Annotated in this window: 70 protein-coding genes (1 of these 70 cut by a window edge); 41 read left to right on the top strand and 29 right to left on the bottom strand. The window is 61.4% G+C overall.

Going from position 1 to position 109,598, the window contains the following annotated elements:
• Nucleotides 1-272: 272 nt before the first annotated feature.
• Nucleotides 273-1,406, top strand: a complete 1,134-nt coding sequence (locus M2447_RS05470) for a Fic family protein (RefSeq protein WP_277508224.1) — start codon at nucleotides 273-275, stop codon at nucleotides 1,404-1,406.
• A gap of 407 nt (nucleotides 1,407-1,813) precedes the next feature.
• On the opposite strand, the gene M2447_RS05465 is transcribed toward M2447_RS05470, so the two are convergent.
• From M2447_RS05465 to M2447_RS05455, 3 genes are read right to left on the bottom strand one after another with little or no spacing between them, the layout of a single operon-like run.
• Nucleotides 1,814-3,217 carry a sulfatase gene (locus M2447_RS05465; protein ID WP_277557732.1) on the bottom strand — a complete coding sequence of 468 codons (1,404 nt, stop codon included), beginning with the start codon at nucleotides 3,215-3,217 and terminating at the stop codon, nucleotides 1,814-1,816.
• A 40-nt stretch (nucleotides 3,218-3,257) separates the two neighbouring features.
• On the bottom strand, nucleotides 3,258-3,827 hold the full coding sequence (locus tag M2447_RS05460) for a hypothetical protein (protein ID WP_277557731.1): 570 nt from the start codon (nucleotides 3,825-3,827) through the stop codon (nucleotides 3,258-3,260).
• Between the two features lie 21 nt (nucleotides 3,828-3,848).
• On the bottom strand, nucleotides 3,849-5,603 hold the full coding sequence (locus M2447_RS05455; RefSeq protein ID WP_277508220.1) for a DUF4091 domain-containing protein: 1,755 nt from the start codon (nucleotides 5,601-5,603) through the stop codon (nucleotides 3,849-3,851).
• A 168-nt stretch (nucleotides 5,604-5,771) separates the two neighbouring features.
• Between M2447_RS05455 and M2447_RS05450 the strand changes: the two genes are divergently transcribed.
• The 10 genes from M2447_RS05450 to M2447_RS05405 all read left to right on the top strand — a co-directional run bounded on the left by M2447_RS05450 (nucleotide 5,772) and on the right by M2447_RS05405 (nucleotide 15,539).
• The gene (locus M2447_RS05450) at nucleotides 5,772-7,025 is read left to right on the top strand and encodes an AI-2E family transporter (protein ID WP_277508219.1); all 1,254 of its coding nucleotides are present in this window, start codon (nucleotides 5,772-5,774) and stop codon (nucleotides 7,023-7,025) included.
• Between the two features lie 108 nt (nucleotides 7,026-7,133).
• Nucleotides 7,134-7,433: a zinc-ribbon domain-containing protein gene (locus tag M2447_RS05445; protein ID WP_277508218.1), complete on the top strand. Its 300-nt coding sequence runs from the start codon at nucleotides 7,134-7,136 to the stop codon at nucleotides 7,431-7,433.
• A 37-nt stretch (nucleotides 7,434-7,470) separates the two neighbouring features.
• Complete coding sequence (locus M2447_RS05440; RefSeq protein WP_277508217.1) at nucleotides 7,471-7,698, top strand: hypothetical protein; 228 nt, start codon at nucleotides 7,471-7,473, stop codon at nucleotides 7,696-7,698.
• A 195-nt stretch (nucleotides 7,699-7,893) separates the two neighbouring features.
• Entirely contained in the window at nucleotides 7,894-8,889 is a 996-nt protein-coding gene (locus M2447_RS05435) for an MBL fold metallo-hydrolase RNA specificity domain-containing protein (protein ID WP_277508216.1), read from the top strand.
• 76 nt (nucleotides 8,890-8,965) lie between these two features.
• Nucleotides 8,966-9,769, top strand: coding sequence for a DUF3108 domain-containing protein (locus tag M2447_RS05430; protein WP_277508215.1), 804 nt, complete (start codon nucleotides 8,966-8,968; stop codon nucleotides 9,767-9,769).
• Between the two features lie 171 nt (nucleotides 9,770-9,940).
• Nucleotides 9,941-10,726: a TonB family protein gene (locus M2447_RS05425; RefSeq protein ID WP_277557730.1), complete on the top strand. Its 786-nt coding sequence runs from the start codon at nucleotides 9,941-9,943 to the stop codon at nucleotides 10,724-10,726.
• Between the two features lie 36 nt (nucleotides 10,727-10,762).
• On the top strand, nucleotides 10,763-11,512 hold the full coding sequence (locus M2447_RS05420) for an energy transducer TonB (protein ID WP_277508212.1): 750 nt from the start codon (nucleotides 10,763-10,765) through the stop codon (nucleotides 11,510-11,512).
• Nucleotides 11,513-11,658: 146 nt separating this feature from the next.
• Nucleotides 11,659-12,816, top strand: coding sequence for a metallophosphoesterase (locus M2447_RS05415; RefSeq protein WP_277508211.1), 1,158 nt, complete (start codon nucleotides 11,659-11,661; stop codon nucleotides 12,814-12,816).
• 203 nt (nucleotides 12,817-13,019) lie between these two features.
• On the top strand, nucleotides 13,020-14,441 hold the full coding sequence (gene uxaC, locus M2447_RS05410; RefSeq protein WP_277508209.1) for a glucuronate isomerase: 1,422 nt from the start codon (nucleotides 13,020-13,022) through the stop codon (nucleotides 14,439-14,441).
• Nucleotides 14,442-14,669: 228 nt separating this feature from the next.
• Nucleotides 14,670-15,539, top strand: a complete 870-nt coding sequence (locus M2447_RS05405) for an alpha/beta hydrolase (RefSeq protein ID WP_277508208.1) — start codon at nucleotides 14,670-14,672, stop codon at nucleotides 15,537-15,539.
• Nucleotides 15,540-15,776: 237 nt separating this feature from the next.
• On the opposite strand, the gene M2447_RS05400 is transcribed toward M2447_RS05405, so the two are convergent.
• From M2447_RS05400 to M2447_RS05380, 5 genes are all read right to left on the bottom strand, one after another.
• Nucleotides 15,777-17,126 carry a DEAD/DEAH box helicase gene (locus M2447_RS05400; protein ID WP_277508207.1) on the bottom strand — a complete coding sequence of 450 codons (1,350 nt, stop codon included), beginning with the start codon at nucleotides 17,124-17,126 and terminating at the stop codon, nucleotides 15,777-15,779.
• 120 nt (nucleotides 17,127-17,246) lie between these two features.
• Nucleotides 17,247-20,579 (bottom strand): BACON domain-containing carbohydrate-binding protein, encoded by a 3,333-nt coding sequence (locus M2447_RS05395; protein ID WP_277557729.1) that lies wholly within the window; start codon nucleotides 20,577-20,579, stop codon nucleotides 17,247-17,249.
• A gap of 122 nt (nucleotides 20,580-20,701) precedes the next feature.
• Nucleotides 20,702-20,833, bottom strand: a complete 132-nt coding sequence (locus tag M2447_RS05390; RefSeq protein ID WP_277508204.1) for a hypothetical protein — start codon at nucleotides 20,831-20,833, stop codon at nucleotides 20,702-20,704.
• Between the two features lie 46 nt (nucleotides 20,834-20,879).
• Complete coding sequence (locus M2447_RS05385; protein ID WP_277557728.1) at nucleotides 20,880-30,488, bottom strand: autotransporter outer membrane beta-barrel domain-containing protein; 9,609 nt, start codon at nucleotides 30,486-30,488, stop codon at nucleotides 20,880-20,882.
• Between the two features lie 327 nt (nucleotides 30,489-30,815).
• Nucleotides 30,816-31,796 carry an NAD-dependent epimerase/dehydratase family protein gene (locus M2447_RS05380; RefSeq protein ID WP_277557727.1) on the bottom strand — a complete coding sequence of 327 codons (981 nt, stop codon included), beginning with the start codon at nucleotides 31,794-31,796 and terminating at the stop codon, nucleotides 30,816-30,818.
• A gap of 113 nt (nucleotides 31,797-31,909) precedes the next feature.
• Between M2447_RS05380 and gluQRS the strand changes: the two genes are divergently transcribed.
• The 5 genes from gluQRS (at nucleotide 31,910) to M2447_RS05355 (ending at nucleotide 34,695) form a co-directional block, all read left to right on the top strand.
• The gene (gene gluQRS / locus M2447_RS05375) at nucleotides 31,910-32,848 is read left to right on the top strand and encodes a tRNA glutamyl-Q(34) synthetase GluQRS (protein WP_277557726.1); all 939 of its coding nucleotides are present in this window, start codon (nucleotides 31,910-31,912) and stop codon (nucleotides 32,846-32,848) included.
• An 80-nt stretch (nucleotides 32,849-32,928) separates the two neighbouring features.
• The gene (gene ykgO, locus M2447_RS05370; RefSeq protein ID WP_107742546.1) at nucleotides 32,929-33,054 is read left to right on the top strand and encodes a type B 50S ribosomal protein L36; all 126 of its coding nucleotides are present in this window, start codon (nucleotides 32,929-32,931) and stop codon (nucleotides 33,052-33,054) included.
• Between the two features lie 31 nt (nucleotides 33,055-33,085).
• Nucleotides 33,086-33,349: a type B 50S ribosomal protein L31 gene (locus M2447_RS05365; protein ID WP_277508194.1), complete on the top strand. Its 264-nt coding sequence runs from the start codon at nucleotides 33,086-33,088 to the stop codon at nucleotides 33,347-33,349.
• 171 nt (nucleotides 33,350-33,520) lie between these two features.
• Entirely contained in the window at nucleotides 33,521-34,240 is a 720-nt protein-coding gene (locus M2447_RS05360) for a class I SAM-dependent methyltransferase (protein ID WP_277557725.1), read from the top strand.
• A gap of 110 nt (nucleotides 34,241-34,350) precedes the next feature.
• The gene (locus M2447_RS05355) at nucleotides 34,351-34,695 is read left to right on the top strand and encodes a hypothetical protein (protein ID WP_277557724.1); all 345 of its coding nucleotides are present in this window, start codon (nucleotides 34,351-34,353) and stop codon (nucleotides 34,693-34,695) included.
• A 185-nt stretch (nucleotides 34,696-34,880) separates the two neighbouring features.
• On the opposite strand, the gene recN is transcribed toward M2447_RS05355, so the two are convergent.
• On the bottom strand, nucleotides 34,881-36,542 hold the full coding sequence (gene recN, locus M2447_RS05350; RefSeq protein WP_277557723.1) for a DNA repair protein RecN: 1,662 nt from the start codon (nucleotides 36,540-36,542) through the stop codon (nucleotides 34,881-34,883).
• A 268-nt stretch (nucleotides 36,543-36,810) separates the two neighbouring features.
• Between recN and M2447_RS05345 the strand changes: the two genes are divergently transcribed.
• Nucleotides 36,811-37,572, top strand: a complete 762-nt coding sequence (locus M2447_RS05345; RefSeq protein ID WP_277557722.1) for a hypothetical protein — start codon at nucleotides 36,811-36,813, stop codon at nucleotides 37,570-37,572.
• A gap of 133 nt (nucleotides 37,573-37,705) precedes the next feature.
• On the top strand, nucleotides 37,706-38,191 hold the full coding sequence (ybeY, locus tag M2447_RS05340; protein ID WP_277557721.1) for an rRNA maturation RNase YbeY: 486 nt from the start codon (nucleotides 37,706-37,708) through the stop codon (nucleotides 38,189-38,191).
• 69 nt (nucleotides 38,192-38,260) lie between these two features.
• Here the strand turns inward: ybeY and M2447_RS05335 are convergent, their stop codons facing one another.
• The 3 genes from M2447_RS05335 to M2447_RS05325 form a co-directional block, all read right to left on the bottom strand.
• A complete protein-coding gene (locus M2447_RS05335; protein WP_277557720.1) occupies nucleotides 38,261-39,784 on the bottom strand; it encodes a sialate O-acetylesterase in 1,524 nt (507 codons plus the stop codon).
• Nucleotides 39,785-39,811: 27 nt separating this feature from the next.
• Nucleotides 39,812-40,894 carry a discoidin domain-containing protein gene (locus M2447_RS05330; RefSeq protein ID WP_277557719.1) on the bottom strand — a complete coding sequence of 361 codons (1,083 nt, stop codon included), beginning with the start codon at nucleotides 40,892-40,894 and terminating at the stop codon, nucleotides 39,812-39,814.
• Between the two features lie 137 nt (nucleotides 40,895-41,031).
• Complete coding sequence (locus M2447_RS05325) at nucleotides 41,032-42,318, bottom strand: S41 family peptidase (protein WP_277557718.1); 1,287 nt, start codon at nucleotides 42,316-42,318, stop codon at nucleotides 41,032-41,034.
• Between the two features lie 99 nt (nucleotides 42,319-42,417).
• On the opposite strand from M2447_RS05325, the gene M2447_RS05320 reads away from it, so the two are divergent.
• The 6 genes from M2447_RS05320 to M2447_RS05295 all read left to right on the top strand — a co-directional run bounded on the left by M2447_RS05320 (nucleotide 42,418) and on the right by M2447_RS05295 (nucleotide 53,155).
• A complete protein-coding gene (locus M2447_RS05320; RefSeq protein WP_277557717.1) occupies nucleotides 42,418-43,443 on the top strand; it encodes an SAM-dependent methyltransferase in 1,026 nt (341 codons plus the stop codon).
• A 226-nt stretch (nucleotides 43,444-43,669) separates the two neighbouring features.
• Nucleotides 43,670-44,287: an OmpA family protein gene (locus M2447_RS05315; RefSeq protein WP_277557716.1), complete on the top strand. Its 618-nt coding sequence runs from the start codon at nucleotides 43,670-43,672 to the stop codon at nucleotides 44,285-44,287.
• Between the two features lie 154 nt (nucleotides 44,288-44,441).
• Entirely contained in the window at nucleotides 44,442-47,546 is a 3,105-nt protein-coding gene (locus M2447_RS05310; protein WP_277557715.1) for a PD-(D/E)XK nuclease family protein, read from the top strand.
• Nucleotides 47,539-50,757: a UvrD-helicase domain-containing protein gene (locus M2447_RS05305; RefSeq protein ID WP_277557714.1), complete on the top strand. Its 3,219-nt coding sequence runs from the start codon at nucleotides 47,539-47,541 to the stop codon at nucleotides 50,755-50,757. Before M2447_RS05310 ends, M2447_RS05305 begins: the two co-directional genes overlap by 8 nt.
• 85 nt (nucleotides 50,758-50,842) lie before the next feature.
• Nucleotides 50,843-51,877 carry a phosphate acyltransferase gene (locus M2447_RS05300; RefSeq protein WP_277508177.1) on the top strand — a complete coding sequence of 345 codons (1,035 nt, stop codon included), beginning with the start codon at nucleotides 50,843-50,845 and terminating at the stop codon, nucleotides 51,875-51,877.
• A gap of 111 nt (nucleotides 51,878-51,988) precedes the next feature.
• Nucleotides 51,989-53,155, top strand: a complete 1,167-nt coding sequence (locus tag M2447_RS05295) for an AAA family ATPase (RefSeq protein WP_277557713.1) — start codon at nucleotides 51,989-51,991, stop codon at nucleotides 53,153-53,155.
• A 92-nt stretch (nucleotides 53,156-53,247) separates the two neighbouring features.
• Here M2447_RS05295 and speA read toward each other — a convergent pair whose 3' ends face one another.
• Nucleotides 53,248-55,194: a biosynthetic arginine decarboxylase gene (speA, locus tag M2447_RS05290; RefSeq protein WP_277557712.1), complete on the bottom strand. Its 1,947-nt coding sequence runs from the start codon at nucleotides 55,192-55,194 to the stop codon at nucleotides 53,248-53,250.
• 104 nt (nucleotides 55,195-55,298) lie between these two features.
• Here speA and yajC point away from each other — a divergent pair, with 104 nt between their 5' ends.
• The 4 genes from yajC to M2447_RS05270 all read left to right on the top strand — a co-directional run bounded on the left by yajC (nucleotide 55,299) and on the right by M2447_RS05270 (nucleotide 64,842).
• Nucleotides 55,299-55,667, top strand: a complete 369-nt coding sequence (gene yajC, locus M2447_RS05285) for a preprotein translocase subunit YajC (RefSeq protein WP_277557711.1) — start codon at nucleotides 55,299-55,301, stop codon at nucleotides 55,665-55,667.
• A 174-nt stretch (nucleotides 55,668-55,841) separates the two neighbouring features.
• On the top strand, nucleotides 55,842-58,433 hold the full coding sequence (gene secD, locus M2447_RS05280; RefSeq protein ID WP_277508172.1) for a protein translocase subunit SecD: 2,592 nt from the start codon (nucleotides 55,842-55,844) through the stop codon (nucleotides 58,431-58,433).
• 125 nt (nucleotides 58,434-58,558) lie between these two features.
• Complete coding sequence (recJ, locus tag M2447_RS05275; RefSeq protein WP_277557710.1) at nucleotides 58,559-60,280, top strand: single-stranded-DNA-specific exonuclease RecJ; 1,722 nt, start codon at nucleotides 58,559-58,561, stop codon at nucleotides 60,278-60,280.
• Nucleotides 60,281-60,480: 200 nt separating this feature from the next.
• Nucleotides 60,481-64,842: an AAA domain-containing protein gene (locus M2447_RS05270; protein ID WP_277557709.1), complete on the top strand. Its 4,362-nt coding sequence runs from the start codon at nucleotides 60,481-60,483 to the stop codon at nucleotides 64,840-64,842.
• A 102-nt stretch (nucleotides 64,843-64,944) separates the two neighbouring features.
• Here M2447_RS05270 and M2447_RS05265 read toward each other — a convergent pair whose 3' ends face one another.
• The 14 genes from M2447_RS05265 to ilvE form a co-directional block, all read right to left on the bottom strand.
• Complete coding sequence (locus tag M2447_RS05265; RefSeq protein WP_277557708.1) at nucleotides 64,945-66,117, bottom strand: Sb-PDE family phosphodiesterase; 1,173 nt, start codon at nucleotides 66,115-66,117, stop codon at nucleotides 64,945-64,947.
• A 53-nt stretch (nucleotides 66,118-66,170) separates the two neighbouring features.
• The gene (locus tag M2447_RS05260; RefSeq protein WP_277557707.1) at nucleotides 66,171-71,495 is read right to left on the bottom strand and encodes a calcineurin-like phosphoesterase C-terminal domain-containing protein; all 5,325 of its coding nucleotides are present in this window, start codon (nucleotides 71,493-71,495) and stop codon (nucleotides 66,171-66,173) included.
• Nucleotides 71,496-71,639: 144 nt separating this feature from the next.
• Nucleotides 71,640-72,722 carry a glycerophosphodiester phosphodiesterase family protein gene (locus tag M2447_RS05255; protein WP_277557706.1) on the bottom strand — a complete coding sequence of 361 codons (1,083 nt, stop codon included), beginning with the start codon at nucleotides 72,720-72,722 and terminating at the stop codon, nucleotides 71,640-71,642.
• Nucleotides 72,723-72,907: 185 nt separating this feature from the next.
• Entirely contained in the window at nucleotides 72,908-74,122 is a 1,215-nt protein-coding gene (locus tag M2447_RS05250) for a metallophosphoesterase family protein (protein ID WP_277557705.1), read from the bottom strand.
• A 109-nt stretch (nucleotides 74,123-74,231) separates the two neighbouring features.
• Nucleotides 74,232-75,176 (bottom strand): endonuclease/exonuclease/phosphatase family protein, encoded by a 945-nt coding sequence (locus tag M2447_RS05245; RefSeq protein WP_277557704.1) that lies wholly within the window; start codon nucleotides 75,174-75,176, stop codon nucleotides 74,232-74,234.
• 229 nt (nucleotides 75,177-75,405) lie between these two features.
• A complete protein-coding gene (locus tag M2447_RS05240) occupies nucleotides 75,406-77,202 on the bottom strand; it encodes a sugar-binding domain-containing protein (protein WP_343215372.1) in 1,797 nt (598 codons plus the stop codon).
• 887 nt (nucleotides 77,203-78,089) lie between these two features.
• Complete coding sequence (locus M2447_RS05235; protein ID WP_277508158.1) at nucleotides 78,090-79,475, bottom strand: MFS transporter; 1,386 nt, start codon at nucleotides 79,473-79,475, stop codon at nucleotides 78,090-78,092.
• Nucleotides 79,476-79,820: 345 nt separating this feature from the next.
• Nucleotides 79,821-80,810, bottom strand: a complete 990-nt coding sequence (locus M2447_RS05230; protein ID WP_277508156.1) for an endonuclease/exonuclease/phosphatase family protein — start codon at nucleotides 80,808-80,810, stop codon at nucleotides 79,821-79,823.
• Nucleotides 80,811-80,928: 118 nt separating this feature from the next.
• Complete coding sequence (locus M2447_RS05225; protein ID WP_277508155.1) at nucleotides 80,929-83,154, bottom strand: TIM-barrel domain-containing protein; 2,226 nt, start codon at nucleotides 83,152-83,154, stop codon at nucleotides 80,929-80,931.
• A 128-nt stretch (nucleotides 83,155-83,282) separates the two neighbouring features.
• Nucleotides 83,283-85,160 (bottom strand): putative Ig domain-containing protein, encoded by a 1,878-nt coding sequence (locus tag M2447_RS05220; RefSeq protein ID WP_277508154.1) that lies wholly within the window; start codon nucleotides 85,158-85,160, stop codon nucleotides 83,283-83,285.
• Nucleotides 85,161-85,334: 174 nt separating this feature from the next.
• Entirely contained in the window at nucleotides 85,335-86,309 is a 975-nt protein-coding gene (locus M2447_RS05215; RefSeq protein ID WP_277508153.1) for an endonuclease/exonuclease/phosphatase family protein, read from the bottom strand.
• A 33-nt stretch (nucleotides 86,310-86,342) separates the two neighbouring features.
• Nucleotides 86,343-87,584 (bottom strand): serine hydrolase domain-containing protein, encoded by a 1,242-nt coding sequence (locus M2447_RS05210; RefSeq protein ID WP_277508151.1) that lies wholly within the window; start codon nucleotides 87,582-87,584, stop codon nucleotides 86,343-86,345.
• 427 nt (nucleotides 87,585-88,011) lie between these two features.
• The gene (locus M2447_RS05205) at nucleotides 88,012-90,066 is read right to left on the bottom strand and encodes a metallophosphoesterase (protein ID WP_277557702.1); all 2,055 of its coding nucleotides are present in this window, start codon (nucleotides 90,064-90,066) and stop codon (nucleotides 88,012-88,014) included.
• 276 nt (nucleotides 90,067-90,342) lie between these two features.
• Nucleotides 90,343-91,209, bottom strand: coding sequence for a branched-chain-amino-acid transaminase (ilvE, locus tag M2447_RS05200; RefSeq protein WP_277508147.1), 867 nt, complete (start codon nucleotides 91,207-91,209; stop codon nucleotides 90,343-90,345).
• 129 nt (nucleotides 91,210-91,338) lie between these two features.
• Between ilvE and M2447_RS05195 the strand changes: the two genes are divergently transcribed.
• Entirely contained in the window at nucleotides 91,339-92,985 is a 1,647-nt protein-coding gene (locus M2447_RS05195) for an NAD+ synthase (RefSeq protein ID WP_277557701.1), read from the top strand.
• A 92-nt stretch (nucleotides 92,986-93,077) separates the two neighbouring features.
• On the opposite strand, the gene M2447_RS05190 is transcribed toward M2447_RS05195, so the two are convergent.
• Nucleotides 93,078-93,536 carry a transposase gene (locus M2447_RS05190; RefSeq protein ID WP_277557700.1) on the bottom strand — a complete coding sequence of 153 codons (459 nt, stop codon included), beginning with the start codon at nucleotides 93,534-93,536 and terminating at the stop codon, nucleotides 93,078-93,080.
• A gap of 94 nt (nucleotides 93,537-93,630) precedes the next feature.
• Nucleotides 93,631-96,303 (bottom strand): leucine--tRNA ligase, encoded by a 2,673-nt coding sequence (gene leuS / locus M2447_RS05185; protein WP_277557699.1) that lies wholly within the window; start codon nucleotides 96,301-96,303, stop codon nucleotides 93,631-93,633.
• A 168-nt stretch (nucleotides 96,304-96,471) separates the two neighbouring features.
• Here leuS and M2447_RS05180 point away from each other — a divergent pair, with 168 nt between their 5' ends.
• From M2447_RS05180 to M2447_RS05125, 12 genes are all read left to right on the top strand, one after another.
• Nucleotides 96,472-97,461: a hypothetical protein gene (locus M2447_RS05180; RefSeq protein ID WP_277557698.1), complete on the top strand. Its 990-nt coding sequence runs from the start codon at nucleotides 96,472-96,474 to the stop codon at nucleotides 97,459-97,461.
• A gap of 209 nt (nucleotides 97,462-97,670) precedes the next feature.
• On the top strand, nucleotides 97,671-98,258 hold the full coding sequence (locus M2447_RS05175; RefSeq protein ID WP_277508142.1) for a crossover junction endodeoxyribonuclease RuvC: 588 nt from the start codon (nucleotides 97,671-97,673) through the stop codon (nucleotides 98,256-98,258).
• Nucleotides 98,259-98,377: 119 nt separating this feature from the next.
• Nucleotides 98,378-100,327 (top strand): S9 family peptidase, encoded by a 1,950-nt coding sequence (locus M2447_RS05170; RefSeq protein ID WP_277557697.1) that lies wholly within the window; start codon nucleotides 98,378-98,380, stop codon nucleotides 100,325-100,327.
• Nucleotides 100,328-100,397: 70 nt separating this feature from the next.
• Nucleotides 100,398-101,207 carry a pseudouridine synthase gene (locus M2447_RS05165; RefSeq protein ID WP_277508138.1) on the top strand — a complete coding sequence of 270 codons (810 nt, stop codon included), beginning with the start codon at nucleotides 100,398-100,400 and terminating at the stop codon, nucleotides 101,205-101,207.
• Nucleotides 101,204-102,202, top strand: coding sequence for an SH3 domain-containing protein (locus M2447_RS05160; RefSeq protein WP_277557696.1), 999 nt, complete (start codon nucleotides 101,204-101,206; stop codon nucleotides 102,200-102,202). Before M2447_RS05165 ends, M2447_RS05160 begins: the two co-directional genes overlap by 4 nt.
• Before the next feature lie 112 nt (nucleotides 102,203-102,314).
• Nucleotides 102,315-103,190: a bifunctional methylenetetrahydrofolate dehydrogenase/methenyltetrahydrofolate cyclohydrolase FolD gene (gene folD / locus M2447_RS05155; RefSeq protein ID WP_277557695.1), complete on the top strand. Its 876-nt coding sequence runs from the start codon at nucleotides 102,315-102,317 to the stop codon at nucleotides 103,188-103,190.
• Nucleotides 103,191-103,454: 264 nt separating this feature from the next.
• A complete protein-coding gene (locus tag M2447_RS05150) occupies nucleotides 103,455-104,204 on the top strand; it encodes a methyltransferase domain-containing protein (RefSeq protein ID WP_277557694.1) in 750 nt (249 codons plus the stop codon).
• On the top strand, nucleotides 104,201-105,337 hold the full coding sequence (locus M2447_RS05145) for a response regulator (RefSeq protein WP_277508133.1): 1,137 nt from the start codon (nucleotides 104,201-104,203) through the stop codon (nucleotides 105,335-105,337). The genes M2447_RS05150 and M2447_RS05145 overlap by 4 nt, the downstream gene beginning before the upstream one ends.
• Before the next feature lie 73 nt (nucleotides 105,338-105,410).
• Nucleotides 105,411-105,731, top strand: a complete 321-nt coding sequence (locus tag M2447_RS05140) for a hypothetical protein (protein WP_277557693.1) — start codon at nucleotides 105,411-105,413, stop codon at nucleotides 105,729-105,731.
• A 626-nt stretch (nucleotides 105,732-106,357) separates the two neighbouring features.
• Nucleotides 106,358-107,953: a PhoH family protein gene (locus tag M2447_RS05135; RefSeq protein WP_277557692.1), complete on the top strand. Its 1,596-nt coding sequence runs from the start codon at nucleotides 106,358-106,360 to the stop codon at nucleotides 107,951-107,953.
• A gap of 202 nt (nucleotides 107,954-108,155) precedes the next feature.
• Complete coding sequence (locus M2447_RS05130; RefSeq protein WP_343215371.1) at nucleotides 108,156-109,160, top strand: agmatine deiminase family protein; 1,005 nt, start codon at nucleotides 108,156-108,158, stop codon at nucleotides 109,158-109,160.
• 35 nt (nucleotides 109,161-109,195) lie between these two features.
• Nucleotides 109,196-109,598: the 5' portion of a hypothetical protein gene (locus M2447_RS05125; protein WP_277557690.1), read on the top strand. It continues 50 nt past the right edge of the window; 403 of the gene's 453 nt are visible here — the first part of the coding sequence; the start codon lies at nucleotides 109,196-109,198; the stop codon falls past the right edge of the window.

Raw genomic sequence — 109,598 nt, 5'->3', positions numbered from 1 at the left:
AATTCCGGCGTGTAGGCTGGTTTTGTTTTTGGCATGTTTGTTTTTCTTTTGTGGTTATGTCTGCACCTCCTGTCCACAAATCAGGGGTAACCTCACCCTACCAAAAGGCATTTTTGCGACAATCAACTGAACATGCTCCAAAGAATAAATCTCTTTCGTAAATGACATAACGCCCATCGTTATTTCAGAAATTGGCCATTTTCTTAAATTAAACGTTCGATTTTTTGAAATAACCAAGGCATTTAATTCAGGAACAAAGCTTTTTCTGAAAAATGAATATTTCCACATTCCAAGCCGGACGCTACGAACAACGTTTTGAATACAAGGCGTTCCTGCCTGAATTGGTTCGCCACGAATGGGAAGTCGAAGATGCCGAATTGACCGATTTGCTGGGGCGGGCAGACCGGGCGCTGGGCGAATTGAACGCCTTTGCCCAATTGATTCCCGACATCGACTTTTTTATCCAGATGCACGTGGCAAAGGAAGCCACGCAATCGGGTCGCATCGAAGGCACTCAAACAGGAATTGAAGACGCCTTCAAGGACGCGGTCGACTTGGATCCGGAGGCCAGGGACGACTGGGCGGAAGTCCAAAACTATATCCGTGCAATCAATTTCGCAATCGGGTCGCTTGACCGGCTTCCGTTTTCAAACCGCCTGCTAAAAGAAACCCATGCGGTGCTTCTGGAAGGCACGCGCGGGCGGCACAAACAACCGGGCGAGTTTCGAACCAGCCAGAACTGGATCGGCGTGAGCTTGAAAAACGCCGCCTTTGTGCCTCCCCATCATGAGCATGTGGCGGAGTTGATGAGCGACTTGGAGCAGTTGCTGAATGACAGGACGATTTTTGCGCATCCATTGGTCCGCATCGCGATCGCCCATTATCAATTTGAAACCATTCATCCTTTTCTGGATGGAAACGGGCGCTTGGGACGACTGATGATTTCCCTGTATCTGGCCGCAACGGGGTTGCTTAAAAAGCCCGCGCTGTATTTGTCCGACTATTTTGAACGGAACAAGACGGCGTATGTGGATCACATGATGGCTGTGCGTCACGGCGGCCACTTGCGGGAATGGCTGGTATTTTTCCTGCATGGGGTCGAGGAAACCGCGCGAGCCTCGGCCGGAGTTTTCCAATCCATCATCAAACTCAAGCAACGCATTGACACCGATGTGCTGCCCTGCTTCAGCACGCGACGCCTGTCAACGGCGCGCCTGCTCATGCGCCACCTTTATGCCCGGCCGGTTATTGATGTGAAAAAAGCGATGCTGGCCGTCGGCACAACCATCAACACCGTCTCCAGCATCATCAATGACCTCGTGACCGCTGGAGTTTTGACCGAAGTGACCGGTCAGCGCAGAAACCGGCTTTTTGTTTTCCGCGATTATCTCGCCCTATTCAAATGAGTGAAAACCTATTTCGAAAGCCGGGGCTCATTAATTTTTTGCATTTAATATACGCAACAAAGCCGCGAAAGGGCAACGCACGGTTCCTTCGCGGCTTTGTGTTGGCATGCGTGGATTCTCACGCGAACTCGCAATACACCGGCTCATACATCTTGGCCTTGATATCGATAGGGGCAAAAAATGTGCGGCTGATCATGCCGGACTGTTTTATATTTCGCTATTTTTTCATTAAACGAGATGCTGGATTGAGAGCGCATCAATTTCGATTTGTTCTGTAATGCTGCTGATGTTTTCCCTTTGGCTGGCATGAAGGATTTCATACTATCATCCAATCGCTACAACTGGAGGCACACGATCCCGGTTGTATTATTGGAAACGTCCTAGGAGTTGCGGTTGGCTATTATGAATCATAACGAGCCGCCCGCTTGCGCTTTTAGCGTTTCGCAACGCTCGCGCATTTTTTGCAGCGTTTCCGCCATGGTTGGGTTGCCGGCGAGGTTGTTCAATTCGTTCGGGTCGGCTTCCAGGTCGAACAACTCTTCCGTGACTGGTGTCTCGCTCGTCCAGCGGATGTATTTCCATTTGCCGCTGCGCACGCCTTCGCTGGGCGGGATCATTTTTGGCAGGGTGCGGTGCTCGTAAAAGAACTCCGTCCGCCATGCGGGCGTCTTTCCGCGTTTCTTTTTTTCGAGCAACGGACGCAGCGACACGCCTTGCATTTTTTCGGGTATTTTGACTCCGGCGTAGTCCAGCATCGTGGGCGCGAAATCTATGTTGAGGGTCATGTCGTCGATTCGTTTGGACGCGCTTTTTGCCGCGCCGCGCGGGGGCACGATCACGAGCGGCACGCGGACGCCCTCCTCATACATATACCATTTGTCCGACATGCCGCGATCGCCGAGCGCGAAGCCGTTGTCCGAGGTGAATATTATCAATGTGTTTTCCAACATGCCGCGTTTTTCGAGTTCATCGAGGATTCGCCCAACCTCCCGATCCATGCCGGTGACCAGGCGGTAAATGTCGCGCGTTGTTTCCAGCGCCATTTCGTCGGTGGCGAAACGCACGAGCCAGCGCTTGCGGCCCTCGGAGCGTTGCACCGACTGGGGCAGTTTTTTGAACGCCTCGTCCGTGGCGGTCGGGGGCGGGGCGATGGCGGCGTCCTTGTAGAGTTTCTCGTCGCGCGCGTCGGGCGGAAATTCCCTCGGGGCCTTGTCCTGCGCGTGCGGGGCCTTGAAGCCGATGTTCAGGCACCACGGTTTGTTTGCGGGAGCGGTTGATAGAAACTCCAGCGCCTGGTCGCCGATGCGTTTTGTGAGATGCTCCGGCGAGGATTTGTCGAAATACGAGAGGTTGCCCGGACGCGAGCGCCAGAAATCAAAATCGTCCGATGGCAAATGCTCCGGTTTTCTGCCGATGCCGAATTTGCCGATCATGCCCGTGTAATATCCCGACGCGCGCAGCAGGTGCGGATAGGTGCGCTGCCAGCGTTCGTGGCCGACCGGGTCGGCAAAATTCCAGATGCCGTGCGCCCTGGCGTGCTGTCCGGTAAAAATGCTTGCGCGGCTGACCACGCAAATAGCAGTGGTCACATAGGCGTTGTTGAACACGACTCCGCGCGCGGCCAGTTTGTCAATGTTGGGCGTTTGTATTATTTTGTTTCCGGCGTAGCCGAATTCGTCGAAGCGCGCGTCGTCCGCCAATATCATTAAAATATTCGGTGGTTGTTTTGATATTGCCGGGGCCGCGCCGCAATGGACGCCGCCAACCACGGCCGCGCCAAGTAATGACGCCAATGGGGTGATCGTTTTCATGTTTTTAATGGTCTTCTCTTTCGTTTGGTTAAACGGAAGCTCATTCCACCTCCGAAACAATTACGTATTTCTTGTCGGCGTCCCTAGTCATGACATACCACGGTGTTTGAGAGACATATTCTGTTTCAGCTGCGTCCTCGGCACCATCAGCAATGCGGACATGCACACTAAAACGCACTTTTTCGATATCCTCCATTCTTCCAGCCACCAGCCTAAGAAAAGCCCCTATTGTATCAACATCACCAGTAAACACAGCACTGGCTTGCGGCAGTAACACAGAAAAACTATTTGATATGTTTTTGCCATTGGCGTTTTTCTTGGCGATTTGAACATCAGAATCCATTGCCGCATGCGATAAGACCGAACTCACGTCAGATGATTTTTTCAATTTATATTGAACCTTAATGGCTCGTGAGGAACCCATGGACTTATCGCCAACAAAGGGTGAATGCCATATAATCGTATCGGAAGAAATATTTTTCAAGACACCTTTTATTATACCGTCATTAACACTCACAGAAAGCTCAGCATGAGGCCCGGCAGAGGCAGCTTTTGTTAGAACAGGCATGAATACAATGACGGCAAGAGCTATTATTATGTATTTATTCATCTGTTTGTAATCATCTGTCCGTTATAGCGTGTTCAGCAACTGCTTTGCCTCGTTGAGCCTGTCGTTCCAGCCGTCGGTTCTGGAAGCTTTGCGGAAGGCTGACAGGAGCGACTCGAAGGCCTCCAGTTTTTCGCGCGAGGTCGCGTCGCCCGCGGAGAGTTCGCGTTTTAGCAGCCTGATTTTTTCCCAGTCCTGAATGCCTTCGACCAAGCGTTCAAAGCGGATCGAGGAGCGGCATTCGGGATAGACAATGTAGGTGTCGCCCGCCGCCCAGGTGCGGAAGCGCGAGTCGCGGATGGGGGCCGCCGTCCAGGAGTTGTAGGTCCAGCGGAGCATGCCGTCGTAGTCGTGCGCGGCGGCGTGCCAGCTCAGGTAGACCGCCTCGGCGGGATCGGAAAAGGTGAAGGTGTTTGGAAACTCGGACGAGCAGCACACGTAGAAGGTCGTTGTCAGGCCCTTGGCGCGGCGCTCGAGGATGTCGGCATGGTCGATGGGGCCGAAGATCGATGCGCACATGTCCTTTATGTGGGGATATTTTTTGAAAATCTTTTTGTTGTCGGCGAGCGCGATTCCCAGCTCCGGGGCGACTTCCGCGAGGAGCGACGTGGCCGCGGCCATGTGCTCGGCGGAGCGCTCGTCCATCGCGATGTTGGTGATTTTCAGCCAGCCTTTTTCTCGCAGGTGCTTTTGGAATGCGGGCAGAAACGGCGCCCACATTTCGCGAAATTCAGGGGTGCCGGGGTCGGCCTTCACGTCCACGAATTTCCCCGTCGCGGCGTCCTTGTAGTGGAGCATGTTGTTCCAGGGGAGCATGGAGTAGCAGTTGATCATTTTGTTCACGCCGAGCCCCATCATGAATTCGACCCAGCGGTCAAAGACCTTGAAGTCGTATTCCCATGTGCCGTCGGGGTGCTTTGTCCAGATGATCATGTCGGCGTAGGCGTCGTAACATTGGTTGTTCCAGGGCTCCTTGTTCACGTTGGTGGTGATCACTTTTTGTCCCGCGTCGGCGAGCATCCGCATGAGGGGTTTCATCAGGCGGAAATGTTCGTCGCTCCACACGTCCACGCCCTGGACGCGCGCGACCGCCGCCGGGTGCTGCCACAGGTCGAGGTGATACGCCCACTCGGAGGGCTTGGGCAGCGTGCGGCCGGTCACTTCCAAATTGAGGGTGAGCGTGCGCGGCTTGACGCCGGCGCCCTTGATCTCCACGTCGGCGCGATAGCGTCCCGCCTTGGCGTCGCGTGGCACCTCGACGGTTATCCACACGGGGCGCGCGGTCTTGGCCGGAACGGTCAGCGTGGTGACTTCGTCGAGCATGTCCGCGGACAAGTGCGACGGTTCGCCGGGCTGGCGCGCGCCGCAAGGTTTCTTGCGGTTGAACTGGTCGCTCAACACGTATTTCACGAATCGCGCGCGGGCGATGTCCTTGAGCTTCGCGCCGTCCGCCGAAACAAAATCGCCGACCTTGCATTCGAGGTCCTTGACCTCCGCGGACGTCCACACGACCGCCTGCGCGGACAACTTCTCGCCCTTCCATCCGACAAGATTGTGCTCGCGCATGGGGGCACCGGCAAATGGTTGCGAGCGCGGATAGCGGGCGTCGATGCTGCCGAACGACACATTAAACCCCTCGACCGCGCTCCATGCGGCGGCTGGGGATTCGCCCGCGGGATCGGCCGGTTCGGACCAGTCGTGACTCGTGGCGGCGCGGCGGGTGGAAGGCGAGCAGGAGCAGAGTCCCGCAAGCAGCAAAACGAGGAGGCACTTTTTCATGGGATGTCGGATAACTGACGGGTTGGGAGGCGGAGGCGATTTTTTGTCATGCGGCGTTTCGGCGCGCGTGAAGCTTGCATATTTCAAGCACTTGCATCCGTCAGTCAACCCGAACCTAGCCGCGCCGCTCGCCTCCATCATTGATGCCGCGCCGGCCTCCCGTTTTTCTTGGTTGCCGCAGGCGGCTTTGCGCACGAGTTTATCGCCCGCATCATGGCCGAGACAACTCCCACACCCGCGCCCGAAACCCAACAGACGGCAGAGTCAAAAATCGCCGGCATGTTTTCACCGCGGCAACGCCGCACGCTCGGCTTTTCAATCACGCTTTTCGCCACGGCGGTGTCGGCGGTGCTTCTGATTGCCATCCTCATGCTGGTCAACCAACTGCTTGGTGTGTTTTCGGGAGTGCTCTGGCCCGTGGCGATTGCCGGGGTGCTCGCGCTCATCCTGCGTCCCGCCGTCGGCGTGCTCGAGCGCGTGTTCAAGGGGCGCCGACTGCTCGCGGTTATCATTCTCTACGCGCTGTTCATTATCCTGATAACGGCGCTGCTGATCATGCTGCTTCCGCCGCTCGCAAGCCAGCTCCTCGACTTGATCGCATACGTGCCGGAGCTGGGGAAAAATATCACCGCATACGTGCAAACCCACTGGCCCGACTGGCTCAGCCTCGCGGAGCGTTTGTATGAAAATCCCACCATCGCCTCCGTGCTGAACAACCTGCGCGACGAACTTTCGAAGCTGCCCTCGCTTGTTCTGCCCTCGCTCAAGGCGGTCAGCGCGGGCGTGTTTTCCACGATCAGCTTCACAATCCATTTCGCCGTCCTTCCGATCTACCTGTTTTTCTTCCTGCTCTCGCGCTCCGAGCCGACGGCAAAACTCGCCGAGCAGCTTCCCTTTCTCAAGCCGGGGCTGCGCGAGGACATTGTGTTTCTCGTCAACGAATTCATCGCGATCATAGTCTCGTTTTTCCGCGGACAACTCACCATCGCGCTCATCATGGGCGTGATGCTGGCGATCGGCTTCTGGGCGTTCGGGTTGCAATTCGGCGTGCTCATCGGACTCGCGCTCGGCATCCTGAACATCATTCCCTATCTCGGCACGATCACCGGAATTCTCATCACACTCCCGCTCGCGTTTTTCCAGCCCGACGGCGGCATGGTGCTCATCTTCAAACTCGCGATCGTGTATGTCGTCGTGCAACTCATCGAGTCCTGGCTGCTCACGCCAAAAATCATGGGCGACCGCACCGGCCTGCATCCGGCGGTGATCATCTTCGCGATTTTTTTCTGGGGCACCGCGCTCGGCGGCATCATGGGCATGCTGCTCGCGATTCCCTTCACCGCGTTTTTCGTGACCTTCTGGCGGTTGTTGAAACGAAAATATTTTCGACAGTCGCAGCCCGTTGCGGAAGCTAAGAATTAAGATTTGCGAATTAAGAAACAGAGCCCTCGCGCGTAATCTCCCGCTCACTTTATTTTCACCCGCCTTCTACTTTTTAAGTCTTAATTCTAAACTCTTAATTTTCCCGACATGTCCCGTCCGCCCGCACCACGTTATTGCGCCATTTGCGGCACCGAACTTTCGCCGAACGCCCGCGCGTGCCCGAATTGCGGCGCGGATGAGCGCACCGGCTGGCGCGAACAAGACCCCGCCGACGGACTCGACCTGCCGCCCGACGAGGAGGATTTCGCCGCCGCGCACTCGCGGTTCCTGACGGAGATCGGCCACGAACCGCGCAAAAGCCGCAACCGCCTCAAGCACGTTGTCATCGTTACCATCACGGCCTGCCTCGTGCTCGCGTTTCTGGCATCGATGTTCCTGCTGCGCTGAGGTGCGAGTCGCATCACTGACAATCGACAATTTCGAAATGAATCCACCGGAAGACTCTCCCGCCCAGCCCGGGCAAAACGCCGCGGATGCCGCCAATGTCCCGTCCGACAACGACGACAGCGGAGACATCGCCGCGGCCTACAAGCAGCTCCTCGTCAAAAACGAAATCGAGCAGGGCCGCGCAAACGCCCGCCGCCTTTTCTGGACGGCTATCATACTCGGCGTCGGCGTTCTCTTCGCCATCGGCACCATCATCTGGCGCTGAGCGGCCTTCGGCCTAATGAAGAATGAATAATTGATAATGTAGAATGAAAAACAGGGCACGCCATCACGCTCCGCACCATCACTCCGCGCACCTTCGCCCGCTCGCCGGCATCGATGCCATCATTGGCGCGGAAACTCCCCATTCTACATTCTTCATTATCAATTATAAATTAGCGTAGCGCAGCGCAGCGTCCACATGCCTTGGGAAATCCGCCAGTTCAAGCACGGCATTTATCTGCCGCAGATCGATTGGTGGCTCGACGCGACCAAGCCGATGCCTCGCGCCTTCGTCTCGCACGCGCATTTCGACCACTTCGCCGCGCACAAGGAAATCATCTGCACACCCGGCACCGCGCGCCTCATGCGCGCGCGTTTGCGCGGGCGCCGCGTCGAGCATCACCTCGCCTTTGGCCGGACCGAGCAGCTCACGCCCGAGTGCACCATCACGCTCCATCCCGCGGGGCATATTCACGGCTCCGCGCAATGCCTCATCGACCACGCGCAACACGGCACGCTTCTTTACACGGGCGACTTCAAGCTCCGCCCCGGACGCTCCTCCGAAGTTTGCGCCACGCCGCGCGCCGACACCCTCGTCATGGAAACCACATTTGGCAAACCCCGCTATGTGTTTCCGCCCGCCGAAAAAGTCCTCGCCGATATCATCGCCTTTTGTCGCGACACGCTTGATGCCGGCGCCACGCCCGTCCTCTACGGTTACAGCCTTGGCAAAAGCCAGGAAATTCTCAGCAGCATCGCCGAGGCGCAACTCCCCGTCATGCTCCACGAAAAAACGCTGCGCATGACCCGCGTTTACGAAAACCTCGGCCTCGCCTTTCCGCCGCACGCGCCCTTCGACGCCGACCCGCGCGCGCTTGCCGGCCACGTTGTCATCTGCCCCCCGCAATGGGAAAACTCCGCCTTTCTTAAAAAAATCCCAGCGCGCCGCACCGCCATGATTTCCGGATGGGCCGTCGACACCTCGACGATCTACCGCATGCGCTGCGACACCGCGTTTCCACTTTCCGATCACGCGGACTACAACGACCTGCTGCGCTACGTCGAACTTGTGTGCCCGCGTCTTGTTTACACCACGCACGGCGCCACCGCCGAATTCGCCGGGACTCTTCGCGGACGCGGCATCGAGGCCTGGCCGCTCGATAAAAACACCCAGCTCGATCTTTCGCTCGATTGATTGGCAACGTATTTGCCCGTTTTGCGTCAAACTAGACGCCTTCACCGCATTTGCCCGATTCGTTCTCCGCATTTTTATGAATTTTCTCATTCGCACCGCGCACATTGCCGCCGCCCTCATTATGTTTTCATTCGCCACTCCGCTCCCCGGCAACGAAATCATCGCTCTCGGCGACGGCGAAAGCATGAAGTTCCGCGTCGGCTGGGGAATCTTTCCGCACGCGGGCGAGATCACCGTCAACGCGAAAAACGAAATCATCGGCGGGCTTCCCAATATCCGCGTCACCACGCGGCTCGCCACAAGCGGCGTCGTCCGCAAACTCTACACCCTTGAGGCCACGGGCGACTGCGTCTTCGACGCGATCGACGGACGCCTCCTCGCCATCACAACCAAATCCACCTCCGGCAAAAAACGCGCGCACGCCATGGCCGTTTTCAACCACATCGCCGGCACGCTGCGCTACGACGACTTTCTCCGTCCGGAAAGAAGCGCCACGCTCCCCATTCCCAAGAGCCAGGTGATGGATCTCATCACCGCCCTTGTGCAAACGCGCGCGTGGGACATCAAGCCCGGCGACTCGCGCCCCATCACCGCCATTTTCGAGAACGATTTTTACGACCTCCTCGTCACCGCCACCGGCCACGAAAAAGTCAAAACGCCCTGGGGCGAACTCGACACGCTTGTTCTCGAACCCAAGCCCGCGCCCGGCACCACGCCCCGGGGCATGTTCAAAAAAGGCGCCACCGTGCGAGTATGGGTTTCGCAAGACGCCCGGCGCCTCCCGGTGAAATTCCAACTCGGACTCAAATACGGCACCGGCACCGCGCACCTCACCGACTACACGCCGCCGCGGAAAAAGGCTGAAAAGCTGAAAGACTGAAGGGCTGAAAACAGCTGGCCCAACCAAGCAAAACGCTCGCAATTCAGATTTCTGTTTTCCAAGATTTTCGAACCTTCAGCCTTTCAGATATTCAGTCCTTCAGCCTTTCCCGCCATGGGTCACGCCGCCTCAATGCACGCACACTCGCCCGGATCATACAGCATTTCGCTCATGATTCACGGCGCCGTCGTGCTCGCCGTGCTGCTCTCGACCTATTACCTCAGCGACGTTCGGAAAAAGCCCTCCAGCCAAATCATCGAACTCGTCGCCGGTCCCGGGGACGATTACATGGCCAGGCAAGCTCCCGCGCTCGGCGCGCCGGAAACAATCGATCAGGTTCCCGACCTGAACCTCTCCCCGCTCGACCCCGTTGTCGAACCGCCGCCACAACCAGTCGTCACCCCCGCGCCCAACGCGCCCGTCATTCCGCCGCCCAAAAAAACGGTCGCGCCAAAAACCACCCCGAAAACGGAGACGCCCCCAAAAAGAATGTCCAAGGCCGAGTTCGACAAACTCAACGCCAGCAAAAACAAAAACCTCCCATCGCAAAAAATCAACAAGGCCAAACCGCGAAAAAAAGTCGTCGCCCCAAAGATCGGCCAGGGCGTCGCCAAGGGCGTGCTCGGCGGCATCGGCAGCGGGGCCGGTGCGGGCGGCACCGCGCTCACCGCCGCGGAACGCGACCAAATGGAAGCCTATTTCGCGCTTCTTGCGCAACGCATCCGGCAGGCGCAGGAAAAACCCGAGGGCCTGAGCAGCGAGCTTGTCGTGCGCATCGAGTTTCAGGTTTACGCCAACGGCACCATTGGCGCGGTAAAAATCATCCGCAGCTCAGGCAACCGAGCCTTCGATGATTCCGTGTTGAAAGCCATCCGCACCGTGCGGCCCATTGGTCCGCGTCCGGACGGGAAAAGTGGCGCCAAAGTCGCCGACTTCCGCATGCGCGAGGAAGACTGAGCGCGAACAATAACGACGCGACGAGACCGACACGCCATGGGCACACAAACCGTAATCTCCCCCGCTCCCACGCACCACGCCGGAGCATACGGCATTTCGATGCTGATTCATCTGGCAACCGCCTGCCTCGCCGTTCTCTGCATTTACCAGTTTAAAACCACGCCTGCGACACCGCCAAACGATACGATTGAGCTCTGGCCGCGCACTCTCGTTCCCAGCGAAAACGCCCCGGCGGACATCCCGCCAATCGTCGGTCCCAAAATCAAACCACTGCCACCACTCCCGCCAGTCGCGCAGGAAACCCAACAGCAGACGGCTCAACCGCTGGGAACTCGAATGACGGAACGCGAGTTCAGGGAAAAATATGGACGCCCTCCCGTTCGTAATAACACAACCACATTCACAAAACCACCGGTTGTCCCCAACTCAATCAAACCGCCGACATTCGAAAACCTCGTCCCCGTTTCCCAACCCGCGATATTCAACGCGCCGATAAGCGCACACATCCAAAATCAAATGGATTCCTGTTTCGCGCTTCTTGCGCAACGCATCCGGCAGGCGCAGGAAAAACCCGAGGGTCTGAGCAGCGAGCTTGTCGTGCGCATCGAGTTTCAAGTTTACGCCAACGGCACCATTGGCGCGGTCAAAGTCATCCGCAGTTCAGGCAACCGAGCCTTCGATGATTCCGTGTTGAAAGCCATCCGCACCGTGCGGCCCATCGGCGACCGCCCAGATGGCCAAAGCGGAGCGAAGGTCGCCGACTTCCGCATGCGCGAGGAAGATTGAGCGACGATTCCTGTTCAATAAGTGCGCAGTCGGAATGCCGCTGGCGACGTCCGCAAACTTTCGGGAATATCGGCGAAACATTTTCCGAAACACAGCATCTCAAGGCGTTAACACTATATTTTTACACAACACTCCATCCGCGCCGCATGTCATCGCTCGTTTTTATTATTTTCCTGGTTGTTTATCTGCTCCTCTGCGCCTGCATATTTGTGCGCTCTACACAGGCGCTTCCCAAAAAACGCTGGCTGCGCATCGTGTGGGTCGCGGGGCTCGCCTTTTTCGCCTCCGCTTTTTTTACCGGCTCCGCATTTCGTGAAACCGTGGTTGCCGGGGTTCCCGTCGGGCACTGGCTGCGCGTGCTCGGCGTCACCTGGATGCTCACGTTTCCCTATTGGGTTGTCGCGGTTGTTTTCTGGGAGGTAATCCGCCTCGTTAACAAACGCCGGCGCATCCTTCCCAAGTGCGTCGAGACACACTACGCGCGCGCCAAGGTTCTCGCACTCGCCGTCACCGTCGCCGCGGTGATTGTTGTATTTGCTTTTGGATACTGGCGCTTTTCGAATCCCGTCGTCACTCCCCTCGCCGTCAAAATCAACAAGCCGCTCGGCGGCCAATACGCCGGCTCCGGCAAAGTCCTCCGCATCGCCGTCGCGAGCGACCTGCACCTCGGCGACATCATCGGCCGCGAACGCGTCCGCGACTTCGTCACCCGCATCAACGCTCTCCAGCCAAACATCATTCTCCTGCCCGGCGACGTTGTTGACCGCAGCGTGGACGCGCTCGAAAAACAAAACATGGGCGCCGAGCTCGAAAAACTCCACGCGCCCCTCGGCGTGTTCGCCGTTCTCGGCAACCACGAGAAATATGCCAACGCCAAGCGCAGCCTCGATTTCCTCGAAAAGCACGGCATCCGCGTTCTCTACGACGAGGCCATTCCCCTTGCCAATGGCGCGTTCACCCTTGCCGGACGCGCCGACCACAGCATCAAGCCCCGCAAAACACTCGACGAAATACTCGTCAACGCCGACCGCGCGCACCCGATCATTCTGATGGACCACCAGCCTCGCGAACTTGCCCGTGCGCAAGCCGCCGGCGTTGATCTGCAATTCTCCGGACACACCCACGCCGGACAAGTTTGGCCTGTCACGTGGATTGTTCGCTTCATGTATGAAGTTCCCTACGGCCACGCCCGCAAAGGTGATTTCCAAGTTTACGTCACCTCCGGCCTCGGCCTCTGGGGGTTCCCCGCGCGCATCGGCAGCAAATCCGAAATCGTGGACGTGACCGTGGAGTTCGCGAAGTAGGGCGGCGCGGAAGCCGGTTTTTTCTGCGCCGTTTAGTGGTTAAATGGACTGGCGTTTTGAGTGTCTCCCAACAGCGGGAAACCGGGCGGAATTGTTTTCCAAAACATGACTCCCAATTCAATTGACTCACCTGTCCGAAAATCGCGAAATGCCCGAACCCTTTTCCCTCAATAAACAACAACCCGGCAAAAAACATCCCGACCATGGCCAAACCATTCCTCCCCGAAACCTTCCTTCTCGACACACCCTGGGCGCGCTCGCTCTACAAGAACCACGCCGCCACGCAGCCCATCTTCGACTACCACTGCCACCTTCCGCCCGACCAGATCGCCTCGAATCACCAGTTCGAAAACCTCTATAAAATCTGGCTTGCCGGCGACCATTACAAATGGCGCGCCATGCGCTCCAACGGCATCCCCGAGGACTACATCACCGGCGACAAAACCAGCGACTACGACAAGTTCCTCGCCTGGTGCAAAACCGTCCCGCAGACCCTCCGCAACCCGCTCTACCACTGGTCGCACCTCGAACTGCGCCGCTACTTCGGCATCAACCTCGTCATCAACGAAGCCAACGCGCCCAAAATCTGGAAACTCGCCAACGCCAAGCTGAAAACGAAGGCCTTTTCCACGCACGGCATCCTCACGAAAAACCGCGTCAACGTCGTCTGCACGACCGACGACCCCGTCGATTCGCTCGAGCACCACATCGCCATCGCCAAGTCCAAACTCAAGACCCGCGTCTATCCCACCTTCCGCCCCGACAAGGCGCTCGTCGTCAACAACCCCGCCGTCTTCAACGCCTGGTGCGACCAGCTCTCCGCCCGCGCCAACATCGACGTCAAGGACCTCGACTCGCTCCTCCGCGCCATCGACAACCGCCACGAGTTCTTCCACTCCATCGGCGCGCGCGTCTCCGACCACGGCATGGAAAACATCCCCGACGCCGACTGCACCGAAAAGGAAGCCGCCGCCATCTTCAAGGCCGCGCGCTCCGGCAAGGCCGCCAGCCCCGAAAACACGGCCAAGTTCACCTGGTTCATGATGCTCGCCTTCGGACGCCTCGACGCCAAGCGCGGCTGGACCAAGCAGCTCCACCTCGGCGCGATCCGCAACAACAACACCCGCCTCCTCAAGCGCATCGGCGCCGACGCCGGCGTGGACTCCATTGGCGACTTTCCGCAAGCCCGCGGACTCGCCCGCTACCTCGACCGCCTCGACAGCGAAAACGCGCTCCCGAAAACCGTCATCTACAACCTCAACCCCGCCGACAACTACGTCTTCGCGACGATGATCGGCAACGTGCAGGACGACCTCACGCCCGGCAAAATCCAATTCGGCAGCGGCTGGTGGTTCCTCGACCAGGCCGAGGGCATGAAGTGGCAGCTCAACGCCCTCTCGCAACTCGGCCTCCTGAGCCGCTTCGTGGGAATGTTGACCGACTCGCGCAGCTTCATGAGCTACGTGCGCCACGAATATTTCCGTCGCGTGCTCTGCAAACTGGTCGGAGGCGACGTTGACGCCGGCCTGATCCCCGCCGACAAAAAGTTGGTCGGCGGCATGATCGAGGACATCTGCTACAAAAACGCCAAACGCTACTTCGGCCTCGAAACGGGCAACATGTGACAAACCGTTGATATGAGTTTATAACCCCAATGGGGTTGCATATTTTTAACCCGGGGCTGACGACAAAAACGTCTGTCCCGGGTTACGAGTTTTTGAAAACGCGACACTGAAAGGGGCGCGTTATTCATGCTCCGCAAGAAGCAGAGGAAGCGGCCAGGGCGTGTTTTTTCGTTTCGGTGATAAAATTTGATTTTCAACTATCAAACACCAATCATGCGCAACCATCCCATGAAAACACTCACTTACCCGACGAGTTTCCTGTTGGTGTTTTTGCTTTCCCTGCCTTTGTGCGCAAAGAAAACGGAGCAAAAAGCAACAACCTATGAGACAAAGCTGAATATCTCATATTACGACGACCACGCGCTGGCGAATGCCGACGAATATAAAAAGAGCCATTGCAAAATGGACATGTATTACCCGGAAAATCGGGCGGGGTTTCCCACGATTGTTTGGTTTCATGGAGGCGGACTGACGGGCGGCAAGCGCCGCCTGCCCGCGCTCAAGAATCAGGGAATCGCGCTCGTTGCCGTCAGCTACCGCCTTTCGCCCAAGGGTGAATTTCCCTGCTTTCTTGAGGATGCCGCCGCAGCCACCGCATGGGTGATCAAAAACATCGCGGCCCATGGCGGCGATCCGGACAAGGTGTTTATTGCGGGCCACTCCGCCGGCGGTTATCTGTCCGCGATGGTGGGCATGGACGAGCGCTGGCTGGCCGCCCACGGAATATCGAATCGCAAACTGGCCGGCATCATCCCCGTGAGCGCGCAGGTCACGACCCATTTTTTGGTGAAAAAATTGCGCGGCGATCGCGGCGAGCAATACCGTCCTATAATCGACGAATACGCGCCGCTGTATCATGCCTCGAAAAACCTGCCGCCGATTTGCCTGATCGTGGGCGACCGGCGCATTGAATGGAAAAGCCGCGTCGAGGAAAACGAGCTTTTGGCCGTGAGCCTGAAAAACTTGGGCCATGAGCAGACGGAGTTTTATGAAATGGGCGGCCTCAACCACCGCGCGGTTGGCGAAGGCGCAATGATTATAATAAAAAAATACGTGAACCGAATTATTGAGGAACGGGGAAAAGAACCGTCCCCATAGAGTCCCGCCTGTGATGGATGGCGCTCCGCGTCGCAAATCAGAGAGTTGGCAATCCCTTGGTCATGACAAAAAAACGCCCGACAAGAAAACGCGTGAATAACGCCTTTGGTAGGGCGAACCCTCAGGGTGAGCCGCAATATTCCCGGTTCACCGAGACGGTTCGCCCTACCCAATAATACGACAGAATAAACCGAAAATGCTCCAAGACCTAAAACTCGCCCGCAAACGATCGACTTCTCAACGTCCGCCGCGGCGCCAGTGGCCGCCGGGTTTGCCTTTGGGGTGATGCGACGGGTTTCCACCGCCGTGCGGGCGTCCGCTGCTGGAACGGGATTGGTTTTGGCCGCGCGCGCCTTTTGAGAGTCCGCCATTGCCACCGCCGCGCTGGTGTTGCTGGCCGCCACCTTGCTTGCGGCGGGGGTTTTTCATCGGACGCGAGGTGTCGATGTGAGGCGGGGCGCCGTTGGCGTAGGCGAAGCCGTCGAGCGCGAGGCGTTCGATGCGCGCGCCGATGAAGCGTTCGATGTCGCGCAGGTCGCCGGCTTCCTCGGGCGTGACGAGCATGAATGCGTCGCCGTCGGCCTGGGCGCGGCCGGTGCGTCCGATGCGGTGCACGTAGTCGTCGGGTTTTTCGGGGACGTCGAAATTGATAACGTGCGAGACGCCGGACACATCGATGCCGCGCGCGGCGATGTCGGTGGCGACGAGCACTTCGTAGCGTCCGTCCTTGAAGCCGGCGAGCGCCTCGGTGCGCTGGTTTTGGGAGCGGTTGGCGTGGAGGACGGCGGTGGTGTGGCCGGCGGACTTGAGCTTGCGCGCGATGCGGTCCGCGCCGTGCTTTGTGCGCGAAAAGATGATCACGCTTTGGAAGTCTGTGCGGTTGAGAATCGCGAGGAGCATGTCGAACTTTTGCTCGTGGAGCACGGGATACGTGGCGTGGGTGACGGTTTCGACGACGGAGCGCGAGCGCCCGATCTCGACGCGCTCGGGATCATGAAGCGCGAATTTCGCGACGGCTTCGATCTCGGGCTGTATGGTGGCGGAGAAAAAGAGCGTCTGGCGTTTCGGGGGGCATTGGGCGACGACGCGGCGCACGTCGTGGATGAAGCCCATGTCGAGCATGCGATCCACCTCGTCGAGGACGAGCGCCTCGATGCCGGCGAGCGAGAGGGTTTTTTCCTGGAGGAAATCAAGCAGGCGCCCGGTGGTGGCGATGAGGATGTCGGTGCCGTTTCGGATGGCGGCGCGCTGGTTGCCGTAACCGACGCCGCCGTGGATGACCGCGACGCGCAAGTTGGTGAAGCGGCCGAGCTCGCGAAACGCGGTTTCGACTTGCGCGGCGAGCTCGCGCGTGGGTTCGAGCACGAGGACGCGGGGCGGGCCGGGGCGGTGCGCGCCGAGGCGCGCGAGTATGGGCAGCGCGAAGGCTGCGGTTTTGCCGGTGCCGGTTTGGGCGGAGCCTATGAGGTCGCGTCCGTCGAGGACGACGGGGATGGCGCGTTGCTGGATGGGTGTCGGCTGGGCATACCCCATGGTTTGCGCGCCGCGCACGAGTGAATCCGGCAGTCCTAGTTGTTTGAATGGCATGATTGTAGGCGTTGATAACGCGCAGCGAACGCGGCGTCTGGCGAGGGAAAACACAATGTGCCCGCGTTATGCACTCAATTGCACAACCTTCCCCTGACGCCTGCGTTGGCCCGCCGCGATTCAGCGCGTGCCGCGCGCGCGCATCCTGACAATTTTTCGGATGCCGAATAACATGCCGATCAAAGCCAGACTCCAGAGGCTCGGAGCGCCGCCGCCACCACCACCGCCGCCGCTGTTGTCATTGTCGTTGGAGCCGGTGTTTGTTGCGCCTTGCTGAGTGACAGTGCAGGTGGCGGTGCGATTGCCCGCCGTGACCGTGATGATCCCGGTGCGCGGGTTTGGCGAGCTGTTGGTGGCGCAGGTGACTATGAAAGAGCCGGTGGCGACGCCGGTGGCGGGCGAGACGGTCAGCCACGAGACGGAGGTGGACGCGGCCCATTCGACATCGGTATCAGCAGTCACGGGAAATGTGTTTCTGCTGGCGGAAACCTGCTTGGTGCCGGGGCTGATGCTGAGCGTGATGTCGGTGCCGGTTGTCCAGACCACTTGGTCGAGCCACGCGGCGTCGCCGCCGATGTCAAGATAGGGGTCTTTTTGGTAAAGCCACGTCAGCGTCTGCGCGCCGGTGCCGGTAATCGGCACCGCGCGCCGCGCCCAGTCTTTTTCGCCGGAGATGCGCGCGCGTTCCTCTCCGTTGACCTTGAAATACAGAATGTCGCCCCAGGGATCGCCATCCTCGTCGCGTTCCTCGGCCTCGGAGGAGACCTTCCACCAGAAGCTGACGATGCCGGGACCGGTGACGGTGGTTTGCAGCCAGGTGTTTTGGCCGATGTTCACATTGGTGCTGCTTGTTCCGAGAATGATGCCGCTGCGGGCGGCGTGCCGGCCGTCGTGCGTGGTAATGGTCTGGCTGCGCCATATGTTCGAGCCGCCGGTCGTCCAAACGAGGTTGTTGTCGAGCGCGGTGGCGAGCGGGATGTGCGCGGGTTGCGCGACTTCGCAGACGCGGCTGATGCCGCCGCTGGTAATCGTGACGGTGGCGCGCCGCGGGGAGCCGGTGTCGTTGGCGTCGTGGGTGATGGTGAGGGTTTGGCTGCCTGCGTTGCCGGAGGCGGGAGTGACGCCCAGCCATGAGTCGTCGGTTGTCGCCGTCCATGTTTTGGAGGTTGTGGCGGTGAGTGTGAAATGACCGGAGCCGGAGTCGGCCTCCTTGGTGCTGGGTGCGATGACAGGGTTGAAGTTGTCGGGTGTCCAAACGACTTGATCGACCCAAGCCGCGCCGGTGGTGCCGGCGGAGGCTTTGTCAAAGGTCCAGCCGAACTGGTGTGTGCCGGTGGTGGGGATGGGGATGATTTTTTTCTCCCAGCCTAGCTGCCCGGTGATGCACGCGGGGGTTTCGGTCAGGGCGGTTGAGAGGTCGGTGGTGGCAAAGACGAGGGTGTCGGCTGCGTCGGCGGATATTTTCCACCAGAAGCTGAGGGTGCCGGAGCCTTCGACGGTGGTGAGGACGCCGCTGCTCTGGCCTTGCGCGAGGGTTCCGCTTTGCGCGGCGGCGACCCCGTCGTGGGTGGTCGTTGTCTGGCCGAACCATTCGGTGTCGGCGCCGGGCTCTTTCGTCCATGTGAGTTCGCCGGCAAGCGCGGCGGCGAGGGATGGGTTGGACTGGACGAGGTTGGAGGTGAGCGTGTATTGGCCGATGCTGCCGTAGGCGGTGTAGCCGGTGCGGCTGGAAATGCTGTTCGCATGAGGGTTTCCCGTGCTTCCGGAGGTGATGCGCAAATACCACTGGCCGGCGGTGAGCTGCCTGGAGAGCGTTGCGTGGGTGAGGGTGGGGGAGTCGTTGGAACTGTTTAAGTTTCCCGAGGAGTCGAGGATTTCGAGTTTGAGGTCGGTGCTGCCTATGATCGTGCCCGTGCCGGAGACGCGGGCCGGATAGAGCGAGAAGTCGATGGTGCCGGGGGCCGAGAGATTGATGCCGTAGTAGTGGGGTTCGTCGGCGTTGCGAATGAGGCCGCTCGCGCCGAGGATGCCGTCATCGCCGGTGGTGAGCGGGAGCGCGGCCGCGCGCGTGGTGGCTGCGATGATGCCGCGGTAGCCGAATTTGCCCTCAATGATCATGAGGTCGTCCTCCTTGTTGTTGGCGCTGTAATATTCTCCCTTCGACCATTGGTAGACATTTCTCCGGTTGGTGTTGTAGGCATTGCCCATGATCGTGCCCCAAGAGGTGGCGCCCGCGCCGTGTCCCGGATAATAGCCAAAATCGTCGCTGTTGGTTTGATAGCCGGGGCCATCGTGGCTGAGGCCGAGGTTGTGGCCAAATTCGTGCGCGGTGGCGTAGGCGATGTCGGCGTTGATTGAATTCAGCTTGTCATAATAAATGAAGGCGGGGCTGTAATCGGTTTCATAACCGAGCCATCCAAACCTCTGGAAAATCGCGACCCCGTCGGCGCCGTCGGCGGCTGCGGGCATCTTTCTCCCGTTGGCGTCATTGCTGCGGGTGATCAGCACTCGGCCTGTGGTGCGGGTGAAGACGGCGGGTTTTTCGGTGGTCACATCCACGTCGAAGGCGGAGAAGTATTCGGAAACGCGCTCCCATATTTTGACGATGTTATCCTGCTCCTGTTCGTTGAAAGTGGTGGAGTCGCCGTCGATGTTGTAGGGGAGGGCGCGGTAGAGATTGACCTCATAGGATTTGTTCCATGCGGTGTTTTCAATGAGGCCTCCTCCGAAGTCGAGGAAGAGAACCTTGGTCGAGCCGGGGCGCGAGTGGCGCACGGGGGGCTGGTTGATGGGAACGGCGGCGGCGGCCACCACAGGATCGAGCGCGCCTGATGTGGAAGTTTCAGCCGTCGCGCCGCCGGAATGGTTTCCCGCGACAAAGCGGCACGCGTAATAAAGATGCCCCTTGGGCGTGAGGTGCAGGCTGGCGAAATCCGCCGCGGGTATGCGGTTTGCCGCGAGGGTTTTAAATGCGAAAGTGCGGGCATCGGGGGCAAGGGAGAGGAGTTCGTCGCGGAAGCGGGCCGAGGGAATGGTTTCGAGGATGGCGCGCTGCTTTTGTGTGAGCGCGTCTGTCCCGGCGGCATCATTGCTTCCGGCGGGGGCGGAGGCGTTTGCGCCGGATGGTTGGGTTGCCAACGAGGCGCGGACGTCTGTGCGACGGCGGTGATGTTGGTCGTGGTTAGCTGCAATGGTTCCGGCGGAAACGGGCGCGATCAGAGTTGCGGTGTCGGTTTGGGGATTATGGCGGTCCGCGACGGATTGCGGCGCGGTGACGCCGACGGGCTGTTTTGCGGTTTGCGGAGAAATTTGCCTGGCTTTCCTAGAATGAAAAATGAAGGCGACTCCCGTCACGAGCAGCACGGTTGTGCCGATTAGAAAAATCTTCCGGACTGCGGGTTTCTTGAAAGCGATCATGCGTGGAGGGAACATGGCTTTGGGTTTTTGTGCCATCCTAAAAAGTTTCAACGGCACGGATGGGGTGGCGCGCGAGGTGGGGGTAAAACGATGTTTCGAACAATAATCGCAGGGGCGGGTTTTGCGCGCACCCGCTGCCGGTCCGCGGACGTTTCAGGCTATTTCAACAGTTTGTCGAGCGCCGGGAGACCCTCGCCGGAGTAGCCGGCCAGGCCGGCGTGGAGGCATTCGCGCACGGTGTTGAATGTAGGGGAATCGTCGCAGCCTTCCGTCCGCGATGCCAGACGCATGTCCTTTTAACATGCGTTTTGCCGAAAGTTACGGCGCAAAACCGCCTTACCACATGCGGCGGTAGCCGAGGCTTAGGGACCAGGGGCGTTCGTAGGCGGGGGCCTTGGCGTATTCATAATCCAAATACACCTGGCTGCCGTCGTCGATTCGATACGCCGCGCCGAGGCCGGCTTCCATGCGCCAGCCGCGATAGGTCGGGCCCACCTTCGTGTCCAACGCGGTGATTTCGCCGCCGTTGGCATCGACACGGGCCGCGCCGATTTTGCCGTAGGGATGCCAGCGGCTCGAGAGGAGCTGGCGTCCAAAGCGGAGCTGGCCGCGGTATTGCAATGTGTCGCTGTCGGAGACGCGCACGGTCATGCGGTTGCCCGGATCGGACGATTCCGTCTCGTAGGTGTCGCCGTTCAGCCAGCCTTGCGAGATTTGCACGGAGGGTTCGAGCCACCAGCCGTCGGCGCGCTTGAGCATGCGGCCAAACTCAACCGAGAGGCCTTGCGCCTTGCTCGTGTAATCGCCGGATACCGTGGCGCCGCCATACGGGCGGCTTTCAAAGTCGTGCTTGTAACGGTCGGCGCGCAACACGATGTCGGCATACCAGCCGGCGTCGCCGAGCCAGGTCGCGTAGAGGCCGAGGCCGACGTTGGTGCTGGAGCCGTCGTCGGCGTTGCGGAAATCGCGGTCGGTGCCGCCCATGTCAATGAACGCGCCGAGGAGCCAGGTGGCGTTTGCGGAGCTGTTGCGCAGGGCTTTGTCCGCGCCGGCGGTGATGCCGTAGGTGTCCTGGCTGAAGCGGCTGGAGCGCATCGGGCTCAGGGCGTTGAGGCGGTAGGTGTAGCCGCGCATCCAGACGTTGCCGGTGAGCGGCGCGTTGGCGGCGAGGTTTTCGGCGCGCACGTCGCCCATGCGTTTGTGAAGGGAATCCATGCCGTAGTGCCAGCTCAGGCCGAGGAGGGAGGCGGAGTTGACAATGGTCTGGCCGGCGTCGCTATAGGGCGAGGGTTCGTCGCCGGTGCCGGTGGGGTTGGCAAGATACCAGTTGGCCGGGTCGGTTTCGCCCTTGACCCAATAATAACGGTAGAGGCCGGCGTCGCGGTATTGCGGGCCGGTGAGGCTGAAGTCGGCTTCGTTCGCGGCTTGCACAATCATGAGGCGTTGTCCGGCCCGGGTCGGGTTGCCGCCGTGGTTGGAGAGGTCGAGCGTGTAGGAGCCCGTGGTGGCGCCGTCGATGCGGAGGAGGTCGCCGCGGAGGAGGGCGAGGTTCGCGGACATCGTGATCGTGTTGACGCCGCCGGCGAGGTTGCCGTGGACGCGCAGGGTTTTGAAGACGGTGTTGTCGGCGGCGGGCGCGCCGAAGGAGATTTTCGCGCCGGTGGCGAGGGTGAGGTTGTTGACGTCGGAGCTGGCGGTGAGCGTCCACGAGCTGGTGGCGTCGATGTTCACGTTGGCGATGTCGATTTTGCCGGTGAGCGCGGTCGCGTTTTTCAAGAGGACGCTGACATCGGCGATTGCATTGTCGGTGATGATGTTGCCCGACAGGGATGAATTTTCGACGTTGAGTGTCACTGTCGTGGGAACATTTGTTACAGAGCCATCAGTGCCGGTGCGGGCTGTTTGCACATTAAGAATGTTGCCGGTCTCGGCGACGAGCGAGGCTGCGGAGCCGATGTTTTTGATGGTGACAACCGCCTGATTTTCCAGGTTCGCATTACTGGCGGCCGAGCCCTTGGGAACCTCAATGTAACCCACATTGATGATGTCACCCGCGGTGTGCATGCTCCCGCCGTCAATGGTGACGGTGCGGGCGCCAACCGTGCCGCTTGTGTGCGGGGTGATGTCAACACCGTGCGCATTCGGGCCGGTTGTGGTGATCGCCGTATTGACGAGCGAGACGGTTGCGTCACCGGGATTGCCGAGATAAACGCCGTGGGCGCTCGCGCCCGTGGTGGCAATGCTCACGTTCGTGGCTGTGACAACAGCACCGCCGCCGTCGGCAACAACGCCAAGGCCATAAAAGCCGCTTGTGGCAATGGCGCTATCGGCGAGGTTGATGACACCGCCGTTTGAGGCATAGGCGCCATAGGATTTGGAGCCGGTAAGGCTGATATCAACCCGTGACGCATTGATGACGCTGCTGCCGGTGCTTGTGAGGGCCGAAGCTCCGGCTCCGGTGGTGCGCAGGGTTCCGCTGGTGATCGTGATGGAGGACCCCGCGGCGGAATAGACCGCATGAGCCGCGTCACCTCCAGTGAGAATATCAACATTGAGGCTGCCGCCGTCGGCATTGATTTTTGCGTTGCCGGCGTAAATGCCCATGCCCGTTCGCACACTGCCAGTGGTGGTGGCTGTGACATTCAACACGCCTCCGCCTGTATTGATTGCGGAATTTTCAGCAGCGACAACCTGGCCGTGGACGGTTTGCTCGTGGCCGTCGAGGTTGAGGACGGAGCCGGGGTCGAGGGTGAGGCGGCTGGTTGCGCCGAGGGCGTTGTCGGTGATGGCGGTGACGGTGCCGGTGGCGATGGTGGTGGCGCCGGTGTAATCGCTGAGGCCGTTGCCGACGCGGATGTTCATGCCGTCGGTGGCGGTGAAGGTGTAGTTGCCGGAGCCGGAGAGGATGGCGCCGAGGGTGTTGTCGGTCGCGCCGTCGGTGGAGATTTGCACGGTCTGGCCGGCGAGGGCGTCGATTTGCGCGAGACCGTAGTTGAGGTAGATGCCGCTGCCGGTGACGGTGCCGTAATAATCGTAGGTGAGGTCGGCGACGTGCGTGCCGGATTGCACGAGGGCACTGGTGGAGGAGACCGCGCCGGTGATTGTGCCGGAGCTGGTCGAGGAGGGGATGAAGTTGATGGAGAGTTGCGTGCCGATGTTGCGCACGGTGCCGGTGGCGGCGACGAGCTGGTTTTGCATCATGCCGGCGGTGCCGGTTTCGATGTAGTTGTCCTGGTCGAGGAGCGCGGGGGCGCTTGGCGGCGTGGCGGGGATGATGTTGTGCACGGTGCCGGAGAGGGCGACTTCGACGGTGCCGCCGCCGGAGGCGTCGAGCGTGCCGGAGACGGTGAGGAGGTCCTCGACGAAGTTCACGCCGGTGCTGCCGGAGGTGCGGACGGCGAGGGTGCCGCCGTTGAAGGAGAGGCCGGCGATGGCGCCCGCGCCCTCGACGGCGGTGCGGTTGAGGGCGTCGAGGCGGAGGGTGGCGTTGGCGAGGGCGGACATGTTGGTCGCGCCTTGCGAGTTGGCGGCGCCGCCGAGGATGAAGCGGCCGTTGCCGAGGGCGAGGGTGCCGCGGAAATCGTTGACCATGTCGGCGGCGGCGTTGGTGCCGAGGGCGATGAGGTTTGTGCCGCTGCCGTCGGCGAGGCTGATTTTGAGAACGCTGGTGGCGTCGGCGGTCGTGCGGTGGTTGTAGGTGTAATCGCCGGAGGTGGCGCGCCGGACGTGGAATTGCGAGCCGTTGAGGAGGTCGAGGTTGAGGGTGTTGGAGCCGGTGGCGGCGGTGTAGGACCAGAGGGTGTCGTCGGGGGTGGTTTCGCCCTGGCGTCCGCCGATGATGTCGCCGGTGACGCTGGTGGCGTTGTCGAGGATGACGCGGAGGGCGTTGGTGTTGGTGGCGCTGGCGTGGAACGAGATGGCGTTTGTGCCGTTGGCGACCGAGGTGACGCCGTCGAGCGTGAGCGTGCCGGTGGTGTTGACGGCGCGGACGAGTTCGGCGGCGGCGGTGATGGCGCCGGTCTTGATTGTGACGCTGCTGCCGAGCGGGGCGCCGACGGGCTGGTTGTCCGTGCCGAAGAGGATGGCGCCCGTCTCGCTGGTGATGGTGGCGTTGGTGGTTTCGATTGTGCCGGCGTTGTCAACGGTCACGGCCACGGCGTTGTTTTTGGCGATGAGGGTGGTGTTTTGTGCGACGAGTTTTCCGCCGCGATCGGCCCCCGGCGTATTGTCGTAGCCGGAGGCCTTGATCACGGCGGTGCTGGCGTTGGCGCTGGTTGTGGTGAGCGTGCCGCCGGTGATGCTCACGAAGGCGTCGTAGTTGGCGAAGGCGGCGTGCGCCATGTTGCCCGCGGTGGTGATGTTGAAGTTGTCGAGCGCGAGCGTGCTGGTGAAGAGTGTTCCCGCGCCGCTGGCCGCCGCGCCGAAGGAGAGGTCGCCGGTTGTGGTGATGGAGCCGTTTTTGAAGGAGAGGATGGCGCCGTTGGCGGCGTGGATGCCGTAGGATGTGGAGCCGGTTGTGCTGATGTTGGTTGTTTCGGCGGTGCTGACGATGCGCGCGCCGGAGCCGACTGCGTAGATGCCGTGCGAGTAGTCGCCGGTCGTGGCGATTGTGCTGGTGGAGCCGGGGGCGGGCGTTGTTGTGAGGGCGGCCAGATAAACGGAGTTGGTTTCGGCGTTGTTGCGGGCGTTGGCGCTTACTGAGCCCGAATAAGCATGAATGCCGTGGGAGGATGTGCCGCTCGTGTTGATGTTGCCGGAGTTGACGACAATGGCCGCGCCCTCGGTATTCTCGGTGCGGGCGTAAATGGCGCTCGACGAGCCGCCCGCAGTGATGAGGCGGCCTGTGTTGATGATGGCGGCTGCGCTGTTGGCGCCGCCCGGCGTGGTGCCGGAGGTGACGCCGGCATAGAGCGCGTAGGCGGAATTGCCGCGGGTTTCGATGGTGCCGGAGGAATAGGTGATCGTCACCTTGCCGTCGTTGCGGACCGCACTGCCGTTGATGGTCGCGGCGAGGCCGTAGGAATAGACGTTTGTGCCCGTGCTCTCGGGGATGTCGGCGGCGGCGAGGATGTTGCCCGAGCCGGTGATGGACAGGTCGCCGATGTTGTTCATGGCGTGGATATACGCACCGGCGCCGCGGTTTTGAGCGTGGGTTTCGATGTCGCCGTCGATGACCAGGTTGACGTTGCCGGTGCCGGATTTGCTGATGTAGACGGCCACGCCGGCGCCGTTGAGCCAGCTGCCCGCGCCCGTGTCGTCCGAGCCATCTTCGATGGTGATTTTGCCGGTGGCGTGCGTGACGCTGACATCGCCGTTGCCGCTGTTGGCGTTGACCAAAATGCCGTGCGCGCTTTTGGCGCCGGTGGTGATGCCGGCGTTGTTGTCGATGGTGATGCCGCTTTTGCCGACGACGTAAATACCGTGCGAGAACGTGCCCGTGGTAATGATCGCGCCGGAGTTGGTGATTGAGATGTCGCCCGTGCCGGTGGCGTGAAGGCCGTGGGCTTCATTGCCGTTGGTGGTGATGTCTCCGGTGTTGTTGATGGTGATGGAGCCGGCGGCCTGGAGGAGGTCCTTGGTGACGCTGTCGTATCCGGTTGCGGAGATGCCGTGGGCGGAGGAGCCGCCGGTTTCGATGGTGGCGGCGTTGTTGATGAGCATCGCGCCGGTGCCGCCGGTGGTGAAGGCCATGATGCCGTGCGAGCGGTCGCCGGCGGTTCGGATGGTGCCGCTGACAGCCGATGCGGTGTAGGTGTCGGCGAGGGTGTCGGTCGCGCCGACGCGGTCGGCGGTGTAGCCGATGCGGATGTCACCGTTGTTGCCGGTGTTGCTAGTGTAGGCGCGGATGCCGCGGCTGTCGGCGCCGAGGGTTTCGATGAGCGAGTCGGCGTTGTTGGAGGTGACGGTGACGTTGCCGGAGGCGCCGTTGTGTCCGGCGTTGATGGCGTTGCCGGAGATGGTGGCGGCGTTGCCCGCGAGGATGTGCGTGCCTGTGTATTCGACGGCGATTTGGCCGGTGCCGCCGACGTGCGCGACGATGCCTTGCGGGTTGGAGCCGGAGCCGGCGGCGATGATTTCGCCGGTGGCGTAGATTTGGGCGTTGCCCGAGCCGGTGCCGCCGTGCTGCGCCCAGAGCGCGTCGGCGTTGAAGCCGGTGACTTCGACTTTCGCGCCAGTGTAATGGATGATGGAGCTGCCGGCGCCGGCTGAGTGGGCGACGATGCCCTCGGTGGGGGCCGTGCCGTTGAGGTCGCCGGTGTGGGAAACCGTGGCGGCGGCGTGAATGATGGAGTCGCCGTTGCCGGCGTTGCTCGCGTAGATGCTGTGGCCGCCGTTGCCGGTGTTGGTGATCGCGCCGGAAATCGGATTTGCGGCCGTGCCGATGGTGACCGTGCCGGTCGAGGCGGTTCCGGTGATTTGCGCGTAGATGCCGTAGGATGCGGTGCCGGTGGTGGTGATGTCGCCGGTGCTGCGGACCGAGATATTGCTGTCGCCAGCCGCCTGGGCGTGGATGCCGTGGGAGGCGTTGCCGGTGGTTTCGATGTCGGCGGCGTTGTTGATGTAAATGTCGCCGGTGGTGCCCGTCTTGACGGCGTTGATGCCGTGGGCGTTGGGTTCGGAAACGCTGTTGATTGAGATGTCGCCGGCGTTGTCAATTTCCATGAGACCGTCGATGGCTTCCGCGTGGATTCCGGACGGAGCCGTCGTGCTGCTTGGCGCGATGGCGTTGGCGAAGGTGATGCTTCCGGTGTTGCGGATCGTCAGGTCGCCCAGGGTGTTGTAATGACGGGCGTAAATACCGTAGGTGGCGGCTTCGATGACGCCGTTGTTGGTGATGTCGATCTCGCCCGCGCGGGTCACGCTTGCGGCGCCCTTGTGCGACGCGGCGTAAATGCCGGTCCGGTCGGTGTCGATTTTGCCATCGTTGATGATTTTTATTTGGGAGGCATCGCCGCCCGTGCCCAGGGTTCCCATGGACACCCTGATGCCGCCGCCGCCGTCTTCAGCGCCGCCCTCGGTTCGCGTCGTAATATCGCCGGTGTTGCGAACGAGGTTGAGGGAGTCGGTGAGGTCGTCCCGCACGCGCTGGTCGATGAAGATGCCGTAAGCGCGATTTCCCGTGGCATCGATTGTCGCGGCGTTGTGGATTTCAATGTTACCGCCGGCCCGGACTTCGCCCGAATAAACATGATAACCGGGGCTGGAGGTGCCGGTGGTGGTGATGGAGCCCGTGATGGGCGCGGTGTCCGTGCCGAGCCGGATGTTGACGTTGCTGTTCGTGGCACCGGCTTGGATGCGGTAGCCCGCCGCGTTGTGGCTGTTGATTTCGGCGGCCGAGGCGACGGTGATGGTTCCATAAAGACCTCGATTCATGACGGAAACCACGCCGTCGCTGTAAGCGGTGGAGGGGCTGCCGTTTTTGAGGTCGAGCCTGGCCTTGCCGATGTCGAGGTTGATGTCGGCTTTGTTATCCGCGTCCGCGATGCTTGCGTCCGGCTTGTAAATGGCGTGAATGACGCCCTCGCCATTATTTTTTGTGGCAATGGTGTTGGTGAACGAGGCGTCGTCGCCGACTTTGATGTTGATGGTCGCGTTGGCGCCTAAGTGCTGGGCGAGAATGCCAAAGCCGCCGCCTTGGGAGGCAAAGGTGCCCGTGATGGGAGCCTCGGAGCCGTCGGCGTTGTAACCGATAAAAATGCCGCCGCTGGAAGACGCGGCATGCGTGGCGTGAATGAGATGGGCCAGTTGCGTGGTGGAGCCCGGGTCGAAGTTGCCGGTGCTGGCGATGTAGGTGTTGCCGGAGCCGGCGTGTAAGGTGGCGATGGCACGGGTCGGGGAATTCTGGGTGGCGGAAATATTGCCGGAGTTATTGATGATAATGTCGCCGTCGCTCGCGGGGTTGGCAATCACGGCATGGATGCCGTAGCTGCCGGCGCCGCCAGTGGTGATGTCGGCGGCGTTGTTGATGGTGATGGCTCCCGAGCCGGCGTTGCTGGCGTAGATGCCGTGCGAGGCCGCGCCGGCGGTGGCGATTTTTCCCGAGACGGGCGCGGCGGCGCCGGAGTCGTTCACGCCGATGCTGATGTTGCCGGTGGCGGCGGTGCCGCTGATGAGCGCGTGGATGCCGTGCGAGTTGCCGCCGAGGGTGGAGAGGTCGCCGGTGCTGGTGATGCGGATGTCGCCTTGAGCGGTGAAGGCGGCGCCGGCGGCGGTCTGCTGATGCGCGTAGATGGCGGAGGCGGCGTTGGCGACGCCGGTCGCGCCGGTGCCGGTGGAGATGTCGGTGCCGTTGTTGTCGATGTTGATGTCGCCAGTGGCGTCGGCCAGCGCGCCGGTGCCGGTGATGTGGAGCGCGGCGATGCCGTAGTTGGCGGAGCCGTTGCCGGTTTGCGAGGGTGTTTCGAGGATGTTGATGCTGCCGCCGTTGGTGGTGATGTTGATGTCGGTGTCGGTGCCGTTCAGGCCCTTGGTTTGCACGAGGATACCGTCGCCGTTGACGCCGTTGGCGGTGATGTTCGCGTCGGTGACGGTGACGGTGATGTCGCCGGAGGTGGCGGTGGATTCGGCGCGGATGCCGGTGGCGTCGTAGGCCGCGGTGGTGATGCTGCCGTTGGCGTGGTTGATTTCGATGCCGTCGGAGGCTCCGGTGGCGGTGACGTAGGCGTGGATGGCGTGGGAATAGGTGCCGCCGACGGTGGCGGTCGAGGTCGTCACGAGGTCGCCGGTGTTGTTGATGGTGATTTTGCCGGAGCCGGAGCCGCTGGCGTGGATGCCCATGGCGCCGGTGCCGGAGGTGGTGATCGCGCCGGTGTTGTTGATGTTGATGGCACTGCTGGTGACCGGGGCGCTGGCGCTGGCGTAAATGCCGTGCGAGGAGTTGCCGCCGGTCGTGATTTCGGCTGCGGAATGGATGTTGATGTTTCCGGTGCCCGAGTTGACGGTTTCGATGCCGTGCGCGCCGTGTCCAGTGGTGGTGAGCGTGCCGGTGATGGGGGTGACGGCATCGCCGATGTCGATGGCGCCGGAGCCGGTGGCGATGGCGCGGATCGCGTCGGACGCGGTCCCTGCCGTGGTGATGTTGGCGGTGGTGTCGATTCTGATTGATCCCGCGGAGCTGCTGGTGGAAATGCCGTGGGCGTTTGCCGCGGTCGTGGTGATGGATGAACCGGGGCCGGTGATGTTCACCGATGCCCGCGCGCCGCCGTTTGCATAAATGCCGACACTGTCCGTGCGGATTTGTGTGTTGCTGCCGGTGATGTTGATGATGGCGGTGGTGGATGAGCTGGCGGAGAGGCCTGTCGCGGCCAAGCCCCGCGATTCCACTGTGGTGTTGTCCCCGGTGATGTTGATGACGGCCTGTTTGCGTCCGGAGGCGTAAATGTTGGCGCCGGTTCCCATCTCGCGCACGGTGGCTCCGGTGTAGTTTGTTTTGAAGGAATTGTTGTCACCGGTGATGTTGACGATTGTGCCGCCGCCCGAGGCGGCCTGGTTTTCGGCGAGTATGGTGTTTGTGTAGTTGCTGTTGCCGGAGCCGACCGCACTGGTGGTGACATCCACGACGCTGTTGGATGCGTTGAAGTTGACCGTGTTGGTGGAATCGACGGACTTGGTTTTGATGTAGATTCCCTCCACAATGGCGCTGCCCCGGCCGTAAAGCAGGATCGAGCCTTCGAGGTTGAGCGTGAGATCACCGTAATCCTGATCGTTTGGCAAAACAACGCCATTGTTGCCGCCCAGTGAGATCAACGAGGCGTGACCGCCCGCGCCCGTGGCTCGTGATGCGTCGGTGCCAATGGTCGCTCCATTTATTGTGAGGATGGCGCCCTGTCCGGTGGCGCTGAACGCGGGCGAAAAGTTGGGGTCGCCCGCGACGAGATAATTGGTGGACGAGGTGATGCCCGACACATTGGCCGTGGGCGTCTGGCCGTTGGCAATGCCCGCCATGAAAATAAGCGGGAGGATAAATGCCGGGGAAAAACCAGCCAGTGAATCTAGCGAATGGCGAATGTGCGTTTTCATCGTGTGTGTGCTCAAAGAAAAAACTTTGTTAAAAATGACCCCTGAATTTGCAAAAAAGATGAAATAAGGCCCAATTGCAAGATTCAGTGATCCTGTTTGAATTGGCGGAACTCATGAGTTTGCCGCCAAGGGACAATTTCGATAAACACGCAACGTATTGATTATAAATACAATGACTGTATTTGTGAGATGTGTGCCTTGAAAAAAGAGGGTGAGGCGCAACCAAACCTGAATGCGCCATTTTTGCCCGTGCTATTCCTTATAGTAGTCCTTGAACCAATCGACGAAGTTTGCGAGGCCGGTGTCGAGCGTGGTTTGCGGTTCGTAGCCGGTGGCGGTTTTTATGCGTTCGATGTCGGCCCAGGTTTCGGGCATGTCGCCGGGTTGCGGGGGGAGGAGTTTTACGTCGGCTTTGCGGCCCAGCAGTTTTTCCATTTTCCCCACGAACTCCAGCATCCGGACGGGTTTGTTGTGTCCGAGGTTGAACACGCGATAGGGTGGCTTGGGCTGCGGTTCCTGCGCGGGCAGCTTGAAAAGCACCTTGAGCACGCCGTTGACGATGTCGTCGATGTATGTGAAGTCGCGCAGCGATTTGCCGTGGTTGAAGAGTGGAAGCGGTTCTCCTGCGCTGATTTTTTTTGCAAAGATGACCGGCGACATGTCGGGGCGGCCCCACGGGCCGTAGACGGTGAAGAGGCGCAGGCCCGTGATCATCAATCCGTGCAGGTGCGCGTAGCTGTGGGCCATGAGCTCGTTGCTTTTTTTTGTCGCGCCATAAAACGACAGGGGCTGGTCGGTGATCTGGTCCTCCGAAAAGGGCAGGCGCGCGCTTGCGCCGTAAATGCTGCTCGACGAGGCGAAGACGATGTGCCGCGGCGGATGCTTGCGGCAGGCTTCGAGGATGTTGAGAAAGCCGGTGATGTTGCTGCGCACGTAGGCGTCGGGGTTTTCCGTGCTGTAACGCACTCCCGCCTGCGCGCCGAAATGCGCGACGTAGTCGGGCCGGTAGTTTTCATACAGGCCGGAAAAGGCGTCCGCGTCGGCAAAATCCATTTGGACAAAACGAAACCCGTCCAGGCCTTCGAGTTGCGCGAGGCGCGCGCGTTTCAGATCCACGGGATAATAGCTGTTGAGGCTGTCAACGCCCAGCACTTCGCAGCGTTTTGTTTCCGCGAGTTGGCGGCTGATGTGATAGCCGATGAACCCGGCGGCACCTGTGACAAGAATCTTCATGAGTTAAGTGTGAACGAAGTAAAGGTGAGCAGTTGCTCCGCCGCCAGCGAAATTAAAAAAACGAAACCGGCAGGGGGGGATCGAGTGGCGCGATTAATTGCATTCCGCGGCGCATGCGCAAATTGACATCGCTTTCGGTTGCCGCCTTTCTGGATTTTTCGCCCGCAAAAAACGTGTCTCTCGAAAAAACACCGCCAGCATCCCCGCGCTACGTCGGACGCCTCGCGCCGTCGCCGACCGGATATTTGCACCTCGGGCATGCGCGGACATTTTGGCATGCCGCCGAACGCTCGCGGACGGCGGGCGGCACGCTTTTGATGCGCAACGACGACCTCGACCGCGTCCGGTGCCGGCCGGAGTTTGCCGGGGCGATGCTCGAGGATTTGCGCTGGCTCGGGTTTTCATGGAGGGAACCCGTCTATTCGCAGAGCGGGCGGATTTCGCTCTATCGCGAGGCGCTGGAGCGTTTGCATGAGGCGGGGTTGATTTATCCGTGCAATCGTTCGCGGCGCGATGTTGCCGGGGCCGCCGGCGCGCCGCACGAGGACGGGGCGCAGGATGACGAGCCGGTGTTCCCCCGCGAGTGGCGCCCTCCGTCGGGTGCCAAAATCCCCTCGCTCCCGTCGCGCGCCGAGCCGGTCACGACAAACTGGCGTTATCGTGTGCCGGATGGCGAGGCGGTGACGTTTTTCGACAATGCGCTCGGGCCGCAAAGCGCGGTGGCGGGGCGCGACTTTGGCGATTTTATCGTGTGGAGGCGCGACGACATGCCGAGCTACCAGCTCGCGTGCGCGGTCGATGACATTGCGCTTGGCGTGACGGAAGTCGTGCGCGGGGCGGATTTGGTGCGCTCGACATTTCGCCAGATTTTGCTGATGCGCGCGCTCGGCGCAAATACGCCGCAGTATTTTCATTGCCCCTTAATGGCCGATGAAAACGGACGGCGGCTTGCCAAACGCCATGACGCGCTGGCGCTGCGCACGCTGCGGGAACGGGGCGTTTCACCGGAGGCGCTTCTGCGGCAATTTCACGCGGATGCGAAGGCCGGCTGATATTTGCCCGGGTGAAGGCGCGCTTTTTTCCACATTTCATTTGACAGACGGTGAAGGGAGCGGTGTCTTTTCCGGTTTTTATGAAAGTCGTCTCCTCCATCAAATCCGCGAAGAAACGCCATCCTGACTGCCAGGTGGTTCGTCGTCGTGGCAAGATCTACGTTATCAACAAGACCGACCCGCGTTACAAGGCGCGTCAGGGTTGATCTCCCAACTATTTAATCAGGAATAATTACCGTGAAAGCCGAAGGTCATCCTACTCTCAACAACGTTTGCTTCCTCGACGTCGCAACCGGAAAGCGTTTCCTCACCAAGTCCACCATGAAGTCCGCCCGCAAGGAGACGATTGATGGCCAGGAATACTTCGTCGTCGTGCGCGACGTGACGATGGACTCGCATCCCGCCTACACCGGCGAGAAGCGCCTCGTGGACACGGCCGGTCGTGTCGAGAAGTTCACGTCGAAGTTCCGCCGCCGTGGCAAAGCCGCCGCTGCCAAATAAGGTGTTTTTCAAAAACTCTTAAAGCTCTTTTCGAAACCCTCTCCCAACAGCGGAGGGGGTTTTTTAATGGCCGCAAAGAGGCGTAAAAGGCGCGAAAAAAGGAACGGAGTTGCCCGTCGGGTTTGCTTTTCAGTCTTTCAGCCCTTCAGTCTTTCAGCCTTTCTTTCCGTCATGCCCGATCCTGTCGCAGTCAATTCCATGTTTTCGCGCATTGCGCGCCGCTATGATTTGGCGAACCGCCTGCTCAGTTTTGGCATGGACCGGTGGTGGCGCTGGCGGCTCGTGCGCGCCGTGCGCAAGGGCGGGCCGGACGCGGTGCTCGACCTGGCGACCGGCAGCGGCGACGTGGCGTTTGCGCTCGCGCGCGGACTGGATGCCGGCACGCGGATCACAGGCATGGACTTTTGCCAGCCGATGCTCGACGAGGCGGAGGTGAAAAAAGCGGTGATGAGGAAGCGCGGCGGACGACATGCGGCGCGCGCGGACCGGATTGTTTTCCGGCAGGGCGACGGCATGGCGCTGCCCCTGCCCGACGCGTGCGCGGACGCGGTCACGATTTCGTTCGGACTGCGCAACATGGCCGACCGGCACAAATCACTTTGCGAGATGCGCCGCGTGCTTCGCCCCGGCGGGCGCGTGTTTGTGCTGGAATTCTCGCAACCGTGGCGATGGTTCAGGCCGGTTTATTATTTTTATCTCAGGCACCTGCTGCCGCGAATCGCGGGATGGGTGACCGGCGACCGCGAGGCCTACAATTACCTGAACAACACAATCGAGCAATTCCCCGCGCGCCCGGTGCTCGAGGCCGAATTGCGCGCGGCCGGTTTTGAAAAGGTGGCCTCGCACGGCATGACCTGCGGCATCGTGGCGCTGCACTCGGGAACCAAATAAACCTTTTTTTGACGCGGGTTTGCGTGGACAAAAACTTGCAACAGTCCATCGGTGAGGCACTCTTTGGCGCAGTCCATCACAGGAAATCGCATCAAAACCATCCAACCATCATGAAAAAAATTCTGTCATCCATCGTCATCGCCCTTTGCGCCAGCGCCTTCGTTCTTGTCGGCTGCTCGAAGAAACAGGACAACGCGCTCGAGATTCCGACCTTCAAGAGCAACAACGTGAACCTGTATTTGAAAGACTACGCGGCCTATTGCGATTCGGTGAAGGAGCCGCAGCAATACGCGCAGATTCCCGAAAAAATGGCCGAGTTTGCGAAACGCCAGGCCGAGGTCGTCAAGGAGCTCCAGGGCGAGACCGAGGTGAACGCGTTTAACAAATGCATCACGCAAATTCGCGAGCGCTTTGAAAAAACGCGCGGCGAGGCGGCGAAGGCGGCCAATAAATAACAAGTCCGCATCGCTTAAGAATTCTAAAAACAAAACGGGCGCCGAACTGATATCGGCGCCCGTTTTTGTTTTATTGCTGGCTGTAACGGTAGGGCGAAGCCTCCGGCTGAGCCGGCATATATAGAAATGATCAATCGGCTCAGCCGGAAGCTTCGCCCCGCCCGAAATCCATTAACGAACAGGCTCTATTTCCCCAGCAATTCCCCGGCGTGGGCGAGGGCGCTTTTGGCAGTGCGGTCGCCGAGCATGCGGGCGAGTTCGCTTACGCGGGCCTTGCGGTCTTCGTGGATCGGCTCGATTTCGACAACAGTGCGGTTTTTCGACTGGTCTTTTGTCACAACGAAATGGTTTGCCGCCTGCGCCGCGACTTGCGGCAGGTGCGTGACGCAGAGCACTTGGTGGTTGCGCGCGATGGACGCCATTTTTTCGCCGACCACTTTTCCGATTTCGCCGCCGACATTGGCGTCGACTTCGTCGAACACAAGCAGCGGCACTTCGTCGAGGTCGGCGAGCACGGTTTTTAACGCGAGCATCACGCGCGCAAGCTCGCCGCTCGATGCAACCCGGTTGAGCGGAAGCGGCGGTTCGCCGATGTTTGGCGAGAAGAGAAACTCGCAGCCGCAGTCGCCCGTCGGTCCCGGCTCGGCGAGCGAGGTGATGCTCACGCGGAAATCGGCCTTTTTGAAACCGAGCTGAGCGATGCTTTTGGCGGCGACCTTGGCGAGTTCCTTGGATGCCTTTTCGCGAACTTCGCGCAGTGCTTGCGCGGCTTTTTTCATGGCGCGCGAGGCGTCGGAGATTTGTTTTTCGATGCGCGCGAGCGAGCCTTCGATGTCGCCTTGGATTTCAAGGCGGCGGCGCATGTCGTCGCGCGCGGCGATGACGGCGCGGACGTCGTTGCCGTGCTTGCGGCGGGCGTCGAGCCACGCGTCCATGCGGGCTTGCAGTTCGGCGGCCTGTTCGGGGTCGAATTGGTATTCGCCGCCGAGGGCCTCGAATTCCGAGCCGAGGTCGGCGAGTTCGAGCGAGGCGGAGGAAAGGCGGTCGGCAAGCGCCTTGCTGGCGGGGTCGAGTGTTTCAAGATGGCGCGCCTCGCGCACAAGCGCGGCGATTCGCGTGGTCGCGCCGTCCTCGCCCATGAGTCCCTCTGAAAGCGCGGAGGCGAGGCTGATGAGTTCCTGCGCGCGGCTTTGGCGCTGGAAATCGCGCTCGAGGTTTTCAACGGCTTCCTCGGTGAGTTCGAGCGAGTCGAGTTTGGCGAGCTGGGTTTCCAGAAAATCGATCTGGTCGGGCGAGAGGTGGGTTTCCCTGGTGATGCGATCGCGCTCGGCGAGGAGCTCGCGCCACGCGCGGTATTTTTCCCGGTAGGCGGAGAGCGCGGGCGAGGCGCGGCCGAAGAGATCGAGGAGTTCGAGCTGGCAGTTTTCCTTGAGCAGACGGCGCGGCTCGCTCGGGCCGTGAAAGTCGATCCAGGCCTCGCCGAGTTGCTGGAGTGTCGAGAGCGAGGCGAGGCCGCCGTTGACGGTGATTTTGGGGGCTTTTTCGCGGGCGAGGCTGCGTTTCAGGATGAGCAGGCCGTCGTCGCATTCGGGCAGGTCGAGCGAGGCGAGGAGGGTGTTGATTTGTTTCGCGCTCTTGAAAAAGAGCGCGGCCTCGACTTCGCACGAAGACGCGCCCTGGCGGATGAGGGTTTTGTCCGCGCGCTCGCCGGCGAGCAGGCTGAGCGCGCCGAGGAGGATGCTTTTGCCCGCGCCGGTTTCGCCCGTGACGGCGGTGAAGCCGGGCTCGAAGTCGAGCGAGACTTCCTCAAGCAGGGCGAGGTTTTTGATGCGGATCGATTGAAGCATGGGCGGGCGTGAAAATTGGAGGCTGCAATTATGGGCATACTAAAACAGCGAGACTTTCAAGCCGAAGCGGGGGCGTGGCGTCTTGGAGATGGCTTGGCGCAAAAAAATGCCGCGCGGGGGAACCCGGTTCCCACGGATGCGGATGGCGAAATTTGTGTTTATATTTTACAAAAAACTGTGGTTTATTTGCTTACAACGATGAGATCGCCCGGCAAAAGTGCCTCGCCAGATTTGGAACCAACATATTTTTTAGGACACTATTCCAATCATGAATGCCACAACCATGCCCCTTGGCAAATTGCGGAAAGCGGCGGTGCTCGCATTGCTTCTCCTGCCCGCCCAACTCGTGCTTGTGTTTGCCGCGCCTGACAAGAAGGCCGCCTACTTTAGCGATGCGACGACGCCGAACATCGTGGCGCTTCTCCCAATGCCGCCGGACGCGGGAACGCAGGAGGAGCAGGCCGACCGCGAGAGCAGTTTCGCCGTTTATTCCGCGCGCACGCCCGAGCAGACGGCCAAGGGCAAGGCGCAGGACAATCTGAATGTGTTTCATTTCTCGCCAAGCATCGGCTCCGCGTTCAAGAAGGGCGCCATTCCCAAAACCGAGGCGCTTTTTGCGCAAGTTGACCGCGAGGTGCGGACAATGATTACCAATGCGAAAAAGTATTATCAACGTCCGTATCCGGCGCAGGTTGACTCGGAGCGTTTCAAGGACGCGATTGCGAAGGGCGACATCGGTTCCTACCCGTGCAGGAATTCCACGACGGGCACGCTTTACGCGCTTTTGCTCGCCGAGTTTTTTCCCGATCAGCGGGCCGCGATTTTGGAGCAGGGTCGCGAGGCGGGCTGGCTGCGCGTGCAGGGCGGCGTGGTGACGCCGCTGGATGTTTACGCGGGGCGCGTGCTCGGTCGTTCGCTTGCATCCTCGCTCGCGCGGAATCCGCAATTTCTGGTCGATTTTGAGGAGGCGCGCGCGGAGCTCGCGGAGGCCATGGCACCCAAGGCGGATGCGCCCGCCGTGAAAAAATAAAGCGGCGGCATTGGCGGCGGATTGTTCGCGACTGCGTGAAACCGATCTCACGCCGGCAGCGGGTGCGTTTGGGGAAAATTATCCAAACGCGAGGCTTCACGTCGCGGGTGATTCGTGCATTGATGTGCGGGTTATGCGCGAAGTCCTTGTCCGCAACTCACACCGCCGCTTGAGGCTCGACCGGAAGTGTCGCGCCGCGCTTGTGCGCGCCATCGGCGTGCTCGATGAAAACCGGGCGAAGTTCCTCGGCGGGTGCCCCGCCGGCGAGCTGTCGATTGTTTTTCTGTCCGACGCGGCGCTGGCTCGGTTGCACGACGAATTTCTAAACGACCCGACGACAACCGACGTGATTACCTTCGAGGGCGCGCCGGAGTTTGGCGCGGCGGGCGAGGTGTGCGTGTCGGCGGACACCGCCGCGAATTACGCGCGGGCGCACGGGCGCGAATTCGCGGAGGAATTGATGTTGTATGTCGTGCACGGCTGGCTGCACCTGGCGGGCTACGACGATTTGCAGCCCGCCAAAAAACGCAGGATGCGCGCCGCCGAAAACCGCGCGATGACGTTGCTGCGCAAGGCGGGCGCGCTGCCGGGTTTTGCGTTCCGGAAGGGGGCAAAATAATCGGCGCGAATATTCGCGCCGATTGTGCTGTTTGCGCCGGGTTGCCGTCCGGCGTTTTCGAGGCTGCTGTTACTTCCAGTCGTCGCTGCGGAAGGGCGAGGCGGGGAGGTCGGCGCCGTTGTAGAGCGGGGCGGGCGGGTCATTGTCCCATGCGTAGCGGACGGCGACCGGATCTTTCACGCGTTCGCTGGAAACGACAATGGTCTCGCCTTCGATGCGCGCTTGCGCGGGGAAGAATCTTTTGTCGGCCCCGGCTATGACAAAGCCGGGCATATTCGGGTCTTTCGACTTCAATCCGGCGGCGTGGGTAAATTTCACTCGCAGGGTTTTGTTTTCCTTGGTGGCACCGGCAAACATCGGGCCGGAATATTCGCCGCCGAGTTTGTAGGTATGGGCGAAGGCGTTGAGCGCGAGGCGGAGGCCGACGTCCTGCTTGTTTCTGGGATGGATGTCGTTGCTGGCGCCGATGTCGATCGTGACGGCCTGGCCGGTGTTGGGGAGCTTGAGCGCGTATTCCTGCGCCTCGCGCAGAAATGCCCAGTTGTTGCCCCGGGCGTAATTGGCGAGCTGCACGTAGTAGAAGGGGATGTCGCCTTGCTGGAAGTCGGCGCGCCACTGGCGGATCATTGTGGGGAAGAGCGTGCGGTATTCGGCGTAGCGGGAGGCGTTGGCCTCGCCTTGATACCAAATCACGCCGCGTATGGCGGCGGGGACGAACGGGGCGATCATGCCGTTGTAGAGCGAGCAGGGGGCGCGGCGGCTGGTGGGCCCCTCGGGTTTTTTGGGCGCGGCGGTCGTGAAGTTTTTGCCCTCCTTCTTGGCGGTGTCGCGGTTCTTTTTCCACTGGTCGGAGTCCTTCTCGTATTTCTCCGCGCGGTATGGGTAGGATTCCACCTCATCCTGCCAGCGTTCGAAGACCGCGCGCGCGGCGGGATCGGAGGCGAGTCCTCGCAGGCTCATCCACGGTTCGATTTGCGTGCCGCCCCACGAGCTGTTGAGCAGGCCGATGGGGACGTTGAGTTTTTTGAAGAGTTCGCGCCCAAAGAAAAACGCGGTGGCGGAAAACTCGCCCGCCGTCTCGGGGCTGCACACGGTCCATTCGCCGACGGCGTCGTCGGCGGGAGTGGAGGAGGGGACGAGCTTTGTCTTGAAATGCCGGATGAGCGGATAGTTCGCGGCGGCGATTTCGTTCGCGGCGTTGTTCATGGGTTTGACGACCCACGCCATGTTCGACTGGCCGGAGCAGAGCCACACTTCGCCGACGAGGACGTTGCCAACGGTGACGGTGTTTTTGCCCTTGGCGACGAGGCTGGCGGGCGTGGCGTTGGCGGGCATGGGCGCGAGTTTCACGCTCCAGCGTCCCATGTCGTCGGCGGTGGCCGAGACGGTTTGCGACTGGAAGGTGACGGTGACTTTTTCGCCGGGGTCGGCGCGGCCCCAGACGGGCACGTCCTTGTCGCGCTGGAGCACGGCGTTGTCGCGGAAGTAGGGCGCGAACACGACGTCGGCGGTCGCGGTCGTGAGTGAGAGCGCGATGAGCGCGGCGAGCGCAACGAGGCGGTTTCGCGAGTGGGTGGGTTTTTGAGTGGTCATGTTTGTGAGAGTGGTTGGGGGTTTGGATCAGCGGTTTGTTTGCGCGTAGGCCTCGACTTCGGTGGTGAAGCAAAACGCGGGATCGTAGTTGCCGACTTTTTCCGAGTGGTTGCCGAGGTAGGAGAGGCGCACGTGCCGTGCGAGCGTGGGCGCGAATTCGAAGAGGTGCGCCTCGGCCTTGCCGAGCGGGAAGTCGTGGCGTCCGACCTCGGTGTAGTTCACGCCGTCGTAGCTGATGGAAACGGCGATGGTTTTTGTGGAGCCGAAGTTTGGCACGCCGACGCGCACGTGCGTGAGCTTGGCGCTCGTGTTCAAGTCGATGGTCACGTTTTTGGGGAATTTCTTTGCGCGGTCGGTGGCGAAGGTGGCGCCGCGGCGCATTGCCCAGAGGCCGTCGTTGAGTCCGGTTTCCCAGTTGCTGGGATTGGGCGCGTCGCAGGTGTAAGGCTTGCCGAGGGCGAGGTTCATGACGAGACCGCGCGGGAGGCGTCCACGGGGAAGTTCCTTGCGCGGATCGGCCTTTGGCGGGGGCGGTTTCTGGTCCGCGGCGAGGCCGCTTTGCGTCGGGCCGCCGGAGGTGCCGAACACCTCCACTTCGGTGATGAAGCAAAACGCCTGTGAGTAAGCGCCGGCTCTTTCCGAATGGTTGCCCGTGAACGTGAGCCGGACATAGCGGGCCTTGACGGGTTTGAATTGGTAGAGGTGGTTGTCGTTTTTCCCCAGTTCGAAATCATGGCGTCCGACATCCTTGTATTTCTTGCCATTTTCGCTGGTTGAGATGACCACGGTTTTCGTCGAGCCGAAGTTCGGCGTGCCGACAAAGATGGACGAGATTTCCTGTGTTTTTTCGAGGTCGATGACGACGCCTTTTGGAAATTCGTTGGTGTTGCCCGAGGCGTAGGTGTTGGCCTTGTCGGTCACCCACGAGCCGTTGGTGAGGCCGGGTTCCCAGCCGTGTTTGTTTATGTCACTCGAGAAGTAGGGTTTTCCAAGCGCGAGATTGGGGCCGAGGTTTTTGGGCAGTTGCTCGGGTGTGAGGGCGGCGTTCGCAAACGCGCAGGTCAGCAATGCGAGCGAGACGGTCAATGACCGGCGGAGTCGATGTGTCATGTGTCAGGGATGTTTTTGGTTTTGCGGGAGGTGAAAAAGCAACGCCCGTTTCGGGCGGAAACTGTTTGTTGTGCGGGCAACCGTAAGGTTTTTGGGGGCCGGTTCAAGAAAGGGATTTCGCGTTTCCGGCGACGCGCTCATTGGCGGCCCAGAATCGTCACGCCTTGGAGCGCGGTGATGGCGGCCTGCAATTGGCGGTCGGGCATTATTTCCGTTCCGAGGCGCTCCTTGAACTCGGCGGGGTCGGCGGCGAGGTCGGGTCGGGAAAGTTGCAGCCCGATGTTTTCCTCCTCCTTCGGCTCCAGCACGACTTCGATCTGCGGCGCGACACCGCGCTCGTGGATGGTCACGCCGCCTGGCGTGAAATAACGGGCGGTTGTCAGTCGCATGCCCTCGCCGTTTTTCAGTTTAAAAACACTCTGCACCGAACCTTTGCCGAAGGAGCGCTCGCCGACGATCACGGCGCGGTTTGTGTCCTTCAACGCGCCCGCCACGATTTCGGCCGCGCTCGCGCTGTGCGCGTTGATCAGGACGGCCACGGGGACGTTGATCGGCGGCTCGTCCGAGCCGGAGCGAAACTCCTCGCGATCCCCCGGCGCCCGGCCCTGCGTGAACAGGATCAACTCTCCTTTTTTGAAAAACGGCTCCGCCACATCAATCGCCGAGTCGAGGACGCCCCCGGGATTGTTGCGCAGGTCGATGATGAGGCTGGTTGCGTTTTGCGAGGCGAGTGCGTTGAGCGCCTTGTAGAATTCCTCGCCGGTGCGGTCGGTGAATTGCGTGATCTGGAGATAGCCGACCGCGCCCTCCAGCAGGCGCGCATTGCGGACGCTTTCGGATTGGATTTTTTCGCGCGTGAGCGTGACGGTGAACTCGCGATTTTCCGACGCGCGGAATAAACCGACGTCAACCTTGGTCTTGGGTTTGCCGCGCAGTTTTTCCACGACACCGTCCATTGTCGGATTTTCAAGCGCGACACCGTCGATGCTCCTGATTTCGTCGCCGCGCCGGATGCCCGCGCGCTCGCCGGGCGTGTTCGGCATCGGGGTGATGACGCGCACGCGCTCCTTGCGCAACTCGATTTGCACGCCGATGCCGCCGAACTCGCTGGCCATTCCCTCCTCGAGCTCGCGGAAATATTTTTCCTCAAGAAACTCGGAGTGCGGATCGAGCGATTCGAGGACGCCGTGCAGCGCGGATTTGGCAAGCTCGGGCGCGCGCGATTTTTCCGGGTCCACGTATTTGTTGTTCACGAGCGTCATCACGTCGCGCACATAGGCGGACGCCTCGCGCAACTCGCCGTCGGGCAGAATGCCGAGCGCAATCGCGACCCGCTCGACGCCGCCAATCAACAGAATCCCCAGCGCGACACCGCAGGCGACGGTCAGGATGGTTCGAAATGTGGATGAATGGGAGGGCTTCACGGTCGGCGACGGATTGTTTGTGAAAACACAGGCTGGGGCTCAACGGTCTTGTTGTAAATGGATTCGTCAACCGTTCTGTGATAATTCAACCTCACTCCCATGAGCGATTTTCTTGAGCTTTTTCGCGCGCGCGCCGATGCCGGGGCGGACAGTGTTTTGCGGATGCCGTTTGATCGCTTCATGGCGCTGGCGCTCTACGATCCCGAGCTAGGTTATTACCGGCGCGATCGCAAACGCGTGGGGCGCGGGGAAGGCACGGATTTTTTCACGGCGAGCACGAGCGGGCCGGTTTTTGGCGAGCTGATTTGCGCGGCGGCGGAAAAACTTTTGCGCGAACAGGACGCGGGCGCGGATTTGCGCGATTATGTTTTTGTCGAAATCGGCGCGGAGCCGGGCGGAGGCGTGCTTGCGGGCGTGGCGCATCCGTTCGCTCGCGCGAGCACGATCAGGGTCGGCGAAGCCGTGGCGGGCAATGCCGCGCTGACGGGAAAATGCGTGGTGTTTTCGAACGAGCTTTTCGACGCGCAGCCATTCCGGCGTTTTGTGTTTCGCGGCGGCGCGTGGCGCGAGCTCGGCGTGGCGCTGGATGCGCGCGCGGGCGCGCTAATCGAAACAGAATTGCCCGCGATTGATGGCGCGCCTCCATTGCCGCCCGCGCCAATGCCCGGTGGCTGGCATCTCGACCTGCCGCTTGCCGCGAGCGCGCTTGCGCGTGAAATCGCGGCGCAACCGTGGAGCGGACTTTTCCTTGCGTGCGATTATGGCAAAAGCTGGCGCGAACTTCTCGAGACGACTCCGGCGGGCACGGCGCGCGCGTATCACCGCCACACGCAATCGAACGACCTGCTCGCGCACCCCGGCGAACAAGACCTGACGTGCCACATCTGCTGGGACTGGCTTGCGGAGGCGCTGGCCGAAAACGGTTTTTCCCCGCCGCGAGTCGAGTCACAGGAGGCGTTTTTTGTGCGCCATGCCGGCAAGTATTTGGAAAACGCGTTCGCGGAGGATGCCGCGTGCGCCGCCGGGGCGGGCTCGCGCAAACGCTCGCTGATGCAACTGTTGCACCCCGCGCACATGGGGCAAAAATTCCAGGCGCTGCATGGATTCAGGACGGCTAGAGTGTAATATGTTGGGGATCAAAATAGTTGTCATATTTTCCCCCAATGTGTTTCCGCAGGAGAAATTTTTCAAAAACACATGAAACTCGACGCGCAACTTGGGCTCCCCGAGCCCGCCTTTTCGCCTTGGCGCTTTCCGCGCAAGAATGACGAAAAACGAGGATAAATAACTTGCCGAGCCAACGGCATTGCACGATAAGTTCGGACTCACACCACTTTTTTCCCAATCAACCATGAACATCTTCAGCAAAAAGCTCATCCTCGCCGTCGCCGGCGCATTGCTCCTGTTTTCCACTGGCTGCGCGACCAAAAAAGCCTCCCGTGACGCCCGCCCAACACCCGACCAAACGCTTCTCAACGGCGGGAGCGCGGTAGATACCTCTTCGTCTTCGATTGGCAATTATGGCACCAGCGGATATGGCACAAGCTATGGCACGGAGACATCGACGTTTACCTCTTCCCTTACCGAGCACAACCAGCCTTCCGGCGATCTCGTTGGCAATGAGCTGCGCAACGTCCCCGAGCTCCAGTCGATTTACTTCGGCTTCGACCGCTCGGCGATTGATAAGAATGAGCGCTCGAAATTCCAAGCGATCAAGGACTACCTCGCAAAGAACCCGCAGTATCGCATCATCTTCGAAGGCCACTGCGACTGGCGCGGCACCGCCGAATACAACATGGCTCTTGGTAGCCGCCGTGCAAGCTCCGCCAAAAAATATGCCACGACCATTGGCATCGACCCTGCCAAGGTCGACGTGCGCTCCAAGGGCTCGACACAGGCCGTCGAACGCGGCTCCGAGGAAGTCATGGCCAAGGACCGTCGCGCCGAAATCGTCGTGCTCGTGAAATAAGCGCCGGATAAAGAGTATCCAATTTTCAAATACAAAGCTCCGGATGCGAAAAGCGTCCGGGGCTTTTTTGCGCCCCTTCGCCGGGCGCTCTTTTTCCACGCGTCGCCGACTCAAAACATTGACCGCGCGCGCGCTTCGCTTTTCGCTTTCCACCATGCCCGCAGCCATTCACCTCTACCGTCACATGCAGAGCGCGTGGAGGGATGTCGTGACGCCGTGGCTTGCCGCCGACGGACATGCGCGAGGGCTCGTTCGCAGCCATGTGGTCGTGCCGACGCGCGGGCAGGCGCATGCGTTCAAACAGCGCTGCCTCGAGCTCGGCATTTCGCTGTTCGGCGTCGAGTTGCTCACGCCGGGGCTGGCGCGCGCGCGCTGGCTGGCGCGCATGGAGCCGGGGCGTTTTCGTCCGGCGCTGGGGCGCGAATTTCTCCTGTTCGGCTTGCGCGAAATCATCGGGCGGCGGTTGGAGCCGCTTGATCCCGCGCGCGAGGAGGATCGCCCGGAGTGGGGATTTCTCAAGAGCCTTCAGAGCGATTGCGAGCGGGCGCTCGGCGATTTCGACGACCTGATAAAAAGCGGGTTTTCGGCGGATGATTTTCCCGAGCCAATTTTGCGCGGGGTGTTTGGCGAGCTGGCCGCGTGGGTGGAAAAACTCGGCTGTGATTTTGCGCCGCGCCAGACTGCCGCGTTTGTGCGGGACGACGAGCCCGGCCCGCGAATTCGCGGACGCCTGCTCGTTCACGGTTTCAGCGCCGAGCAGCGCGGGGAGTTTTTTAATGTCGCCGCGTTTGCGCGCTGTTTCGACGACGTGACGCTCACGCTGCCCGAGCCGGAATTTCGCGGGCGCAAGGCGCTCGACGAAACGTGGATCGAATTGTGGGAGACCGCGCTTGGCGCAAACGCCGTCCCGATCGACGAGCCCGGCGAGCCTCCGGCGTCGTGCGAAAATGTCGCCGAGGTTTGGGCGTCGAGCGACGGCTTGCCGGACGAGGCGGCGCGCTCGCTTGAGGCGCAGTCGGACGTGATTGTCGGCACCACGCGCGCGGCGGAGATGGAGCTTGCGTGCGAAAAAATCGCCGCGCTGCTCAAGCGGGGCGCGGAAAACATCGGCGTCATTTTTCCGACGAGCGACGCGGCGCACCTCCGGCTCGCGGAGTTGCTCGTGGAGCGCGGCATCGCGTTTGTCGACCAGCTCGAAACCGCCGCGCCGGTGCCGGTCGAAATTCAGGCGCAGCGCGCGCTGCTTGCGTTTTATCGCAACGACTGCCGCCTGGAGGACTTGCTCGCGCTGTGGCCGTTGTTGCAGGCGACGGGCGAGGCGAACGGGCAGACGCTCGCCACCGCGCGCGATGTGTGCGAGCGCCTGTTCGACGAGCACCAGACGCACTCGCTCGCGAAGTGCATGCCGACGCTGATCGCACGCGCGGAGGAACGTCGCGAGTGGAAGGATGTCGCCGGGGTGTGCGTGGAAAAACTGCTCGGCGCGGACAACGAGTTTGCGTGGCCCGAACAGCTTTCGCTCGCCGACGCGCTCGAGCGCTTCTCGGCGGCGTGCGCGCGCCTCAACCTCGGCGAGATTCCGGGGCGCGCGGCGATGGATGAGTTTGCGCGGCACGAGCGGCGGGCGCTGCCCGCGCCGATTGTGTTTTCGCTGGTCGAGTCGTTCCTTCCCGCGAAGGGCGCGGCGGAGGGAGTGCCGGGACGCGGGTGTTTCGCGCGCGTCACGCTGACGACGCGCCGGCGCGCCGAGGGCGGCGTCTGGTCGCACCTGGTTTTTGTCGAGGCCAACGCGGGCGTGTGGCCCGAGCGCCAGGAGGCGAGCTGCTGGCTGCCCGACGAGGTGCGCGCCGCGCTCAACGCGCGCGGCCACGGCGGCATCGATTTGTTCACGGCGGACGACCGCGCGTTTTTGGAGAAACGCGGCTACGCGGCGCTCGCGCGCGACACGGGCGCGGGCATTGTTTTCACCGCGTCGCTTTTCAACGAGGAGGAGCCGGAGTTGAAGCTCGCGCCGAACAGCTGGGTGGAGCGCGTGCGCTGGCAGGCGCTCTCGCACGCGGCCGGCGGCGCGGCGCCGGGGCACGCGGAAATTTTCGACCGGCTGGCGCGGCGGAGCGGATCGAGTGGCACGGGCGGGTCGCCCGTGGGTTTGGCTGCAACTCCGCAAAACACGGGCGAGTCGCCCGTGCCACCCAATCCGCATGGGCGGGACGCCCATGCCACCCAACCCGCTTGCGTTGGGGATGCGCAAGCCGATGATTCCTCGAACACGAGGGCGCACGCCAGGTGCGCCCCCACGGGCTGGCTCGCCGTCTGGAAGTCGCGGCGCGATCCGGCGTATCCATTTGATGAATACTTTTTCTGCGCGGCGCCGCGCAAGCTCGCCGACGTGAGGCTCGGCGTGCGCCAGATCGAGGCCGGCGCGGGCGATCCCGCGAGCCTGTGGTTCAGCTCGGTGCTGGGCGCGGGCGCGGTGGACTGGGGGGTGTTCGAGCGCGCGCCAAACAAGATTCGCGGACAGCTCGCGCACCGGTTGCTCGCTGACGCGTTGCGCGGCGATCCGGCGGGGGGGCGGTTTCGCACCATGCCCGCCGAAGCCGCGGCGCGCGCGCAGCTCGACGCCGCGCTCGCGGAGTTGCGCAAGGCGTGGCCGGACGACGCGTATTGGGAATCCTTCCACATGGAGCTGGCGGAGGCGTGCCACGCGTTGCTGGGAAAAATCTTCGCGCACGATGCGGGCGGTTTTGTGGCGACGGAATACTCGCTGCCCCGCGACACGCGCCTGCAGCTCGATCCCGCGGACGAGGACTCGCGCATTTGCGTGAGCGGGCGCATGGATTTGCTGCGGCTCGACAAGCCGGATTTTCACGGTGCGAGCGCGGACATCATTGATTTTAAAACCGGCAGGGCGGGCACGCTTTCGGCGGCGGCGATGTCGAAAAAGGGCGAGCTGTTGCAACTGGGAATTTATCTGGAGGCCGCGCGGACGCTCGGCGTTGCGAACGGCCGCGTGTGGCTCTTCAAACCCGACGCAAGCGAGCCGGCGTGCATCGGCATGGAGGAGCTTCCGGAGGCGCTCGCGGGGTTGCGGCAGATCAAGCGTTACCTGGAGGAGGGGCGTTATGGCGCGCTGACGGAGGACCGGTCGGAGTATTCGTTTGGCGGCGGAGGCTGGCCGATCGCGTGCGCGCCGATTCCGCACGCGGTGCTCAAGGCGAAGCACGAGGCGACGTTTGGAAAGGCGGTCTCCCATGAGTGACGCGAACGCGCAACAACCCCTCGCCGACGCCGGGCCGCGCGAGCGTTTTCGCAACGAGTGGCGGAGCAATTTTGCCGTGAGCGCGAACGCGGGCTCGGGAAAAACCACCGCGATTTCCGAGCGGCTTGCCGCGATGGCGATGTCGCCCGAGGCGGCGGACATGCTGCCGAAAACCGCCGTCGTCACCTACACAAAAAAGGCGGCGCAGCAAATCGGCGAACGCGCGCGCGCGGTGCTCTTGCGGCGGCTCGCGGAAAACAAAAACGGCGCAAACCTCAACGGCCAGGCCGCGCTCAATCATCTGGAGCGCGCGTTTTTCGGCACGATCCACGGCTTCTGCCTCACGCTGGCCAAGCGCCACGGACAGGCGCTCGGCGTGAACCTGAATCCCGAGGTGGTCAGCGACGGCGACGCGGCGTGCTGGGAGGAGTTTGTCGAGCAGGACCCGATGCGTTTCGACGCTCTCTCGGCGGAGCAGTTGCGCGCGTTTTTGCGGCACATGCCGCTGCCGGGCATTTTCGGGCTCGCGGGAAAAATGACCGCGTCGGTCGCGAAGGAGTTGCGCGCGCGCAAGCCCGCCGGCCTGCCGCCCGGCCCGGACGCTCGGGCGCTCGATGAAATCATGGCGCTGGGCACGCGCGCGGGAAAATCCGCCGACGCGCTCAGGCGCAACCAGCAAAACGCCGACGAATGGGCGCGGCGTTTTCGCGAGGAAAAAACTTTCCTGCCGTTCATCTCGCCGGAGGGCTCGGCCGCTAAGATCAAGGAGCACTACGCGCGGTTTTTCGCGCCGATGAAAAGCTGGCTGGCGTCGGCGAGCGCGACGCTCGCGGCGGAGTTGTCCGAGCGTTATCGCAACTGGCGCTTCGAGCGCGGCGTGCAGACGTTTGCCGACCAGGTCGAGACGGCGCTGGCCGTTTTGCACAACGAGGCGTTTCTCGACAAAATCCGCGCCGAGGGCTGGCGCGTGATTCTCGACGAGGCGCAGGACACCGACCCGATGCAGTTCGCCGTGCTCGTGGAGATCGCGCGGCCGCCGGGCGCGGCGCTCGGCACATGGCCCGACGCGCGCGCGGGCAAGGCCGGACCCGCGCCGAGGCCGGGACATTTTTGCATGGTCGGCGACGGGCAGCAGGCGATTTACGGAAGCCGCGCCGACGTGCGCAATTTCACGCGGCACCTCGCGGCGTTCGAGCGCGGCGACGGCGGCGAGAAGCTTGAGTTCAGCGTGACGTTTCGCACGCCGCGCCGCGCGATCGCGCTTTTCAACGAGGCGTTTCCGGGTGCGTTCGGCGAGGGCCACGATTTTAATTACGGGCTGCCGCCGGCGGAGGGCGCGGAGTCGCCGTTATTGCAGGTGCCGTATCAGCCGTTGATTCCCGGCCCGTCGAACGCCGAGGGCGCGGCGTGCCGGATCGAGTTGCGCCTCCCCTCCGACGACAGGCTCAGCGTCGAGCAATGGATGCAGCTGGAGGCGCTTCAGCTCGCGGCGTTTTTCAAGGCGCGCGGGCCGGCGGGCGTGGGCGCGAGGGAGTGGGGCGACGTGTGCCTGCTCGCGCCGGCCAATCCGTGGCTGGTTACCGTTGGAAAAATTTTGAAGGAAAGCGGGCTCAAGGTCGCGTTGCAGGCGCGGCGAAACCGTTGCGGCGACAACCCCGTTTACGCGTGGATGACGGGACTGCTCGCGGTGATTTGCGATCCGGACAACGCGTTCGAGTGGTTCGGCGTGCTGCGCGAGGTTTTCGGCGTGAGCGACGCGCTGCTCGCCGCGGAAATCCGCGAGCCGGAGCTGGACGCGCTGGGCAAGGGCGGGCGCAACTGGCTCTGGGAAACGCCGGAGGAGCACCCGCGGCCGTTGCGCGACGCGCTTGAGACGATGCGGCCGTTTGTGCTGCGGGCCAACGACGGCGGCCTGCCGCTCGCGCGCTTCGCGGAGGAGCTGGCGCGCGCGTGCAAAATCGAGGAGCGCGCGCTCGCGATCTCGCCTGGCGGCGAACTGGCGGACGAGTTGCACCGGCTGCTTGCGAACGCGGCGGCGCTCGGGCTCGAGGGCGCGGGGCCGCGCGAGTGGCTCGCGCATTTGCTCGACGGGCTCGACGAGCAGCGCCCGACGGGCAAGGCGGAGCGCGACGCGATCAACCTCGTCACCTCGCACTCGTCGAAGGGGCTGGAGTGGGATGTCGTGATTCCGCTCGGTTTCTGGCGTCCGCAGCAAAAGCCTCCCGTGACGGGGATGCAGCTCGTGCCGGAGGTGCCGGGCCTCGGGCCGGTCGTGTATTTTGACACGGCCAGCATGCCGGAGGACATGCGCGTCTCGCGCGACCGCGAGGCGAAGCGCGAACAGGCGCGGCTGCTGTATGTCACGCTCACGCGCGCGAAAAAGAGGCTCGTGATTCCGTGGGGCGGCGGCGGTTTTGGGAAAGCCGGAAATGGCGCGAGCTTCGCGGATATTTTCGGGCGCGTGGATTTGATCGAGGCGCTGCCGTTGTGCGAAAGCGAGGAGGCGGAGATCGCGGATGCGGCGGACGTGGCGCAAGAGCGCGGTGCGCGCGACGCCGCGACGCCGCCCCCCTCGCAAGCGGAATTGCCGCCGCTCCCCGCGCGCGTGCTGCCGCACCAGCTCGCGCATTTCGACGCGGTGCGAGGCGCGCTCCACGAGGCGACGGCGGACGACTTGCGCCCGGCGCGCGACGGCGACGAGGCGATCGAATACGGGCTTTGGTGGCATGGCGTGATGGAGTCGCTGCCGTGGGACGCGGACGATGCCGCGCTGTCCGCGTATTTCGAGAAATCGCTGGAGGCCGCGCGGGAGCGGTGCGGCGAGGCCGGCCTTGCGCGCGGACGCGAGGAGCTCGGGCGTTTTCAGACGGGCGAAATGCTGCGCGAATTGCGCGAGCCGCGCTGGACGCGCGAGGCGGAGCTGCCGATCTTCGCGCCGGCAAACGAGGCGGGCGACGCGTGGGTTGACGGCATCATGGACATGGTGATTCACGATGCCGCGGCGAACGAGGCGCGCGTGGTCGATTGGAAAACCAACCGGCGGCGCGCGGGCGAAAGCGACGAGGCGCTGCTGGCGCGGCTCGCCGACGAATACGCGCCGCAGTTGCGCGCCTACGGACGTTGCGTGACCGGATTTTTCCCGAAGGCGCGAGTGCGTCTGTTCGTGTATTCGAGCGCGGCGGGCAAGGTGATCGAGATCGCCGGGGAATGATTTTTTGCGCTGTTTGTTTCGGGCGCCATTGGCGATTGAACGAGCCATTGACGAGGGCGCGAAGGCGCGCATTCTCCTGTTTTCAATGCCGATCATCCCCAAACTCGCCGCAAAATTGCAACGACACCCCAAGCGCGTCGTTTTCGCCGAAGGCAACGACCCGCGCATACTCCAGGCCGCGCGCCAGTGGGTCACGAGCCGCATGGGCGCGCCCATTTTGCTCGGAGACCGCACGCTTATTAAAAACTCCGCGATGCGCCTCGACATCAACCTTCAGGGCATGCGCATCATCGACCCCGCGCAGAGCGAGGAGTTCGAGCCGTTTGCGATGCAATTCGCCGAGCTGCGCAGAAGTCGCGACAAGGAAATCTCACTCGACGAGGCGCGCGACACCATGCGCGACACCAGCTACTTTGCCACGATGATGCTCGCCAACGCGCAGGCGGACTGCCTCGTCGGCGGCGCCACGCGCGTTGCGTCGAGCGCGCTGCGTCCGCTTTTCCAAATCATCCCGAAGCACGAGCACGCGCAAAATGTCGCGTCGCTCATGATCATCGCCTTCGACGAGCACAAGGTCGGCTCCGACGGCACGTTGTTTTTTGCGGATTGCGGCGTGATTCCCGAGCCCACGGCCGAGCAGCTCGCCGACATCGCCGTGTCCACGGCGCAGATCGCATATCACATCACAAACGAGACGCCGCGCATCGCGATGCTCAGCTGGGCCACGCACAGTGATGCGTCGCATCCGTCCATCGTGAGGGTTCGCAGGGCGACGCAACTGGCCCGCGTCAAGGCAATCGAGGCGGGGCTCACCGTTGAGATCGAGGGCGAGATCCAGGCCGACGCGGCGCTCGACGCGCTCACGGCGCAGACAAAAAAAATCGGCGGTCCCGTCGCCGGTCGCGCCAATGTCCTCATCTTCCCCGACCTGGCCAGCGGCAACATTGCGTTCAAGCTCGTGAACATCCTCGGCGGTTCCTACGCCTACGGGCAAATTCTCACCGGCCTGAGCCGTCCCGCCGCGGAAATCAGCCGCGGTTCCAGCGCGCACGATGTTTACGGCGCCGCGGTCATTGTCGGCTGCCAGGCCATCGACCACAAGCTGCTCTACGGAACGTGAGGAAATTAGAAATTAGAAAGTCCAAGCCTGTGCATTATTCAAATTTCACCCGATTGTTTTTCTGATCCGTCTCATCGCGCTGTCTTTAAATTCTGATTCATAATTTTCCGCATGTCCTCCGAACCGACCGCCAATCCTTTCGAGCAACCCGCGCTTCCCCTGCTGACAAAGCCGACCAACACCGAGACGAAGCGCATCTTTGTCGCCGCCACGCGCATGAACGACGGCAAGACGACCACCTGCCTCGGCCTTTACGCCGCGCTTCAGGCGCTTTATCCGCGCGTGGGTTTTATCAAGCCCGTGGGCCAGCGTTTCGTCACCATTGAGGGCACGCTCATCGACGAGGACTCCTACCTGCTCGACGTTATTTACAAGGTGAGCGTGCCGATCCAGAGCATGAGCCCGGTGACAATCGACAGCACGCTCACGCGTCGCTACCTCAAGCAGCCCGACGAGATGCTCGCCGCGCTCGAGGATAAAATCTGCCGCGCCTTTGACCGGGTTTCGTGGGAAAAGGATTTCACGCTCATCGAGGGCACGGGGCACGCGGGCGTCGGCTCGGTGTTTGACCTTTCGAACGCGCGCGTCGCGCAGCTGCTTAACGCAAAAGTGATCCTCGTTTCGCCCGGAGGCATCGGGCGCCCCATCGACGAAATCGCGCTCAACAAGGCGCTTTTTGACAAGGCCGGGGTGGAGGTGATCGGCGCGATTCTCAACAAGGTCGAGCCTGATAAGATGGACATGATTGCCGAATACGCGGGCGAGGGGCTGCGCCGCCTCGGCGTGCCGCTTCTCGGCGTGCTGCCGATTCACCGGATGCTTTCGACGCCGAGCATTTCGCAAATCGCAGAGGAGATCGACGGGCGCTGGCTCAACGGCCACTGGAACGCGCCGGTGCACCGCGCCGAGCGCGTGATTGTCGGCGCGATGACGGCGAAGGGCATTGTCGATTACCTGCAACCGGGCGTGGTGATCATCACGCCGGGCGACCGGGACGACATCATCCTCGCCGCCATTTCGAGCGCGCAGCTCTCGGGTGAAAAAACGATTTCGGGGTTGATCCTTTCGAACGACATCATGCCGCATCCGAAGCTGATGGACTTGCTCCAGCGGACGGAAATTCCCGTGATCGCCGCGCATCGCGAATGTTACGATGTCTCCTCGCGCATCCACAGCATGACCGTGAAAACGCAGCCGCAGGACACCGACAAATTCCCCGTGATCAAAAAGCTCATCATGGATCACGTGGACATGAACCGTTTGCTCGCGGCATTTTGACAAGCGTGGCGAGAAGGGGATGCGGGCGCGCAAGTCGGAGGCTTGCCGGGCTGGGGTGGGGGCTTGCCTCGCGGAGGCGCGGAGAGCCCGGTCTACTTTTTCTGCCTTTTCTTTCGCTTTGCGCGCTCGATGTTCAGGTAGGTTTTTGTTTGGAGCTGGGTTTCGTAGAATTCCAGCAGGCGCACGCCTTCGCGCGGCTTCACCAAATCCTTGCGGGTCGCGGTGTCGATTTGCGCCTTCATGCGGCGGCAGAGTTCCTCCCACTGGTATTGCACGCCTTCGATCACCTCGGCGATGCGGCTGCCGTTGATCGCCTCCTCGATGTAGAAGCCGTTCGGTTCGTCGGGTTCGAGGAAGACGTGCGCCTCGCTCACGCGGCCGAAGAGGTTGTGCAGGTCGCCCATGATGTCCTGATACGCGCCGGTCAGGAATATGCCCAGGTAGTAGGGCTTGCCGTTGAGCGAATGGAGCGTGAGGTAGTCCTTCGTGTCCTGCAGGTCGATGAAGCTGCCGATTTTGCCGTCGGAGTCGCAGGTGATGTCCACGAGGATCGCGTTGACGGTGGGTTTTTCCTTGAGGCGGTGCAGCGGCACGACGGGGAAAAGTTGATCGAGCGCCCAGTGGTCGAGGAGTGATTGGAAGACGGAAAAGTTGCAGACGTATTGGTCGGCGAGGAGTTTTTTGAGGTCGCGCAACTCCTCGGGCTGGTAGCCGGACTCGTTGCCCTCGTGGTCGATTTTCTCGCAGATCTGCCAGAAGAGCGACTCGGCGGCGGCGCGGTTTTCGATGTCGAGGTAGCCGAGGTTGAAGAGCGAAAACGCCTCCTCCTTTTTCTGGAGCGCGTCGTGGAATCGCTCAAGGCGTCCGAGGCGCGACTTGTTTTTCAACTGCGCCTCGAGCGCGTAAACGATGTCGTGCTTTTGTTTCGGCAGGTGCTGCTGGCGGAGCGTCTCCTTTTTGTTGATGCGCTCGAACACCTCCACGACGAGCATGGAGTGCGGCGCGGCGATGGCGCGGCCGCTTTCGCTGATGATGTCGGGCGCGCGCACGTTGGAGGCCTCGCAAATGTCCATGACGTTCGAGACGACGTCGCGCGCGTATTCCTCGAGCGTGTAGTTCATCGAGGACTCGAAGTTGGTGCGCGAGCCGTCGTAGTCGATGCCGAGCCCGCCGCCGATGTCGAGGTAGCCCATCGGGAATCCCATTTTCGCAAGCTGGCAGTAAAAGCGCGTGGCCTCGACGACGGCGTTTTTGATCGTGAGGATGTTCGGCACCTGCGAGCCGATGTGAAAATGCACCAGTTTCAGCGATTTTGAGAGCTTGGCGGCCTTGAGTTTTTCAATGGCAAAAAGGATTTCCGCGGTGTTCAGGCCGAACTTTGCGTTGTCGCCCGACGACGACGACCATTTGCCCTCGCCGCGCGTCTGGAGTTTTATGCGAAAGCCGATGAACGGCTTCACGTCGAGCTCCTGCGAAATGCGGATGATGTCGTCCACCTCGCCCAGTTGCTCGATGACGATGATGATGCGCTTGCCGAGCTTGCGCCCGAGGAGCGCGAGGCGGATGTAGTCGTTGTCCTTGTAACCGTTGCAGATGATGAGGCGCTGGTTGCTGTCGTGCATCGCGAGCGCGATCATGAGCTCGGGCTTGGAGCCGGCCTCAAGCCCGTGGTTGTAGACCTTTCCCGCCGACATGATTTCCTCGACCACCTCGCGCAACTGGTTGACCTTGATGGGAAACACCCCGCGATAGTCGCCCTTGTAGTTTTCCTCGCGGATCGCGCGGCGGAACGCCTGGTTGAGCCGTTGCACGCGGTGCCGCAGCAAATCCTGGAACCGGATCACCATCGGCGCCTTGATGCCCATGCCCGCGGCCTCGTCAACGACGTCCATGATGCGAATTGTCGGGCCGTCCGGAACGGGCCGCACCTCGGCAAAGCCCTCGTCATCAACGCCGAAATGCCCCGTGCCCCAGCGATTGAAACCGTAAAGTTCCTCGGATTTTTCGACTGACCAGGTGGATGCGGATTGTTTTTTCAAGATGTGTGTAAAGAAAAAATGACCAAGGTTTGTTGCTTGCTATTTAATCGGCAGGATTGGTTTACTTCGTGTTTTCTTTTCGCAAAACACTCAACACTCAAATCATGACTATCGCCACTATTTCCAATTTCGCACTGCAAATCATTGCCCAGGCCGAAGGCGCGCCGGCGAGTCAACCCGCCTCCGGTGGCAGCAACTTCCTCATGCAATTCGGCCCGATCATCCTGATGGTCGTCGCGTTCTATTTCCTCCTCATCGCCCCGCAGCGCAAAAAGCAAAAAGAGCACCAGAAACTCCTCTCCGAACTCGACTCCGGCGACCAGGTTCTGCTCGCCAGCGGCATCTTCGGTGAAATCACCAACCGCAAGGACGACCGCTTCGTGGTTCGCATCGCCGACGGTGTGAAGGTCGAGGTTGCGAAAAACTTCGTCCAGACCGTCATCAAGAAAAAAGGCGCCAGCGACCAGAAATAACCCCGCCCCGCCCCTGCGCTTCGCGCGATTCCGGCGCCGGATGTCATCGAAGGACACGGCTCCGGAACGTGAAGAAGGTGGCAAAAATGCCGTTACGTTTCCCAGCCTCCCCGTTACCTGAAAACTCCCCGAACTTCGCGCGGCACAACCAATTTCAACCAATAAAACAAACATATGATAAAACGTAACCTCTGGAAGATCATCATCAGCCTTGCGGTGGTGGTCTTTTGCGCAACATCACTGGTTCCGCTCAAGGACCAGGAATTCATCGACTTCGTGAAACTCGAAGCCTCGGCCAAGCAATCCGAGTTCAACGCCCTCATGAAGGAGGCCGTCGAGCTCAAGGACAAGGGCCGCGCCCGCACCGCCTACCTCGGCCTCAAGCAGCTGGCCGGCGACCGGAAGATTGACCTCCAAAAGGAATACTTCCCCGACATCGACGTCGGTCGTTCCAAGAACCCCGACACCAAGAATGAAATCCTCCTCAAGCACCTGCTCAAGTCGTCCAAGGCCAAGCTCCAGCTCGGCCTCGACCTCAAGGGCGGCGTCGCGTTCACCCTCGAACTTGACGCCAAGGCCATCGCCGACCTCGACCGCGACGCCCGCGCGGACAAGTTGAAAAAAGCGCAGGAAATCATCGAGAAGCGCATCAACTCCTTCGGTGTCACCGAGCCCATCATTCGCGCGGTTGGCGACACCCGCCTCGAAGTGCAGCTCCCCGGCGTCAACACCAAGGACGACCCCGGCGTCGTGGACAGCCTTCAAAAGCCCGCCATGCTGGAGTTCCGTCTCGTGCATCCCTTTGTTTATCCGACCGGTCAGCCCGGCGAGCAAATCCCCGCCGGTTACGAGAAAATGACCTCCGCTGAAAATGACGACGGCGGCACCGTTGACCTCTTTGTGCAGCGCCGCCCCCTCGCCGACGGCAAGATTATCAAGCGCGCCTACGCCTCGCTTGACCAGTGGAACAGGCCGCAAATCAACATGGAGTTCACCGACACCGGCCGCGTGAAGTTTGCCGAAATCACCCGCGAAGTCGCCCGTTACAGCAAGCAACTCCAGCAGCAATCCGGCAATCACGAGGCTCGCGCCAGCATGGCAATCGTGCTCGATGGCAAACTCCAGTCCTATCCCGGCGTGAAGGACGAAATCGACAGCAACGGCGCCGAAATCACCGGACGCTTCACCACCATGGAGGCGCAAAACCTCGCCGCCGTGCTCAATAATCCGCTCGACGTCCCCATGCACGTCAGGGAGCAATACGAAATCGGGCCCTCGCTCGCCGAGGACGCCATTTCCAGCGGTCTGCGCGCCTCCATCATCGGCGCCGCGCTCGTGGCCGCGTTCATGATCATGTTTTATTCGAGCGGCGGCCTCCTCGCCGTCATCATGCTCGGCATCAACGTCGTCATCATCTTCGGCGTCATGGCCAACTTCAACGCCACCCTCACACTCCCGGGACTCGCCGGTATCGTGCTCACGATCGGCATGGCGGTTGACGCCAACATCCTTATCTTCGAGCGCATGCGCGAGGAGATACGCGAGGGCAAATCGCTCAGCGCCGCCAACCACGCGGGCTTCATGAAGGCGCTCTGGACGATTCTCGACGCGCACTTTGTGCAGCTCCTCATTTGCGCCGTCATGATTATTTACGGCAGCGGCCCGATCAAGGGCTTCGGCGTCACACTCGCCATCGGCGTGTGCTCCACGCTCTTCTCGGTGCTCATCACCGGACACATGCTCCTCGAGCTTCTCGTCGACGGCGGCGTGCTGAAAAAAATCACCATGCGCCACCTCCTCCGCAAGGCCCCGCACTGGGACTTCGTGAAGTGGGGCTGGAAAGCCCTCATCGCCTCGTGGCTCATCGTCGCCATCGGCGTCGGCGGCATCATCTACACCGGCAAGGCAATCTACGGCATCGATTTCGCGGGCGGTGACTCCGTTTCGCTCAAGTTCAACAAGGACAAAAAAGTCGACACCGGCGCCATTCGCGCCGCCGCCACCGGAGCCGGCATCGGCGAGATCATGCCCGCCTACGTCAAGGACATCGGCTCCGACAACGAAATCCTCCGCGTTGACACCACTTACAACAACGCGCCGAAACTCGTCTCCGCCCTCCAGGCCAAATTCCCCGAGGCCAATTTCCAAAGCCTTGGCGTCAGTTCCGTCGGTCCCTCCATCGGCAATGAAATCCTCTGGAAGGCCATCACGGCCATCGCCATCGCGATGCTCGTCACGCTCCTCTACATCGCCTTCCGCTTCGAGCTCGGCTTCGGCATCGGCGCCATGTTCTCGTCGGCGCACGACGTGCTCATGACCGTCGGCGTCTTCGTGATCATCGGCCACGGCTTCCTGGGCTTCCAGTTCACCGCGCCCATGGTCGCCGGCATCCTCGCCATCACCGGTTACTCGATCAACGAAACCGTTGTTGTGTTCGACCGCATCCGCGAGGAACTGCGCATCAACATGACCGGCTCGCTCAAGGACATCGTGAACACCGCGATCAACAAGGTCTTCGCCCGCACGATCATGACATCGACGACCACGCTCCTCGCCTCCCTGTCGCTCTTCATATTCGGCAGCGGCGTGCTCAAGGAAATCGCCTTCACGTTCACCGTCGGCATCATCACCTCCACCTTCTCCGCCATCTTCATTTCCTCGCAGGTCTTCTACTGGTATCACAGGGGCGACCGCAAGCGCGTTGAAAAACACCAGGACGTGAAGCCCACCTACGAGTGGACCGGCGCCAGCAAGGCATCCGAATAACCGGATTTTCGATTTTGGATTTTCGATTTTCGATTGAAGAATATCCTCTTCGTCCGTGAAACCCGGACGACGCGGAAGCGCCCAATCGAAAATCGAGAATCGAGAATCGAAAATTCCATCGCCCGATGCGCTGGATATACACGCCCTTTCCAACCGCCGAGGTTGAGAAACTAAGTCACTCCGTGGGCGCAAGCCCCGTGCTGGCCGAGCTGCTCATGCGCGCCGGCCTGCGCACGCCGGAGGAGGCAAACAAGTTCCTGCATCCCACGCTCAGCGAACTCAACGACCCCTTCCTTCTCAAGAATCTCGAGCAAGCCGCCATGCGGCTCCGCACCGCCATCGCTAACAAGGAGGAAGTGGTCGTCCTTGGCGACTACGATGTGGACGGCGTCACCTCGACCGCGCTCCTCGTCAACGCCCTGCGCGCCTTCGGCCTCTTCCCGCGCTTCATCGTCCCGCGACGCATGGAGGACGGCTACGGCCTCTCGCGCTCGGCCATCGACCGCGCCCTCGAACTCGGCAAGCCCCAGCTCTTCATCGCCCTCGATTGCGGCACCAACTCGCACGAGGAAGTCGCCTACCTCATCTCGCAGGGCATCGACGTCCTTGTCGTTGACCACCACCGCTCCCGCGAGAAAACCCTCGAGCAGGGCATTCTCGTCAACCCCCACGTCTCCGAGGACGAGGGTGACGAACCCTGGCGCAATCTCTGCACCGTCGGCCTCGTTTTCAAACTCGCGCACGGCCTGCTCAAGCTGCTCCGCACCGAAAATAACGAGACCGCCTTCAAGATAAAACTTCGCGACTCGCTCGACCTCGTCGCGCTCGGCACCGTCGCCGACCTGGTCCCCCTTCACGGCGAAAACCGCATCCTCGCCCGCACCGGCCTGCGCATTCTCCAAAAGACAAAGCGTCCCGGCGTGCTCGCCCTCATGCAAGTCGCCGGGGTCAATCCCGAAAACGACATCATGCCCGTTGATGTCTCCTTCCGCCTCGGCCCCCGCATCAACGCCAGCGGACGCCTCGCCGACGCCGCCATCTCCGTCGAGCTCATGCTCTCCGACGACGCCGAGTTCTGCACCAAGACCGCGCAGGAACTCGACGCCTTCAACCGCGAGCGCCAGGACATCGAGCGCCAGATGACCGAGGAGGCCGAGCGCATGGTCGAAACTCTCTACGCCGACCGGCCCGGTTTTGTTCTCTATTCCGAAAGCTGGCACCCCGGCGTGGTCGGCATCGTTGCCGGGCGCATTTCGCGCAAATACCACCGCCCCACCGTCGTTCTCGGGCATGAAACCGAGCAGGCCAAGGGCTCCGGGCGCAGCGTTGACGGCATCAACCTCGTCGAGGTTCTCGGTGCCTGCGCCGAACAGCTCAACAGTTGGGGCGGACATCCCATGGCCGTCGGTGTCTCGCTCGTGCATCAAAACATCGACACCTTTCGCGACCAGTTCGAGAAAGCCGTCGTCGCTCATGCCGGAAGCGCCATTCCCGAGCCCACGCTCGACATCGCCGCCTGGCTCCAGCCCGAGCAAGTCCGCGAAAACCTGATGGACGAAATCTGCACCCTGCATCCCTTCGGACAGGGCAACCCCGAGCCCGTTTTTGGCATTCGCGGCATCGTCCTCGATCATCGCCCCGATGTTTTCAAGCAGCAGCATTTCCGCTTCCATTTTGACGACGGCCTTGGCCGCCGCCTTTTCGGTGTCGCTTGGAAAATGGCCGGACGCATTCCCCCTGTCGGCGAACCAATCGACATCGCCGTCAAAATCGCCTGGAATCATTTCAACGACCGCAAGCTCCTCCAAATGGAACTCATCGACTGGCGCAGAACCTCGACACAGTGATGCTTTTTAGGCTCTGGCGTTTTAATTTTTAGAATTTCAAAATTCCATTCGGCAAAACCCCAAGCCGTTCAAAAACATTCCGGTTTTGGGCTTGGGATGCGACGTTTGAAATTATCGTCGGGCGCACCGGCTCGCCGCGTGAAAATATCTCCATTGCTCCGTCCATGTTTCGTGTTTCAGTGTTCGCTTAACCCTCCGCCATGATTCTCGAAACCATGCTCCAGCGGCTCTACGCGAGCCTCACCTCCGGCCCCGGACTCAACGCACGCCCCCACGGCAGCCGCCAGCGCATCGACCTTCACGATTTCCGCCACCTGCAAGGCGCCGATCCCGCGGCCGGGTTTCTCGCGCAACTCCTTTCCGCCGCGGGCAAGTCCTTCGAGTTTCCCGCCAGGACCCCCGCCTTCAAAAAACCCGACTACCCCGAGAGCGAGTGGTCCGACGAGCAGAAGGACGCCCGCGCCGCCGCCGAACGCCAGACCCGCGTGCTCAACAAAACCCGCGAGATCGCCGCCGATGCCGTTGACTACTACAACGACTACGGCGAACAAGCCCTCTACATCGGCTTCCCGCTCCTCTCCATCCCCGCGCGCGACGAAAACCACGGCTCCCGCGCCCGCTCGCGCGGCGCCCGCATCCTCGCGCCCCTCGCACTCGTCCCCGTCAACCTCACCGTGCGCCGCGACACGCGCCCCGGCATCTCGATTTCCACCAGCGGTAACGGCGCCGACCTCGTGCAACCCAACCCCGCGCTCATGGCCTGGATCGAGCAAAAAACCGGCGCCGACACCGACGAGCTTTTTGCCGACGACAACGCCGAGGACCCCTGGCGCGAAATCACCGACATCATCAACCTCGTCGCCAAGGCCGCCGGCATCCCGCTCCCGCAACCCGGCGCGCAAACGCCGCCGCCCGCCCTCTTCGACGCCGCCACGCCGCTCCAGCCCGTTCCCAAAACCGACGCGCTCCCCGACGCCCCCGCGATCCTTCCCTGCGCCGTCCTCGGACTCTTCCCCGTCACCAATCCCGGACTCCTCCGCGACACCCAGTGGATGATCGAAAACGAGCCCGCGCTCGACAACCCCATCCGCCCCTTCCTCACGCCCGAGGCGCTCGTCGAAACCGATCCCGATCATCACGCCGCCGAGGCCGCGGCCGAAGCCATTCGCGACCACGCGCAACTCCCCGCGCGCGATTTTTCCAACGAGCTTCTCGTCACGCACGCCGATCCCTGCCAGGCCGAGGCCGTCCTCCACGCCCGCAACAGCGCCGCTCTCGTCATCCACGGCCCTCCCGGCACTGGCAAAAGCCAGACCATCGCCAACGTCATCGGCGACCACCTCGCCCGCGGCGAAAAAGTCCTCTTTGTTTGCGACAAGCGCACCGCGCTCGACGTCGTCAAATACCGCCTCGACGGCATGGGTCTCGGCCCGCTCTGCGGCGTCATCCACGATCCGCAACGCGATCGCCGCGACCTCTATCTCGGCCTCCGCGAACGCCTCGAAAATCTCGCCCAGGACCAGCTTCACACAAACCCCGCCCCCGAGCTCGACCGCATCAACACCCGCCTCAACAAACTCCACGCCGAGCTCCGCGAAAACTTCGACAGCCTTCACGCCACCGCGGACGGCTGCGCCTCCTTCCACGATACCTGCGGCAAATGGCTCGAACTCGCGGGTGCCGTCGCCACGCCCATCCCCGCGGTTGACGGCCTCACGCCCGCGCTCATCGAGGAGCACCGCGTCGATCTTGAGGAAGGCGTGCAGCGCGCCCTCGCCGCCCGCTGGCCCGAGAATCCATTTCGCAACCGCGTCGGCATTTCGCTCGCCGACTGGCTCGCCAAGCCCGCCGCGGCCACCGCCGCGCAACTTCGCGACCTTGTATCCAAATCCTCGATACTCGACCGCTACCCCGATTCGCCCGCAGCCCCGCTCTCCGCCGGCATCGCGCTCGACGAGCAAGTCGGCGCCCGCGTCGAACTCGCCGCCAAGCTTGACGCCGCGATTGCGCACGCCCGGCACGCCATCGCCGCGCGCCTCGCCGCCGATCCGCACTGGCAAAACTGGCGCGCGGAAATCGAAACCCTCGCCCCCGAAAAAGAACCGCTCGCCAAACCCCTCGACCGCGAACTCCATCTCCAGACCAAGAGCGCGCTTCCTTCGCTCGCCCAGTGCAACCAGCGCCTGCTTGCGCTCCGCGAATGGCTTCCGCTCGCCGATTCGTGGAAGCGCCATTTCGCCTTCTCCAAAAAAAGCGCCGCTCGCCGCGCCCTCGAACCGCTCGCGCTTCCGCTCGACCGCGCCTCCGCCGAACGCGCCCAAACCTACTACGCCGCGCTCAAGGCCCGCCACCTCTGGGCCGATGTCCACGAGCGCATTCACGCCGCGCAACCCGCCGCCGCGCTCCCTCCCGACGAAACCCTCCGCGCCCTCGCCGACGCGCTTCCGTCAATTCTCGACGCCCTCGAAGCCGCCTCGCTTCCCGCCAACTCCCACCTGAAATCCGCAGCCCTCTCCGCGCTGAGCGAGCCGGCAACCTCGGCCAATTTCCCCGCGCTCCTGCGCCAGGGCGCGCAACGCGCCTCCGCGCTCATCGACCTTCGCGACACCCTTGCCGCCACGAAACTTTTCCACGCCGCCGCCATCGATGAACTCATCGACGCCTGGCGCGCCAACCCCGCCGTCACCGTCGAAACCCAGCGCTTCGTCGAGTTCCAAAACACGCTCGAGGAATGCGTCCGCTACACCGACGTGATCAGCCGCCTTTCGACCGCCCTGAGCATCGCGCTCACCCACGCCGCCGACGCCGCGCTCCCCTGGGAAACCGCCGAGCCCGCGCTCCGCCTTTCCGCCCTCACGCTCGAAATCCAGACGCAGCTCCGCGAAAACCCCGCGCTCGCCCGCATCGACACGCACCGCGTCGAAGCCGCGTTCTCCGAGAAACTCGAACGCACCGCCGAGAAAGCCTCGCTCGTGCGCCAGCTCATCCTTTACCGCTGGAAAAAAGTCTGGCGCGACCGCCTCCTCGCCGCCACCGGCGGACGCCTCAACACACTCGGCGCCTCGCTCCGCCAGCGCCTCTTTGTCCGCGGCCAGCGCGCCATGAAACTCCGCCAGATGATCGCCGCCGGAGCCGACATTCCCGGAGGCGATCCGCTCTTCGATTTCTGCCCCGTCTGGATGGCCGGCCCGTCAACCGTCGCGCAGATTTTCCCCCGCGCCCACCTCTTCGATGTCATCATTTTCGACGAAGCCAGCCAGTGCCGACTCGAGGAAGCGTTGCCCGTTCTCCTCCGCGGCAAACGCGTCGTCATCGCCGGCGATCCCAAGCAGCTCCCGCCCACGCGCTTCTTCGAAAGCGCCCTCACCGAAAGCAACGACACCGCCGCCGAAACCGCGGAGGAAGTTTTTGCGCAGCAACAATCCGAAACCGAGGACCTCCTCGGTGCCGCGCTCAACCTCAACGTGCAGGAGGCATTTCTCGACGTCCACTACCGCTCGCGCAACGCCGCGCTCATCGGCTTCTCCAACGACTCATTCTACAACAAGCGCCTCCAGCCCATCCCCGGCCATCCGAAAAACCGCGCCGTCCACGCCCCCATCCTCCTCACCCATGTGGACGGCGTTTACCATGAACGCGGCAACGAAGCCGAGGCCCGCGCCGCCGCCAATCTCGTCGCCGAACTCCTCGACACCGCCGAACCGCCCTCCATCGGCGTCGCCTGCTTCAACCTCAACCAGCGCGACCTCATCATCGACGCGCTCGACGAAAAAGCCGCCGCCGATCCCGCCTTCGCCCAAAAACTCGAAACCGCCCGCCGCCGGCGCGGACGCGATTCGTTCGAGGGCCTCTTCGTGAAAAACCTCGAAAACGTGCAAGGCGACGAACGCGACCACATGATCATCTGCACCACGTTCGGCCCCGACAAGGACGGCAAGTTCCGCCGCAACTTCGGCGCCCTCTCGCGCATCGGCGGCGACCGCCGCCTCAACGTCCTCGTCACCCGTGCCCGCGACGCCATCCACGTCCTCACCTCAATCCCCCGCGTCGAATACACCTCCGTCACGCCGCCCGAGCCCGGACGCTCCATCACCGGCCGCCACCAACTCTACGCCTACCTCCGCTATGCCGAAACCCTCGGCGCGCGTTTCGACGAATGGCAGACCGAACTTGAAACCGCGCGCCGTCACGAGCATGCGCAAGTCCTCCGCGACGAAACCACGCAACCCTCCGCGCTTGCCGAAGCCCTCGCCCGCCGCCTTCACGCCGCGAGCAACATCGGCTCCACCGTCTATTGGGGCAACGACGGCTTCTGCGTGGACATCGCGCTCACGCACCCCCACATGCCCGCCGACGTCACGATTGGAGTGCTCACGGATTTCAACCGCTACAAAAAAACACCCGACCCGGTTGCGTGGGAAAATTTCCGCGCGCAAATCCTCCAGTCACAAGGCTGGAGCCTCCATCGCATCTGGAGTCCCGCGCTCTTCCGCGACCCCGAAAAACTCCTCGCCGAAATCGCGGACCGGCACCAGGCCGCCACGGAGCAAAATCAATCCTGAGCAGACTGCGCGGCCGGCGTCCTTGTGCGCACTATACAAAGCAGGGCGGTTTCATGAAACCGCCCTGCCCGTTTAAAGATCAATACTGATTCGCAAACGGTATTACTTGGCCTTGGCCTTGGATTTGACCCTTTTGTCCTTGGGTGTTTTCGGGAGTTTTACCGTGAAGGTCAGCGGAGTTTCGGGCGAAGTGAGGAAATTGCTCACTTGGAAAACGACCTCGTCGGAGCCTATCTCGTCGGGGAAGCCGACGCCGATGCCGCGCGAGGAGTGCGGTTTCACGAGGTAGTCGCGGTAGAATGCGGGTTTTTCACCGGGCACGACTTTGAGGAGTTTGAAGGTCAGGCCGGAGTTGTTTTTGATGGTGACCACAAAGCGGGGCGTCTGGGTGTTGGAGCCCACGTTGTGCGCAACTTTGACCGAGAGGCATGCCTCTACGAGCGGGCGCAGCCATTGCTCCTCACCGTAGACGAACTCCCGAAAATACACGGCGGTGCGGCGGTTGTCGAGGGCCTCGCGAATGGATGCCGCCGTGGCTTCCTTGGCAAAAACGAGCGTGCTCGTGCGATGTTCGCCTTTGTGAAAATCATAGCCGGTTTGGATGGGCGCGTGCACATCGGACGCGCCGATCATGGTGAGTTTTTTATCGAGCGCCCACTGGAAGGCGTGCGGGCTGTAAAGGCTGCCGTTGGCGACTTCGATGCCCTGCATCCAGCCGTTCTGGAATATTTCCTCGTGCTCGGGGAGCCAGCGGGTGATGTGCGCCTGCTGGTTTTCCCAGCGCGGATGGTTCCATGTGATGAACGCGCCCTGTTTTTTCGCCTCCTCAAGCGCCTTGCGCCAGTCGGTCGTGCTCATGGCGTCGGCGTCCTTGATGAAGATGGCGTTGAAGTGGCCGGGGGGCATTCCGTAGGTGACCTCGGTGCCGGGGATGACGACGAGGTTTTTGGGCGCCGCCTTGCTGGCGATTTCAAAGGAGTAGTTGCGCGAGACTTTTTCGTCGTAAACGTTGCGGCGGCGCTCCTGGTGGTCGGTCATGGCGATGGCGGCGAGTCCCTCGCGGGAGGCTTCGCTGGCGCGGACGGCGGGCCAGACTTGTCCGTCGGAAAACACGGTGTGCATGTGCAGGTCGCAACGGAGGGTTTTGTAGCCGGGGATGTCGGGGATTTCGACGCGGAATGGGTCGTGCTGCGCGTGAAGCGTGCCGAGCGCCAGTGCAAAAAGCATGGCGAATAATGAACAGTGGCGGAGGTGGTGGTGATGGTGTTTTTTCATGGTGGTGAGTTGATGGGAGTTGGAGATGGGTTGCGCGGCGGATTGCGGACGGGTTATCGTTTGCGGCTCAGCCGGAGGGTTCGCCCTGCCAGAAGGAGCAGCAGGGCGGGGAGGAGGAGTAGCGAGGGCGCGCCACCGCCGCCTCCACCGCCGGAGCTGTTGCCGGTGTCCGGTGTGTCGATGGGGGGCGCGGCAACCGTCACTGTGAACGCGCCGGAGGTCACGATTTCGCCCGTGCTGGTTGTCAATGCCACGGCGTAGGCTCCGGCGTGCGCGGCGGCGGTTGCGCTGGTGACGGCGTAGGTGGCGGAGGTCGCGCCGACAATGGCGGTGTTGTCGCGATACCATTGCCGTGCGGTGGGTGTGAATCCGGTTGCGTTGCCGGTGAGCGTGAAGCCGCCCGCGTGGGGAACGCTGGCGCTGCTCGCGGTTTTGTTCGCGCCGGAGCCGGTCACGGTTGCGCTGATGCTGGCGGCGCCGTTTGTTTGCGCGGGGGTGGCGGAGTTTTTGCCCGCGGTGTTGCCCGCGTTTGCGGTGATGGCTGCGGCGGTGTTGCTGTCGCCGGAGTCGATGATGTGCGCATAGCCGGGGACGAAGACTTTGTCGTCGCCGGTCGCGGTCGTGCCGGTGGTGGCGTCCATGATGTTGTCGATCGTGCGGAGGCGTCCGGAGGATTGCTTGGTGAGCGGATTTTTCACGCCTTGGTAGATGTTGCGCACCGAGAGGATTTGCGCGCCCGCGCCGGCGATGGTCGCGGTGGTGTTGCCCGTGGCGGTGATGTAGTTGTTATACATGTAAACGCGGGCGTTGGTCGCGCCCGGCATGTTGTTTTTCAGGTTGGCGCCCCAGAGGTTGTGGTCGAGGAGGATGCCCGTGGATGCTCCCGCGTTGGAGATGGTCATGGCCGAACCGGTGCCCGCGGGTGTGGCGGTGAATATATTCCACGAGAAGGCGATGTTGTCGGCGTTGCCGGTGATGGAGACGGGGGCGTCGGTGAAGGTGCAATGGGAAACGTCCACGTCGTTCGCGCCGTTGATGGTGAGCGCGCCGGTGGTGAAGTTCACACCGCGGATGATGGTGTCGCTCGCGCCCGCCGCGAGGGTGAGGTTTCCGGAGATGGTGGAGGTGGCGTCCGCGCCGACGATGGTTTTGCCCTTGGCGACGGTGGCTCCGCCGACGAGCGAGAGATCAACCGTGCCGGACACGGTGATGGTCGCGGTGCCGGTAGCTTGGAGTTGTGCCTTGAGCGTTTGCGCGGCGTCGAGCGCGAGGTTGGGGTTGACGGTGAGCAGGCCGGCGTGGCTGGTGGCGAGGCCGCGCGCGTTGGTTGCGGCGAGGCGGTATAGCGTGCCGTTTTGCGCGGTGGTGGCGTTGGGGATGGTGTGGGACGCGGTGGTCGCGCCGGAGATGTCCGTCCATGTGGCGCCGTCGCTTGAGGACTGCCATTTGAGCGAGGGTTTTGGCGTGCCGCTGACGACGGCGGTGAAGGTGGCGGGGTTGCCGGCTGTCACGGTGGCGTCCGACGGCTGCGCGGTGATTTCGGGCGAGGCGAAGTTGGCGGGGAATTCGGAGAGGTCGGTGGTGAAGTCGGACAGCGAGTAGGTTTTTCCGAAGCGATCGGTGGCGCGGATTTCGACGCGAGCCCCGGCGGTTTTCAGGGTGTGGGAATACAGGTGTTTGTTATTGCGAGAGCCGAAGCTGGTCGAGGTGCTGCCGCGGACACCGATGTGGTAACCGTTGGCATAGGCGTCCACCAGCGTGTTGAGTTTTTTCAGTGAACCGGACACTTTGGCGCCGTTTTCATAGACCTCGAATTTCCAGTTGTCGTCGGCGTTCCAAGCGTCAACGACGACGTCGTTGGCACCAAGGGTGGCATACCCGGGCTGGTTATAGCTGTATGTGCCGCTGGCGCCGCCGAAGCTGACATCGCCGCGATACATGCGCATTTGGTAGGTGTCGCTGTAGCTGGTGGGCTTGAAATACCAGTCGGCGACTTTGTTTCCCGAGAAGGTGAAGACGCCGTAGCCGTTGGGCGCGCCGTCTGTGTTGAGTATGGAGTTCCACCAGGCGCCGCAGGCCGTGCCGTGGATGTGCTCGTAGATGAGGGGGTTGGGGTTGATGATCACGTTTTCGTGAGTGTGGGTGTGCCCTGCCATGAGGTGGGCGCCGGCGTAGCCTTTGAGAAGAGTGAGCACTTTTTGCCAGTTTTTGGAGGAGCCGTTGCCCATCGGAGAATGGTAGGCGAGAACGATCATTTTGTTTTTCGGCACGTGGCTCAGGTCTTGCGTAATCCATTCGTAGATTTCGTCGGTGATGCCTTTTGAGTAGGTGCTCCTGGTGTTGTAGAGGATGCTGTCGAGGCCGATGATGTGGACGTCGCCGCGGTCAAAGGAATAGTTTGGCGGGCCGTAAACATTTTCATAGTCCGCGCCGGCCTCGAAGTCGTTTGCGACGCCGGTGATGGCTTGATTGTGGTCGTGGTTTCCAATGACGCCAAAGTAGGGGATTCCGGCGAGATTGGTGGTGTCGCGGATGGGGGCGTGCATGTGCAGGGTGTCGTTGCAGATGTCGCCGAGGAGGATGGCGTAGGCGGGCAGCGTGGAGGAAGCGGCGAACCGGGCGAGGTCGGCGACGGTTTCGTTTTTGTAGCGTTGAAGCTGCGCGGCGTTGGTCACCTGGGGGTCGCCGACGGGGACGAGGATGAACTCTTTTTCGGGCGCGGGGAGCCGGACGAGTTCAAAGTCGTAGCGTTGCCGGGCGGGGGTGAGTTTTGTGTGGAAATTAGCCAGGCCGGGTTTGCCGGACGCGCCGCGCGTGTTGATGGCGTAGGCCGCCGGCGTGGAGTAATAGACGGCGCGCGCCTTCGCATGGCGTTTCATTTGATAAATGCCGCTGGCGTTGGTGACGACGCACTTGAAGCCGTCGGTCACGACAACGCCGGGGACGGGGGCGCCGGTGTCGTCGATGATGGAGCCGTAGAGGTTGTTGCCGGCCTCGGGGGTGATGGACGGATGCGCGGTTGTCCAGCGCGCGTAAAGGAGGTGGTTGGTGGCTCCGGCGGCGACGATGGTGGCGTCGGTGACCTGTGTGCCGGCGTTTGGCTCGGTCCACCAGCCGGCGAAGGTGACTTTGGCGCTGTCGTGCGCGGGTGTGGGAAGCACGCCGTAGGCGGCTCCGGGGGAGATGGTTTTGCTCGCGGGGGAAACGGTGCCGCCTTGCGGGGCGAAGGTGACAGCGGGGGCCGGGGGCGTGGCGGCGTTGAAGGTGGCGTTGTTGTCGCCTTGGACGGTGATAGTGGCTGCGAGTTGGGCGGGGGTGGGCGTGGTTGGCATCGCGCCGTCTATCGAGACGCGAACGGTGTGCGCGCCGGAGGCGCTGCCGGTGATGATCAGTCTGTCGCCTTTGCCGGTGGCGGAGTCGATGGCGAGAATAAACGTGCCAGTGCCGGCGAGTGTGTCGGCGGTGGCGGTGTGGTGGCCGCCGGAGGAGCCGCCGAGGTCGAGCACGGCGTTGTTGACGAGGTTGCCGAGGGAGACGGCGGGTGTGGCGACGCGGAGGGTGCCGGACTCGATGGTGGTGTCGCCGGTGCGCGAGCCGGCGTCGGCGAGGATGAGGGTGCCGGGGCCGCGTTTGGCGAGTGATTTCCCGTCCCATCCGGTGGCGAGGGCGCTTGCGTCGACGCGGTCGGCGAGCGGGGTGTCGAGGGTGAGGGTGGCGCCGGCGCCGATGGTGAAGGCGCCGTGCGCGCTTGCGGCGGGTGCGTGCCACGAGAGAATGTGGCCGATGCGATACTCGGCGCCGTCGATGATGGATTTTCCGTGAAAGATGTAGTCGGGGAGGCCGGCGGTGCCGGAGAAGGCGAGCGTGCCGGTGTTGACGCTGGTGAAATCGCCGCTGATGCCGTCGGCGGCGCGCAAGACGGTGACGCCGGGCAGGTCGCTTGACTTGGTGACGGAGGCGGCGGAGGCGGCGCCGTCCATGTTTTCGAGGCCAGTGACGTTGAGCGTGCCGGAGAGCGAAGCGGCGGCGGCGATGGTGACGAAGGGGCTGTCGCGCGTGAGGCCGGGCGTGATGGCGAGCGTGGATTGCGCGGTTTGGTAGTAGTTGCCGCCGATGAGGACGTCGCCGTTGGAAGCGACGTTGAGCCGTGTGTTGTTGGAGCCGAAATAGAGGGAGTCTCCGATCATCAAGGCTCCCGATTCGCTGACAGAGAGCGTGGCGGGGGCGGCGGCGCCGAGCATAAAATAGGCGGCGATGTCCAGGGTGCCCTTAACAATGGCGGTGCCTCCGACGGGTTCGTTGGCGGCGGCGGAGTATTTCTCGTTGGCCGCGCTGTTGTAGAGACCCATGACGCCGAAGGTGCCGACGGTGACGGTGCCGGTTTGCCCGATTTCAAGGTGGCCGGCGCCGGAGCGCCCGATTATGAGATTGCCCGCGTTTTTCCAAGTGCCGTCAACGAAAGCCGTGCCGGTGGAGTTGGCACGGTAGTTTGTGCCGGAGCCGATGCCCAAGTGTCCGAGGCTGGTTTCGGTGCCGCTGAAAATGACGGTGCCGGTTTGGCCGATGATGAGGACGCCGGAGGCGGCGGTGTCGGAAGCGGTGCCATTGTTTCCGCGATAGGCGATGGAGTTGATGGCGTTGGTGCCGTCGATTCGGAGGAGGCCGTTTACGATGACGGTGCCGGAAGTGCTTCTGTTGGGACCAATGTAAAAATAATTGGTGGACGCGGTGTTGGCGTTGGCGATGACGGTGCCGGTCACGCCGATGGTGAGGAGGTTGCCCCGGCTGCCGACGGCGTGGGCGATGGAGAGGTTGCCGTTGTTGGTGGAGCTGCCCTTGATTGTCCAGAGGCCGTCGATGGTGGCGGTGCCGGAGCCTCCGGCGTTGCGGCCGAGGAAGGCGTTGGCGTGATTGGTCAACTTTGCGCCTTGGGCGAGGTGGAATGTGCCCGAGCCGTAACCGCCAACGTAAAAGGTGCTGGCGCGGACGGAGCCGGAGCTGAGGATGGTGAGCCCGCCGGCGCCGCCCGTGGGAGCGGGGAAAATGGCGTTGGTGCCGCCGACGCCGCCGATGGAGAGCTCGCCGCCGGAGTTATACCAGTTGCCGGAGACGATGACGGCGGCGTTGTCGCCCGCGGCGAGGCCGATGTTGGTGTCGTAAACGGTGGCGTTGCCGGTGACAAAAACGGTGCCGCTGGCGATATTGGCGACATCGCCGTTGCCACGGGCGGCGGGAGTTGTGAGGCCGAGGTCGGAATACCAGTTGTTGTCGGTGATGTTGCCGGAGCCGCCGCCCCAGAATCGTTCGGCGGCGCGGGTCGCGGGCGCGAGGGCGATGGCGAGGGCGAACCCAAAGATTAATGCGGGGGTGTTTTTCATGGGATGGCGGGGGAGGGGGAGGTTCGCGCTTTGGCGCGTTATGAAAAGAGTGTTGGGGAGGGTTGTTTTTTTCAAGGTTCGTTTGGGCGCGGGCAGGAGGGGCGGAGTGGCGGGGCGCGCCTCAAAACAAAAAACGCGCCGGCATTATTTCCCCTGGAAATGCTCGACGATTTGTTGGGCCTGGGCGGGGCAGTCGGATGAGATGTAGTCAACGCCGAGGTTGGCCATTTCGATCACGTTGGCCATCGTGTTGAGCGTCCTCACATTGATGGTCATGCCCAGGTCGTGCGCTTCCTTGATCCAATGGGGATTTGAGCGAATGGCCTTGAAGCCGTAATTGGCGCCGGTGATTCCGAGTTCGTGGAGTTCCCTCGGGGGTTTGTCCCCGTTCAGGTAGGCCACTTTGCAACCCGGTTGGATGCGTGTCAGCTCCTTGCAAATATCAAGGTTGAACGCGAGGAACATCACTTGGTTCATCAATCCTGCCTTGTTGATCGCCTTGACCGTGGCGGCGACGACGGCGTTGTTTTTCTCCTTGGTCTTGTGCGTTTTTATCTCCACCGCGAGTGTCATTTCGGGCTTGGCTTTGGCTTGCTCCAGGAACGCCTCAAGCGTCGGGATGGGCTCGCCGTTTTCCAGGACGAATCCCTTAACTTCGTCATATGTGGAATTCTGGATTGAGATTCCGTTTATGGTTTTTGCGTCGTGATGGATGACCAGTTTGCCGTCGGCCGTGAGCCACACGTCAAACTCCGAGGCGAACACGCCAAGCTCCTGCGCTTTGCGCAGCGCGGTGATCGAGTTTTGCGCGGAGCCGGCGGTGTTCCAATAACCCCTGTGCGCCGTGACCTTGGGCGTGGCGGGAAGCGCATCAACTTTGTTCAGTTGGGTGAAACCCAAGTGCCGTGTTTTATTATTACGAATCAACTCCACTTGATACCTGCCGGACTGGAATCCTTCGGGAATGATGATTTTCAGCCTGTCGCGGGCGACCTCGCCGTTCAGAATTATTTCCCCGGCGTTATTTTTTTCCGTCGGGGTTAGTTTTATTTTATCATTCGCTTTGAAGCCGTTTCCCCAAATTGTATAAGGTTTTCCCGAGGCGACATTCAGCCCCGAGAAATAAAACGGTTCCGTCGTATATTTCCGGGCTGCCGCCGCCGATGCCTGTGCGCAGGCGATCAGCGACAGGCTGAATATTAATATCAGTGCGTGTTTTATATTCATTGGGGCGTTGATGATTTAATGGTTGTTCCCGAACAAAGCATAACCACGGAGGGCGCGGAGAGGCACGGAGGCGGAAGAAAAGCATCGGCGATTCCTCATGTGTTTCTCCGTGCCCCCGGGCGTCCGTCGTGGTTAACAATCAGAGGGTTTTAATTTGGGATGATCTCTTGGCTCACGCGCGCGGCTCAAGCCAGCGGGTTGAAACTTATCTCGTGCGCGATGGAGCCGTCGTGGATCATTGTCGCGGCGAGCCGCAGTTGTTTGGCGTCGGCGTGGCCGCGGATGATTGTGGCGTTGGAGATCCCGCGTCCGCCGCCGAGGAGTTGGGCGTAGGGGAACTTTTTTGTCGCGGGTATCAATGTGGCGCGGTGGTTGTGGCCGGAGACGATGACTTGCGCGCCCCAGCGCACGAGCGAGTCGTGCCACACGGCGCGTCCGCGCAGACTGACGTGATCCCATTCCTTGTTGTCGTAGTTGGCCTGGACTTCATCGGTCCAGCGCAGCGGGATGTGGCAAAACACGACGCGGTAGGGCGCGGAGCGCAGCGCGGGATGCTGGATGACCCGCTCGAGCCAGTGGGCTTGCTCCCTGATGAGCGGCTCGAACGCGGCGACTCCCTTGAAGGAGGGGTGCGAGTCCGGTTTGTCCTCGCCGGTGTCGAGCGTGATCGCGGCCATCGGGCCGGAGCGGAAGGCGTAGAAGGGGCGTCCGGTGGGGAAATCCACGTAGTCGGTCATTTTGTTCGCCCAGATGCCGCGCACGTCGTGGTTGCCGCGGGTCAGGAGGATGGGCGGGCCCTCGGCGAGGTCAACGCCCTTGGGGCTGACGTAGATGCCGGGAAGCCGCGAGGCGTCGTTGACGTTGTTGCTGAGGTCGCCGTTCCACAAAAGAAAATCGTCCTCGTCGCGGCGCAGCGAGTGGAGTTTTTGGATGGTTGCGGCCTGGTCGTGCGTGTCGTTCCAGACTGAGAAGCGGGTTTCGGCGGCCTTGGGCGAAAGGGTCTTGTGGCTATAAACGCGCGTGCGGATTTGTTTTCCCTGGCCCTTGAGCGGTTTTAAGGTGGCCCGCCAGTGGTAACGCGTGCCGGGTTTCAATCCGGTGAGGCGGATTTTTGCCACCTTGTCGTCGTGCGGGACGAAGCCCCATTCGTCGCTGGCGGCCGTGAACTGAAACTTTGGCGTTTCGCCGTAGTCGATCCAGGCGAGCGCGGCTTCGCGAAGCGGAAGCGTGATGGTGAGGCTGCTTGGCGTGGGTGCGAAGACGGCGGGCGTGCCGTTGAGCAGTCCGGTGCTTTCCGCGCTCGCGGCGTCCGCGGAAGCGGCGGCGAGCGGCTTGGCGAGTCCGGCGGCGGCGAGCGTGCCGATGGTTCCGATTGAGGTGATGAATTGGCGGCGTTGCATGATGGGATTTTGGGTTTTTGATTCTGGGTTTCGGATTTAGGTAGGGCGAACCGTCCCGGTGAGCCGAAGCAGTGAACGGCTCACCGGGACGGTTCGCCCTGCCTAAGTGTTAGCGGATGTGTTCGAATTCTGCGGAGACAAAATAATGGTCGCTCGGGTATTTGCCCTTGCGAGCGTCCTTGATGATTTCGGCGTCGATGGGCGCGAGGAGTTTGTTGTGGAGGATGAAGTCGATTTTTTTGCGGGTTTTGCCCTGGGGCGTGGAGAGGAATTCGGCGCCGAGAAAACGGTGCGCGGTCCCTCCGGGGTCGGCTGGGCCGTGAATGGCGGTGTGGCTGTCGAGCCAGCCTTCTTTTCGCGCCAGTTGGAGCGAGGGGGAATCCGCGTCGGCGTTAAAGTCGCCGGTGATGACGACGGGGAGGTCTTTCGGCAGCGCGCCGGCGAATTTGAGCAGGACGGCAATTTGTTTCACGCGCGCCGTGCTAAACTTGTGCTCGAGGTGGGTGTTGAGAACGCAGAGTTTTTTGCCGGTGTTTTTGTCCTTGAGGACGAGCCAGTTCGCGGAGCGCGCCATGTAGGCGTCCTCGTATTTTGAGAAGGCGGTTTCCGGAGTGTCGGAGAGCCAGAAACCTCCGCCGTCGAGTTTCTCAAAACGCTTGGTGGAGTAGAGAATCGGAACGTAAAGGTCTTTCTTTGTGCTTCTGGCCGCATCCTTCATTTCGAAAAAATTATGGAATTCGGTGTTCGGAAGATGGTCGCGGAGGTAGCTGACCTGGCCGATGTGGTTTTCCTGGAGGCAAATGATGTCGGCGTCCTGCGCGAGGATGACGTCGCGGCAAAGCTCCTTGCGGGAATCCCAGTCGTTGCCGGTTTTTTTGTCCGCCAGGAAATAAGTGTGGCGGATGTTGGCCGTGACAACGCGGACAGCATCCGCGTTTTGCCGTTTGCGCGCGGGGATGTCGTTCGTTTGCGCCGGCAATGACAGGGCGAGCATTGCGAGCACGGCGATGAGGGCTGTTTTGGCGAGGCTGGGGATAAATTGCCGACGGTGCATGCGTGTTGGAGTTTTGTTTTTTAACTGCGGATGGACGCGGATAAACACAGATAAACACAGATGGAATAATACAAAAATCAGAGGGTTTTTATCTGTGTTAATCTGCGGTTGGTTTGGCTCAATGGGGTGGTTGCGGTGGCGGAGCGGAAGTCTATCTGGCCTCCGCGATCCCTGTGCCGAAACAGACTTTGAAAGAAGGAGGGCGCACGCAAGGTGCGCCCCCACGGGTTTACTCGGCCAGGGCTTCGATGACGGCGCGGTTGGCGGCGCGGACGGCGGGGCCGTCCATTTTCAAGACTTTGCGGTCGTAGGTGTAGAATCCGTTGGCCTCGATTTCGACGTCGGTCGTCTGCGTGTAAACGGCGGCGGCATAACCCTCGGCGACCATGTCCTTCAGCATTTTTGTGTATTCAACATACTTTGCCGTGAGGTCGTCCTTGCCGGTGAATTTGACTTTGCCGTAACCCCAGTTTTTGCCGTCCGGTTTCCAGAGGTGGCCGGGCAGCGGGAGGGCGAGGCCGCCGTATTCGCCGAGCACAAGCGCGAGGTTTGAGTAGCCGGGGAACATTTTCGGCGCGGGATAATTGTGGAAGTCAACAATGTCGCCGCACGCGCGCATGTTGCCGCCGCTGGCCGCGTTGACGAGGCGCGAGGGATCGCGCTCCTTCGTCCACTTGGCGATTCTTTCCGTGTCGAACTGGCCCCACGCTTCGTTGAACGGCACCCACACGACGACCGAGGGATGGCCCTTGCAGAAGTCCATGATTTCGCCCCACTCCTTTTGGAAATTATCCTTCGAGAGCGGCGTGCGCAGCGTGTCGATTCCGCCGCCGAGCGTGTTGCGGCCCCACTTCGCGCCGAGGCCGTAGCTGTGCGTGCTGGGCATGTCCTGCCACACGAGAATGCCTTCGCGGTCGCAATGCCAATACCAGCGTTGCGGCTCCACTTTCACGTGCTTGCGAATCATGTTAAAGCCGAGCTCCTTGGTCTTGATAATGTCAAACAACAGCGCCTCGTCGGTCGGCGCGGTGTAGAGGCCGTCGGGCCACCAGCCTTGGTCGAGCGGGCCAAAGTGAAAATAGTTTTTCCCGTTCAATTGCATGCGCACCATGCCGGAAGCGTCGCGCTTCATGGAGATTTTGCGGAAGGCTGTGTAGGAGCGGGCTTCATCGACGGTTTTGCCACCCGCGAGAAGGCGCGCGCGCAGGTCGTAGAGTTTCGGGTTTTCCGGCGACCAGAGCGTCGGGTTTTTCAACGAAAGCGTCAGGGCCTCGCCGGCGTTGCCGCGCGCGGTGGCAACGACCTTGTTGTTGTCAACCAGCTCCACCTCGACGGTGGCGGGCGCGGCGGTGGCGACGGTCACGGCGAGCGTGCCGGCGTCGATGTCGGAGACGGTTTGCACGTCCTTGATGTGGTTTTTCGGCACCGGTTCCATCCACACGGTTTGCCAGATGCCGGTGACGGGGGTATACCAGATGCCCTTGGGATTGCGCACCTGCTTGCCGACGGGATTGTCGGACGCGTCGGTCGGGTCCCAGACGCGGACGACGAGCGTGTTCGAGCCGGAGGCGTTGAGGAAGCGGGTGATGTCGAACGAGAACGGGGCGTAGCCGCCGGTGTGCGAGCCGACGGGCGCGCCGTTGACAAACACATCCGCGCGCCAGTCAACCGCGCCGAAGTGCAGAATGATGTTTTTTCCGCGCCACGCGGCGGGGATGGCGAGCTGGCGTTGATACCAAAGTTCGTTGTCCGAGCCGACCTCGCGTTGCACGCCGGAGAGCGAGGACTCGATGGCGAAGGGCACGAGGATTTGCCCCTCGTAGGCTGTGGGCAGCGCAGCGCCCTTCGGGGCGATGGTGTAGTCCCACAGGCCGTTGAGATTTTGCCACTCGGCGCGCGCGAGGCGCGGGCGCGGATACTCGGGCAGCGGATTGGAGGGATCAACCTGGGCGGCCCAGGGCGTTTTGATAAGGTCGCCGGCGGGCGCCCAGGATTTGGCGGTTGCGGTGGCTCCGGCGAGGAGCATCGCGACAAGGAATAACGGCAGGCAATGTTTCATAGTTTGGGTTTTGTGGTTCATTGGAGAAAGGGAAAATTGTAACCGCGAATGGACGCAAATGGACGCTAATAAAGACGGGGAATGAGACGGAAAAAGGGAAGGGGTTTATGTCATGGGGAAAACGAAAAATGGCGATAGGAATAATTATTCAATTTCAGGTTTTCTGCGATTGCTCGCGGGGTGTGTTTTCACAGCAAATTTTTGACCACGGATTACACGGATTAACACGGATGAATGCAGTAGGGGCGTCGCTTGCGACGCCCGGTTTGCTTATCCGTGCATATCCGTGTAATCCGTGGTCAAAAATGAATGATGACATCCTTCAATTGCGGCTGCGTCGCGTTTAGTTTGTGGCGACAATGAGAATTGGGGGAATTTTGAATGCAAATCACGATGGCTGGGGCGAAAAATAAACAGTAATCAGGCCATTATCTTTTTGGCGGCTATGGTTAAAATATTTCTACATTTTCATTAAGAATATGCTCCCCTTTTTCCGCATTTGTTTTCGGCGTTTTAACTCTTTGCGATCATTGTTGATCGCCATAATAATCACTCCTTCAGCAATTAAAAACAATATTACGTCCTTGATAGTTATAAATCGGATATCCTGGAATGATAAAAAAACCATCAGTCCGAAAACAGCGATTCCGAATAAAAAATACATTGCTATTCTGAATTTGATAAAATCATCGCTGCAATCAAAAATACTTTTATATTTTTTCATTTTATCAGGATCAAAAGGGAGCCGTCTCGAGTTTTGTTGATTTTCACGATCAGGGGGCGAGGCTCGTTGGCCTCGTCCGGCGGCTGAAAGCCGCCGCTCCTTGCGCAGGCGGCGGTTCGTGCGCGGGTAGTTATGTGTTCGGCTTCTTTTTGCTGAAGAGCAGGGGGACGATCAGGAGGAAGGAGAGCGTCGAAGCGATCACCCAGAAGGCCGAGGCGTGGCTAAAATCGTAGACCTTCACGCCTTCGACGATTGTTATGCGCGCGTCGATCAGCTTGCCGCTAATGATGTCCTGGCAGCCGGCGGCGATGTAACTCGCGAGGCCGACAACGCCCATCGCCGCGCCCGTGGCCTTGCGCGGCACGAGGTCAACCGCCATCAGTCCGCCGAGGAAACAGATGAGCACGCCGATGGATATGCCAAAGAGGATCATGCTGATCACGTTCACAACGATGCCGCTGCCGCCATAAAGGAAGAGGATGAGCGAGACGGTGTTGCACACCCCAAAGATGATCGCGGGCAGGCGGCGGTCGCCGCGGAAAAATTTGTCGGAAAACCAGCCCGAGAGCACCGTGCCGAAGATGCCGAGCAGCGCGTTGACGGAAATGAGGTTGGTTGATTCGACGAGGCTGTAGTCCTTTGTCTCCTGCAGGAAGAGCACGCCCCAACTGTTCACCGCGTAGCGCGCCATATACATAAACGCGCTCGACGCGGCGAGTATCCACACGCCGGGCGTGCGCAACGCGAGGCGCTGGAGCGAGGCGGTGCTTTCGGCGGGCGCGGACGCATTTTGTTGCGCGGCCTCGCCCGTGAGCACTTCGACCGGCGGAAGCTTTTGGCTTTCGGGCGTGTCGTGCATGAGCCAGATGATGACAACCACGCCCAGCACGCCCGCGAGCGCGGCGCCCCAGAAGCCCCATTGCCAGCCGACGGCGGAGACAATCAACCCGACGAGCACGAAGGACAAAAACTCGCCGAGGTTGTGGCTCAGGCTGAAGAAGCCGTAAAAGGTGCCGCGCTTTTTCAACGGATACCAGCGGGAGAGCCCGATGACCGCGCAGGGCGAGCCGACGGACTGGCCCCAGCCGCTGATCGCCCACATGGTGGCGAAGATGGCGGTGAACGCGCCGGCGGAAATGACGCCGGTGGTGAAGCCCATCACGCCCATGACGAGGTTGGCGCACGCGGAGAGCGCGAGTCCGGTCGCCATGAAGCGCTTGATGTTGGAGTGGTCGGCGATGAAGCCGTTGAAAAACTTGCCGCCCGCGTAGGCGAAGAGGAGCGCGGAACCGACGACGCCGAGTTGGCTGGCGTCAACCAAGCCGGCGTCGAGCATGGGTTTTTTGACGACGTTGAGCGTGGTGCGGCAGACGTAAAACAAGCTGTAACCGATCGTGCCCGCGAGAAACACCTGCCAGCGCAGGCGCTTGTAGAGCGCGTCCGTATTTTTGTCGTGCGGCAATTGCACGGCGGCGGGCTGGCTGACACGGAAGAAGTTGAGCAGGCGTTTGAACATTGACGATTAAGGTTTAAGTTTAAGGTGGCGGAAGCGGGGTGGTTTGAGGGGGATTTTTTGCCGGAAAGGGGACAGGGTTATGACACAGAGGGCGCGAAGGGCGAGCCAGTTGTTCGGGGAATTTTTGAGGAGTGTCGAAACTCTTTTGTTAGTCCTCAGATGTTCCGAGGCGGCTCTGCCTCAACCGAAGGAATAGCCGCAAAAAGGCGCAAGAGGCGCAAAAAAAACCATGAGGAATTTGTTCTCCCAAAAGTCATTCACTCCCAAAGGCGGGCAAACGCGAACTGGAAGGTTTTTATCTTTGCGCCTCTTGCGCCTTTTGGCGGCTAAAACGGATTGAGTGAATTATTCCCAATCGAGCACGGCGGCGATGGGGGCGTGGTCGCTGGGGCGGATGCCGTTGCGGCGGATGTCCACGTTGGCGGCGGAGGTTGGTTTCAGGCCCTTGCTCGAAAAGATGAAGTCGATGCGCGGCAGTTTTTCCCTCGGGCTGCCCGCCTCCTCGAAGGCCTCGACCAGCGCTTGCGGCGGCGAGTAGGTGACGTCCTCGAACTTGATCGGGAAACCGGTGAGGTATTTGTAGACGTAACCGTCGCCGCGGGAGTCGTTGCGCAGGGAGTTGAAGTCGCCCGTGAGGATGATCGGCGCGGACTTGTCCTTGCGGTTTTTGATGCGGTCCATGATGAGGAGTGCGGATTTCATGCGGGCCTCGGGCACGTGGACGTTGAGGTGGGTGTTGTAGAAATACACTTTTTTGCCGGTGCGCTTGCCGTTGGCGATTTCGTGGAAGAGGCCGTAGCTGACATTGCGGCGCGCGCCCTTGTTGGTGCTTTTGCCGGTCTTGGGATCAATGGGCGACCAGGTGTTTGAGCCGGGGATTTCGGGCGTGTCGGAAAGCCAAAACGTGCCGCTGTCGCCGGGGTCGATTTCCCAGCGGTCCTTGCGCCAGAAGAACATGTTGGACATTGAGATTTCCGTCGGTTTCAGCGTGTTTGGCTCGCCGTTGCACGCCGCGTAGAGCGAGCCGTAGCCGGACTTTTCCATCTCAACGGCGAGCTGGTTGACCTGGTCGAGCACGGGGTCGGGGTTGGTGGAGGTTTCCTGCGTGCCGATGAAGTCGTAGCCCGCGCCGCCTGTCCGGTCGCGCATGATTTCGAGGACGAGCGGCTTGCGTTTGACCCAAGGCTCGCACTTGGCGTTTTTTTCGGTGCTCGGGCGGGAGCCGAGGAGGTTGTAGGTGAGCACGCGCACGGGCTCGGAAAAACCGGTGAGGGCGAGCGCGACGCTCGCGAGCGCGAGCAGGGTGAGACGACGGACGGGGAGCGTGGTTTTCATAATTAAGAAAGGTTTTTTTAACCGCGGATGGACGCGAATGGCCACAGATAAAATGCAAGCGTTCGCGGACGGGACGGAGCCCGTCCCTCCAAGGCCCCGGGGCTTGCCCCGAGGCTCTTTATTTTCCGATTTGCATTTCAATAACCAGCGGCTCGTCGACCGGTTGCGCGGGGATTTCGATTACCTGTAATCCGCCTCGCCGGATGGCTTTCACGGGACGTCCGTTGGCCTTGATGTTTTTGATGCTGGCGGCGGATGTTTCGACGCGGTGGGCGCGGTTGGCGACCTTGCCGTCGAATGTCCCTCCGTTGGGCGTCACCGTCAGCGTGACTTTGTCGCCGGCGCGCTGGTAGCGCAGGGCGGTTGTCGCAAACCTGCCGTCCTCGTATTGGCGCGTGAGGCCGTCGTCCTCGTAGAGCGTGAAGGTGTTGTCGGCGCCGTCGGCGCCCGGATAGACCCGCATCACGAGCGTGTCCAGGGGCGCCGATGCCGGGCGCTCGCGGTAGGGTTGCAGCGGGAGCAGCCAGCCGCCTTTGACATACAGCGGAAATTGGTCGATGTCCTTGGCGACGGTTTTTGTCTGCCCGCCCTCATGGCGCTCGCCGGTGAAAAAGTCATACCATGCGTCGCCCGCCGGGAACCACACTTTCTGTTTTGCGATTTTGTTTTCGCCCTCGCCGGCCGATGTGATTGGCGCGGCCAGAAGCAAGTCGCCGAACATGAATTGCTGCGGGTTTTTGTAAGACTCCGGGCTGCCGCCGTGGTCGATATACATGGCCCTGTTGAGCGGCACCATCGTCCGGTGGGTTTGCCACACGCTTGAGTAAATATAGGGCATCAGCTCGGAGCGCAGGACGTAGGCTTTTTTCATCGAGGCCTCGGCTTGTTTTCCCCAAAGCCACGGGCGGCGGTCGAGCTTGGCGTCGTATTGCGAATGGATCCTCATCGCGGCGCTCATGGCTCCGAACTGCGTCCAGCGGGCGTAAAGCTCGGGGTCCTTGCCGCCGTAGAAACCGCCGATGTCGTGCGCCCAATAATAGCATCCGGCGTTTCCGCTGGTCGCCGTCAGCTCGACCTCGAAGGCCAGCACTTTCCAGTTCGCGTGGGCGTCGCCCGAGAACTGGATGGGATGCCGTTGGTCGCCCCAGCCGGCCCAGCGGCTGTAATTCGCGCCGCGCAGTCCGTTGCGTTGCGATTCCTTGTAATATAATTCGTTGAGCCAGGCCAGGTGCGTGGTCGATGTGCCGCGAACCGTCGGGTAAAGATAATCCTGCTGCCAGTCCAGCCACCAGAAGGCCACGCCCATGTCCCACGATTCCCCGTGCGCGTGCCGCAGGAATGTTTCCATGTAGCGACGGTTGCCCGCGTCGAACATCACTGTCGAGCCGTCGGCGGGGAGGCCCATGTCGGCCATGAACGCCTTATACATGGCCTCGTGGGGGCGGATGCCGTCGTGCGGGTGGTCGTTGAGGGAAATGTATATGTTGTCCTTGAGCAGATCGCCCACGAGCGCCGCCGGGTCGGGTATCAATTTGCGGTTCCATGTGTAGCCAACCCATCCGCGGTTGCTGGCGTGCCCGGTGCCGGCCGTGGCGTCCTGCGTGTGCCAGCCCATGTCGAAGACGAGATTGTCGAGCGGGAAGCCGTGCTGGCGGTATTCATCCACAATCTGCCGGTATTCGTCGGCGTTATAATCCCACCAGCGGCAATACCACACGCCGTGCACGTGGCGGCGGGTCATCGGGACGTTGCCGCTGATGCGGCCCAAGTCGGCAAGCGCGGCGCGGTAGTCGCCGCCATAGAGAAAACAATAAACGTCCTGCACATGGTCCGCGTCGCGGCGCGCGATCCAGTCGTCCTTTATGATGTCCTTGCCCGAGTCGTTGATTATATACCAGCCGTTGCGGCTCAACAGTCCCTCGTCGAGCGGGATGGGACCCGCGACGCGGTCGAGCGTCGAGATCGCGCCGCCGAGGTTGCCGCCCTTGCGATTGCGCAGGGTGAATTTTTTATCGGCTCCGTTGTGCGTGAACCACGCCTCGAAGTTGTGAAGGCCGAAGGGGAATCCGTCGTCGTGAAACTCCATGCGAAGCGCGGAGGTGGTGATGCGGTAGCGTCCCCCGCCAAGCTCCGTGACGGTGAAGTCGTCGCAACGCGCGTCGCGATGATGGGCGAACAGGGTCCGGTCGTTGAGGAACTTGGCGTCGTTGGCGTATTCCAGCCGGAACAGCGTCGGCGAAATAATGGTGACGCGTTTGTTCCCGAACGTCAGCGGATTCCCGTGCAGGGAAAGTGATGCCGCGCCCAGCAATACAAATGCTGCCGACAGGATTAGTTTTTTCATGGAAATACGCGCGCTCATGGTGTGTGTGTGACCGTTTGGAGAATTAGGGAGGATTTGTTTTTGTTGTGATTTGAAATGCAAAAAATGCGGACGGGCGCGACTGAAAACCGTGTCGCGCCCGCGGCCGGTCATTTGCGATTGTTGCCCGGCGAGATTCTCAGCAGGAGCACGCCGTGCGGGTTCACCGTGGCGGAGAATTTGTCCTTTGTCGTGGCGATGTTTTTTTGGCGCCACACGTCGCGGAGGGTTTGGGTTCCGCGCAGGCCGAGCGACTTCAGCGTGAATTCGATTTCGCTTTTTTCCGCGCCCTTGTTAAACAGGCCGACGGCCATCGAGCCGTCCTCAAGGTGCTTGGCGTAAACAACGGTGTCGCCTTTTTCCAGCACCGGCATGGCGAGCAGGCCGAGCGGGTCCTGGTTTATGTCGAGGACCTCGTCGTTGGTGAGGAGGCTGAGCGTGAACTCGTCGATTTGCGCCATGTCGCAACCGAGCAGGAGCGGCGAGGACAGGAGCGCCCAGAGGCTGATGTGCGAGTATTGCTCGTCGGCGGTGAGCTTGGTGTAGTGAAGCGTGCCGCCCGTCCAGCCGCCGACGTGGCCGACGACGAGCATGTCCGGATCGGCCCAGTGTCCGGGGCCGGAAAACGCGGCCCATTTCGATTGCGTGAAGCCGAGGGCGGAGACGCTTTTCCAGGTGTCGCGAATATCGCCGGTGGTGCGATACACGTCCGTGAGGTTCATCCATTTCGGCGCGTCGCCGTAGGGGGCGGAGTTGGAAATGCTGTAAACAATGTCGCGGTCGGTGGCGCGGAGCGCGTCGAGCATTTCCTTGGTGTGGGCGATGTCGTTGGGCGCCCAGTCGTATTTCAAATAATCAACGCCCCACTCAGCCCATTGCGCCACGTCGTTTTTGACGAAGGAGTGTTTGCCGTGCTTGTAGTGCCGCTTGCGGTCGCGCACGGGATTGCCGATGTCGAAGCGGTAATGCTCGTCGTGCTGTTTTTGTTTGATCCAGTCGTGGGTGCCGTCGGCGTTGTCGGCGTAGGAGCCGATGTAGCCCGCGTAGGTGCCGACCCAGGGGCCGGAATAGATGCCGAACTTGAGGCCGAGCGTGTGGATGTCGTCGGCGAGTTTTTTCATGTCGGGAAATTTTTTGTTCGGCTGGATGGCGTTGTGTTTTCCGCCGCGGACGCCCTGCCAGCAGTCGTCGATGTTTATGTAGGACCAGCCGTGGTTGACGAGGCCGGTGGTGACGAAGGCGCGGGCGACGGCGAGGATTTTTTCCTGCGAGACGTCGTTGCCGTAGGCGTTCCAGCTGCTCCAGCCGAGCGGCGGGGTGAGCGCGAGTTTGTCGCCGATCACGATTTTGAAATCGCGGGCGGCCTTGCCGAGCGCATTGACGGCGTGGAGTGTGACTTTGTATTCGCCGGCCGCGGCGACGCGGCCCGTGATGCGGCCGGTGGCGGAATCGAGGCTCAGGCCCGCGGGCAGGTTGTCGGCGGAAAACGTCATGGGCCGGTCGCCGGTCGCCGGGATTGTGTAAAGGAAAACCGAGCCGGGGCGCGCGCCAAACACGCGCGGGCCGTTGATGCGCGGCGTGGCGGGCGGCGGCGGCGTGAGGATGCGCGCGCGCAACGCCTCCATGTCGGGCGCGGGCGCGGTCAGCCGGCCCGGCGTGGCGGGGGCGCGCTTCCATGCCTTGCGGTCGCTGCGGCGCAGTTGCGCGCCGTCCTTTTCGATTTGAAATGTGTAGGCGCCGATGGAGAAGCGTCCGTCGCCGGTTTTGCGCCACTGGCCGCTCTTGACGTCGTCCTTCCAGCTTTCCTCCCAAGTGAAGTCGGCGTGGAATTTATACACCGAGACATTTTCGCCGCTGCGCATGTGCCAGTCGGCGTTGGTGATGACCGAGGTGATGTCGGCGGCATTTTTTGTGTCCGGCGAGGAATGCCCGGTAATGGCGAGGGCGGCGGACGCGAAGGCGAGCAGGGCAAGGTGGATAGTTTTCATAATTTAAAAAATTTATTAACCACGGATTACACGGATAAGCACCGTAGGGGCGTCGCAAGCGCCGCCCGGTTTGTCATCCGTGTAATCCGTGGTTAATATCATATTGTATTATTTGTATAATTTAAGTGAGGCTCGTGAGGTTTGACACAGACAGGAATGCCTGTGCTACCTTGACTACTCCCAATCCAGCACGGCGGCGATGGGGGCGTGGTCGCTGGGACGGATGCCGTTGCGGCGGATGTCCACGTTGGCGGCGGAGGTTGGTTTCAGGCCCTTGCTCGAAAAGATGAAGTCGATGCGCGGCAGTTTTTCCCTCGGGCTGCCCGCTTCCTCGAAGGCCTCGACCAGCGCTTGCGGCGGCGAGTAGGTGGCGTCCTCGAACTTGATCGGAAAACCGGTGAGGTATTTGTAGACGTAACCGTCGCCGCGGGAGTCGTTGCGCAGGGAGTTGAAGTCGCCGGTGAGTATGATCGGCGCGGACTTGTCCTTGCGGTTCTTGATGCGGTCCATGATGAGAAATGCGGATTTCAAGCGGGCCTCGGGCACGAAGACGTTGAGGTGGGTGTTGTAGAAATACACTTTTTTGCCGGTGCGCTTGCCGTTGGCGATTTCGTGGAAGAGGCCGTAGCTGACGTTGCGCTGGCCGCCCTTGTTGGTGCTTTTGCCGGTCTTGGGATCAACGGGCGACCAGGTGTTCGAGCCGGGGATTTCGGGCGTGTCGGAAAGCCAGAATGTGCCGCTGTCGCCGGGGTCGATTTCCCAGCGGTCCTTGCGCCAGAAGATCATGTTGGTGAGCGCGAATTTTTTCGCGACCTTGCTGTTTTCCTCGCCGGAAACGGCCGCGTGGAGCGAGCCGTAGCCCTTCATCGCGTCGGCGAGCTGGTTGACTTGGTGGAGCTCGGCGGTGGGGTGAATCGACGTTTCCTGCGTGCCGATAAAATCGTAGCCCGCGCCGCCGGTTTTGTCGCGCATGACTTCGATGACAAGGGGCATTCGTTTTTCCCACACATCGCATTTGGCGCTCACTTCCCAGCTCGGTTGGGAGGCGAGGATGTTGTAGGTGAGCACGCGCACGGGCGCGGATTGGACGGTGAGCGCGAAGGCCGCGCTCGTGAATGCGAGCAGTGTGAGGAGGATGTTTTTTTTCATGGGAAGGGTTTTGTTTTTAGCCGCAAAGGAGTGTTATTTTGTGGTGAGTTTAACGGCTTCTTTTTCGAGGGCGGGGCGGATTTTGCCGCCGTTGGGGCCGCCCCATTTGCTGATTCTTTGAACCATAAAAACCGTCACGAGGTTTTCCTTGGGCCAGATCGAGAGGTTGGTGCTGTAGGCTCCGCCGTGGCCGTATTTGCCGCCGGGTTCGCCCTTGCCGAGGTTCAGGCCGAGGCCGTAGGCGGTTTTTGTGTGCGGGGGTGTCTGGCGGCGCGTCATTTCGGCGACGGCCTTCTCGCTGAGGAGTCGTCTGCCGTTGAACTCGCCTTTGTTGAGCAGGAATTGTCCGAAGCGCGCGACGTCGCGCGCGCTCGAGAACAGGCCGCCGCCGGGGAAGGGGTGGCGGTTGGCGCGGTCGTTGAGCGGATAGCGGAGGTAGGCGTTGGGCTGCGCGGTGAGCGTGCGCTTTTTCGGGTCGCCGCGGTAGCAGGTGGCGATGCGTTCGACCTGTTTTGCGTCGGGCCAGAAAGTGGTGTCGCTCATGCCGAGCGGGTCGAGGAGGCGTTTTTGCAGGAAGTCCTCGTAGGGCATGCCGCTGACGATTTCGATGATGCGCCCGATGGTGTTGATGTCGGTGTTGGCGTAGGAGTAATCGGTGCCGGGCTCGAAGAGCAGGTCGCTGGCGGCGTAAATATCGACCAGCTTGGAAAGCGGGAGGCGGTCGAAGGTGGGTTTTTCCTCGGGCACGCTGTAACGCAGCCCGGCGGTGTGGCTGAGCAGGTGGCGGATGGTGATCGGGGTTTTCCGGTAAACGGCGGCGGGCGCGGCGGCCTGCCTGGACTCGACCTCGGGCGCGGACGGGTCGCGGGTGTAGTTGGCGATGTCGCCGAGTTTTTCGGATTCCTTGGAAACGATTTTTTGCCGCTGGGCGAACGCGGGGATGTATTTTGAGACGGGGTCGTCGAGCGAGACCTTGCCTTCGTCAACAAGCATCATGAACGCGGCGGCGGTCATGGGTTTGCTCATGGAGGCGATCCAAAACAAACTGTCCTCGCGCATGGGTTTTTTGCCGGCGATGTCGGCCAGTCCGACGGCTTCGCAGGCGAGAACTTTTTTGCCGTCGGCGGCGAGGAAAACGGTTCCGGCGATCGTGCCGTCGTCAACATAAGGCCGCGCGGTGTCGGCAAACGGCCCGGCGCGGAGCAGCGGCGCGAGCGCGAGCGCAATCGCGGCGAGAAGGGAAACGCGGAGGTTGAGGGAGTGTTTTGGGTTCATTTGCAGGAATTGTGTTTAACCACGGAGGGCACTGAGGACGCGGAGAGAGGGCGGGGTGATAGTCTGGATAATTTTGCGGCGTGTTGAAGTTTGTTTTTTGCCCGGAAGACAACGAAGGATGACAGAGGGCGTGGAGTGATTCGTGCGTGTTTTGAGAGAGCGAAAATGATTTTTTTTAACCGCAGATGGACGCGGATAAATACGGATAGAATACAAAAATAATGAGGGTTGGAATCTGTGTTCATCCGCGTTCATCCGCGGTTTCTTTGGGTTGGGAGAGAATATTAAAATGAAAGTTTAAGGTGAAGTTTTTTGGCGACTCGTAAGGGCGCACCTGGCGTGCGCCCTCGTGTGCGAAAGACTATTTGCATGCGTATCAATGGAGTTGGCGTGTGCCAGGGCGCACGCAAGGTGCGCCCCTACGGGATTATTGTTTGGCGCGCGGGGCGAGCGGGATGGTGCCGGCGAGGTCGTCGTCGTAGATTGAGAGCGTCCAGAGGATTCCCATGCCGGGGTTGGCGCTTTCGCGGATGAGGCCGCGGTTGGGCATCTGGCGCACCTCCCATTCGATGCGGTCGGCGTAAACGCGAAACACGCGATAGGCGTTGGGCCACGACGCGAAGGCCGGGTTCTGGATGCTGGTGATGCCGCGATAGTGGCCGACGGCGTTGCGATGATGATGGCCGTTTAGCGTGGCGACGACATTGGGCGCGGCGTCGAGCACGGCCATGAGTTCCTTGTTCATCGCGGACGCCTTGCCGAGGTTGTAACCGCTCACGCTCGAAATCCCGCGCCGGAGATAAAACATGTAATGCGAAACGACGATGGTGGGCGTGGTGGTGTCGGCGGCGAGGGTGTCGCGCAGCCAGTCGAGCATGTCCGCGCGATAGACGGTGGTCTGGTCGGGGATTCCGGCGACGCGGTGGGGATTGATGGGGCCGCCCTTGGCGCGCCAGTGGGAACCGTCGAGCACGATGAAGCGCAGCGGCGGGCGGGTGAACGCGTAATCGGTTTTGTCGGGGCCGTCGGGGAAGAGGTGCGGAATCGTGGCGGCAATGTCGGCGCGGGAATCGCGTCCGGTGTCGTGATTGCCGACGCAGCCGTAAACGGGGAGGCCGGCGTTTTTGGTGGCGCGGGCAAGGTCCTCGAACTGGCTGCGGCGGCCGTTGTCGGTCATGTCGCCGGCGATGATGGCGAAGTCCGCGCCCTCGCGCTTGAGCTGGCGGAGCGTGGCCTCCAGTTGCCCGGCGGTGCGGGCGTTGAGCTTGGCGGTGGCCTTCGTGATGCGGCCAAAGCCGAGGTGCGTGTCGGCGAGAAACCCGAAGGTGTGGAGCGGTTTTTCAGCGGGGCGGGCGGCGGCGCGGAGTTCCAGTCGCGCAAAGGTGCCGCCGGGGCGCATGTGCGGGCCGGCGACGGCGATGTAGTGGCGGCCCTTGGTCATGCGCCAGTGGTTGAGCGGAATGGTGGCGGGCGGGCGTTCGCCGCGAAGGTCTTTCGTAATGGGGGACGGGCGTTTTTTGGCGTCGTATTTGGTTCTCCACGGGGCGGCTTTCACGCCGGGGGCGGCGATCACGGTGTCGTCGGAAAGCACGGTGACACGCAGGCCGGGGCGGAGGTCGTCGTCGTCGGGTTCGAGTTGGAGCGTGCCGGTGAGGTCGAGGTCGTCCTTGGCGTCGATTGCGAAGACGAGCATGCCATCGGCAGGGATGCCGATGGCATTTTCGATTTTCGATTCTCGATTTGGCAAACTGTCGCTGTCGCTCGGCACGATTGAGGGCGCTGGCGCGCCAGAGGTGATGTCGATACCGGGAAGAAGAATGTTATCGCGGGCGGTGTCGGGGGCGAGGGCGGCGTTGCGGGCGTCGAGCACGAGGACGCCGCCGGGCGCGATGGTTGAGGGGCGTTTGTCCGCGGCGGCGTGGAGGGCGTCCTTGAGGCGCGGCCAGACTTGCGAGTGCGTTTCGGCGGAATTTGTGACGAGCGAGAGGTCGTCGATCCAGCAGGTGCCGCGGACGCGGATGACGAGCTTGAAATCGCGGTCGTTTTTGCGCCAGTCGCCGGCGTAAACCGTGCCGCTGAGCCGGCACCATTTGTCCTGCTCGATGTCGCCGGCGCCATGGACGACGATGTAGGGTTCGCCGCTGCCGTCGTCGGCCGTCATTCTTGCGGAAATCCTCGACTTGGGGCCGACGTAAACCCAGACGGAAAACTCGTGGTTGGCGGAGAAGTCCAGTTTGCCGTCGAGCGCAAACGTGAGGTGGCTCCATTCGCCCTTCGACTCCGAGGTGATTCGCAGCGAGGCGCGTCCCGAGTGCGCGCGACTGGTGTCAGTGGCGATCTTGATGCGGCTGGCGCTTACGCCGGCTGGCAATCCGGTTTCGAAGCCGGCGTCGATCACCGCCTTCGCCGGAAGAAGCGGGCAAAGGGCGAGCGCGGAAGCCAGAAGGAGCGCATGGAGACTGCGGGGAGTTTTTGGGTTCATCTTGATTGAGACGCGGGGAGGCGCTTGAGGTTAAATGTTTTTTCGGGACACGGGAAACTTGGCGCGACGACGCCGGGGACGAATTGGGCGGACGCAGGGGTGCGCGGAGAGGCGCAAGGGAGGATAAAAATTTACTTTGAGGTTTCGAAACGTGGCGAGGCGCGGCCAGGGAGCAGTTCATCGCAGTTTTATAACAGGCCCGAGGTTTGATCCCCTTCAGTCATGTCAATTGTCAACGACCGGCTTGCTGGCGCGCCCGCGCCCGTTCGTGATCGCTTAGATTTTCGTGCCTTCGGTGACGACGCGGCGGCGGAAATCGGCGAGGACTTTTTGGAAGACCGGACCGGGCTTGCCGTTGCCGACTTCGCGGCCGTCGAGCTTCACCACGGGAAGCGTCTCCGCGGCGGTGCCGGTGAGGAAAGCCTCGTCGGCGTTCCAGATGTCGTAGCGGGTGAGGTTGTCCTCGCGGATGGGCACGCCGATTTCCCGGGCGACGTCGAAGATCGCGCCGCGGGTGATGCCCTTGAGCGCGCCTTGCGAGGCGGCGGGCGTGATGATTTCGCCCTTGTGGACGATGAAGATATTGTCGCCCGTGCACTCGGCGACGTAACCCTGGTCGTTGAGCATGATCGCCTCCTGCACGCCGGCCTGGCGCGCCTCCATTTTGGCGAGGATGTTGTTGAGATAGTTGAGCGACTTGATGGCGGGGCTGAACGCGGCGGCGTTCACGCGGCGCGTGGGCACGGTGACGATGTCGAGGCCCTTTTCATAATGCTCCTGCGGGTAGAGCTTGATGTTGTCCGCGATGATGAAGATTGAGGGCGCGGGGCAGAGCCAGGGCGAGAGGCCGAGGTCGCCGACACCGCGCGTGACGACGAGGCGGATGTAGCCGTCGGTGAGGCCGTTTTGGCGGCAGGTTTCGCAGGTGGCGTCGGCGATTTCCTTCCGGCTCCACGGCATCTTGAGCATGATGGCCTTGGCGGAGTATTCGAGGCGCTCGAGGTGCTCTTCGAGACGGAATACGTTGCCCGAGTAGAGGCGGATGCCCTCAAAAATGCCGTCGCCGTAGAGGAGTCCGTGGTCGAACACGGAGATTTTGGCTTCGGCCTTGTCTACAAATTTTCCGTCGAGATAGATTTTCATGGCAAAGCGGAATCATTAATAAACGCGGGCTGCGTTTGTCGAATACGGATTTTATGAACGCCGGAACGCCCCATGGACACTTTCCCCTTTTCACGTCCCCTCCTTCGCTCTTCACTCCTGCCCATTCACATGCGCATCGGCCTCGCACAAATCAACACCATCGTCGGCGACCTCGCCGGCAATCGCGCCAAAATTCTCGACGCCTATCGCGCGCTCGTCGCCCAAGGCGCGGAACTCGTCGTCTTCCCCGAGCTCGCCGTCACCGGCTATCCGCCGCGCGACCTGCTTTTCAAGCGCAGCTTCGTGCCCGACAACGAGGACTCGCTCAACGAAATCGCCGTGCAAATCGGCGCCGTGCCCGCGCTCGTCGGTTTCGTCGAAACCAATCCGTCCGCGGAGGGCCGCCGCTTTTTTAACGCCGCCGCGTTCTGCCACAATGGCGAGATCACCGCCATCGCGCGCAAATCGCTGCTGCCTTCCTACGACGTTTTCGACGAGGACCGCTACTTCGAGCCCGCCGACATCCCGCGCATCATCCACCACAACGGCCTGCGCATCGGCGTGACGATTTGCGAGGACCTTTGGAAAAACCCGGCCATCGACACGGCGCGCCTCTACCGGACCAACCCCGTCGCCACGCTCGCCGCGCAAAATCCCGACCTCGCCATCAATCTCTCCGCCAGCCCCTGGCATTACAACAAGGGCCGCGTCCGCGAGCAGCTCGTCACCGACGCCGCGCGCGCAATGCGCTGCCCGCTCGTCTACGTCAACGCCGTCGGCGGCAACGACGAGCTGGTCTTCGACGGCCAGTCGCTCGTGATGGACGCAAACGGAAAGATCACGGCGCGCTGCGCGGCTTTTGCCGAAGAGCTAAAAATTGTCGATCTGTCCAATCGGACAGATCAGTCCGATCCGTCCGATAACGCGCCGTGTTCCGGCGAGGCGGGCATCCATCGGGCGCTCGTTCTCGGCCTGCGCGACTACGCGCAAAAGTCCGGCTTCAAGCGCGCGCACATCGCGCTTTCCGGCGGCATCGACTCGGCGCTTGTCGCGGTGATTGCGGTCGGGGCGCTCGGCGCGGAAAACGTCACCGGCATCTCGCTGCCCTCGGAAATCTCGTCGCAACACTCGCGAGACGACGCGCGCGCCCTCGCGCAAAATCTCGGCATCCGTTTTGAAACCATTTCCATCGCCGATGCCGTCGGCGCGTGCGAAACCGCGCTCGCGCCGACCTTCGCCGGACGCCCCCGCGATGTCGCCGAGGAAAACATCCAGGCGCGCATTCGCGGCGTGCTCATGATGGCGCTCTCAAACAAGTTCGGCTCGCTGCTTCTCACCACCGGCAACAAAAGCGAAATCGCCGTCGGCTACTGCACGCTCTACGGCGACATGTGCGGCGGCCTCGCCGTGATTTCCGACGTGTTGAAAACGCAAGTTTACGCCCTCTCGCGCTGGATCAACCGCGACCGCGAAATCATTCCGCAAAACACAATCGACAAAATCCCGAGTGCCGAGCTGCGCCCCGGCCAGGCCGACCAGGACAGCCTGCCGCCCTACGAAATACTCGACGCGTTGATACAAGGTTACGTCGAGGAAGGCGAAAGCCGCCGCGAATTGATCGCGCGCGGATTCGACGCCGCCGTGGTGAACGACATCATCCGCAAAATCGACCTCAACGAATACAAGCGCAAGCAAGCCGCCCCCGGCCTGAAAATCACCCCGCTCGCCTTCGGCACGGGCCGAAGAATCCCGATCGTGCAGAAATATGTGAGTTGATGCGCGGATTATTGAGGTAGGGCGAACCCTCCGGGTGAGCCGGAACGGTTCGAGTTACGTGCGGTGCCCGCGGCTCACCGGGACGGTTCGCCCTACCCGAGTCGTTTGTATCCATCCAGGACATGCGGCCATTTTTCAGGAGCATCGACCAAGCCTGCGCGAACTGGATTCATGCGAATGTAATGCGCTTTTTCATCCAACGATTCATCCCGCCGTAATCTATGGTCAAAAAAACGATCCTGCCATTTCACGCCAAACTGTTTCGTCGTGAAACTTTTCCACGCGGTGATGCGACGCGGCATGGAATTGTCAGCGCGAAATGAAATCAACCCGTGAACATGGTCGGGCATGACCAGGAACAATCGCGCGAACCATTGGTCGTGGTCATTCAGGTAGGCGACGCTTTCGAGTAAATTGTGAGCGATGGTGCCTTGGATGAGCGGGCGGGCTGCGCGGTTTTCGGCACAGATGGTTATAAAATAAATTTCACCATCACGCACCCAAGACGGAATTTCGTGACCGAGGGGTTTGCGTTGGGGCAGCGCGTTCATGGCTTGTTTTGGGTAGGGCGAAGCCTCCGGCTGAGCCGTTCGACATGCAAGCCATTTAGCGGTTTCGGCTCAGCCGGAGGCTTCGCCCTACCTTTTACCCGACGACGAGATTCAGAATTCGGCCGGGGACGTAGATTACTTTTTTGATTTCCTTGCCGGCGAGGTGCGGTTGCGCGTCGGGGTTTTCCCTGGCGGCGGCCAGGGCGGTGTCTTGCGTCGCGCCGACGGGGAGCATGATTTCGCCGCGTTTTTTGCCGTTCACTTGGATGACGATTTTTTGCTCCGTCACCACGAGTTTCGCGGGATCGTATTTCGGCCACGGGGCTTCGAGCACGGGGCCGGTTTCGCCGAGGCGCGACCAGAGTTCCGCCGTCATGTGAGGGGCGAAGGGCGCGAGGAGTTGAATGAAGGCGCGGACGGTCGCGGTGCTCACGGCGGGCGCTTTTTGGAGCGCGTTGCTGAAGATCATCATCGCCGAGATCGCCGTGTTGAAACGCAGGCCCTCGATGTCGTCGGTGACTTTCTTGATTGTTTCGTGGAGGAGTTTGACGAGTTCGTCGCTGTCCTTCGCGTCAGCGGAGATTTTCGGGTTGATGCCGCCTTCGCGCGAGATGACTTCGCGCCAGACTTTTTGCAGGAAGCGGTGCACGCCCTCGATGCCTTGCGGGTTCCAGGGTTTCATCGCCTCGAGCGGGCCGAGGAACATCAAATAGAGGCGGAGCGAATCGGCGCCGTGCGTCTTGATGATGTCGTCGGGGTTGACGGTGTTGCCGCGGCTCTTGGACATTTTTTCGCCGTCCTCGCCGAGGATGATTCCTTGGTGAAAAAGTTTCGTGAAGGGTTCGTTTTGCGGAACGACGCCGATGTCGAAAAGCACCTTGTGCCAGAAGCGCGCGTAGAGGAGGTGGAGCACGGCGTGCTCCGCGCCGCCGACGTAGAGATCGGGCACGCCCCAGTATTTGAGGAGCGCGGGATCGGCGATGGCGTTTTCGTTTTGCGGGTCGAGATAGCGCAGGTAATACCAGCAGGAGCCGGCCCATTGCGGCATGGTGTTTGTCTCGCGGCGCGCGCGCGCCCAGTTGTCGCCGTCGGGCTTGGGCTGCGTGGCGGGAACGGCCTCGCCGGTGGCGGTGTTGAACCAGATTTCGAGCCAGTCGGACGCGTTGGCGAGCGGGCTTTCGCCGGTGCCGCTGGGGAGGTAGTTTTGGATTTCGGGCAGCGTGAGCGGGAGCGCGCTCTCGGGGAGCGGGAGCGCATACCAAGTCTGCGGATTAGTAGCGGGTAGATCAGCAGCCGCTTCGCTGCCGGAGGGATTGACTCCTGACTCCTGACTCCTGACTTCTGACTCCTTATATGTCACTGGTTGCGGCGGCAGGTCGGCGGCGCGAGTGGCGGCGGCTTTTTTGTAATCGGCCTCGCTCACCCACACGATGGGAAACGGCTCGCCCCAGTAACGCTGGCGCGAGAAGAGCCAGTCGCGCAGCTTGTAGTTCACGGTGGGTTTGCCGCGATTTTGCGCGGCGAGCTTGGCGGTGATTTTTTTCTTCGCCTCCCCGACGGGCAGGCCGTCGAACTCGGCGGAGTTGACCATGGTGCCGTCGGCCTCGAAGGAGGCTTTTTCGAGATCGACTTCCACGCCGGCGGGCGGTTGCACGACGGGGATGATGGGAAGCGCGAATTTCTTGGCGAACTCCCAGTCGCGATGGTCGTGCGCGGGCACGGCCATGATCGCGCCGGTGCCGTAACCCATGAGCACGTAGTCGGCGATCCAGATCGGGATGCGCGCGCCGTTGACGGGGTTGATCGCGTGGGAGCCGGAGAAGATGCCGGACTTGTCCTTGGCGAGGTCGGTGCGGTCGAGGTCGGATTTGGCGGCGGCCTGCTTGCGATAGGCGGCGACGGCGTCGCGGTTTTCGGGCGTGGTGAGCGCGTCGACGAGCGGGTGCTCGGGCGCGATGACCATGTAGGTGGCGCCGTAGAGCGTGTCGGGGCGCGTGGTGAAAACCTTCAGGCCCCCGGGCGACGCGGCGTCGGCGGGCGTGCCGGGTTCGAGCGAGAAAACTATTTCCGCGCCCTCGCTGCGACCGATCCACGCCTCCTGCATGCGCTTGGTGGAGTCGGGCCAGTCAACATGCGCGAGATCGGCGAGGAGGCGCTCGGCGTAGGCGGTGATGCGGAGCACCCATTGGCGGAGATTGCGGCGTTCGACGGGGAATTTGCCGACCTCGGATTTGCCGTCGATGACCTCCTCGTTGGCGAGCACGGTGCGCAATTCGGGGCACCACCACACGGGGCGCTCGTCGACGTAGGCGAGGCCGCGCTTGAAGAGCTGGAGGAAAATCCACTGCGTCCACTTGTAGTATTTCGGGTCGGTGGTGTCGACCTGGCGGTCCCAGTCGTAGGCGAAACCGAGCGCTTTGAGCTGGCGGCGGAAGGCGGTGATGTTGGCCTGCGTGTTGGTGGCGGGATGCGCGCCGGTTTTCACCGCGTGCTGCTCGGCGGGCAGGCCGAACGCGTCCCAGCCGATCGGGTGCAGGACGTTTTGCCCCTGGGCGCGCCTGGCGCGGGTGATGATATCGGTGGCGGTGTAGCCCTCGGGGTGTCCGATGTGGAGGCCGCTGCCGGACGGATACGGAAACATGTCGAGCACGTAGAACTTGGGTTTCGACGTGTCGTTGGAGGTGCGGAAGGTTTTGTTTTCGTCCCAGATTTTCTGCCAGTGCGGCTCAATTTGGGAGAAGTCGTAATCGGTGCAGTTCGTGGCCATTGGAAAATGAAAAACGGCGACTGTGCGGAAAATGCGCGCAAGCGTCAATGGCGGGAAATGGCGGGATTCGGGAGGGGCGCGTATTCTAAGATACACTTGCCTTGCGCCCGCGTATTCATGATCTAGTTTTCGTGTTGCCCTGGCCTCCAACAAACAAACGCATTCCCCATGTCCGCATCTTCCATTTATACTGAACCCCCTTTCTTTGGCTCACACAGAATCTTCGAACTCAGGGACGGCACGCTCACTGTTGAGACATTCACAAACGACAAAAAGAAATCCGCGACAACGATCGAACTTGTCCGGGTGTCGCTCCCTTCAATGCGCGTCAAGGGACGAAGCCCCAAGGTGCTGAAAGGAAGCGCCTCGGTGCTGCTCCTGATTGCAGTCATCGGCGTGAACGTGAATGTGATTTTTTCCGTGAATCCGACATGGATTTTGGTGGTGGCGCTGGCACTCGCCGTCCCTTTTGTTCTCGCGTTTTTTCAAGCGCTAAAAGTGCGCGATGTGGAGACATTCAAGGACGAGCATGGCGCGCTGTTGTTCGATCTCACGCATCCAACCGCGGGCGATTTGGACTTTGACTCATTCCGTGCGGCTCTCATCGACGCCATTCAAAAGAACCAGGTGTCAACTGCGCCGGCTGCGGCATCCGGAGTGCCCATGGAGTCTGATGTTGCAACCTCACCGCCTCCTATTCCGCAACCCGACCTCGCGCCATTCGATGCGGAGTTGTTGAAAAAAATCAAATCGGGCGCGCATTGGTTGTATTGGGTTGCGGGGTTGTCGGGCATAAATGTTTTGCTCGCGCACACGGAGGCGACATGGCGCTTTGCGATCGGGCTTGGGATCACCGAATTGATCTACGCCATCGGCCTGCAATTTGGCGCGCTTGGCACGACTGCGGGTGCGATTACCACTATCAGCGCGGTCGGTTGTCTCGTCGGCCTGGGTTACGCCGCGGCGAAACATCAGGCGTGGGCATTCATTGTTGGGATCATCGCGCTCACGCTCGACACGCTTCTGCTGGTCGCACTGACCGGCGCGGAATCCATGGTGGGAATTATTTTCCACATCGTCGCCGTCGTCTGCCTCTGCATGGGCTACAAGGCGCTTCGAGCTTTGCAGAAACAGCAGGGTGCCCCGGGGGCTTTGTGAGCATTGCCAGGAACAAACCGGGTGAAGTGGATATTTAGGCGGTCTCTCTGCTTTGCGACTGCTACGGGAGCTTCTTGATTTTGTTGCCCATGCTCTTGGGCAAGTGGGTGGCAACCGGCCGTGATTAAGGATTTCGCGCGTTGTTCGTTAAAATGCGGACTTGGCAGTTTGCGCCAGATGGTGGTTTTGTTTTCCCAATCATGGCGCGCATGACAGTCAGGCAAATGTGGGCGGCAAAGCTGTCGGGGAAACTTTCCCCGACGGACGAGGTTACGCGCGGTGATTTTGCGCTTACTCGCGCGCCCTATGCCGGATGCATCCTCGGCATCGACCCAAGTTTGCGCGGCACCGGCCTCGCGTTGATTGAGTTTGCGCCCAAATGCGCGCCCGTGCTCCTGCGCTGCCGGACGGTCACGGTGAAGTCAAAACTGCCAATGCCCGTCGCGCTCGCCGAGATTCACCGCGCGGTAACCTCATTCATAACCGAATCGACCGTGCCGGTGCGTCATGTCGCGCTTGAGCAGACAATCTACGTGCAGAATTTCCAGACCGCGCAAATCCTCGGCGCGGCGCGCGGCGCGGCAATCGCCGCGGCGGCATTGCACGAGCTGCCGATTTTTGAATATCCGCCGTTGCGCGTAAAGCAGGCCGTTGTCGGCGCGGGCCGCGCGAGCAAGGAGCAAATGGCGCGCACCGTCATGGGCATGCTCGGCCACGGGCGTCAGCTCGCCTACGACGAAGCCGATGCCGCGGGCGTGGCGTTGTGCCATGCGTTCACTTGGCGCGGCGCGGACTAGTCTTGCGGGTAACATCCGCGTCGCGGGCATCTTCTTCGTTTCGACGTCCGACTCCTGTATTCTGTATTCATCCGCCTTTTCCGTTGCCACGCCGCTTTTTGGACGGCCAACATTTGCGCATGAAAAAACCTTTCTTTGCCGTTGTCCTTGCCCTTGTCCTTTTGCCGGTGTTTGCGGGCTTGCCGCTGGTCGCGCGAGTGCCCGCGAATCTTGTTGCCGATGGCATTCCGGCGATCCCGTCCGAGTTAAGGAGGGATGTTTCGCGGTATCTGGAGTTTCGCTCGGCCGTGTTCAACGGCTGGCATCCGGTGCGGCGCGAGTTGCTCGTCACCACGCGCTTTGCCGAGTCCGCGCAACTGCACCTCGTGCGCAACCCGCTCGGCCAGCGCAAGCAGCTCACCTTTCTTTCCGAGCCGGTGGCCGGCGCTTCGTATCATCCGAAAACGGGCGACTACATCCTTTTCAGCCAGGACAGGGGCGGCGGTGAATTTTATCAGCTTTATCGTTATGATTCCGACGGGCGCATCACGCTTTTGACCGACGGCAAATCGCGCAACGGCGGCGGCGTCTGGTCGCACCGTGGCGACCGCATCGCCTACACCTCCACGCGCCGCAATGGCGCCGACAATGACGTTTACATCATGGACCCCGCCGATCCCGCGCGCACGGATCGCATGCTCGCGCAAATGAAGGGCGGGGGATGGCGCGCGGGCGGATGGTCGTTTGACGACAAATGGCTGCTCGTGCGCGAATATATTTCGATCAACGAAAGCCGCTACTACGTGGTCGATGTTGCCAGTGGGAAAATGGAACTCGTCACGCCCGCCGGCGAAGGCGTCGCGAGGGCTTCCTGGGCGGGCGCGCAATTCGCGCGCGATGGAAAGTCGATCATTGCAATCACCGACACCGGCTCGGAGTTCATGACGCTTGTGCGCTACGATCTCGCCACGCGCGCGATCACGCCGCTCACGCGGGGGCTGCGTTGGGATGTTGAGAGGTTCGAGCAAACGCCCGACGGCAAAAAGCTCGCCTACGCGGTCAACGAGGCCGGTGTGAGCACGCTGCATTTTCTCGATTTGGAAACAGGCCGCGAGCTGCCCGCGCCGCGAATTCCCGCGGGAGTAATCGGCTCGATGGAGTGGCATGCGAATGGCGTCGATTTTGCGTTCACGCTCACCTCCGCGCGCAGTCCCGCCGACACCTATTCGATCAACCTCGCGACCGGCGCGCTTGAGCGCTGGACGGAAAGCGAGACGGGCGGCTTGGACGCGGGCGCGTTTGTCGAGCCGCGGCTGATTTCGTTCAAGAGTTTTGACGGGCTTGAAATCTCGGCGTTTCTCTACCTGCCCGACTCAAAAAAGTTTCCCGGCCCGCGTCCCGTGCTCATCAACATCCACGGCGGCCCCGAGTCGCAGTTTCGTCCGCGCTTCCTGGCGCAGAACAATTATTATCTCAACGAGCTCGGCATCGCCATCGTGTATCCAAACGTCCGCGGGTCGAGCGGCTACGGGAAGACCTTTGTTTCGCTCGACAACGGTTACAAGCGCGCGGACTCGGTGAAGGACATCGGCGCGCTGCTCGACGCGCTCAAGGCCGACTCGCGCCTCGACGCCGGGCGCATGGCCGTGACCGGCGGCAGTTACGGCGGGTTCATGTCGCTCTCGACGATGATTCACTACGGCGACCGCATGCGCTGCGGCATCGATGTCGTGGGCATTTCGAACTTCCTCACATTCCTGAAAAACACACAGGACTACCGCCGCGATCTGCGCCGCGCCGAATACGGCGACGAGCGCGACCCAAGGATGCATGCGTTCCTTGAGCAAGTTTCGCCCACCACGAGCATCTCGAAAATCAAAAAGCCCATGCTCATCGTGCAGGGCAAAAACGATCCGCGCGTGCCCGCCTCCGAGGCGGAGCAAGTTCTTGCCGCGCTCCGCGCCCAGGGCAACCAAGTCTGGTATCTCATGGCCAATGACGAGGGCCACGGCTTCAAGAAAAAGGCCAACATCGACTACCAGTTCCTGACAACGATTCTGTTTTTGAGGGAAAATCTGCTGGGGCAATAATGACGCGCGAAATGTGCAAGGGCTTGCGTCGCCCGTCAAATTGCGTCGCAATGCGGCCTTGCACCAAGATATGAGCGACGCCACCGAGACCATACGCATCCAGAAATACATCGCCGATGCCGGCGTGTGTTCGCGGCGCGCCGCGGAAACGCTCATTCGCGAGGGCGAAGTGTGGGTCAACGGCGCCTGCGCCACCATCGGCCAGCGCATCACGCCCGGCGTGGACAAAGTCACCGTCTCCGGCTCGACCATCCGCGTCGCCGCCTCGCCGCGCGTCACGCTCGCCGTGCACAAGCCGCGCGGCCTCATCTGCTCCAACTACGACCCGCACGACGCCGACACGATATTCACCGTGCTTCCGCGCGAGTTTTCCAAGCACCGCTTTTTCTGCGCGGGCCGTCTCGACAAGGACAGCGAGGGGCTTGTCATCCTCACCACCGACGGGGACCTCGCGCACCGGCTCATGCATCCGAGCAACGTGGTCGTGAAGCACTACCTCGTGTTGCTCAAAAAACCTTTTCCCGCCGCGAAAAAAAATCTGCTCACCAAGGGCATCGTTTACGAGGGTGAGCGGCTCAAGGTCGAGCGCGTCCGGTTTCTCGCGCCCAACTCCGCCGGGGATTCCGCGCAGCTCGACGTGCAGATGCACCACGGAAAAAAACGCGAAATCCGCCTCCTCTTTTCCACGCTCGGCTTCGACGTGAAACGTCTCAAACGCTATCAAATCGGCGCGTTTCCGCTGAAGGGAATTCCGGTGCGCGCGGTCAAGCCGCTCACGCCGCGCGAAATCGAAAAACTTTTCAAGATTCCCGCGCCCGCCGCGGAAAAAAGCAAAAAAACGCCCCTCAAAAACCGGCCTTCAAGGAGTAAAAAACAATGAAACACATCACGCGCCTCGTCTTCATCCCCGCACTATGCGCGGCGTTTGCCGCCGCGCTCAATGCCGCGCCGCTTGCCGGCGACACGCCCGTCCATGCCAGCCCCGATTATGCCGCGCCGGTTATGCTCACCCTGAAAGCCGGCGACGAGCCCTCGCCCGCCACCGCGGCCTCCGCGGTCGCCCTGCCCGAAGGCTGGCAGGCGATCTCCATCACCGCCGCGCTCGATGTGTGGGTGCGCGACAGCGAGCTGAACAAGGAGCTCGACGTGAAACCCGGCGTCACATTGCGCGCCGAGCCCAAGCTCGATGCCGCGTCCCTCGGCACGATGGCCGCGGGCGACATCACGGAATTGCGCGGCATCCAAGGCAAATGGGTGCAGATGCACATCATCAAAAAATCGACCGGCTACATTAACACAGACGCGCCCACGCCTCCCGCAACCGCACCGGCGGTGCCCGCGCCCGCGCCGGAAACAACGCCGCCGCCAGCCGCTCCGCCCTCGCCCGCGCCCGCGGAGACGCAAGGCGTGCAACAAGCCGGGACCGTTCCCTACGCGCCGCACCAGACCGCCGCGCCCAAGGATCAGCGTCCGCTTTCCGTTTCCACGCAGGGCGGCGCTCAATTGCCGCAACAACAAACCCGTTCCGGCGCGGCAACCACGACGACAACCGCATCCACGACCGCGCCCACGCCGATGGGCGGCGGGCGCACTTACGAGGCCAAGCCGGCCGATGCCGGCAGCGCCGCGGTGCCGCGCACGTTTGAGGGCACTTTTGCGTCGACACGCCGCGCCTTCATGCCTCGCCGCCCGTATGAGTTTCAACTCACCGCCGCGGACGGCACGCGCCTCGCCTACCTCGACCTGAGCAAGATCGTCGTGACCGAGCAATTTGAAACCTACATCGGGCGCACCGTGGTTGTGAACGGCTCCATCGCGGGCGTTCCCAACACCCAGGATATTGTGATCAAGGCCGAGACGCTGCAGGCAAAGTGAGGAAATCTTGGGTTCCGGATTTTCGATTTCGGATCGCGCCAGCGTCCGGGGAAAATCCAATGGCGCGGGAACGCCCCCAATCCAAAATTGAAAATCGAAAATCCAAAATTTTATGAAACTGATCGACGGAAACCAAATCGCTCAAACCATCATCGCCGAACTCAAGGCCGAGGTGTTCGCCATCGACGGACGCAAACCCTGCATCGCGCTCGTGCGCGTGGGCGACGATCCCGCGTCGATCTCCTATGTGCGCAAAAAGGAAAAGACATCCGCCGAAATAGGAATCACCAGCCGCGTGATTTTGCCGCCGGTCACCATTTCTCAGGACGAGCTTTTCGCGCTGATCGACCAGCTCAACGCCGATCCGGAAGTCGATGGCATTCTTGTGCAATCGCCGCTTCCCGGGCACATCGACGAGGTCGCGGTGTTCCGGCGCGTTTCGCCCGAGAAGGATGTCGATGGTTTTAACACCATCAACCTCGGCAAAGTCGCGCAGGAGGACCCCACCGGCTTTGTGGCCTGCACGCCCGCCGGCATTATGGAAATGCTCGCGCGCTCCGGCGTGGACCTGAAGGGCAGGCACGTCGTTGTGCTCGGCCGCTCGCTCATTGTCGGCAAACCCGTCGCGCTTCTCGCCCTCCAGAAAAAAGCCGGCGCCAACGGCACCGTCACCATTTGCCATTCGCAGACGGCGAACCTTCCCGAAATCACGCGCCAGGCCGACGTGCTCATCGCGGCGATTGGCCGCGCGGAGTTCGTCACCGCCGACATGGTCAAGCCCGGCGCCGTGGTGATCGACGTGGGCATCAACCGCGTTCCCGACGCCACGAAAAAAACCGGCTACCGGCTCACCGGCGACGTTGCCTTCGCGAGCGTCGCGCCGCTGTGCAGCCAGATCACGCCCGTGCCCGGCGGCGTCGGCCCGATGACCGTCGCAATGCTCATGAGCAACACCGTGAAAGCATGGAGGCTGTCGCAGAAGAAATGACAGGCCGTGCAAAAAATGCGTGCGCGCGGAGGGGCGATCTCCAGGTCGCCCGACGCGACGAAGTCGCGCCCGGCAGTAAGCTTCGAGCAAAAGCGGCAGTTTGCCAAACCGCCGTTCCGACACGCGATCTGTCGATTGAAGAGAGGGAAGTGAGGGAACGGATCGAAGCCGGACTTCGTGACAGCGAGGCCGGGCGTGTTTATACGTCGGCTCAAATACGCGAATATCCCAAGTTGGCGCGTTGAAAAAAACGAAGACGAATCCATGCGCCGCTTTTTTTCGCCAGACATTCCCGAGTTGATGGACGTCACGCAGAGCGGCGATGCGACCGCGCTCGAAAAAGACCTCGACGATCTTGAAAGCCTGAACGCGAGGTTTGGCGGGCACGAAATCATCCAGCAGTTCCTTCCGCTCTGGATTCGCAAATCCGAAAATCTTTCCGCGCCTGAAACCCAATACCGCATTCTCGATCTCGCCACGGCTTCGGGCGATATTCCGCGCATGATTGCCGATTGGGCGCGGGCGCAAGGCATCAAGGTGCGGATCGACGCGGTGGACTTTAACCCGCTCACAATCGGCATCGCCCGCAAGCGAAGCACGGCGTATCCAGAAATCAACTACATCGAGGCCGACATATTAAAGTTCGAGCCCGGCGGCGGCGCCTATGATGTCGTGATCTGTTCCCAGGCGTTGCACCATTTCAGCGAGGACGACGCCGTGCGCGTGCTCCGGCTTTGCCGCGAAGCGTCGCGGGGGAGCGTGCTTGTCTCCGACTTGCTGCGTTGCTGGAAGGGGCGTTTTGCGATCTGGCTGCTCACGGCGACGGTTTATCGGCGCGCCATGATGAAATACGATTCGCGCCTGTCGGTGCGCCGCGCGTTCACGGAAAACGAAATTTGCGAACTCGCGCGCCGCGCCGGTTGGAGTCAATTTGAGCATCGAACCTACTTTCCCGTCCGCCAGGCATTCTGGATGCACGGCGCGCGGGAAAACCCGAAACCTTCCAGCGCATGAATTCTTTTACCCGTGAAAAAATCCTCGTTGTCGACGACCAGCCGGTCAACGTCCAGCTGCTCAAGCGCAAGCTCGAGCGCGAGGGGCTGCAGGTGGCGACCGCCCATTCCGGGCAGGAGGCGCTTGATGTGGTGGCGCGGGCGCGACCTTCGTTGATTTTGCTCGATGTCATGATGCCCGACATGGACGGCATCGAGGTCTGCCGGCGCTTGCAGGCGGCGGAGGGCACGCGCGCCATCCCCGTTATTTTTGTCACGGCGCGCGGCGCGCGCGAACACAAGATCGAGGGGCTTTCGATGGGCGCGGTCGATTACATCACAAAGCCGGTTGACCTCGACGAGATGGTGGCGCGCGTGCGCACCCAACTGCGCCTCATCAGCATAAACCGCGAGATGGCTGATTTGCAAAAGCGCCTGGCCGAGGCGCGGCGCGCGGCGTTGATCGGCGCGGTTACGCAGGGCATCGCGCACAATCTGAACAACATGCTCGCCGTGGTGCTCGGCTACGTCGATTTGATGAAGCTCCAGTATAACAAGCCGGAGCTCGTCAAGGGCAACGCGGCCAATGTCGAGAGCGCGGTGAAGCGCATCGCCGGGGTTATCAAGCAACTCAACCAGCTTGTTGTGAGGACGCGTCCGCCGGCGACCCGCGTTCCCCTGCAAGCGCTCATCGGAAACAGCATCGCGCGTTATCAGGACGCGTTTGGAATCACCGCGCCGGTGGCTGTTTCGAATCCGCTGGGCGACTTGGAGGTCGATGTGCACGTGGAGTCGTTCGAGGATGTTTTGGGCAAGCTGCTGGTCAACGCATGGGAAAGTTACGGGTTGCCCGGCGCGGATGCGGACGGTGCAAGTGCGCGTCCGATTACGATTGCAACCAGCCTTGCAAAACTGGCGCACGGCGGGGATGCGTTTCAGATCAGCGTCGAGGATCAGGGGCGGGGCATTTCGCCGGAAATCCGCGACCACATGTTCGAGCCTTTTGTGAGCACAAAACAAAACGTCGGCGTGGGCATGGGCCTGAGCATCGCGAGGCACACGTTGCGCACGCTCGGCGGCGACTTGACCCTGGCCGACCGCGAGGGCGGCGGCACCGTGGCGACGCTCGTCTGCCCTGTCCGGCAGGGGGAGTGATCGGGGCGGCGCCCGGTGATTACCGCTCCGTTTTGCGGTTGTTTTTGTTGCAAGGCCTCGCAAGTTTGCGCGCATGGCATTGAATCAAGGCGAACAACAGCTTCTCGACTACATACGGGCAAACCCCGAGGAAAAATCCTACTGGGAGCAAAAGGTTCGCAGCGTGGCCGCCGCGCAGCCCGACGATTATCTGACGGCGGAGGCTTTGGGCAGGGAATTGCGCGCCTATCTTGTCGAGCGCGCCCGCGTGGTGAGGCAACTGGAGGATGTTTCGACCGGCATGAGCATGCGCAACCTGGCGGAATACTTGATACTCATCTGGACGGAGCCGCGACCGAAGAAGAAAAAAGCCGGGGATCAGTTCACTTTGTGGCGCGATGACGCTCAGTTTTAGTTTAAAAACTATGTTAAACTCATGCGCGGAGCGCGGACTAATTGGCATTTAAATGATTCGAGCCGCTGATGGGAGTCGAAGGATTAAGCATCGTAATTAATTGATTATAAATTAATTAATACCGGCTGCTGTTTCTTTGTGTCAAAAGGTTTGTCGGGCCGTTCAAACGAGTGTTTGAGTTTTTTGGAAAAAGCGCCGGATTATTTTGAAACATTTTGCGGGAGGCTGCGTCTTACTCTGCGTAGGTAGTTCAGATTTCTCCCGCATAGCGGGAGATTTGGGGTAACAAAGAAAGCAATGGGCGGTCCGCTTAGGGGTAGGCGGGCCGCCCTCTTTTTTTGCCCGCGCCGTGAGAATGTGAAAAAAGTGTTCAAACGAGCGTTTGAGACGATTGTTTGAGGCCGCGAAAAAAATCTTTAATTTTTTTGAATCCTTTTTGGAGAGGCCGCGTCTTACTCTGCGTAGGTAGTTCAGATTTCTCCCGCATAGCGGGAGATTTGGGGTAACAAAGAAAGCAATGGCGGTCCGCTTAGGGGTAGGCGGGCCGCCTCTTTTTTTGAAAAATCAATTCCGCGTTCGACAAATGCGCGCACCTGTGCTGACTTTTTCGCATCTTATCCACACCAATGGAAAGCCTGAGCCGGGCGAAAGCCCCAAAATCACAGTTGCTCAAGGAGCCCAAGACGAGGGCTAAAACCTTCGTTTTGGATACCAACGTCCTCCTGCACGATCCGCAGTCGATCTTCAAGTTTGAGGACAACAACCTCGTCATTCCCGTGGAGGTTTTGGAGGAACTGGACACCATCAAGACTGAGCAATCGACCGAGCGCGGGCGCAATGCGCGCCGAGTTCATAGAATCCTGCAGGAGTTGCTGCCGGATGCGCGTTCGATGAACGAGGGCGTGCGATTGCGAAATGGAGGCTCGTTGTTCGTGATCATAAACCACTACATGGTCGACCAGCACTTTGCGGGGGCGAATCCGGCGATGCTGCGCTTGCAGGCCGTGCTTCCCGACCTGTCCAAGAAGGACAACCGAATCATCGCCTGCGCGCTGTATGTGCAGGAGCAGTTTCCGCCGCCGGTGATCCTTGTGACGAAGGACGTGAACGTGCAGCTCAAGGCGCGCGCCGTCGGGCTGGAGTCGCAAGATTATCTCAACGACAAGGTGCCCGAGGCCGACGCCGAGGCGCGCGAGGACGCATATCGCGAGATCCCCGTCACTATTTATGAAATGCAACGGTTCTGCTCGGAGGGCCGGTTCGATCTGGGCGCCGAGGCGTCGCGCGGACTTGCCCTCAACGACTATGTGCTGCTGCGCTCCGAGGTGGACAAAACCATGCCCGCGCGCGTGGCGGGTGTGGAGGCCGACGGCTCGTGCGCGGTTGGACGCCTGCGCATTCCCGAAAGCGTGCGCGCACCCGGCGGCATTCCGATCCGCCCGCGCAATCTCGAACAACAGTTTCTCATGGATGCGCTGCTTGATGATTCGGTCTCGGTTGTCACCTGCTTCGGCAAGGCGGGCACCGGCAAGACGCTGCTTTCGATCGCGTGCGCGCTGCATCAAACGCAGGACGCCTGCTCGCGCTACGACGGCGTCTCGATTTCGCGTCCCGTGATTGCCGTCGGCAAGGAGATCGGGTTTCTGCCCGGCGACCTTGAGGAAAAAATGAAACCGTGGCTCCAGCCGTATTTCGACGCGCTCGAAGTGCTCATCCCCTCGAAGCCGCCGAAGGATCCGCAGTTTGCGGTGAAAAAAGTCTCAAAGAAAAAGAAGACTAAGCACGACGCCCGCGCCCACGCGATGGAGATGTCACCTGTTGCGCAGACTGCGGGCGCTTCCGGCGGCGGAAGCGGAAATGGCGGCGGCGCGACCGCCGGAATAATAAAACCCTACGAGCGCCTGATTCGCAACGGCATGGTTGAAATCGAGGCACTGTGCTTCATCCGCGGGCGTTCGATTGCGAGGCGCTTTTTCATATTGGACGAGGCGCAGCAACTCACGCCGCACGAGGTGAAAACGGTGATCACCCGCATTGCGGAAGGATCTAAAATCGTGCTCATCGGCGATCCGGCGCAGATTGACAACCCGTATGTGGATTCGCGCAGCAACGGCCTTGTCTATTGTCACAACCGGATGCGCGGCCAGTCGCTCGCCGCGCACGTGACGCTGACCAAGGGCGAACGCTCCAAGCTCGCGGAGCTGGCGGCGGATTTATTGTGAAGCGTGACGGCGTTTGCGCCGGATGCGCGAGGCCGCTGTGCCGCCGCGCAGATTCTTGTGTCGCCATTCGCACAAACGCGCCAAAGCATTGTCGAAAAGCAATTCAGCCGCCGTGAGCAAAAACTCAAAACATCAAACACCAAACTCCAAACAACGCGCCGTCTCCTCCGTGGCAGCGACGCCTGCCGCCCTCGGTTTCCGCATGCCTGCCGAGTGGGAACCGCAGGATGCCGTCTGGCTTTCGTGGCCGCACAAACGCGCGTCGTGGCCCGGACAATTCCGCCCCATCCCCTACGTCTTTGCGCAAATCGTCGCTCACATCAGCTATCGCGAAAACGTCCGCATCAACTGCGCCGCCGCACTCCAGTCGCGCGCGAAAAAACTCTGCGACCGCGCCGGAGCCGACATGTCGCGCGTGTTCTTCTACAATCACCCGACCAATGACGCATGGTGCCGCGATCACGGGCCGATTTTCGTGAAAAACGACCGCACGGGCGAAGTCGCCGTCACCGACTGGATGCACAACGCCTGGGGCGGCAAATATCCGCCCTACGATCTCGACAACACCATCCCGCCGCTCGTCGCGAAAAAACTCAAGATGCGCCGTTTCGTAAAAAACGTCGTTCTCGAAGGCGGTTCGATTGATGTCAACGGCAATGGCATGCTCCTCACCAGCGAGCAATGCCTGCTCAACAAAAACCGCAACCCGCAGCTCACGCGCGAGCAGATCGAGCAAAACCTCCGCGACTACCTTGGCGTGAGCACGATCCTCTGGGTGGGCGACGGCATTGTCGGCGACGACACCGACGGACACATCGACGACATCACGCGTTTCTACAAACCCAACGGCTTCATCACCGTGGTCGAGCCAAACAATCGCGACGCCAATCACGCCATCCTCGCGGAAAACACCGAGCGCCTGCGCTCCATGCGCACGCCGTCGGGCAAAAAGTTCGACATCGTCGAGCTGCCCATGCCGAAGCCCTTCGCGTTTCAAGGCCAGCGCGTCCCGGCGAGCTATGCGAATTTTCTCATCATAAACGACGCCGTGCTCGTGCCCACTTTCCGCCAGCCCAAGCGCGACGGCGCGGCATGCGAAATCATTGCCGGTTGTTTCCCGGACCGCGAAATCGTCCCCGTCGATTGCTACGAGCTCATCTGGGGGCTCGGCACCTTGCACTGCATCTCTCAACAACAGCCCGCCTGAAAATTGCCCGACATAAACCAACGCATAATTTTTATATGAAACAAATCAGCTTGTTCCTCACAGCGCTTGCGCTCCTTTTGGCCGCCGGTTGCAAGTCCAATATCGCAAACCTTCGCGAGCACATCAATCCCACCTACCACGACGTCATTGTTGAAACTGACCAAGATGCCGCGTTTGCCGCGGCCCGCTCCGCGCTTGTCCAGATGGGCTACAAGATCACGAGCAGCGGGGTTGCGCAGAAAAAAATCGAGGCCATCAGTGCGATCAGCTCGGGCGACATGGGGCGCGCGGCGCGTCAGATGAGCGCCAGCGTGCGCTTCGGTGTCGCGCCGGACAACACCACTGCAATCCAAATCCTCTTCATCGAGATTCTGGAGGACAGCGGCATGAGTCGCGACGGCATGGCTACCAAGCAGCCGTTGAGAGAAAGCGGGCTTT

Origin of the sequence: Ereboglobus sp. PH5-10, from assembly GCF_029504735.1 — a bacterium.
GTDB lineage: Bacteria > Verrucomicrobiota > Verrucomicrobiia > Opitutales > Opitutaceae > Ereboglobus.
This window is presented reverse-complemented; position numbering and strand designations above follow the sequence as displayed.

Bases quoted from the DNA above. Each gene is read 5' to 3' on its own strand.
- M2447_RS05470 (WP_277508224.1), top strand. From the start codon at position 273: ATGAATATTTCCACATTCCAAGCCGGACGCTACGAACAACGTTTTGAA.
- M2447_RS05465 (WP_277557732.1), bottom strand. From the start codon at position 3,217: ATGAAAACGATCACCCCATTGGCGTCATTACTTGGCGCGGCCGTGGTT.
- M2447_RS05460 (WP_277557731.1), bottom strand. From the start codon at position 3,827: ATGAATAAATACATAATAATAGCTCTTGCCGTCATTGTATTCATGCCT.
- M2447_RS05455 (WP_277508220.1), bottom strand. From the start codon at position 5,603: ATGAAAAAGTGCCTCCTCGTTTTGCTGCTTGCGGGACTCTGCTCCTGC.
- M2447_RS05445 (WP_277508218.1), top strand. From the start codon at position 7,134: ATGTCCCGTCCGCCCGCACCACGTTATTGCGCCATTTGCGGCACCGAA.
- M2447_RS05440 (WP_277508217.1), top strand. From the start codon at position 7,471: ATGAATCCACCGGAAGACTCTCCCGCCCAGCCCGGGCAAAACGCCGCG.
- M2447_RS05435 (WP_277508216.1), top strand. From the start codon at position 7,894: ATGCCTTGGGAAATCCGCCAGTTCAAGCACGGCATTTATCTGCCGCAG.
- M2447_RS05430 (WP_277508215.1), top strand. From the start codon at position 8,966: ATGAATTTTCTCATTCGCACCGCGCACATTGCCGCCGCCCTCATTATG.
- M2447_RS05425 (WP_277557730.1), top strand. From the start codon at position 9,941: ATGATTCACGGCGCCGTCGTGCTCGCCGTGCTGCTCTCGACCTATTAC.
- M2447_RS05420 (WP_277508212.1), top strand. From the start codon at position 10,763: ATGGGCACACAAACCGTAATCTCCCCCGCTCCCACGCACCACGCCGGA.
- M2447_RS05415 (WP_277508211.1), top strand. From the start codon at position 11,659: ATGTCATCGCTCGTTTTTATTATTTTCCTGGTTGTTTATCTGCTCCTC.
- uxaC (WP_277508209.1), top strand. From the start codon at position 13,020: ATGGCCAAACCATTCCTCCCCGAAACCTTCCTTCTCGACACACCCTGG.
- M2447_RS05405 (WP_277508208.1), top strand. From the start codon at position 14,670: ATGAAAACACTCACTTACCCGACGAGTTTCCTGTTGGTGTTTTTGCTT.
- M2447_RS05400 (WP_277508207.1), bottom strand. From the start codon at position 17,126: ATGCCATTCAAACAACTAGGACTGCCGGATTCACTCGTGCGCGGCGCG.
- M2447_RS05395 (WP_277557729.1), bottom strand. From the start codon at position 20,579: ATGGCACAAAAACCCAAAGCCATGTTCCCTCCACGCATGATCGCTTTC.
- M2447_RS05390 (WP_277508204.1), bottom strand. From the start codon at position 20,833: ATGCGTCTGGCATCGCGGACGGAAGGCTGCGACGATTCCCCTACATTC.
- M2447_RS05385 (WP_277557728.1), bottom strand. From the start codon at position 30,488: ATGGCGGGCATTGCCAACGGCCAGACGCCCACGGCCAATGTGTCGGGC.
- M2447_RS05380 (WP_277557727.1), bottom strand. From the start codon at position 31,796: ATGAAGATTCTTGTCACAGGTGCCGCCGGGTTCATCGGCTATCACATC.
- gluQRS (WP_277557726.1), top strand. From the start codon at position 31,910: ATGCGCAAATTGACATCGCTTTCGGTTGCCGCCTTTCTGGATTTTTCG.
- ykgO (WP_107742546.1), top strand. From the start codon at position 32,929: ATGAAAGTCGTCTCCTCCATCAAATCCGCGAAGAAACGCCATCCTGAC.
- M2447_RS05360 (WP_277557725.1), top strand. From the start codon at position 33,521: ATGCCCGATCCTGTCGCAGTCAATTCCATGTTTTCGCGCATTGCGCGC.
- M2447_RS05355 (WP_277557724.1), top strand. From the start codon at position 34,351: ATGAAAAAAATTCTGTCATCCATCGTCATCGCCCTTTGCGCCAGCGCC.
- recN (WP_277557723.1), bottom strand. From the start codon at position 36,542: ATGCTTCAATCGATCCGCATCAAAAACCTCGCCCTGCTTGAGGAAGTC.
- M2447_RS05345 (WP_277557722.1), top strand. From the start codon at position 36,811: ATGAATGCCACAACCATGCCCCTTGGCAAATTGCGGAAAGCGGCGGTG.
- ybeY (WP_277557721.1), top strand. From the start codon at position 37,706: ATGCGCGAAGTCCTTGTCCGCAACTCACACCGCCGCTTGAGGCTCGAC.
- M2447_RS05335 (WP_277557720.1), bottom strand. From the start codon at position 39,784: ATGACCACTCAAAAACCCACCCACTCGCGAAACCGCCTCGTTGCGCTC.
- M2447_RS05330 (WP_277557719.1), bottom strand. From the start codon at position 40,894: ATGACACATCGACTCCGCCGGTCATTGACCGTCTCGCTCGCATTGCTG.
- M2447_RS05320 (WP_277557717.1), top strand. From the start codon at position 42,418: ATGAGCGATTTTCTTGAGCTTTTTCGCGCGCGCGCCGATGCCGGGGCG.
- M2447_RS05315 (WP_277557716.1), top strand. From the start codon at position 43,670: ATGAACATCTTCAGCAAAAAGCTCATCCTCGCCGTCGCCGGCGCATTG.
- M2447_RS05310 (WP_277557715.1), top strand. From the start codon at position 44,442: ATGCCCGCAGCCATTCACCTCTACCGTCACATGCAGAGCGCGTGGAGG.
- M2447_RS05305 (WP_277557714.1), top strand. From the start codon at position 47,539: ATGAGTGACGCGAACGCGCAACAACCCCTCGCCGACGCCGGGCCGCGC.
- M2447_RS05300 (WP_277508177.1), top strand. From the start codon at position 50,843: ATGCCGATCATCCCCAAACTCGCCGCAAAATTGCAACGACACCCCAAG.
- M2447_RS05295 (WP_277557713.1), top strand. From the start codon at position 51,989: ATGTCCTCCGAACCGACCGCCAATCCTTTCGAGCAACCCGCGCTTCCC.
- yajC (WP_277557711.1), top strand. From the start codon at position 55,299: ATGACTATCGCCACTATTTCCAATTTCGCACTGCAAATCATTGCCCAG.
- secD (WP_277508172.1), top strand. From the start codon at position 55,842: ATGATAAAACGTAACCTCTGGAAGATCATCATCAGCCTTGCGGTGGTG.
- recJ (WP_277557710.1), top strand. From the start codon at position 58,559: ATGCGCTGGATATACACGCCCTTTCCAACCGCCGAGGTTGAGAAACTA.
- M2447_RS05270 (WP_277557709.1), top strand. From the start codon at position 60,481: ATGATTCTCGAAACCATGCTCCAGCGGCTCTACGCGAGCCTCACCTCC.
- M2447_RS05265 (WP_277557708.1), bottom strand. From the start codon at position 66,117: ATGAAAAAACACCATCACCACCACCTCCGCCACTGTTCATTATTCGCC.
- M2447_RS05260 (WP_277557707.1), bottom strand. From the start codon at position 71,495: ATGAAAAACACCCCCGCATTAATCTTTGGGTTCGCCCTCGCCATCGCC.
- M2447_RS05255 (WP_277557706.1), bottom strand. From the start codon at position 72,722: ATGAATATAAAACACGCACTGATATTAATATTCAGCCTGTCGCTGATC.
- M2447_RS05250 (WP_277557705.1), bottom strand. From the start codon at position 74,122: ATGCAACGCCGCCAATTCATCACCTCAATCGGAACCATCGGCACGCTC.
- M2447_RS05245 (WP_277557704.1), bottom strand. From the start codon at position 75,176: ATGCACCGTCGGCAATTTATCCCCAGCCTCGCCAAAACAGCCCTCATC.
- M2447_RS05240 (WP_343215372.1), bottom strand. From the start codon at position 77,202: ATGCTCCTCGCCGGAGCCACCGCAACCGCCAAATCCTGGGCGCCCGCC.
- M2447_RS05235 (WP_277508158.1), bottom strand. From the start codon at position 79,475: ATGTTCAAACGCCTGCTCAACTTCTTCCGTGTCAGCCAGCCCGCCGCC.
- M2447_RS05230 (WP_277508156.1), bottom strand. From the start codon at position 80,810: ATGAAAACCACGCTCCCCGTCCGTCGTCTCACCCTGCTCGCGCTCGCG.
- M2447_RS05225 (WP_277508155.1), bottom strand. From the start codon at position 83,154: ATGAAAAAACTAATCCTGTCGGCAGCATTTGTATTGCTGGGCGCGGCA.
- M2447_RS05220 (WP_277508154.1), bottom strand. From the start codon at position 85,160: ATGAAAACTATCCACCTTGCCCTGCTCGCCTTCGCGTCCGCCGCCCTC.
- M2447_RS05215 (WP_277508153.1), bottom strand. From the start codon at position 86,309: ATGAAAAAAAACATCCTCCTCACACTGCTCGCATTCACGAGCGCGGCC.
- M2447_RS05210 (WP_277508151.1), bottom strand. From the start codon at position 87,584: ATGAACCCAAAACACTCCCTCAACCTCCGCGTTTCCCTTCTCGCCGCG.
- M2447_RS05205 (WP_277557702.1), bottom strand. From the start codon at position 90,066: ATGAACCCAAAAACTCCCCGCAGTCTCCATGCGCTCCTTCTGGCTTCC.
- ilvE (WP_277508147.1), bottom strand. From the start codon at position 91,209: ATGAAAATCTATCTCGACGGAAAATTTGTAGACAAGGCCGAAGCCAAA.
- M2447_RS05195 (WP_277557701.1), top strand. From the start codon at position 91,339: ATGCGCATCGGCCTCGCACAAATCAACACCATCGTCGGCGACCTCGCC.
- M2447_RS05190 (WP_277557700.1), bottom strand. From the start codon at position 93,536: ATGAACGCGCTGCCCCAACGCAAACCCCTCGGTCACGAAATTCCGTCT.
- leuS (WP_277557699.1), bottom strand. From the start codon at position 96,303: ATGGCCACGAACTGCACCGATTACGACTTCTCCCAAATTGAGCCGCAC.
- M2447_RS05180 (WP_277557698.1), top strand. From the start codon at position 96,472: ATGTCCGCATCTTCCATTTATACTGAACCCCCTTTCTTTGGCTCACAC.
- M2447_RS05175 (WP_277508142.1), top strand. From the start codon at position 97,671: ATGACAGTCAGGCAAATGTGGGCGGCAAAGCTGTCGGGGAAACTTTCC.
- M2447_RS05170 (WP_277557697.1), top strand. From the start codon at position 98,378: ATGAAAAAACCTTTCTTTGCCGTTGTCCTTGCCCTTGTCCTTTTGCCG.
- M2447_RS05165 (WP_277508138.1), top strand. From the start codon at position 100,398: ATGAGCGACGCCACCGAGACCATACGCATCCAGAAATACATCGCCGAT.
- M2447_RS05160 (WP_277557696.1), top strand. From the start codon at position 101,204: ATGAAACACATCACGCGCCTCGTCTTCATCCCCGCACTATGCGCGGCG.
- folD (WP_277557695.1), top strand. From the start codon at position 102,315: ATGAAACTGATCGACGGAAACCAAATCGCTCAAACCATCATCGCCGAA.
- M2447_RS05150 (WP_277557694.1), top strand. From the start codon at position 103,455: ATGCGCCGCTTTTTTTCGCCAGACATTCCCGAGTTGATGGACGTCACG.
- M2447_RS05145 (WP_277508133.1), top strand. From the start codon at position 104,201: ATGAATTCTTTTACCCGTGAAAAAATCCTCGTTGTCGACGACCAGCCG.
- M2447_RS05140 (WP_277557693.1), top strand. From the start codon at position 105,411: ATGGCATTGAATCAAGGCGAACAACAGCTTCTCGACTACATACGGGCA.
- M2447_RS05135 (WP_277557692.1), top strand. From the start codon at position 106,358: ATGGAAAGCCTGAGCCGGGCGAAAGCCCCAAAATCACAGTTGCTCAAG.
- M2447_RS05130 (WP_343215371.1), top strand. From the start codon at position 108,156: ATGCCTGCCGAGTGGGAACCGCAGGATGCCGTCTGGCTTTCGTGGCCG.